The sequence below is a fragment of the Rhodanobacter sp. FW106-PBR-R2A-1-15 genome, from assembly GCF_058789735.1.
Genome location: NZ_JBYTEM010000015.1, coordinates 1 through 90,097 on the forward strand (window position 1 = coordinate 1; position 90,097 = coordinate 90,097).

General features: G+C 65.8%; 67 protein-coding genes and 1 tRNA gene. 34 read left to right on the forward strand and 34 right to left on the reverse strand.

The annotated features are described in order from the left end of the window. The first annotated feature begins 165 nt into the window (after window positions 1-165). The 3 genes from AC3WTD_RS09455 to AC3WTD_RS09465 all read left to right on the forward strand — a co-directional run bounded on the left by AC3WTD_RS09455 (window position 166) and on the right by AC3WTD_RS09465 (window position 5,572). Window positions 166-1,590, forward strand: coding sequence for a sugar porter family MFS transporter (locus AC3WTD_RS09455; protein WP_492613632.1), 1,425 nt, complete (start codon window positions 166-168; stop codon window positions 1,588-1,590). 159 nt (window positions 1,591-1,749) lie between these two features. Further along, complete coding sequence (locus AC3WTD_RS09460; protein ID WP_008434020.1) at window positions 1,750-2,772, forward strand: LacI family DNA-binding transcriptional regulator; 1,023 nt, start codon at window positions 1,750-1,752, stop codon at window positions 2,770-2,772. Window positions 2,773-3,073: 301 nt separating this feature from the next. Further along, window positions 3,074-5,572: a sensor domain-containing protein gene (locus AC3WTD_RS09465; protein ID WP_492613633.1), complete on the forward strand. Its 2,499-nt coding sequence runs from the start codon at window positions 3,074-3,076 to the stop codon at window positions 5,570-5,572. Between the two features lie 18 nt (window positions 5,573-5,590). Here AC3WTD_RS09465 and AC3WTD_RS09470 read toward each other — a convergent pair whose 3' ends face one another. From AC3WTD_RS09470 to AC3WTD_RS09565, 20 genes are all read right to left on the reverse strand, one after another. Further along, entirely contained in the window at window positions 5,591-6,001 is a 411-nt protein-coding gene (locus tag AC3WTD_RS09470; protein WP_492613634.1) for an ACT domain-containing protein, read from the reverse strand. 27 nt (window positions 6,002-6,028) lie between these two features. Further along, window positions 6,029-6,463, reverse strand: coding sequence for a GNAT family N-acetyltransferase (locus AC3WTD_RS09475; protein WP_492613635.1), 435 nt, complete (start codon window positions 6,461-6,463; stop codon window positions 6,029-6,031). A 24-nt stretch (window positions 6,464-6,487) separates the two neighbouring features. Beyond that, entirely contained in the window at window positions 6,488-6,676 is a 189-nt protein-coding gene (locus AC3WTD_RS09480; protein WP_027492585.1) for a hypothetical protein, read from the reverse strand. A gap of 80 nt (window positions 6,677-6,756) precedes the next feature. Further along, window positions 6,757-7,104 (reverse strand): GFA family protein, encoded by a 348-nt coding sequence (locus tag AC3WTD_RS09485; protein WP_027492584.1) that lies wholly within the window; start codon window positions 7,102-7,104, stop codon window positions 6,757-6,759. After that, a complete protein-coding gene (locus tag AC3WTD_RS09490) occupies window positions 7,101-7,667 on the reverse strand; it encodes a GNAT family N-acetyltransferase (RefSeq protein ID WP_492613636.1) in 567 nt (188 codons plus the stop codon). Before AC3WTD_RS09490 ends, AC3WTD_RS09485 begins: the two co-directional genes overlap by 4 nt. A gap of 391 nt (window positions 7,668-8,058) precedes the next feature. Continuing rightward, a complete protein-coding gene (locus tag AC3WTD_RS09495; RefSeq protein WP_492613637.1) occupies window positions 8,059-9,315 on the reverse strand; it encodes a hypothetical protein in 1,257 nt (418 codons plus the stop codon). 7 nt (window positions 9,316-9,322) lie between these two features. Further along, window positions 9,323-9,775, reverse strand: a complete 453-nt coding sequence (locus tag AC3WTD_RS09500) for a carboxymuconolactone decarboxylase family protein (protein ID WP_027492581.1) — start codon at window positions 9,773-9,775, stop codon at window positions 9,323-9,325. A gap of 96 nt (window positions 9,776-9,871) precedes the next feature. Next, on the reverse strand, window positions 9,872-10,129 hold the full coding sequence (locus AC3WTD_RS09505) for a hypothetical protein (protein ID WP_037089594.1): 258 nt from the start codon (window positions 10,127-10,129) through the stop codon (window positions 9,872-9,874). Between the two features lie 910 nt (window positions 10,130-11,039). Beyond that, window positions 11,040-12,419 (reverse strand): c-type cytochrome, encoded by a 1,380-nt coding sequence (locus tag AC3WTD_RS09510; protein ID WP_492613638.1) that lies wholly within the window; start codon window positions 12,417-12,419, stop codon window positions 11,040-11,042. Beyond that, on the reverse strand, window positions 12,416-14,191 hold the full coding sequence (locus tag AC3WTD_RS09515; protein ID WP_492613639.1) for a GMC family oxidoreductase: 1,776 nt from the start codon (window positions 14,189-14,191) through the stop codon (window positions 12,416-12,418). The genes AC3WTD_RS09510 and AC3WTD_RS09515 overlap by 4 nt, the downstream gene beginning before the upstream one ends. Further along, complete coding sequence (locus AC3WTD_RS09520; RefSeq protein ID WP_027492579.1) at window positions 14,188-14,904, reverse strand: gluconate 2-dehydrogenase subunit 3 family protein; 717 nt, start codon at window positions 14,902-14,904, stop codon at window positions 14,188-14,190. The genes AC3WTD_RS09515 and AC3WTD_RS09520 overlap by 4 nt, the downstream gene beginning before the upstream one ends. Window positions 14,905-15,027: 123 nt before the next feature. Further along, window positions 15,028-16,716, reverse strand: coding sequence for an alpha-amylase family glycosyl hydrolase (locus tag AC3WTD_RS09525; protein ID WP_492613640.1), 1,689 nt, complete (start codon window positions 16,714-16,716; stop codon window positions 15,028-15,030). A gap of 118 nt (window positions 16,717-16,834) precedes the next feature. After that, window positions 16,835-18,259, reverse strand: coding sequence for an MFS transporter (locus tag AC3WTD_RS09530; protein ID WP_492613674.1), 1,425 nt, complete (start codon window positions 18,257-18,259; stop codon window positions 16,835-16,837). A gap of 56 nt (window positions 18,260-18,315) precedes the next feature. Next, window positions 18,316-20,526, reverse strand: a complete 2,211-nt coding sequence (locus tag AC3WTD_RS09535) for an alpha-L-rhamnosidase-related protein (protein ID WP_492613641.1) — start codon at window positions 20,524-20,526, stop codon at window positions 18,316-18,318. 301 nt (window positions 20,527-20,827) lie between these two features. Further along, the gene (locus AC3WTD_RS09540) at window positions 20,828-22,384 is read right to left on the reverse strand and encodes a GH39 family glycosyl hydrolase (protein WP_492613642.1); all 1,557 of its coding nucleotides are present in this window, start codon (window positions 22,382-22,384) and stop codon (window positions 20,828-20,830) included. A 166-nt stretch (window positions 22,385-22,550) separates the two neighbouring features. Continuing rightward, complete coding sequence (locus AC3WTD_RS09545; protein WP_492613643.1) at window positions 22,551-24,575, reverse strand: glycoside hydrolase family 13 protein; 2,025 nt, start codon at window positions 24,573-24,575, stop codon at window positions 22,551-22,553. 137 nt (window positions 24,576-24,712) lie between these two features. Beyond that, the gene (locus AC3WTD_RS09550) at window positions 24,713-27,097 is read right to left on the reverse strand and encodes a glycoside hydrolase family 31 protein (protein ID WP_492613644.1); all 2,385 of its coding nucleotides are present in this window, start codon (window positions 27,095-27,097) and stop codon (window positions 24,713-24,715) included. 17 nt (window positions 27,098-27,114) lie between these two features. Beyond that, window positions 27,115-28,668, reverse strand: a complete 1,554-nt coding sequence (locus tag AC3WTD_RS09555) for an alpha-amylase family glycosyl hydrolase (RefSeq protein ID WP_492613645.1) — start codon at window positions 28,666-28,668, stop codon at window positions 27,115-27,117. Beyond that, on the reverse strand, window positions 28,665-30,209 hold the full coding sequence (locus AC3WTD_RS09560; RefSeq protein ID WP_492613646.1) for a tryptophan halogenase family protein: 1,545 nt from the start codon (window positions 30,207-30,209) through the stop codon (window positions 28,665-28,667). Before AC3WTD_RS09560 ends, AC3WTD_RS09555 begins: the two co-directional genes overlap by 4 nt. A 97-nt stretch (window positions 30,210-30,306) precedes the next feature. Beyond that, window positions 30,307-33,204: a TonB-dependent receptor gene (locus AC3WTD_RS09565; RefSeq protein WP_492613647.1), complete on the reverse strand. Its 2,898-nt coding sequence runs from the start codon at window positions 33,202-33,204 to the stop codon at window positions 30,307-30,309. A 433-nt stretch (window positions 33,205-33,637) separates the two neighbouring features. Between AC3WTD_RS09565 and AC3WTD_RS09570 the strand changes: the two genes are divergently transcribed. Together AC3WTD_RS09570 and AC3WTD_RS09575 are read left to right on the forward strand one after the other, a co-directional pair. Beyond that, on the forward strand, window positions 33,638-35,260 hold the full coding sequence (locus tag AC3WTD_RS09570; RefSeq protein ID WP_027492571.1) for an alpha-glucosidase family protein: 1,623 nt from the start codon (window positions 33,638-33,640) through the stop codon (window positions 35,258-35,260). After that, complete coding sequence (locus AC3WTD_RS09575; RefSeq protein WP_037089586.1) at window positions 35,260-36,237, forward strand: alpha/beta hydrolase; 978 nt, start codon at window positions 35,260-35,262, stop codon at window positions 36,235-36,237. The genes AC3WTD_RS09570 and AC3WTD_RS09575 overlap by 1 nt, the downstream gene beginning before the upstream one ends. Before the next feature lie 163 nt (window positions 36,238-36,400). Here the strand turns inward: AC3WTD_RS09575 and AC3WTD_RS09580 are convergent, their stop codons facing one another. Next, on the reverse strand, window positions 36,401-38,023 hold the full coding sequence (locus AC3WTD_RS09580; RefSeq protein ID WP_492613675.1) for a M28 family metallopeptidase: 1,623 nt from the start codon (window positions 38,021-38,023) through the stop codon (window positions 36,401-36,403). 111 nt (window positions 38,024-38,134) lie between these two features. Further along, entirely contained in the window at window positions 38,135-38,563 is a 429-nt protein-coding gene (locus AC3WTD_RS09585) for a PepSY domain-containing protein (RefSeq protein WP_492613648.1), read from the reverse strand. A gap of 201 nt (window positions 38,564-38,764) precedes the next feature. Between AC3WTD_RS09585 and AC3WTD_RS09590 the strand changes: the two genes are divergently transcribed. Beyond that, window positions 38,765-39,289 carry an FHA domain-containing protein gene (locus AC3WTD_RS09590; RefSeq protein ID WP_492613649.1) on the forward strand — a complete coding sequence of 175 codons (525 nt, stop codon included), beginning with the start codon at window positions 38,765-38,767 and terminating at the stop codon, window positions 39,287-39,289. Continuing rightward, complete coding sequence (locus AC3WTD_RS09595; RefSeq protein ID WP_492613650.1) at window positions 39,286-40,992, forward strand: protein kinase domain-containing protein; 1,707 nt, start codon at window positions 39,286-39,288, stop codon at window positions 40,990-40,992. Before AC3WTD_RS09590 ends, AC3WTD_RS09595 begins: the two co-directional genes overlap by 4 nt. Before the next feature lie 8 nt (window positions 40,993-41,000). Here the strand turns inward: AC3WTD_RS09595 and AC3WTD_RS09600 are convergent, their stop codons facing one another. Both AC3WTD_RS09600 and AC3WTD_RS09605 read right to left on the reverse strand, forming a co-directional pair. Then, complete coding sequence (locus AC3WTD_RS09600; RefSeq protein WP_492613651.1) at window positions 41,001-41,912, reverse strand: LysM peptidoglycan-binding domain-containing protein; 912 nt, start codon at window positions 41,910-41,912, stop codon at window positions 41,001-41,003. Between the two features lie 27 nt (window positions 41,913-41,939). After that, window positions 41,940-42,218, reverse strand: coding sequence for a hypothetical protein (locus AC3WTD_RS09605; RefSeq protein WP_027492564.1), 279 nt, complete (start codon window positions 42,216-42,218; stop codon window positions 41,940-41,942). 414 nt (window positions 42,219-42,632) lie between these two features. Here AC3WTD_RS09605 and AC3WTD_RS09610 point away from each other — a divergent pair, with 414 nt between their 5' ends. The 23 genes from AC3WTD_RS09610 (at window position 42,633) to AC3WTD_RS09720 (ending at window position 71,727) form a co-directional block, all read left to right on the forward strand. Beyond that, complete coding sequence (locus AC3WTD_RS09610; protein WP_027492563.1) at window positions 42,633-44,033, forward strand: TIGR03013 family XrtA/PEP-CTERM system glycosyltransferase; 1,401 nt, start codon at window positions 42,633-42,635, stop codon at window positions 44,031-44,033. 28 nt (window positions 44,034-44,061) lie between these two features. Continuing rightward, a complete protein-coding gene (locus AC3WTD_RS09615; protein WP_027492562.1) occupies window positions 44,062-44,685 on the forward strand; it encodes an XrtA/PEP-CTERM system exopolysaccharide export protein in 624 nt (207 codons plus the stop codon). 53 nt (window positions 44,686-44,738) lie between these two features. Next, window positions 44,739-46,328: an XrtA system polysaccharide chain length determinant gene (locus tag AC3WTD_RS09620; protein ID WP_027492561.1), complete on the forward strand. Its 1,590-nt coding sequence runs from the start codon at window positions 44,739-44,741 to the stop codon at window positions 46,326-46,328. Further along, the gene (locus AC3WTD_RS09625; protein WP_027492560.1) at window positions 46,325-47,236 is read left to right on the forward strand and encodes a P-loop NTPase family protein; all 912 of its coding nucleotides are present in this window, start codon (window positions 46,325-46,327) and stop codon (window positions 47,234-47,236) included. Before AC3WTD_RS09620 ends, AC3WTD_RS09625 begins: the two co-directional genes overlap by 4 nt. Next, the gene (locus AC3WTD_RS09630; RefSeq protein ID WP_027492559.1) at window positions 47,237-48,775 is read left to right on the forward strand and encodes a TIGR03016 family PEP-CTERM system-associated outer membrane protein; all 1,539 of its coding nucleotides are present in this window, start codon (window positions 47,237-47,239) and stop codon (window positions 48,773-48,775) included. It begins immediately after the preceding gene. Between the two features lie 7 nt (window positions 48,776-48,782). Beyond that, window positions 48,783-49,850 (forward strand): AAA family ATPase, encoded by a 1,068-nt coding sequence (locus AC3WTD_RS09635; protein ID WP_027492558.1) that lies wholly within the window; start codon window positions 48,783-48,785, stop codon window positions 49,848-49,850. After that, window positions 49,847-50,758 (forward strand): XrtA system polysaccharide deacetylase, encoded by a 912-nt coding sequence (locus AC3WTD_RS09640; protein WP_027492557.1) that lies wholly within the window; start codon window positions 49,847-49,849, stop codon window positions 50,756-50,758. Before AC3WTD_RS09635 ends, AC3WTD_RS09640 begins: the two co-directional genes overlap by 4 nt. 11 nt (window positions 50,759-50,769) lie before the next feature. After that, window positions 50,770-51,831 (forward strand): FemAB family XrtA/PEP-CTERM system-associated protein, encoded by a 1,062-nt coding sequence (locus AC3WTD_RS09645; protein ID WP_492613652.1) that lies wholly within the window; start codon window positions 50,770-50,772, stop codon window positions 51,829-51,831. Window positions 51,832-51,834: 3 nt separating this feature from the next. Further along, window positions 51,835-53,085, forward strand: a complete 1,251-nt coding sequence (locus tag AC3WTD_RS09650) for a TIGR03087 family PEP-CTERM/XrtA system glycosyltransferase (RefSeq protein ID WP_492613653.1) — start codon at window positions 51,835-51,837, stop codon at window positions 53,083-53,085. Next, on the forward strand, window positions 53,082-54,650 hold the full coding sequence (gene xrtA, locus AC3WTD_RS09655) for an exosortase A (RefSeq protein WP_492613654.1): 1,569 nt from the start codon (window positions 53,082-53,084) through the stop codon (window positions 54,648-54,650). The genes AC3WTD_RS09650 and xrtA overlap by 4 nt, the downstream gene beginning before the upstream one ends. Beyond that, the gene (locus tag AC3WTD_RS09660; RefSeq protein WP_492613655.1) at window positions 54,647-55,843 is read left to right on the forward strand and encodes a TIGR03088 family PEP-CTERM/XrtA system glycosyltransferase; all 1,197 of its coding nucleotides are present in this window, start codon (window positions 54,647-54,649) and stop codon (window positions 55,841-55,843) included. The genes xrtA and AC3WTD_RS09660 overlap by 4 nt, the downstream gene beginning before the upstream one ends. A 1-nt stretch (window position 55,844) precedes the next feature. Further along, window positions 55,845-57,794, forward strand: a complete 1,950-nt coding sequence (locus tag AC3WTD_RS09665) for an XrtA/PEP-CTERM system amidotransferase (protein WP_492613656.1) — start codon at window positions 55,845-55,847, stop codon at window positions 57,792-57,794. After that, window positions 57,791-59,110 (forward strand): glycosyltransferase, encoded by a 1,320-nt coding sequence (locus AC3WTD_RS09670; protein WP_492613657.1) that lies wholly within the window; start codon window positions 57,791-57,793, stop codon window positions 59,108-59,110. Before AC3WTD_RS09665 ends, AC3WTD_RS09670 begins: the two co-directional genes overlap by 4 nt. Next, on the forward strand, window positions 59,107-60,408 hold the full coding sequence (locus AC3WTD_RS09675; protein ID WP_492613658.1) for a TIGR04063 family PEP-CTERM/XrtA system glycosyltransferase: 1,302 nt from the start codon (window positions 59,107-59,109) through the stop codon (window positions 60,406-60,408). Before AC3WTD_RS09670 ends, AC3WTD_RS09675 begins: the two co-directional genes overlap by 4 nt. Continuing rightward, a complete protein-coding gene (locus tag AC3WTD_RS09680) occupies window positions 60,398-61,603 on the forward strand; it encodes a carboxylate--amine ligase (RefSeq protein WP_492613659.1) in 1,206 nt (401 codons plus the stop codon). The genes AC3WTD_RS09675 and AC3WTD_RS09680 overlap by 11 nt, the downstream gene beginning before the upstream one ends. Then, a complete protein-coding gene (locus AC3WTD_RS09685; protein ID WP_492613660.1) occupies window positions 61,489-62,715 on the forward strand; it encodes a hypothetical protein in 1,227 nt (408 codons plus the stop codon). The genes AC3WTD_RS09680 and AC3WTD_RS09685 overlap by 115 nt, the downstream gene beginning before the upstream one ends. A 2-nt stretch (window positions 62,716-62,717) precedes the next feature. Beyond that, window positions 62,718-64,043 carry a putative O-glycosylation ligase, exosortase A system-associated gene (locus tag AC3WTD_RS09690; RefSeq protein WP_492613661.1) on the forward strand — a complete coding sequence of 442 codons (1,326 nt, stop codon included), beginning with the start codon at window positions 62,718-62,720 and terminating at the stop codon, window positions 64,041-64,043. A 32-nt stretch (window positions 64,044-64,075) separates the two neighbouring features. Then, window positions 64,076-65,296 carry a glycosyltransferase gene (locus AC3WTD_RS09695; protein WP_235642373.1) on the forward strand — a complete coding sequence of 407 codons (1,221 nt, stop codon included), beginning with the start codon at window positions 64,076-64,078 and terminating at the stop codon, window positions 65,294-65,296. Window positions 65,297-65,404: 108 nt separating this feature from the next. After that, window positions 65,405-66,049 (forward strand): methyltransferase domain-containing protein, encoded by a 645-nt coding sequence (locus AC3WTD_RS09700; protein ID WP_027491088.1) that lies wholly within the window; start codon window positions 65,405-65,407, stop codon window positions 66,047-66,049. Between the two features lie 347 nt (window positions 66,050-66,396). Further along, window positions 66,397-67,878 carry a lipopolysaccharide biosynthesis protein gene (locus tag AC3WTD_RS09705; RefSeq protein WP_235642372.1) on the forward strand — a complete coding sequence of 494 codons (1,482 nt, stop codon included), beginning with the start codon at window positions 66,397-66,399 and terminating at the stop codon, window positions 67,876-67,878. A 3-nt stretch (window positions 67,879-67,881) separates the two neighbouring features. Next, entirely contained in the window at window positions 67,882-68,853 is a 972-nt protein-coding gene (locus tag AC3WTD_RS09710) for a phosphotransferase family protein (RefSeq protein ID WP_492613662.1), read from the forward strand. Window positions 68,854-68,958: 105 nt separating this feature from the next. After that, window positions 68,959-69,822 carry a class I SAM-dependent methyltransferase gene (locus tag AC3WTD_RS09715; RefSeq protein ID WP_027491085.1) on the forward strand — a complete coding sequence of 288 codons (864 nt, stop codon included), beginning with the start codon at window positions 68,959-68,961 and terminating at the stop codon, window positions 69,820-69,822. A 168-nt stretch (window positions 69,823-69,990) separates the two neighbouring features. Next, window positions 69,991-71,727, forward strand: coding sequence for an asparagine synthase (locus AC3WTD_RS09720; protein WP_492613663.1), 1,737 nt, complete (start codon window positions 69,991-69,993; stop codon window positions 71,725-71,727). A 146-nt stretch (window positions 71,728-71,873) separates the two neighbouring features. Here AC3WTD_RS09720 and AC3WTD_RS09725 read toward each other — a convergent pair whose 3' ends face one another. Continuing rightward, window positions 71,874-74,267 carry an RIFT barrel domain-containing protein gene (locus AC3WTD_RS09725; RefSeq protein ID WP_492613664.1) on the reverse strand — a complete coding sequence of 798 codons (2,394 nt, stop codon included), beginning with the start codon at window positions 74,265-74,267 and terminating at the stop codon, window positions 71,874-71,876. A 329-nt stretch (window positions 74,268-74,596) separates the two neighbouring features. Here AC3WTD_RS09725 and AC3WTD_RS09730 point away from each other — a divergent pair, with 329 nt between their 5' ends. Together AC3WTD_RS09730 and AC3WTD_RS09735 are read left to right on the forward strand one after the other, a co-directional pair. Further along, the gene (locus tag AC3WTD_RS09730) at window positions 74,597-75,283 is read left to right on the forward strand and encodes a phosphatidylserine decarboxylase (RefSeq protein ID WP_492613665.1); all 687 of its coding nucleotides are present in this window, start codon (window positions 74,597-74,599) and stop codon (window positions 75,281-75,283) included. After that, complete coding sequence (locus AC3WTD_RS09735) at window positions 75,276-75,479, forward strand: hypothetical protein (RefSeq protein ID WP_492613666.1); 204 nt, start codon at window positions 75,276-75,278, stop codon at window positions 75,477-75,479. Before AC3WTD_RS09730 ends, AC3WTD_RS09735 begins: the two co-directional genes overlap by 8 nt. A 29-nt stretch (window positions 75,480-75,508) precedes the next feature. Here AC3WTD_RS09735 and prsT read toward each other — a convergent pair whose 3' ends face one another. The 7 genes from prsT to AC3WTD_RS09770 all read right to left on the reverse strand — a co-directional run bounded on the left by prsT (window position 75,509) and on the right by AC3WTD_RS09770 (window position 86,830). After that, window positions 75,509-78,316 (reverse strand): XrtA/PEP-CTERM system TPR-repeat protein PrsT, encoded by a 2,808-nt coding sequence (gene prsT, locus AC3WTD_RS09740; RefSeq protein ID WP_492613667.1) that lies wholly within the window; start codon window positions 78,314-78,316, stop codon window positions 75,509-75,511. Between the two features lie 36 nt (window positions 78,317-78,352). Next, the gene (gene prsR, locus AC3WTD_RS09745; RefSeq protein ID WP_027491079.1) at window positions 78,353-79,714 is read right to left on the reverse strand and encodes a PEP-CTERM-box response regulator transcription factor; all 1,362 of its coding nucleotides are present in this window, start codon (window positions 79,712-79,714) and stop codon (window positions 78,353-78,355) included. Beyond that, complete coding sequence (gene prsK, locus AC3WTD_RS09750; RefSeq protein WP_027491078.1) at window positions 79,711-81,792, reverse strand: XrtA/PEP-CTERM system histidine kinase PrsK; 2,082 nt, start codon at window positions 81,790-81,792, stop codon at window positions 79,711-79,713. Before prsK ends, prsR begins: the two co-directional genes overlap by 4 nt. Before the next feature lie 67 nt (window positions 81,793-81,859). Next, window positions 81,860-83,029 (reverse strand): non-hydrolyzing UDP-N-acetylglucosamine 2-epimerase, encoded by a 1,170-nt coding sequence (wecB, locus tag AC3WTD_RS09755; protein ID WP_492613668.1) that lies wholly within the window; start codon window positions 83,027-83,029, stop codon window positions 81,860-81,862. Window positions 83,030-83,268: 239 nt separating this feature from the next. Then, a complete protein-coding gene (locus AC3WTD_RS09760) occupies window positions 83,269-84,153 on the reverse strand; it encodes a ThiF family adenylyltransferase (RefSeq protein WP_492613669.1) in 885 nt (294 codons plus the stop codon). Window positions 84,154-84,317: 164 nt separating this feature from the next. Then, window positions 84,318-85,136: a PEP-CTERM sorting domain-containing protein gene (locus AC3WTD_RS09765; protein ID WP_255324792.1), complete on the reverse strand. Its 819-nt coding sequence runs from the start codon at window positions 85,134-85,136 to the stop codon at window positions 84,318-84,320. A 626-nt stretch (window positions 85,137-85,762) separates the two neighbouring features. After that, a complete protein-coding gene (locus AC3WTD_RS09770; RefSeq protein WP_492613670.1) occupies window positions 85,763-86,830 on the reverse strand; it encodes a nitroreductase family protein in 1,068 nt (355 codons plus the stop codon). Window positions 86,831-87,339: 509 nt separating this feature from the next. Here AC3WTD_RS09770 and AC3WTD_RS09775 point away from each other — a divergent pair. Further along, a complete protein-coding gene (locus tag AC3WTD_RS09775) occupies window positions 87,340-88,146 on the forward strand; it encodes an N-acyl amino acid synthase FeeM domain-containing protein (protein ID WP_492613671.1) in 807 nt (268 codons plus the stop codon). 637 nt (window positions 88,147-88,783) lie between these two features. Then, window positions 88,784-89,506 carry a hypothetical protein gene (locus AC3WTD_RS09780; RefSeq protein ID WP_492613672.1) on the forward strand — a complete coding sequence of 241 codons (723 nt, stop codon included), beginning with the start codon at window positions 88,784-88,786 and terminating at the stop codon, window positions 89,504-89,506. 27 nt (window positions 89,507-89,533) lie between these two features. Here the strand turns inward: AC3WTD_RS09780 and AC3WTD_RS09785 are convergent. Beyond that, window positions 89,534-89,609 (reverse strand) — tRNA-Phe (locus tag AC3WTD_RS09785). An 82-nt stretch (window positions 89,610-89,691) separates the two neighbouring features. Next, window positions 89,692-89,970: an oxidative damage protection protein gene (locus AC3WTD_RS09790; RefSeq protein WP_492613673.1), complete on the reverse strand. Its 279-nt coding sequence runs from the start codon at window positions 89,968-89,970 to the stop codon at window positions 89,692-89,694. Window positions 89,971-90,097 lie beyond the last annotated feature (127 nt).

Below are 90,097 nucleotides of genomic sequence, written 5' to 3' on the forward strand. Positions count from 1 at the left end.
GAATCCCGAATCCCGAATCCCGAATCCCGAATCCCGAATCCCGAATCCCGAATCCCGAATCCCGAATCCCGAATCCCTTCACTGCATACGTATTCACCCGGACACAGTCAGTCGCCACGGTGCAGACTCGGGCGCATCTTGATGCCATGACGTTGGGGAGGCGCGATGGGCATGATGGAGGTGACGGGCGACGGGCTGGGCCAGCGTGCCACCGCGCGGGTGGTGCTGATCTCGGCGGCGGCGGCGCTGGGCGGGTTCCTGTTCGGTTTCGACACGGCGGTGATCAATGGCGCAGTCGACGCGGTGCGCGGCGGCTTCGCGCTGGATGCGGCGCAGATCGGCTTCGCGGTGTCCTGCGCGCTGCTCGGCTCGGCGGTGGGCGCCTGGTATGCCGGCATGCTGGCGAACCGCTTCGGCCGCGTGCGCACCATGCAGGTGGCGGCGGCGCTGCTGGTGGCCAGCGCGCTGGGCTCGGGGCTGGTCACCGGAGTGTGGGACCTGGTGCTGTGGCGGCTGGTCGGCGGTGTCGGCGTGGGCGTGGCCTCGGTGATCGCGCCCACCTACATCGCCGAGGTGTCGCCGGCGCACATCCGCGGCCGGCTCGGTTCGATGCAGCAGCTGGCGATCGTGCTGGGCATCTTCGCGGCGCTGCTCAGCGACGCCTGGCTGGCCGGCGTGGCCGGCGGCGCGACTGAGCCGCTGTGGCTGGGGCTGGCGGCGTGGCGCTGGATGTTCCTGGTGGCGACGCTGCCGGCGCTGGTCTACGGCACCCTGGTGCTGGGCGTGCCGGAATCGCCGCGCCACCTGGTCGCCAAGGGCCGCCTCGACGAGGCCCGCGTGGTGCTGCGCAACGTGCTGAACATGCACAACGAAACCGCGCTGGACAACAAGCTGCGCGACATCGAGGACAGCCTGCGTTCCGAACACAAGCCGCGCCTGCGCGACCTGTGCGGCAAGACGGCGGGCCTGCTGCCGGTGGTGTGGGTCGGCATCCTGCTGTCGGTGTTCCAGCAGTTCGTGGGCATCAACGTGATCTTCTACTACTCGTCCACGTTGTGGCATTCGGTGGGCTTCAGCGAGGCCGACTCGTTCACCATCACCGTGGTCACTTCGATCGTCAACGTGCTGGTCACCCTGGTGGCGATCGCGCTGGTCGACAAGGTCGGCCGCAAACCCCTGCTGGTGGTCGGCTCGGCCGGCATGGCGATCACCCTGGGATTGATGGCGTGGTGCTTCTCGCAGGCCACCGGCAGCGGCGCCACGCTGAGCCTGCCCGGCGCCACCGGCGTGGTGGCGCTGGTCGCGGCGAACGCCTATGTGGTGTTCTTCGGGGTGAGCTGGGGCCCGGTGGTGTGGGTACTGCTGGGCGAGATGTTCCCCAACCGGATCCGCGCCACCGCGCTGGCGGTGGCCGCGGCGGCGCAGTGGCTGGCCAACTTCGCGATCACCAGCACGTTCCCGGCGCTGGCCGAGCTGGGCCTCACCTTCGCATATGGGCTGTACGCCGGCTTCGCGCTGCTGTCGCTGCTGTTCGTGCTGGCCGGCGTGCGCGAGACCAAGGGCATCGAGCTGGAGGACATGCGCGCATGAAGGCCATCGGGCATACCGCGCCCCGGTCGGTGGCGCCGGCAGCGGACTGCGCCTGCCGCGAGGCGAGGCGGGCGGTATACGACAGGCGACGGGCAAACCGGCTAGGATTCGGGGGCCCCGGCACCGTGCCGGAAAAGCGGATGGCGGATCAGGCCGCGGATGAAGGGAAAAGCCACATCGATCGACATTGCCCACCTGGCCGGGGTATCCCAGGCCACGGTGTCGCGCGCGCTGCGCGGCAGCCCGCTGGTCAATGAGGAAACCCGGCGGCGCATCCAGGCAGCCGCCGACCAGCTCAACTACAAGGTCGACAAGAACGCCTCCAACCTGCGCCGGATGCACACCGGCACGCTGGCGCTGCTGTTCTTCGAGGACCCCACCGCCGACGAGTCGCACATCAACCCGTTCTTCCTGTCGATGCTGGGCTCGATCACCCGCGCCTGCGCGTTGCAGGGCTACGACCTGCTGATCTCGTTCCAGCAGTTCTCGCGCGACTGGCACGCCGATTTCGCCGACAGCAAGAAGGCCGACGGCCTGATCCTGCTCGGCTACGGCGACTACCTGGCGTATACCGACAAGCTGGAGAAGCTGGTGGCGCAGGGCACCCGCTTCGTGCGCTGGGGCGCGGTGCTGGCGGATCAGCCCGGCGTGTCGATCGGCTGCGACAACTTCCGTGGCGGCCAGGCGGTGGCCGCGCATCTGCTGGAACGCGGCTGCCGCCGCATCGCCTTCCTCGGCGACGCCTCCAGCCACTATCCCGAGTTCTTCGGCCGCTATCGCGGCTACGTCGATGCCTTGCAGCAGGCGGGCGTGGAAGTGGACCCGGCGCTGCAGGAGAACGCCGAGAGCACCGAGCACTCCGGCTACGAGGCGATGCGCAGCCTGATCCTGCGCGAGGTCGGCCTCGACGCGGTATTCGCCGCCAGCGACCTGATCGCGATCGGCGCCATGCGCGCGCTCAGCGACCATGGCCTGCGCGTGCCGCAGGACGTGGCGCTGGCCGGCTTCGACGACATCGCCACCGCCAGCTTCGTCAACCCGCCGCTGACCACCGTGCTGCAGGACACCAAGCAGGCCGGCGAGGTGCTGGTGGACAGCCTGCTCGGCCTGATCCGCGGCGAGCCGGTGGACAGCGAGGTGCTGCCGGTGAAGCTGGTGGTGCGGCGCTCCAGCCTACGCTGAGAGGTTGTGATTTTTTCAACCGCTCAGGCCGGCCACGGCGATGGCATGGCGAGGGCATGGATGCCCGAGTTGAGGCAACGCAGGAGCGGTTGCCCGAGGGCCGGGCATGAAACAGTCACGCCAGTGACTGTTTCATGTGAGCGAGTCCGGGCGTGTACCGGACTCGCGATCGAAGAAAACCACAGGATGTGGTTTTCTTCACAAGCTCTGAGATCATCGCTGCGCGGCGCCACTACCGCCTTTGCATGCAATCGCATAATCTGCCACTGTCATAGCCACTGGCGTGACGGACGCTCGCACCATGGATCAACCACGGCTGGAGCTGGACTTTCATCAGGTATTCGAGCGGGTCACCGACGCCTACATGGCGCTGGACCGGGACTGGCGCTATACCTACCTGAACTCCACCGCCTGTCAGCTTTTCGGGCGCAAGGCGGAAGAACTGATCGGTCGGCACATCTGGACGGAGTTTCCCGAAGGCATCGGGTACCCGTTCCAGCTCGCCTACGAAAAGGCGATGGTCGAACAGTGCCCGCAACACGTCGAGGCGTTCTACCCGCCGTACCATCGCTGGTTCGAGAACCGCATCTATCCGTCGGCGGACGGGCTGACGATCTATTTCCGCGACATCACCGAGCGCAAGCGCGCCGAGCAGCTGGCGACCGGCCAGCACGAGATCCTGGAAGGTATCGCGGCGCAGCGGCCGCTGGTGGAAAGCCTGGAACGGATCGCGCGCCTGCACGAGACGATGAACCCCGGCGCGTTGTGCTCGCTGCTGCTGCTCGATGACAACGGCCGGCACGTGCTGCATGGCGCCGCACCCAGCCTGCCGGACGCGTACAACCGCGCCATGCACGGGCAGGAGATCGGCGAGGCGCATGGCTCGTGCGGCACCGCTGCGTGGCGCGGCGAGCGGGTGGTGGTGGCCGACATCGCCAGCCACCCGTACTGGGAGAACTACCGGGAAGTGGCGCTGGCGCATGGCCTCAAGGCGTGCTGGTCGACGCCGGTGCTCGGCAGCCACAAGGAAGTGCTCGGCACGTTCGCGGTGTATTTCCGCGAGCCGCGCGAGCCACGCGAGGAGGAACTGCACAGCATCGATCAGATGTTGCCGATCACCGGCATCGCGATCGAGAGCGAGCGCCTGGTCGCGTGCCTGCGCGAACGCAACCGCTTCTTCGAGTTGTCGCAGGAGATCTTCTGCATCCTCGACCCGCGCAGCGGGCGGCTGCTGCGGTTCAACCCGTCGCTGCCGCACCTGACCGGCTACGGCGCCAGCGAGCTGACCTCGCGGCCTTACCGCGAATTCCTGCTGCCGCAGAACCCCGGCGACGATGCCGACCCGATGCTGGCGAGCGGCCAGTCCTGCGGGCGCGTACACGAGTTCGTCAACCGTTGCCGCTGCCGCGACGGCAGCGAGCGGTTGCTGGAGTGGGTCTCGTTCGCCGCGCCCGACGGCCTGCTCTACGCGGTGGCGCGCGACATCACCGAGCGGCGCCGGGTCGAGGCTGAGCTGGCCCGTGCCTCCAGCCACGACCCGGTTACCGGCCTGCCGCAGCACCTGCTGCTCGGGCGCGAGGTGAGCGACCTGCTGAAGGACAGCACGGAGCCGGTCTGGGTGCTGGTGATCGGGCTGGACCGCTTCCAGGGCGTCAACGAATCGGTGGGTCACCTGAGCGGCGACGATGTGCTGCGGCAACTGGCCGGTCGCCTGCAGGCGGCGTTGGCCGAGCAGGGCCGGATCGCCCGCTTCGCCGGCGACGAGTTCGTGGTGACGGCGGCCGGCCTGTCGGCGGACGGCGCACTGGCGTTGGCCGAGCGCCTGCGTGCCGCCGTGGCCGAACCGGTCGAGGGCAGCGATTACCGCCTGCTGCTGACCGCCAGCGTCGGCATCAGCCATTCGCCCGACCACGGCACCGATCCAAACGACCTGCTGCGCCGGGCCGAGGCCGCGATGAACCAGGCCAAGCGGGAGGGACGTGACCGGGTGTCCGAGTTCTCGGTCGAGCAGATGCGCGATCTGGAAGACCGCCTGGTGATGGGCAACCAGCTGCGCGATGCGATCCGGCGCGGCGAGTTGGAACTCCACTACCAGCCGCAGTATCGCGCCACCGACCGTCGGCTGACCGGTTTCGAGGCGTTGCTGCGCTGGAACAGCCGCCAGCTCGGCCAGGTCCCGCCGGGGCGTTTCATCCCGATCGCCGAAGCGCTGGGTCTGATGCCCGAGATCGGCGAGTGGGTGCTCGACGCGGCCTGCCGGCAACTGCGGGCGTGGCTGGACCGCGGCCATCGCGACTTCACCGTCGCGGTGAACATGTCGGCACAGCAGTTGCAGCGCCCCGGTCTGGCGGCGCAGGTCGGCGCGGCCCTGCAGCAGTACGGCGTGCCGGCGGCGATGCTGGACATCGAGATCACCGAGAGCTCGTTCATGGAGAACGTGTGGCGCGTGCAGCGCACGCTGGCCGAGCTGAAGGCGCTGGGCATCTGCTTGTCGCTGGACGATTTCGGCACCGGCTATTCCAGCCTGGCCTACCTCAAGCAATTCCCGATCGACAAGCTGAAGATCGACCAGGCCTTCGTGCGCGAGCTGCCAGCGGGCGCCGCCGACGCGGCGATCGTGCGCACCATCATCGAGGTGGCGCACGCACTGCACATGCATGTCGCCGCCGAAGGCGTGGCGACCCAGGCACAGGCGGACTTCCTCGCCGCCGCCGGCTGCGATGAACTGCAAGGCAACCACCTCGGCCCGGCCCTGAATGTGGAGCAGGCCGGGGAGCGTTTCGGCGAGGGGCGCGCGTAGCGGATCGGCGGCGTTCGCTCAGGCGGCGCCGGCACGTTCCTGCAGCGCCCACAGTGCGGCGAGCGCCTGGCTGGCTGACTCGACGGGCACGAACAGGTGGTCGTGACACGCGGCGGCGACGACGTTGCAGCTGATGCCGGCCTCGGCCAGCGCAGCCGCCACGGCGGCGGTCAGGCCGACGGCGTGCAGGTCGGAATGCACGGTCAGGGTGATCCACGCGGCGCGGAACAGCACCGCCAGCCCGGCATCTACCGCCTGCTGCTCCTCGACGATGAGCGTGAGTCCCTCGTGCTCTCGGAAGGTGGCGATCGGTTCGACGCGAGTGGGGATGCTGCCGCCGGGCAGCGCGACGAATACATACACGCCGCGGTTCAGCACGGGATGCATCGAGTGCAGCAGTTCGGCGAGATTCGAGACGGCGTGGCTCATGGCAGTCCCCGCGACAGGCGCAAGCGATCAGCTCGCCGGCCGCACGCTCCTGGGCTGGTACGCCATGCCGACGCCCGCCGGCGCGGTCGGTTCGAAGCCGAACCCGGCATACAGCTCCTGCGCCCTGCCGTCCGCGATCAGGCTGACGTAGCCGCCGGGCGGCACGTTTGCGTCGAGGTAGTCCATGATCTCCCGCATGATGCGCTTGCCCAGGCCCTTGCCCTGGTGCCCAGGCAGCACCGCGATGTCCACCACCTGGTAGAAGCATCCGCCGTCTCCGATGACGCGGCCCATGCCGACCGGCTCGCCGCGATGCAGGATCTGCACCGCGAACAGCGAGCCCGGCAGCCCGCGCGCGGCCGCATCTTCGGACTTCGCGCTGAGCCCTGCACCGGTGCGCAGGGCGTGGTAGACGCTGCCGCTCGGGATGGCGTGGAGGACGGCGTAGGCTGCGTCGTTCATGCTCATGCTGCTATTGGCGCCGGCTCATTTGCCGGCCGACGATGCTGTGGGCGTCTTGCGGAACAGTCGAAGCCAGAACGCCAGCTCGAACAGCACGCCGGCGAGCACCAGCACGCTGCCGACCAGCGGAGCGCCGAAGTACAGCGGGCCGAGGCCGATGGCATAGGCGGCGATGGCCGCGAGGAAGATGGCGAAAGTGATCAGGTGGCGCATGGATTCACCTCTTTGCGTGGGGCGTGGCGTTCACGGATGGGCCGCAGGCTGTTTCGTGGCAGCAAGGGCCGGCCCGCGTTTCACCGCGCACGGCCATCGTAGTGCCGGACCGGGATCGCCGAAAGCTCGATGCCCTCGATGCGGCGGATGTTGATCGCGGCCATCGCGTTGCCCTTCGGGTTCGTACCTTCGGCGTACGGATGCATGCCGCAGACCGGACAGAACCGGTGCTGGACGGCGTGCCTGTTGAACGTGTAGCTGCTGGTGGCGTCCTCGGGCGTGAGCAGGTGGAGCTTCTCGCACAGCACGAACCACAGCGGCGAACCCCTGCGCTGGCAGATCGAGCAGTTGCACGCCAGCGCTTCCCCGATCTCGCTTTCCACCTCGAACGCCACCTTGCCGCAGTGGCAGTTGCCTTTGTCATTCATGACCGGACTTCCGATGTCCCGCGTCGGGGCGCGATGTTCGACGATGGGCCCGCGATGGATCGTGCCATCACGATATCCCGCTGCGGGTCGTTGCCCAGCGGAAAAACGTGGTCACCGACCTCGACGAAGCCGCACTTCCGGTAGAACGAGATCGCCCGCGGGTTGCGTTCCCACACGCCCAGCCAGGCCACGTCCGAGCCGCGTGCCTGCAACGCTCCGATACAGGCGCCCATCAGCTCCTGCGCGATGCCGTTGCCGTGCCAATCATCAACTATGTACAGCCGCTGGACCTCGCCCGGGGATTGGGCTGGAACGCAATCCGGCGCGTCACCCCAGCGCAGTTGGGCAAACCCTATGAGCCCTTCGCCATCCTCGCACATCAACGTAAGCATGTTCGGGCTGGCAATCTCGCCCGATTGGATGGCCTCGCTGTAGCTGGTCCGGCAATGAAGATCCATGTCTTCACCCGTATTCACGGCGCCAAAGGTGGTTCGGAACGTCGCCTCGGCAAGCCGGGAGAGTGGCCCTGCGTCGCTGCGGCTGGCTTTTCGTATGACGGGCAACGGAACCTCCAGAGGGCACTTGATCCCTGTCAGGCCCGAATCGGGGCATGTGGATGGATGCTCGGTCGCCGTCACTCGGGCGTCAAGCCGAGGGAAAAGCAACGCACCGATCGGTGCATTTGCCGTGGGGAACACAAAATACCCCTGACGCGAATGGCACTTACTTAAGCCCCGTTTGTCCCCGGATCAAGTCCGGGGCAGGCTCTGAGCGCAGGCCGAAGTCGAAGGACACGCCGGCAATGGGGCGGCACTGACCTGGCGGCGCTTCGACTCCGCCCGCTGCGGGAAAAGGTGCGGGAAAAGGGGACGTGGCCAATTAATCCCACGCTCAATGCTCGCCAGTGTGAGGGGCGAGGCTTACTTCTTTTGGATGACATGGCAAAAAATGGGGCTAGATTCGCATACCCGACATCCCGAGCACGATGACGATCGCCAGGATCATGCTTGCGCTGACCGTGAGTATCCAGCCGCGATCAACCACGCGCCGGCCCACCCCGTGCGCGAGAAGTATTCCGCGCGCGCCCGAGGCAAGATGGCCAAGCACGAAGAAGACCCCCAGCAGGTAGTGCGGCAGCAGCCGGATATTCCATGCCCCGTGGATGATGCCGTCCGGGGCGCCCACGGCAAATGCCCAATCACTCGGAGTGTTCAGGTAGCTGCGGGCGTAAACGAATACCGAGTCCAGGTGTCCGATGACGTAGACGGCGAGATACAGACCCGCGGCCAATTGAAAGCTGCGGAAAACGTCGCCGCGTTTGCCGCTCCAGTGCCAAAACAGACGCATGCCGGTTATCGTCTGCAAGAGCAGTAGCAACACCAGGATCGGCTGCACAATGGGGTTCCGGTAAACGGTCGCGCCGATGTGCTGAACGGCGTTGTACGTTTCCGACGAGGCAAGGAAGAACACGTGGTTGATCACGTGAAAGGCGATGTAGAAGACGATCACGGCTGCCGTAATGCCGTGAACGACCCGCCAGCGGGTGACGCTGCAGGGTCCGTTCGCGGGCTTCTCGGTATCGGGGCTCGCGAGCGCAATCCCCGCCATGGCCACCCACAGCACCGACCAGACAACCTCGTCAGGCAGACGGCTCTTGACCATGTAGGTCACGACGCCCAGAAAGACGTAGAGCGTTGGCGCCATGACGGTGGCGTAGGCGAGTCGGCGCATGCTGGTGGGCCCGGGAAGCTTCCAGGCGAAGGCAAACCCGACGGCGGGCGTGAGGAACACACCAGCGAGCATCACGACGGCGAGCGGAATCGACGCGGACCCAGTTGCCGCGGGGCCGCCGACCGCCATGTGGAAGCCATCGAGCCAGAATGGATAGCCGATGGCCGCCACGGCGGGAATCAGTCCGAGGAGTCTTGCCAAGCCGTACGACCTGACGCCGGTGGTTCGCACCCCCGACATCTCGCGCATACTCGTATTCATTTTCGGAGTCTCCATGCGCGCGCTGTCGGTCATGCGATGCGGGTGGTTGACGTTCTGGAAGAACCCGGCGCTGGCCAGTGCCTGCTTGAAGTCACCAGCCGGGAACTCCACGCCGTGATCATTGTGCAGCAAAGTGCCGGCCGCTGGTTGGCGTTGACGCAGCGCCGCGGCCAGCACCCGGCGGGTCAGCTGGGCCGTCTGGGAAAATGTCCCTGACACTTTTTGCCTATGGCTTGACCGAATAGCGGCTGGAGGTTGCGATGCGGTTCCAGGCGTTGATGACGATCGCCAGCCATTCGACCGCTGATATTTCGTCGGCGGACAGGGTTGCCGCCGCCAGATCGTAAACCGTATCCGGTACCTGCCCCTCGGAGATCAGCGTAACCGCCTCGATGAGCTCCAGCGCGGCGCGTTCTTTCCCGGTGAAGTAGTCGGCTTCCTGCCATGCTGCAAGAACAGCGATGCGATCCGCCGGCTCGCCACTGGCAAGCGCGTCCCGTGTGTGCAGTCGGCAACAGAAGGCGCAGTGGTTGATCTGGGAGGCGCGCAGGCGCAAGAGATGCGAGAAGCCGTCGGCGAACCCTGCCTTCGTCAGGGCGTCGGACGCAAGTCGTTCGAGCTTCGCCACGGTTTGGTACAAATCAGGTGCGGATTTGCTGAGATTTACTCTTTCAGTCATTTGGATTTTTCCTTGGTGCTGTCTGACATTGGAGCCAAGTCGAGCCCATGCGCGAAGCGATCGGGCCCCCGACTTGAGCGAACCGTCAGGTCATAGCTAGTTGCGGGACCATACGATATCAATCCCTTCGGACGTTCCTGTTGCGTGCCTGAGCAGGGAGATGAACTCACTGCTCGCGCCAAGGCGCTCCAGCACATCGATCGCCGTGTGCTCGACGAAGTAGTCCTGATCCGTAGACGACTCCTCCTCCATGTGGTCGATCAGGATCTCCAGGTCACGCTCCGAGATATTTCCGAGCGTGCGGCCACTTTCCTTTTCCGATATGCGAATACTCATGAATGAGGCTTTTTTCATGGGTTGCGGGATCGATGGGGTGCGGCCTGACGCTTGGCAAGCTCCGCATCGGGGCAGATGCACCCGATGTTCGGCCTTCGGCTTTCCTCGGTCAAGTCGACGAATCCTGCCGTGCAACAAGGAGTTGCGGATGGCGACTGGTGTAGGTGAGGGACGGTGGCACGATTGCATCTTTCATGAATCGGGGTGCCAGGTCTTATCCCCACAATCGTCGGTGGTGACGGGGCTGATTCCAGGGTGCCGGTGGGTATCCCGCTTGCCGGCTGTCATTCGGCGACGTTTGCCGCCCAGGCGCTACGGCTTGCGCACCGAGGCCACCTGCGTGGGATAGCTGCGCTGTTGATCCTGGCGCGTCGGAAAATGTCCCTGACACGAATGGCACTTACTTAAGCCCGTTCGTCCCCGGATCAAGTCCGGGGCAGGCTCTGAGCGTAGGCCGAAGGCCGCACGCGGGGAGTGGCCATGGATGGCCACGGTCCTGAGGAGCGAGGAAGTCGAAGGACACGCCGGCGATGGGGGCGGCCCTCACCTGGCGGCGCTTCGACTCCGCCCGCTGTGCGGGCTACGCTCAGCGAGAACGGGGCTTAAGTAAGTGTCATTCGTCCTTGACACCTTTTGCCCGATCTCGCCTTCCACCTCGAACACCACCCTGCCTCAGTGGCAGCTGCTTTTGTAGTTCATGACCATTCTCCCGATGTTCCGCGTCGTGGTCTGGTGTTCGACGATGGGCCTGCGATGGATCGTGTCATGACGATATCCCGCTGTGGAGCGTGCCCAGCGGAAAGACGTGCTCGCCGGTCTCGGCGAAGCCGCACTTCCGAGTTGAATTCGCCGCTGACGGCGCCGTCTGCGGTGTCCACGGTTGCCGCGGGCGGGCTGCCGGTGAACACCCCTGGGAGGAACCACGGACTTAGGGTTGCCGGGCGCGTGGGTCGTAGCCGGTCATCATGGTCTTGCCTGCAGGTGGCAGGTTACGCATGCGTGCCACCTGCTGCGCATCCACCGCTCCACCGCGGTTGCCCCAGCTGGAGCGCACGAAGGTAAGCAGCGTCGCCAGCTGGCTGTCGTCTAGCCGCTCGCGGAAGGCCGGCATGCTGAACTGGGTGGGCGTGTCGCGGCCGGACGGCATGGTGCCGCCGTGCAGGACCAGGCGGATCACCGAGCCCGGGTCGCTGCCGTTAAGTACGGGGTTGCCGGCCAGCGCAGGGTAGACCTGACCGTAGCCGTGGCCGTCACTGCGATGGCAGGCCGCGCAGTTGTCGAGGTAGAGCTGGGCGCCGGCTGCGCCGACGTTGCCCGCGGCCAGGGCGGTGTGGGTCGCCGGGTCATAGGCCAGCGCGGCCTCCTGCCGCGCCGGCGGCAGCGATTTCAGGAAATGTGCGATGGCGGCGAGATCCCCGTCGTCGAGATACTGCGTGCTGTGCTGGACCACGTCGGCCATGCCGCCGAAGATGGCGCTGTGCTCGCTGCGTCCCGTCTTGAGCACGGCGACCAGTTCCTCCGCGCTGACGCTGCCCAGCCCGCTCGCCGCTTCGCCGCGCAGGCTGGGGGCGATCCAGTGGTCGCTCTCGCCGCCGCTCAGGTAGGTCGTGCCGTCGCTGGCGCTGAGTGCCTTTTCCTGCAGCGTGAACGAGCGCGGCGTGTGGCAGGCGCCGCAGTGGCCGAGGCCCTCGACCAGGTATTCGCCACGCGCCAACGCCGGGTCCTGCACCGCGGTTGCCGTCGGCGGCGCCACCGTCGGCGCGAACAGCCAGCGCCAGTACGTCAGCGGCCAGTTCATCGACAGCGGCCACGGGATGCCGTTGCGGCGGTTGGCCTGCTCCACCGGAGCCACGTCGTGCATGAAGTAGGCGTACAGCGCCTGGACGTCCTGGTCGCTCACCTTGGCGAATGAGGGGTAGGGCATCGCCGGATAGAGCGTCTCCCCCGAGTCCGCGATGCCGCGCCGCACGGCGCGTTCGAACTGGCCGTAGGTGTAGTTGCCGATGCCGGTCTTCGGGTCGGGCGTGATGTTGGTGCTGTAGATGGTGCCGACCGGCGACGCGATCGGCAAGCCGCCAGCGAAGGGCTTGCCGCCGGGCGCCGTATGGCAGGCCGCGCAATCGCCCGCCCTGGCCAGGTATTCGCCTTGCCTGAGCTGCGCTTCGGTCGGCGCCGCCGTGGTGGTCGCGGCGTCGCCGCCGCCGCGGAACAGCTTCGTCGGCAGCCACGCCAGCAACAACAGCACGGCCAGCACTACGATGGTGCGCCACCAGCCGCCACTGCGTCGACGTCGGGACGGAGTGTTCATGTCTGCACCAGGGGACCGGGATGCTTGAGATAGGTCTCGCGGATGGCCTTGGCCGACCAGTAGGTGAGGCCGCCGATGAGGCCGGTCGGGTTGTAGCCGAGGTTCTGCGGGAACGCCGATGCGCCGGTCACGAACACGTTGGGCACGTCCCAGCTCTGCTGGAAGCGGTTCAGCGCGCTGGTGGCCGGGTCGTTGCCCTGGATCACGCCGCCGGTGGTGTGCGTGGTCTGGTACTGCCGGGTGTCGTAATGGTCGCCGGGCTTGCGCAGGGTCTGCGAGGTGGCCCGGGGCTTCATCCGGGCGACGATCTCCTGGGCGCGCTCGGTCAGGTAGCGCGTCATCTTGTACTCGTTGTCGTGCCAGTCGAAGGTGATCCGCAGCAGCGGCTGGCCGAACGCGTCCTTGTAGGTGGGGTCGAGGTCGAGGTAACGGTCGCGGTAGGCCATCACTGAGCCGTGCGTGCCGACGAACGTGGTATGCAGGTAGCTGTCCTTCGCCGCACGTTTCCATGCCGCGCCCCAAGCCGGTGTGCCGGGCGGCACGGCCAGCTGCTGGATCGGCCGCCCGCCGGTCTGACCGCCGATGATGTAGCCGCCGCCGATGAAGCCGAGCGGGCCATGGTCGAAATGGTCGGAGTTGAAGTCGTCGACGATCTGCGAACCGCCGGCGCCCGCGCCGATGAATGGATTGATGGCGGTGTCCTTGTCGAAGAACAGGCCGATGCTGCTCATCATCTGGTACGCGTAGTTCTTGCCGATCACACCGGCGCCGGTGGCCGGGTCGTAGGGCTTGCCGATGCCCGAAAGCAGCATCAGCCGCACGTTGTGCATCTGGAAGGCGGCCACGATGACCAGCTCGGCCGGCTGCTCGATCTCCTTCCCCTGCGCGTCGACATAGGTGACGCCGGTGGCGCGTTTGCCGCCGGCGTCGAGGTTGATCCGCGTCACGTGGCTGCCGGTGCGCAGGGTGAAATTCTTGCGCCGCATCAGCACGGGCAGGATCGTGGTCTGCGGCGTCGCCTTGGCATACATGTAGCAGCCGAAGCGTTCGCAATAGCCGCACAGGTTGCACGGCCCCAACCGTGCGCCATAGGGGTTGGTGTAGGGCTGGGAGGCATTCGATGCCGGCTGCGGGAACGGCTGGTGGCCGAGGGCCCTGGCGGCGTCGGCGAACAGTCTGGCGCCCTGGGTATCGGCGACCGGCGGGTTGGGGTAGGCGCGTTTGCGCACGCCCTCGAAGGGATTGCCGCCTTGCTGGATGGCGCCGTTGAGGTTGCCGGCGCGGCCCGAGGTGCCGCAGACGTACTCGAACTGGTCGAGGAACGGTTCCAGCTCGTCGTAGCCCACCCCGTAGTCCTGGATCTGCATGTCTGCCGGCATGAACTTCTCGCCGTAGCGCTTGGCGATGTGGCTGCGGAACTCCAGGTCTTCCGGGGAAGGCCGGTAGTGCTGGCCGTTCCAGTGCGTACCCGCGCCGCCCACGTTGTTGCCCAGCAGGAACGAACCGTACTGGCGATAGGGCACCGCCGTGTCGCTGACGGCGTGGCGGATGGTGATGGTTTCCCGCGCCAGCGGCTGGAACAGCTTGCCGCGGATGCCATAGGCCAGCTCGTCGGCGATGCCGGGGTAGGCCCAGTCCGGCGAGGTGTCCTGGTAGTTGCCGCGCTCCAGCGCCAGCACTTCCACGCCGGCCTCGCTCAGTTCCATGCCCATGATCGCGCCGGTCCAGCCGAAGCCCACGATCACCACGTCCACCGGCTTCATGCGGATCATGACTGCCGCTCTCCGCGGATCGACACCGGGCCCAGCGGATAGACCTTGCCCGGCTGCTCGATCCAGTCGGCGTAGTCGGCACGCGCACCGGGGAAGCCGATCATCTTCCAGCCGCCCATCTGCCTGTTGCCGCCATACATCGGGTCGGCGAAGTAGCCTTCCTTGGTGTTCTGCAGCAGTTGCGCGAAGAACGTGGCCGCCGGCACCTGCTCGAGCGTGATGCCGCCCTTCTCCAGTTGGTGCAGCACCTCGTCGCGCACCTCCGGGGCCAGCGCGGGAAAATCCTTGTCGTGCTGCTTCCTGCACCAGTCGTCGATGGCGGCGATGGCGGTGCGGTAGAGGTCGCGTGGCGTGAAGCGCAGCTGGTAGCCGAGCGTGGACGGCGTGTCGGGCACGAACGGCCCCTGCATGTACCAGAAGCCGCCGTGCCCGTAGGCAGCCTCCATCTCGCGGTCGATGAATTCGGGCACGCCGGCTTCGAGCGCACCGGGACCGTCCTCGTTGGCGGGAATCAGCCGATCCACCGCGGCCTGCAGGAACTCCCACTCCGGCGCGGTGAAGTAGCGCGGCGCATAGGCGCTTGGCTGCGCGGCCGCCGTGGCATGTTGCGTCGGCGCGAACGCGGAGGTGCCGAGCAGGCCGACCGCCGGGGCGATGGCCAGCGACTGTCGCAGGAAACCTCGCCGCGATGGCGAGCGGGGCTGGTTCGACATGGCGCCTCCCGGGCGATCGTGCGTGATCGCCTCGCGCATGCTGGCAAGTCGGGCGCGAGCAAAACGTGAAGTTGCCTGCGCGCCTGTGTGCGCCGGATCGCCCGCCGTTGCGACGCCGGCGCGTCAGTGCACCGGGTGCCCGCGTTCTTCCATCAGCCGGGTGAGCTCGGCGACCAGCTCGGGGTGGGTCGCCGCGGCGTCGAGCAGGTAGACCTGCACATCGTGTGCCGGCACGCGGGCGCGCAGGCGGCCGTGCTCGGCCACGTCAATTGCACTGCCGCCGAGCGCCGGCTGCCAGCGGCCGGGCTGCAGGTAGTCGCTGATGTCGAATGATGCGATGGCATCGCCCTTGTTGAGCAGCACCAGCGCGATCTGGTGCGTATCGCCCTTCTGGTACACGCGGTAGAACGCGGCCTGGTTGCCGGCGAAGCGCAGCGGCAACATTAGGCCGCGTTGCAGGGCGGGGGTGCTTTCGCGCAGCAAGGCGATGCGCTTGAGTTGGCGGTAGATCGGACTTTTCGCGGCGTTGTCGATGCGCTGCTGGCCGTAGTAGTTGCGGTTGCCTTCGTGCTCGGCGTTGCCACGTTCGAAGCCGGTCTCGGAGCCGTAGTAGATCGCCGGGATGCCGCGCGCGGTGAACAGCCAGTTGTTGGCGTCGATGAAGCCGGCGTCGTCCGTCTTCAGCCGCGCCATGTCGTGGTTGTCGTAGAAGGTGACCAGTTCGTACGGGTTCTGGTACGGGCCGTTGGTCAGGTAAAGGCGGTCGAGCAGGTGGGCGTAGTCGCTGCCGGGGCGCTCGAACACCTCGGCGATGCGACCGCGCAGCGGGAAGTCGAGCACGCTGATGGCGCCGCTCGAAGGCCAGGTGTACTGGCCGATGTTGTCGGGGCTGTAGTCGAACGCCTCGCCGAACATGAAGAAGCCGGGGTGCTTCGCGCGGATGCGCGCGCTGAACTGCTTCCAGAATGCGGTGGACATGTGGCTGATGGTGTCGATGCGGAAGGCATCGGCGCCCTCGCCGATCCACTGCTCGTAGGCGCCCACGAAGTAGTCGAGCACGGCCGGGCTCTGGTCGTCGTTGTTGGACAGCTGCACCAGGTCGTCGTAGGCGTGGTAGAAGCGGTGCAGCGGGTTGCGTACCGGGTCCAGCTGGTACGGCGGCAGGTTCTGCTGGTCGGCAACGAGCTTGCCGTTCTTGTCGAAGATCTGGCCGTACTGCGGTTGGCGCACCGGCATGCTGAAGGCGGGCGAGCCGTGGTTGACCACGATGTCCTGCACCACCTTGAGCCCGGCCGAGTGCATCTTCGCGGTGAACTGGCGGAAGTCGAGGCCCTTGCTGGGCAGGTGCTCGTCGAGCTTGTAGAAGTTGACGCCCCAGTAGCCGTGGAAGCCGGTCTTGCCGCGGTCGGTGAACTTCGAGCCCCAGCTCACCGGGTCGCCGCCGGTGAATGCCTCGTCGGGGTTGTCCACGATCGGGGTGATCCACACCGCGCCGAAGCCCATGCCGCGGATGTAGCCGGCGTTGTCCAGCACGCCCTTGAAGTCGCCGCCGAGGTAGCCGATGTTCGCGCTCTCGCCCTTGGGCGCGCCAGCAACCGGGACGTCGAAGGTGCGATGCGCGCCGCCCTGGTCGCGGTGGTCGTTCGACGGATCGCCGTTGACGAAGCGGTCGGTCATCACGAAGTAGATCGCGTTGGAGGCGAACGGCGCGTCGGTGCCGACGAACTCCGGTGGGGTGGTCGGCGCGGCCGCCTGCGCGAGGCCGCAGGCGAGGGTGGCGACGAGGGCGGGAAGCAGGCGCTTGGCGGTCATGGTTCGGTTTCCGTCGGCAAATGCGTGATGTCGCAGGAGCGCACCCTGTGCGCGACGCTCTTCGTAGCACGGCGCAAGAGCGTCGCGCACAGGGTGCGCTCCTGCAGGCGATGCGGAATCAGGTTTGTTCGGGCTTCGGCACGCGCAGCGTGCACAGCCCGGCGACGAGCAGGCTTACGCCGCCCAGGCCCAGCGCCCAGATCGGCTGGCTGTGGAAGAGCAGTTTCAGCAGCACGCCCAGCACGCTGGCGGCGAGCAACTGCGGGATCACGATGAAGAAATTGAAGATGCCCATGTACACGCCCATCTTCGCCGCGGGCAGGTTGTCCGACAGCATCGCGTAGGGTAGTGAGAGGATCGAGGCCCAGGCGAAGCCCACGCCCACCATCGAGACGATCAGCCAGTGCGGGTCGCGGATGACCAGGAACGACAGCAGGCCCAGCCCGCCCAGGCACAGATTGATCAGGTGGCTCCAGCGCAGCCCGCAGGCGCGCACCAGCAGCGGAATCAGGATCGCCGCCAACACGCCCACGCCGTTGTAGGTGCCCATCAGCACGCCGGCCCAGTTGGCCCCTTCGTTATAGGCGACCGAGGTAGTGTCGCTGGAGCCGTAGAACGTCTGCGACACCGCCGAGGTGGTGTTGATCCACATGGCGAACATCGCGAACCACGAGAAGAACTGCACCCAGTTCAGCCGGCGCATCGGCAGCGGCATGCCGTGCAGGTCGCCCATGATGTGGCGCAGCGGGCCGTCGCTGCGGGTGCGGCTGAGCCACACGAACAGCGCGCCGAAACCGGCCAGGCCGCCGGCCAGCAGGTACAGCTCCTGCTCCAGCGCGAAACGCCGGATCAGGCCCAGCAGCACCAGCCCCAGCAGCAGCAGCAGCGCGCCGATCTTCCACGCGCCGGCCACGCTGCCGGGCGCCTCCTCGATGCGGTTGTCGGAGAACGACTCCAGCTGCTCCGGCGGGTACTCGCGGGTGCTGAGGATGGTCCACAGCATCACCGCCAGCAGCACGAACGCGCCGGCGTAGAAGGCGTACTTCACCGAGTGCGGCACTTCGCCGGCCGGCGCCGTGTTGGCTACGCCGAAGTGGGTGAGCACGTAGGGCAGGAACGAGGCGACCACTGCGCCCACGCCGATGAAAACACTCTGCATCGCGTAGCCCAGCGGGCGCTGCTTCGGCGGCAGCTGGTCGCCGACGAAGGCGCGGAACGGCTCCATCGACACATTGAACGAGGCATCCATGATCCACAGCAGACCCGCGGCGATCCACAGCGTGGGCGAGTTCGGCATCGCCAGCAGCGCCAGCGTGGCCAGCACCGCGCCGGCGAAAAAGTACGGCCGGCGCCGGCCGAAGCGGTTCCAGGTGCGGTCGGAGAAATAGCCGATGAGCGGCTGCACGATCAGCCCGGTGAACGGTGCGGCGATCCACAGCAGCGGGATCTGGTCCACGTTCGCGCCCAGCGTCTGGAAGATCCGGCTGACGTTGGCGTTCTGCAGCGCGAAGCCGAACTGGATGCCGAGAAAGCCGAAGCACATGTTCCAGATCTGCCAGAACGACAGCTCGGGTTTGGCGCGTGAGACCTTGCCGTCCTTCACGGGGCGCCCCGGCCGGCGGCGAGCGGGGCGATCAGCAGGTCATGCACCTCGGCCTGGTTCAACGGGCCGCTGCTGCCGCCGTTGCCGCCGCTGCCATTGTCGGCAGTGTAATGGGCGAAGTGGGCGAGGTAGCTCATGTTGAATCCGTCGTCGAGGGCGAAGCGGCAGGTGCTGCCGGCCTTCGCGGTGAAGCTGGCCCAGGTGGACTGCTGTGCGCGCACGCTGTGCGGCATCACGATCGGCAGGCGCTGCGGGTCGCTGCCGTCGCAGCGGACATCTAGCATCTTCACCGCGGCGGTGACGCCGGTGTTGATCGGGCCGTGATCGTTGGCGTAGTCGAGCGCGACGCGGTAGCGGCCGCTGGCCGGTGCGGTCCACGTGCGCGGCCAGCTGCCGTTGACCTTCGCCGTTTCGCCCACGCAGGTGTCGGGGCTGTGCAGCGACTCCAGCCCGTACACATCCACCCGCGTGGTGCTGAGGCAGGCCAGGCCCGGCTGCGGAGCGAGGCGGGTACTGCTGTCGATGTCACCGTGCACGCGGCCGTTGAGATAGAGCCGCATCTTGCCGTCCGTGCTGACCTGCCAGCCGCCGCCGTCGGCGTGTACCCGCGGCGCGGCAGGGGCGATCGGCGCGTACAGCGGTGCGTCGGTGCGCAGCGGCGCGTCGGGCACCTGCACCGCCTTCAGCGTCACCGTGGTCGCCGTGCCCTGCGTGCGGGTGCGGTCGGCGACGAGCAGGTTGCCGGTGACCTTCCCCGGCAACTGCAGGGTGATCTGCCGGTCGCGCAGGTCGAGCGTGATTGTGCGGCGCTGGCCGAACAGCATTGGCACCAGCGCGGTCGGCAGCTTCGGCTCAACGCTGCCGTCCTCGTTCAGGCCGAACACGCCTTCGGTGACCACTGCCAGCGCCGCCGCCACCGACCACAGCTGGCGCGGCGAATTCACCACCGGGCCGCTGAGCTTGCCTTCGTCCACGTGCTGGCCCTGGGTCAGCAGCTCGTAGTTTTCCATGTTCGAGCCGTACAGCGCGGCGCCGCGCAGCACCGACTCGATCTCGTGCGCGATGCGTGCGGGCTGCTCCGTCTTGCGCGCGGCCCGCAGCGCGTAGGCGCTGACGAACGGCCAGATCGCACGGTTGTGGTAGATCGGCTGGTCGCTGCGCTCCGGCCAGATCACCGGGCTGCCCGCCGGCCACGCGGGATAGTTCGCCAGCGTCTGGCGGGCGCGTTCGCCGTCGGCCACGCCGCTGTCGACCGCCAGCGCGATGCCGAGCAGGTCGTAGCTGTCGTACGGCGTGCCGTCGCCGCCGATGTAGCTCATGTACATGCCGCGGTCGGCGCGCCAGAAGTGCGCATTGATCGCCGCCTTCAGCGCCGCCGCGCGGGTGCGGTAGCCGGCGGCGGCTTTCGCGTCGTGGTGGGTGTCGGCCAGGCTCGCGGCCAGCTGCAGCGCCTGGTAGTGCAGCACGTTGGTGGACAGCGCGTAGGACTGCGCGATGAAGGTCACTTCATCCGCGGTCCATGCCGGATAGGTTTGCTCGCGCCAGTCGAGGAACGAGGTCTCGCCGCGGTACAGGTCGAACGCGGCGTCGAACACGTACTGGCGGTCCTGCGCCAGCGTATCGCCCAGCGCCTTGTACACGTCGCCGGCAAAAGCCGTGTCGTCGAGCAGGTGGCGCGCGCCGAGGAACCACACCACGCGGTCGGTGCTGATTGGCCAGCTGCCGCCCGAGCCGGTGTCCTGCATCGCGTACAAGCCCTGCGGCGCGGACGGGACGCGCACGTCGGACAGCTTGAACTTCAGCCCGTTGCGCGAGCGCGTCGGGTCGAAGCGCCACAGGCCCAGGTCGATCGCGTAGGACAGGTCGCGCGTCCACACGTATGGCCACTTCAGGCCGGTCTCGAAGCACTGGCAGGGAATGGGTTGGCCGTGGTCGAACGCGCCGTCGCGGATCGCGCTGACTGAATCCTGCTTGAGGTCGTCCTGCGCCATCGCGAACAGGCCGTCGAACAGCAGGCTGGCGGTTTCCGTGCGCAGCGGCTGCGCCGCGATCACGCGCTGGCCGTAGGGCCAGGCCAGCGTGTAGTTCTGCTGCGCATCGCGGCTGATGGCGACGTGCACGCCGTGCCAGTCCAGCCCGTCGTGCCAGGCCGGCGCGGTGGCAGAGGCGGAGGCGGCCAGCATGGCCGCCGCGAGGATGCTCAACATGCGCGTGCCGCGTGCGGCCCGCGCTGGATGATGTGCCCGGTCGGCATGGCCCCTCCTGCAACTGTGGTGTCGTGCCAGCGCGCGGCCCGCGGGTGGCGCGCCGGCACAGTGGTTGTCACCGCATGGTAGATAGCGTCGCACTGCAGCAACCAGCCCATGCATACGTATTCATGGGCGAACGGGCGGGTGTCGACCCCGACACCACCAGCGCCGTTCCGTAGGGCGGGCACCGCCCGCCAGCTTTTGGCCGAGGCCGGGGGCGGCGGGCGGTGCCCGCCCTACGGAGTGGTGTGCAAGCGCCTCAGCGCAACTCCACCACCACCAGTCCCTGCACCGGCACGTCGATCGTGAACTTGCTACTGCGCACGTCCACCGACTCTGGCGCCGCCAGCTTGCCGGCTTCACGCAGCTCGGTGATCTGCGCGCGGCTGGGGAAGTCGGGGCGACCCATGCGGTCGAATGCGGCGACGGCGTTGCCATGGGTTTCGTCCACGCGCCAGACGGTGGCGCGGGCCGCGGCGGGCAGCTGCTTCACGACAACATCGAAGCGCTTCGGCGCACCGACGGGTTTGCCCGGCGTGTAGCTGGCGGTATCGCCGACCGGGGGGGCGTAGTTCCACAGCGCGATCACCAGCGTGCCGTCGTCGCGCCGGGTGATCAGGGCGGAGTCCGACTTCGTCGCCAGCTGCCGGTCGCCCAGCTTGTGCAGGATCGTGAACGCGTTGAACGCGGGCTTGGCGATGCGGTTGGCGGCGATCAGACCGAAACCGCCGTAGAACGGGTTGCGCACGATGCCCTGTTCCTCGAACACGTCGGAGAACGACCAGTAGCTCATCGTCTCGACCTTGCCCGCGCACTGGCGGATGGTGTTGGCCAGCCACGGCCCCATGAACACGGTGTCGGTGACGTTGGGCAGGTTGGCGTAGCTGGCGTTGTACTCGCTGAAGATCAGCGGCATGTGCGGGTAGGGCGAGGCGGCGATTTCCTTGTGCACCTTGTCCACCGCGCGGCAGACCATGTCGGCGCGCGGGATCTTCTCGTCGCTGTGGAACACGTTGCCGGCGGTGTCGTCACCGTAGACGTGGCTGCTGACGAAATCGACCGGTACGTTGTTCTTGTGCGTGTGGGCGAGGAAATCGGTGGTCCACGCCGCCTGCGCGGTGGATGGGCCGCCCACGCGCAGGCGTGGGCTGACCGCCTTCAGCGCGCGCACGGTGTGGTCATACAGTTTGAAATAGCTTTCCTGCGCCGGCTTGCCGGTCCAGAAGCCGATGTTCGGCTCGTTCCACACCTCGAAGTACCAGCTGGCCGCCTCGTCGATGCCGTAGCGCTCGACCAGGTGCTTCGCCAGCGCGCCGATCATCGCGTCCCACTCGGCATAGTCCTTCGGTGGCGCGACGTTCGGGTGGTACCAGAACGGGTGCAGCGCGGTGGGGTCGGAAGTCAGCTCCGGCGGCATGAAGCCCAGTTCCACGAACGGCTTGAAGCCGCGTTCGAGCAGGCCGTCGTAGATCTGGTCGATGTAGGAAAAGTTGTAGGAAATCTTGCCCTGTGCGTCGCGCTGGATCAGCCCCACGTCGTGGTCGAGGATGCCGTGGAAGCGGATGTAGCCGACGCCGGTGGCCTGGTGCACGGCGTCCAAGTCCTTGCGGTAGTCGTCACGCAGCGCCAGCGCGGCGCGGCCGGAGCCGAGCGTGTGTTCCCAGAAATGCGGGAACGGCGTGCCTTGCGCGCTGGCGTCGACATTCAGTTTGACGGCGGCCGTAGCGGGCGGTGCCGCGTTGGCCGTAGCGGTAACCAGCAGGGCGGTCGCACAAAGGCCCAGGGCCAGGTGGCGAAGCGAGGCGGAAAAAGTCATGGCGGGATCTCCAGTTCGACGCCTGGATGGCGCGGGGCGGGGGAGCGGGCAAAGCCCGCAACCGTCAGGATGTAAACGTTTACATCGAGGCGCAGTTTCCTACACGCGAGGGGCGGCGTCCAGCGGCGGCGCGGCAAATCTGCCACGCCGCCGCCATGGGCCGGATTCACTGCGCCAGGATCGCCCCGTAGTGGCCGTTCACCGCCACGCTGACCTGGCCGTTCTGCACGGTGTAACGCGTGCCGGAAATCAGCTCGGTGACCGTGCTGCCGTTGGTCATGCTCAGCTGCCACACCGGCACCGTCACCGTATGCGTCACCGAATCGTTGTTGAGCGCCACCGCGATGCGGTTGGTGGCGTCGAAGCGGCCGAAGGCATACAGCTTGTTGGTGTCGTCGGTCAGCAGCGTCATGAACGAGCCGGTGCGCAGCGCGGGGTAGGTGTTGCGGATCGTGATCAGTTTGTTGGTCAGTGCCACCGCGCTGTTGGTCGAGGTGCCGACGGTCCAGTCGAAGGTGCGGCGATTGTCCGGGTCGGCGCCGCCCTGCATGCCGTACTCGTCGCCGTAGTAGATCGTCGGCGTGCCCACGTAGGTCATCTGGAAGAACAGTGCCAGGTAGGTCTTCCAGATGTCGCCGCCGGCGCGGTTGCCGAAGCGCGTGACGTCGTGGCTGCCGAGCGCGTTGCTCATGGTCTGCTGCACGTTGGTCGGGTAGTTCGCGCGGGTGCCGTGCAGCCAGCTGTCGAACTGGCTGGTCGGGATCGAGGCGACGTTGCCGTTGTAGTCCTGGCCGGTGATCCACTCGGAGACGGGCTGCATGAAGCCGTCGTAGTTCATCGCGCTGTCCCACTGGTCGCCGCCGGCGGTCCACGGGCTCGCATTGCCCCAGAACTCGCCGAGGATCTCCGCGTTGGGGTTGACCGACTTCACCGCGTTGCGCAGCTCGGCCGTGATCTGGTGGTTGGTCGCGTCGCTGCCGTTGTTGCCTCCCGCATCGAAGTACTGCGCCGCGTCGAGGCGCCAGCCGTCGATGGCGTAAGGAGCCTTCAGCCAGGTCTGCACCACGGAAGTGCTGCTGCCGTAGATCGCGTTGCGCACGGCCGAGCCGCTGGCGCCGTAGTCGAGCTTGGGCATGCTGGAGATGCCGAAGAAGGCGGAGTACGTGTTGGGCCAGGTCTGGAACGTGTAGTAGCCGTACCACGGGCTGGACTGCGACTCGTAGGCGCCGTTCGTGGTCCACCAGTGGTAGCGGTCGAACCAGGCGTGGGTGTCGCCGGTGTGGTTGAACACGCCGTCGAGGATCAGGTAGCCCTTCGGTCCGTTGGCGGTGCCGTGGATGTCGGCGGCCAGCGTCTGCAGCAGTGTGTTGCTGCCGAACGCCGGGTCGACCTGGGTGTAGTCCTCGGTGTCGTACTTGTGGTTGGTCGGCGAGAGGAAGATCGGGTTGAGGTAGATGATGTCGGCGCCGACGGTGTTCTTGATGTAGCCGAGCTTCTGGTCGATGCCGGCCAGGTCGCCGCCGAAGAACACGGCGCTGTTGCAGCCGCCGACGTTGGACACCACGCTCGAACCCCAGGCGTGCTTCTCGGTGGCGCAGCCGGCGTAGGTGTACTGGCCGTTGGCAACGTCGTTGGCGGTGTTGCCGTTGTAGAAGCGGTCCGGGAAGATCTGGTACATCACGCCGTTCTTCATCCACGCCGGGGTGGTGAAGCCGGGCAGGATGAAGAAGTCGCCGGAGGACGGCTCGGCGGAAGTGGTGCCCGCCGCGTTGAGCCACGCCGTCGCGGTGCCGTCGTTGATCTGGAAGCGGTAGTACTTTTTCGAGGCGCTGGCCGGGATGGTGCCTTTCCAGAAGTCGAAATTGCCGGTGGCGTCGTTGGCCGACCAGCTCATCGCTACCCAGTGGAACAGGCCGTCGGCGCTGTCGTAGTACTTGATGTTGGCGCTGGTGATGTCGCCCTTGAAGGTGCGCAAGGTCAGCGTGACCGCCTGCGTGGCGGTCGGTTCGGCATAGCTGTCGTAGAGCGGGCCCTGGTCGTGGAACAGGCCGCTCCATTCGACGTTGTTGTCGTTGCTGGCGGCCAGCGCGCGGTCGTGCATGGCCGGTAATGCGTAAAGCGCCAACGCCGCGGCGAGCGTGCATGCCAGGGTGGATCTGGAACCGTGCCGTGCCTTGCCTTGATTGCCCATCGAACTTCCCTCCGCAGGTGGATGGAACGAAAAGCTTTCGGATGAGACGGCTGTTTCCTTGTAGGAGCGCGCCTTGTGCGCGATGCTCTTGGCTCCGTTCGACATCAGAGCATCGCGCACAGGGTGCGCTCCTACAGTCAGGGTTTCAGGTCGAGGGTGAGCGCCGTGGCGCGCGCGGCGGCGACGCGCACCCAGGTGACCTCGCCGTAGCGGTCGTGGCCGCTGGCCCAGCCTTCGCCGTCGGCCTGTTGCAGCGCGTCCAGGCTGGCGAAGGCTTTCAGCTTGCCGCTGACGCCGGTGGCCGCGCCGCCGTGGACCTTCAGCAGGTAGAAGCGCAGCGCCGGCTTGAAGCTGCCGCTGGCGGCGCCGAGTTCCAGCTGTACCGTGTCGCCGCGGCGCTGCACCGACAGCGGCTGCAGGAAGTACGCGTCGTGTCCGTAGTCGTAGCTGACGCCGTCATCGTCGTAGTAGTCGAACGTGCTGTGCTGTGCGGCGGGGAACACGTCGACGTCGAGCTGGGTCAGCGGCCGTTCGCCCACGTAGTCCACCGGATCGGCGCGAGTGGGGATGATCGCGCCCTCGCGCACGAACAGCGGGATGTCGCTCCAGTGCTCGCTGTCGATCGCCAGACGGATGCGGCGGCCGCCGTCGTAGCGCTTGCCGCTGAACCAGTCGATCCAGCGCCCGGTGGGCAGGTAGATGTCCTTCGCACGCTGGCCCTGCTTAACCACCGGCGAGGCCAGCAGCCAGTCGCCGAACAGCCAGCTGTCGACGTCGTTGCGCAGGTTCGGGTCGTTGGGCCAGTCGAACAGCAGCGGCCGCACCAGGCCCACGCCGTCGGCGCGGCGCGCGTGCTCGTAGCTGTAGATGTACGGGATCAGCGCGTAGCGCAGACGGATCGCTGCGGTGGCGGCCTGCTCGGCGACCGGGCCGTACACCCACGGCTGGCGCTTCTGGCCGAGCTCGCCGTGCACGCGGAAGATCGGCGTGAACGCGCCGAACTGCACCCAGCGCGCGTAGTTCTCCGGCGTCGGCGTGCCATTGCGGAAGCCGCCGCCGTCCATGCCCCACTGCATCGCGCCCACGTTGATCGCGCTGAGCATGCGCGCGCGCTGGGCGGCCATGCTGGCGAAGCCGGTGTCGATGTCGCCCGACCACAGGCCGTAGGCGTAGCGCTGCGAACCCAGCCAGAAGTTGCGGTTGATCGACCACACGCGCTGGTTGGAGACGGCGCGCTGGCTGTCGTACAGCGCGCGCTGCATGTTCAGGAATTCGGTGTCGCTGCCGACGGTGTCCGCCTCGTCGTTCCACCAGCCGACGATGCCGTGGTCGTAGCCGTACTTGATCGCCAGTTCGCCGAACCAGCGGCGCGCGGCGGCCAGGTCGAAGTTGATGTCCTTCACTGGCTTGTGCGAGAAGTAATCGTCGCTGACCTTCTCGTCGGGCACCCAGAAACCGTGCGCGCTGACGTAGCGCCCCTCCACCGTGTCGAGGTGGATGCGCGGCTTCATGATGCCGGTCAGGCGAATGCCGCGGGCGTCCATCTGCTTTTTCAATTCGCCGTTGGGGCCGTCGGGGAACTTGGCCGGGTTCCAGCGGAACTCGCCGTAATCGTCCTCGCCCCACGCCTTCCAGTCGAAGTCCAGCGTGACGTTGTCGATAGGAATGTGCTTGGCGCGGTAGGTGTCGACAATCTGCAGCAGTTCCTGCTGGTCGATGCCCCACTGGCTGTTGGTGAAGCCCATCGCCCATTTCGGGAACAGCGGGGTGCGGCCGCTGAGCTGCGCCAGTTCGGCGAAGATCTGCGCGGGCGTGCCGAGCAGGATGTAGTAGTCGGCCTGCCGGCGCGCCGCGTCGACGGCGCTGATGGCGCCCGGCGCCAGGGTGAAGGTGGCGCCGTCGCTGTCCAGCAGCACGCCGTAGCCGGCGCTGCTCCATACGAATGGCGCGCCGGCGTGGCCCTGCTCGCCGGACATGGCCACCTGCGTGCCGCTGCGCAGCATGCCGGCCGAGGCATCCTCGGTGGCGTTGTAGCCGCCGATGCCGTACAGCGCGTCGCGCGGGTCGTGGCGCAGGCTCAGCGTGCTCGGTGGCGCGGGGTCGAGCTCGATCTGCAGCAGTGGCTGCTGCTGCGCATCGCTGATCCGCAACTGGTGGTGCTGCCGGTCCCAGCGTACCGAGCCGCGCTCGCTGGCGAGCATCGGCCCGTTCGCGTCGTCGTCGCTGCGCCGGGCATCGAAGGCGGGCAGGCTGGCGGCGGGGTCGAGCACCAGCGCGGGCGTCGCGGCGGCGTGCGGGCGCTGCACGTGCACGATGCCGGGCGCGACGAAGCGCACGACCAGCTGGCCGCCCCGGGTGTCGATGCTGATGCCGTGCTTGACGATCGTGTCCATGAGCGGTGCCGGTGAAGTCGTTGCGGGGGACGGCAGCGCCTGGGCAATGCCGGCGCCGAGCGGGGCCAGGGCGAGGCCAAGGCACAGCCAGGCGAGGCGGTGTCGGCGTGGGGAAACGGGTTTGCTCATCGCATCGGACTCCGTGGTCACTGCAGGATCGCGGTGGTGTACGCCGGCAGCTCCAGGCGCTCGTGCTGCAAACTGGTGCCAGGTGCGCTGCGCAGCCGCACGCTGCGGAACGGCTGCCCGTCCAGCGCCAGCGACTGCGCCTGGCCGGACAGGTTGTGCACCACCAGCGCACGGCCGTGCGCGTCGTCGAGCCGCCAGGCGGCGACGTGTGGGTTGCCGGTGTTCCATGGCTGGAGCGCGCCGTCGCGCAGCACGGGCAGTTCGCTGCGCCAGTGGATCAGCGTGGTGTAGTAGTGCAGCAGCGAATCCGCGTCGGCCTGCTGCGCCTCGACCGATACCGCTGGGCCGTCGTGCGTGGTGAAGGTTTTCCAGGTGGTTTCGCCCGGCGCGTCCGGCACGCGGTTCCAGCGCATCGGCTCGCGCAGGTCCGGGTCGGGTTTCCTGCCGCGCATGCCCAGCTCCTCGCCGTAGTAGACGAACGGCTGGCCGGGCAGGGTGAGCAGCATCGCGGCGGCCATGCGCATGTGCTGCGGGTTGTCGCCCAGCTGGCTCATCACCCGCTCCTGGTCGTGGTTGGACAGGAACGGCGCGTCCACGCCGGACTTGCCGGTGACCTTGCGGTAGGCGGCGTCGGCATGCGCGAGCAGCGCGCCGAGATCGCCGGCGCGTTCGCTGCGCGCGCTATCGATCAGCTGCACCGCCAGCGGGAAGTCGAACACCGCGTCGAGCGGCTTGAAGTACGGCGCCAGTTCGTCGGCGGAGTCGCGGGTCACCTCGCCGACCACGTAAGCGCCGGGGTTGACGACATCTAGGCCCTGGCGGAATTCGGACCACCAGGCGAGGTTCTTCTGCAGCGTGAGCGGGTTGTGGAGGTCCGCCTTGAAGTCGTAGTAGATGTGCTGCGCGGCGTCGAGGCGGAAGCCGTCCACGCCCTTCTTCAGCCAGTACTGGCCGAGCTTGACCATCTCCTGCCGCACCGCCGGCGTGTCGTAGTCGAGGTCGGGCATTTCGCGGGAGAAGTCGCCCAGGTAATACGCCTTGCCGAGCGCATGCCAGGCCTGCGCGCCGGCGGCGTCTTCGGCGTGCAGGTCGGTGTGCGGGCCGGCCCAGCTGTACCAGTCGTGATGCGGATCGGTGGGATCGCGCGCGGCGACGAACCACGGGTGCTGGTCGCTGGTGTGGTTGATCACCAGGTCGATGATCACCTTGATGTCACGCTTGTGCGCCTCGCGCAGCAGGCGCTCGAAGTCGGCCATGCTGCCGTACTGCGGGTTGATCGCGTAGTAGTCGGTGATGTCGTAGCCGTGATAGGTGGGCGAGGGGTTGATCGGCATCAGCCAGATGCCGCTGACGCCGAGCGACTGCAGATAGTCGAGCTTGGCGGTGACGCCGTTCAAGTCACCGATGCCGTCGCCGTTGGTGTCGTACCAGCTGCGCACGAAGATCTCGTACCACACGCCGGAAGGGGCCGACGCGACCGGCGCGGCGGGGGCGGACAGCGCCGGGGCGAACCCGCCCGACGCGAGTGCGGACAGGGCCAGCAGCATGGATGCCACGAGTCGGCGGATCATGGCGCGGCCACCGCGGTGCGCTGCGCAACGTCCGTGGCGCCGCCGGCGCGCGCCACGAACTCGTGGTGCAGCGGCAGCGTGTTCTTCGCGCGACCGATCAAGGTGCGGATGTCGGCGAGGAAACCGTCCAGCTGCGCGTCGGTCAGCGCGTCGGCCAGCGGGTGGTGGCGCTGCGGCACGATGCGCTGGCCCAGCAGCACCTGCACCCAGCCGGTCTCGGCGAACAGCTCCTCGCCTTCGCGGAACACCATGCCGATGCGGCGGAACAGCTCGATCCGCCGCGCCAGCGAGGGCGGGATCTCCATCGCGCCGCACTGCTGCCAGAACGGCGTATCGGTGCGCTCGGTGGCCTTGTAGTGCAGGATCAGGAAGTCGCGCACGTGCTCGTACTCGAAGCGGGTCTGGCGGTTGTATTCGTCCACCAGTGCGCTGTCGCAGCGGCGGTCGGGGAACATCGCCAGCAGGCGGCTGACGCCGGACTGCACCAGGTGGATGCTGGTCGATTCCAGCGGCTCCATGAAGCCGGCGGCCAGGCCCAGCGCAAGGCAGTTGCGGTTCCACGCCAGCTTGCGCATGCCGGTGACGAAGCGCAGCGGGCGCGGATCGCCCAGCGGCTCGGTTTCCAGGTTCGCCAGCAGCTGGGCGGCGGCCTCGTCGTCGCTGATGAAGCGGCTGCAGTACACGTGGCCGTTGCCGGTGCGGTGGCGCAGCGGGATGCGCCACTGCCAGCCGGCCGTGCGCGCGCTGGCCTGGGTGTACGGGCGCATCGGGCCACCCGGTGCACTGCCCACCGCCAGCGCGCGGTCGCAGGGCAGCCACTGCTGCCAGTTCTCGTAGCCGGTGTTCAGCGCACCCTCGATCAGCAGGCCGCGGAAGCCGGAGCAGTCGATGAAGAAGTCGCCCTCGACGAGCTCGCCGCTGTCCAGCTGCAGCGATTCGATGAAGCCGTCACCCTCGCGCAGGCGCACGTCCACCACCTTGCCCTCGGTGCGCTGCACGGCGCCGGGCGCGATGCGTTCGCGCAGGTATTGCGCGTAGCGCGAGGCGTCGAAGTGGTAGGCGTAGCGGATGCCGCCGAGCGGGCTGTCGGGAATTTTCTCCAGCGGCGCGAAGCGATTCTCGGCGGCGGCCGCGGCGTTGAGCGAGTACGCCCACAGGTCCGGCGTGTCAGTGCCGCCGCGTTCCTGCACGGCGCGCAGCCAGTAATGGTGGAATGGCGTCAGCCCCAGCGGCAGGCCGAGGTCGCCGAACGCGTGCAGGTAGGAATCGCCCAGGCGGGTGAAGCCGTTGAGCTGTACGCCCAGCTTGTAGGTGCCGTGGGCGAAGCGCAGCATCGCGTCCTCGTCGATGCCGAGGAAGCGGTTGATGTGGCGGATCTGCGGGATGGTGGCCTCACCCACGCCGACGGTGCCGATCTCGGCCGATTCGACCAGCCGGATCTGCACCTGCGGGCCGAGCGCCTGCGCCAGCAGCGCCGCCGCCAGCCAGCCGGCGGTACCGCCGCCGACGATCACGAGGCGGCGGATACGGGGATCGTTCATGTCATGGCTCCTCGGCACCCTGTCTGCATGATCGTAAAAAAAAGCCCCGCCGGACAACACACAGCGGGGCAGCTTGGGGAGGTAATGCCGATACGGCTTACTGGAACTTGTACGAGACGCCGATATCGTAGCGGCGGCCGTAACGCTCCCACGTCAGCACCTGGCGGGGATCGTTGTTCTGGTACGTGATGAAGCGCTTGTTGGACAGGTTGGAGCCCTGCACGATGAAGGTCAGGCCCTTCAGGCTGCCGCTGTCGAAGCTGTAGCTGAGCTGGGCGTCGTAGGTGCTGCCGCCCTTGACGGTCTGCATGATGCGGGAAGCACTGATGCCCGACACCTCGCCCAGGAAGCTGGAACGGTAGCTGTCGCTGATGCGCGCCTCGAAGCCGTTGTGCTGGTAGTACAACGTGGCGTTGGCCACCCACTTCGACAGGCCCGGCACGGTGATCGGATCGGAGTTGCCGGCGTACACCAGCGAGCTCTTGGTGCGGTTGCCGGTGAGGATCATGCCGAAGCCGTCGAGCACCGGGGTCACCAGGTTGAACGGCGTGTTCAACGTGACCTGGGCGCCCTTCACGTAGCCGCGGCCGTCGTTGGTGGGGCCGGAAACGATGCCCTTGGTGGTACCCAGCTGGGCCTGCTGCACCGGCGTCAGGCCGAACGGCAGGAAGGCGCTGAAGTCGTACAGGTAGGCCGCGTTCGGGTTGATGTAGTCATGCAGCTTGATGAAGTAGCCCGATAGCGCGAAGTAGCCGGCGCCGCTGCGGCACAGGTCGGAGTTCTTCGCGTCGTTGGAGTTGCACTCGTAGCCGTTGCCGCCCGAGAAGTAGTGCTCGTAGCTGACGTTGTAATTGTCGGCCATGGTCGGCGTCAGCTTCGGGTTGCCACCCGAGGCGCTGAAGTAGGCCTGGTTCGGGTCGGTGTTCGGCAGGTGCGTGATGTTGCCGCTCACGCCGAGACTGGCGTTCATCTGGTCCATGCGCGGGCGGGCCAGGGTGCGGGCGGCGCTGACGCGCAGGTCGTCGTTGTCGGTGAAGCCGAAGATCAGGTTCGCGCTGGGCAGGTAGCGGGTGTAGGTGGTGCTGGCGGTGACCGGGATCAGCTGAGTCTGTCCGCCGGTGACCGAGCTGCCGGGCGCCACGCGCTCGCCCACGCCGCGCTGCGAGGTGCGCTGCGCCTGGATGCCGAAGTTGCCGCGCAGGCTGACACCGCCCAGGTAGGTATCCAGGTTCATCTGCAGGTACGGCGTGAGGGTCTTCTCGCGCACCTTCCAGTTCGGCGGCAGCGACAGCGACGAGCCGAAGGTCGGCACCTGCTGCAGCGTGCCGTTGCCGATCAGCTCGAACGGGTTGTAGCAGAGCTGCGAGCTCACGCCCATCCACGACAGCGGGTCGCAGCTGCTGCCGGTGAACGGCGCGGTCTTCACCGCGTTGCCGCCGCTGATGGTGCCGCCGCCCAGGGTCAGGAAGTCCTGGTCGATGTGGTAGGTCTTGCTGCGCTTGCTGTACGCCACGCCGAACTCCATGCTGGAGAACGGACCGCTGGTGAAGCTGCGTTCCACCGACAGGCGCAGGTTGGCGAGGTAGTCCACGGTGTGCGGCGCGTTGATGAAGCCGGCCTGCACCACGTCGTTGCCGCCGCCCCAGCCCTGCGGGTCGGTCAGCACCACGCCGTTGGTGTAGTTCAGCGACGGGTTGAGGTAGAGCAGACCGTTGCTGCGCTCGACGAAGCCGAGCGTGTCGGTGGCGCCGGTCGAGCCGTAGCCGGTGCCGGAGTAGCTCTCGAGGTTGACGTCGCGGCGGGTGGCGCGCGAGTAGTTCGCGTCGAGGTCGGCCGTCCAGTTCTCGTTGATGGTGAACTTGTTGTCCCAGTTGAAGTTGTAGACCCGGGCGCTGGTGGCGTTGTAGTCGTTGCGGATGACCGGCTTGACGTTGCCGTAGGTGCCGGCGACGTCCATGCCGTTCTGCACCGTGCTGCCGGGCAGCAGCTTCGCTGAGCTCCACCACAGCGGGAACTCCATGCCCTTGGCCTGCTGCACTTCCTTGAAGTTGTCGTAGGTCATGTCAATGGTGCCGGTGTACCACTCGGTCGGCTTCCACTGCACGGTGGCCAGCACGCCACGGCGCTTCATCGAGTCGGAGATGCCGAAGTTCTTCGCGCCGCCGATCACCGCGTTGCCGTTGTTGTCGTTCGGATAGCCCCATGGCTGCTGGTGCTGGATCTGCGAGGGGTTGTTCTCTAGGTCCACGCCCAGGGTGACGCCCAGGGTGTGGTCGGCGAACTGGTGCACCCACACGCCATTGACGTTGTAGCCCTTGTCACTGACGCCAGGGCCGTTCGACAGCTGGGACATGTCGTTCCAGATGTAGTGGGCGTTCAGCGCCGCCTCGGGGCCGCTCTTCTCCAGCGGACGGATGGTGTGCATGTCGACCGTGCCGGTCAGGCCCTGGCCGATCAGGTTGGCGGAGGGCGACAGGTGCACCACCACGTTGTCGAACCAGCTCGACGGGTACTGGTCGAACTGCACGTCGCGGTTGTTCGAGGTGGAGACCTGCTGACCGCCATTGATCAGCGCGGTGGAGAAATCCGGGCCCATGCCGTGGATGGTCAGCACCTGCGGACGGCCGCTCACCGTCTGCACGGCGAGGCCGGGCAGGCGGCCGAGCGTGTCGGCGATGGACACGCCGGGCAGCTTGCCGACCTGCTCGGCCGACACCGCCTCGACGATGGTGCTGGAGTTGCGCTTGAGCGCGGTGGAGTTCTCGATGCTGCTGATGAAGCCGTTCACCTCCACGGCCTGCATCTTCTGCGCCTTGTGCTTGCCGTCGGCGTCCTTGTCGTCCTTCTTGGTCTGCTCGGGCGACGTCGTCGGCGCCTGATCCTGCGTGCTCTGCTGCGGGCCGGCCGCGGGTGCGGTGGCGGCATAGGCCGTGGCGTACATGCCAAGGCACACCGATGCAATCGCCATCGCCAGCATGTTGTGTTTCAGAACCATGTAAATCCCCTCCCACGAATGGTGTGTCGCCGTCGATCTCGGTTATTGGTTTTCCCCGCGCTTCCGTCGGCGACAACCGTCGGCAGGTGCGCTGCCGAGGTTTTCGGCGGCGTGTTTGCATGGTAGGCCGGCATTTCCGCAGCGAAGCATTTCCTGCATACGTATTCATGGCGGGCGCTGTATCGCGCTTGCTGCGCTGCGGCAGCGCGTGCTCCCGCACCGGGCCGGCATGGTGCGGGCCGCAATGCAGCTTGACTTTGCATGTGGCATGGAAGCAGCGGCCGCATGCCCGTCCTGCGTTGCATGCCGCAGCTGCAGCACGAATGAATACGTATGCACACCCGTGCTGGTTGCAACGGAGCCGCGGCTAAGCTGATCGCCATTCAATGACGGGCACGCGGACGTGCCCATCTCATGCGGGGGACACGTTCAGATGAGTGATGCACCCTGGTGGCGCGGAGCCGTCATCTACCAGATCTATCCGCGCAGTTTCCTGGACACCGACGGTGACGGCGTGGGCGACCTGCCGGGCATCATCGAACGGCTCGACTACGTGGCGGGCCTCGGCGTGGACGCGATCTGGATCGCGCCGTTCTTCCGCTCGCCGATGGCCGATTTCGGCTACGACATCGCCGACTACCGCGATGTCGATCCGCTGTTCGGCACGCTGGCGGATTTCGACGCGCTGCTGGCGAAGGCGCACGCGCTGGGCCTGAAGGTGATGATCGACCAGGTGCTCAGCCACACCTCGGTCGAGCACGCGTGGTTCCGCGAAAGCCGGCAGAGCCGCGACAATGCGAAGGCCGACTGGTACGTGTGGGCCGATGCGCGCGAGGATGGCGGCCCGCCGAACAACTGGCTGTCGCTGTTCGGCGGCAGCGCCTGGCAGTGGGAGCCGCGCCGCGGCCAGTACTACCTGCACAACTTCCTGACCTCGCAGCCGGACCTGAACTTCTACCACCCGGATGTGCGCGCGGCGATCCTCGACAGCGTGCGCTTCTGGCTGGACAAGGGCGTGGACGGCTTCCGCCTGGACGCGATCAACTTCTGCTTTCACGACGCGTTGCTGCGCGACAACCCGCCCAAGCCGAAGGACAAGCGCGTGGGCCGCGGCTTCAGCCCGGACAACCCGTACGCGTTCCAGTACCACTACTACAACAACACGCGGCCGGAGAACCTCGCGTTCCTGGGCGAGCTGCGCGCGCTGATGGATCGTTACCCGGGGGCGGCCACGCTGGGCGAGATCTCCTCGGAGGATTCGCTGGCGACGATGGCCGAGTACACCCGCCCTGGCCGCCTGCACATGGGCTACAGCTTCGAGCTGCTCACCGACGACTTCAGCGCCGCGTACATCCGCAGCACGGTGCAGGCGCTGGAAGCGCAGATGACCGACGGCTGGCCGTGCTGGGCGATTTCCAACCACGACGTCGAGCGCGTGCTGACGCGCTGGGGCGGCGGCCAGCCTTCGCGGCAGCTGGCCAACCTGCTCACCGCGATGCTGTGTTCGCTGCGCGGTTCGGTGTGCGTCTACCAGGGCGAGGAGCTGGGCCTGACCGAAGCCGAGCTGCCGTACGAGGCGCTGCAGGACCCGTACGGCATTGCGTTCTGGCCGCAGTTCAAGGGCCGCGACGGTTGCCGCACGCCGATGCCGTGGAGCGACGCCGACGCGCAGGCCGGTTTCAGCGGCGGCATGCCGTGGCTGCCGGTGCCGGCGGAACATCACGCGCTGGCGGTGAGCCGGCAGCAGGCCGACCCGCATTCGGTGCTGAACGGCTTCCGCCGCTTCGTGCACTGGCGCCAGTCGCAGCCCGCGCTGCGCTGGGGCGATATCGCCTTCATCGACACTGCCGAGCCGGTGCTGGCGTTCACCCGCCGTCTGCACGGGCAGACCGTGCTGGTGGCGTTCAACCTGGCCGACGCCGATGTCGCGATCGACCTGCCTGCAGAGCTCGGCGAGCCGCAGCCGCTGGACGGCCATGGCCTGGTGGCTGGCCGGCTCGACGGCCGCCGCCTGCAGCTGCCCGGCTACGGTGCATGGTTCGCCCGCATGGCGTGATGATGCTTCGCCTCGTCGTCCTGCCGTGGCTGCTGTTCGGCGCCTCGCTCGTCAGCGGCAGCACGATCGCGTCGCAGGGCGTCGCCGCTGACGCTCCGGTGCAGTTGCAACTCGACGCGCCGGCGTTTGCGCCGCAGAAGATCGCGGTGACGGTCTACCTGCCGCCGGGTTACACGCCGGCGACGGCACGTCGCTACCCGGTGCTGTACGCGAACGACGGCCAGGACATGCCCGCGGTGGAGCTGCAGCCGACATTGGCGCGGCTGTACCGCGAGCGGGCGATCGAGCCGGTGATCGTGGTGGCGATCCGCATGCTCGACGACCGAGCCAGCGGCTACGGCCTGTTCGATCGCGCCAGCGCGCGCAGCCTCGTCGGCGGTTCGCGGATCGGCCCGATCGGCGTGCGCGCGCGGGACTATTCCGCCTGGGTCGCCACCGTGCTGGTGCCCTATGTCGACGCGCACTACCGCACGCGCCGCGCCGCACGCGGACGCACGATACTGGGCTGGTCGCTCGGTGCGCTGAACGCGTTCGGCCTCGGCTGGCAATATCCGGAGCTGTTCGGCCGGGTCGGCGCCTTCTCGCCCTCGTTCTGGCTGGCGGCGGACCGCAGCAGCGCCACCGCGATCCAGCACACGCGGCTGGCGCAAGCGATGGTCGATCGCGGACCCCGGCGCGCCGGCCTGAAGATGTGGTTCGCGGTGGGCACGACGGAAGAGAGCGATGACCGCGATGGCGACGGCGTCAACGACACGATCGACGACGTGCAGGATCTGCTGGGAGGCTATCGCGGTGCCGACGGCTTTCGCGCGCGTGGCCTGAGTCAGCTCGGTTATTCGATCAACCTGGACTATGCGGGGCATCCGTCGCGCAGGGCGGATGCCTCGTTGTTCCTGTTGCCGGGCGGCCAGCACAACCAGGCGTCATGGAAGCAGATGTTGCCGCTGTTCCTGCGCTGGGCTTACGGCCGGCGTTGATCGCCTTTGCTCCTCGCTTTGCGATGCAGGGAACAAGGTTTCGACTCCTCCCCCTGCGTGCAGGGGGAGGTGGGGAGGGGGTTGCTCAGGCTGGCGGGGAAGATCAAGAGCTGACCCCACCCCAACCCTCTCCTGCTGCGCAGGGGAGGGAGCACAGCTTGGGTTACTTGCGCTCGGCGGCGCTGGTGTCGCGGATGCCGCGGAACTCGGAGTCCTTGCTCCAGTCCGGCCACTGGTCGGAATTCGCCAGCTGGCTGCCCACGGCGTAGAGCAGCTGCAGGTCGCGCGCCATGCCGGTGAATGTCCAGCTGGCCTGCCATTCGTCGCCAGGCTGGTGGTAGCGCTTGGCGGTGTAGTCGTCGGCCGCCGCCTTGCCGGCCTTGATGCCGCCGTCGACCCAGTCGTTGCCGGAGCCGAATGACACCGCCGGCACGCCGCGCTTGGCGAACGAGAAGTGATCGGAGCGGAAGAAGTAGCCGGCTTCCGGCTTCGGGTCCGCGGTGTAGCTCATGCCGTACTGCTTTGCCTTGGCCACCAGGTCGTCCAGCAGGCCGAGCTTGGCGCTGCCGGAGATGGTGAAGTTGCGCGCCGGGCCGTGCGGGTCGAGCGCGTCCATGTTGAGCACGCCCACCGTGGTGGCCAGCGGGTACAGCGGGTTGGCGGCGTAGTACTCGGAGCCGAGCAGGCCCTTCTCCTCGGCGGTGACGTTGAGGAACACCACCGAGCGTTCGGGCTTCGGCCCCTGCGCGAACGCACGGCCGATCTCGATCAGCGCCGCGGTGCCGGTGGCGTTGTCCACCGCGCCGTTGTAGATGCGGTCGCCCTTCGCGTCGGGCGCGCCGACGCCGAGGTGGTCCCAGTGCGCGCTGTAGATCACCGTCTCGTCCGGGTGTTTGCTGCCCTCGACCATGCCTACGATGTTGTGCGAAGTGATCACCCCGGTATCGACCTTGAAGTTTGCCGACAGGCTCTCGCCCTTCAGCGTCACCGGCTTGAACGCGCGGGTCTGGGCCTGCTTCTTCAGCGCATCGAAATCCAGTCCGGCATGCTTGAACATGCGCACTGCCAGGTCCCGCTGGATCCAGCCTTCCAGTTGCGGATGCACGGAGCCGGGCTTGTCGCGCACGATGTCGAACATCGTGTTGGTGTTGGAGTTCTTCACCGTGGCCCAGCCGTACGAGGCCGGCGCGGTTTCGTGCACGATCAGCAGGCCCAGCGCGCCCTGCCGCGCGGCTTCCTCGTACTTGTAGGTCCAGCGGCCGTAATAGGTCATGGCCTTGCCGCCGAAGTCGCCGTGGCCGGTCTCGAAGTCGGGGTCGTTGATCAGCACCACGACGATCTTGCCGTGCAGGTCGACGCCCTTGAAGTCGTCCCAGTGGCGCTCCGGCGCCTTGACGCCGTAGCCCACGAACACCAGCGGCGCGTTCTCGATCGCCACCGTGGTCGAGCCGTCCATCGGCGCGCGCACGGCGATCTGTTCACCCTGGGTCAGCGTTTCCTGCTTGCCGCCGAGGCCCAGCTTCAGTGCCGGCGCGCCCACGATCTGGCTGCGCCGCAGCGGCACCGCCTGGGTCCAGCCACGCTTGCCGTCCTTGAGGTCGCCGCCGGGCTGCAAGCCGGCGGCCTGCATCTGCGCCACCACGTAGTCGATGGTCTTGGCCTCGGCCGGCGTGGCCGGGCCGCGGCCTTCGAACGCATCGGAGGACAGCGTCTTCACCTCGGCCGACAGCCGTTCGGTGCTGAAAGTGGGAGTGTCGGCGGCCTGCGCAGTGGCGCAGGCCGCCATCACCAGGGCAGAGAGGAGCAGTCGCTTCACGGGCAATCACCTGTCGGGGGGAGAGAGGATTCCCCGATGGTAGTGAGCGACCGCGGGCGGGTCCAGCCGGCGGCGGACCGCCTAGTAGGTGCCGACCACCTTGCCGCTGGTGGCGTCGATCTTCAGCTTGACGGGGTTGCCGGCCGGGTTCCTGGCCTTGGCCTTCCACATGCCGTCGTCGAGGTCGTGCACGTGCGTGTAGCCCTGGGTTTCCAGGGCGGCACGGACATCGTCCTTGCTCAGTCGCGACACCTGCTCGTCCGGGTACACCTGGCCGGTGCTGGCGTCGATGCGCAGGTCGACCCGGCTGCCGTTCGCGCTCCTGGCTTCGGCGTGCCACATGCCGTCCTTGAACTTCAGGTCGTGCACCTTGGTATAGCCCTGCGCAGTGAGCTGGCTTTGTACCTGCGGCTCGGTCATCGCCTGCTGCGCCACCGCAGCGGAGGAAATGCCCAGCGCCAATGTTCCCAGCGCCAGGGTGAGGGCCAGTGGAGCGAGCTTGTGGACCATGGAGGACACCTGGTTGCCTGCGGAAACCCGAGTCTCGAATCGGCCCAAGCAACCGGCGGTGAACGCGGCATCGTGCTGGTGGCTGGCGTTCAGGCAGGTGACGCGGGCGTCAAGCTTTTCGCTGCTGCGCCGATAGCCGTGTTCATGCCCGGTAGCCGCCAGTTGGCTATAGTGCCGGCTGGCCCAGGGGGTGAGGTTTTGATGAGTGAGCGTCAGGCACCGTTTCGCCCTTCCGGCGGACCGCAGGGCACCCGGTTTTTTTCCACCGAGGCGCTGCGGCAATACGCCAGCGAGACCGCGAGCGCGACGGATCGCCGGATCAGCGTGCACGAACCGGTGCTCGAAGGCACCAGCGCCGGCATCGAGGGGCATCGCTTCGCGCTGGGCCCGGGCCGCCAGTCCATCGGCCGCCGGGGCGACAACGAGATCGTCATCGACGACCTCAGCGTGTCGGGCAACCATGCCTGGATCACCAACCAGAACGGTCACTGCATCATCGTCAACACGCTGTCCACCAACGGCACCTTCGTGAACGACCAGCGTATCCACGAGGTGGCCTTGCGCCACGGCGACCACATCCGGCTGGGGCAGGCGGAGTTCGTGTTCCTGACCCGCGAGCACGGCCAGCCGGAACCGGCATCGCGGCGCCGGATCGTCGTCGCGGTGCTGCTCGCCGCGGTGGCGGCGCTGGTCGCGCTGGTGTGGTGGTTGCGCGGGTCGCCGTGAGCGCGGACGCCATTCCGCAGCATGTCGGTCGCTACCGCATCGAGGGCGTGCTCGGCGAGGGCGCGATGGCGGTCGTCTACGCCGGCTTCGACCCGGACATCGAGCGCAAGGTGGCGATCAAGTGCCTGCACCGCGAGGTGGCCGCCGACCCCGCCTACCGCCGCCGCTTCCTGATCGAGGCGCGCGCGGCCGGGCACCTGACCCACCCGCACATCGTCACCATCTTCGACGTCGGCGAGACCGACGACGGCCGCTCCTACATCGCGATGGAGCGGCTGCCGGGCGAGACGCTTGCCAGCGCCGTCGCCCGCACGGGCTTTCCGCCGCTGCCGGTGGTCATCGACCTGGTGGGCCAGCTTGCCGCGGCGCTCGACTACGCGCATGCGCGCGGCATCGTGCACCACGACGTCAAGCCCGAAAACATCATGCTGGTCGACGGCTGGAGCTACGCCAAGATCAGCGACTTCGGCATCGCCGAGCGCCGCGGCTCGCCGGGCGACGCCGGCGGGACCTCCGCGGAAATCGGCGGCACCCCGGCCTACATGGCGCTGGAGCGCCTGCGCGGCGAGCGCACCGATGCGCGCAGCGACCTGTTCTCGCTGGGCGTGGTGCTGTACTGGTTGGTCGTCGGCAAGCTGCCGTGGCCGGATATCGGCAACCCGCAGCAACTGCTGCGCAAGCGCCTGCGTCTGCCGCGGCCGCCGATCCGCCCGCGTGACCCGGCCACGCCGTCGATCCTGGTCAGCATCGTGCGCACCCTGCTGGCGCCCGTGGCGGAGTCCCGCTACCAGCGCGGCGCGGAGGTCATCGACGACCTGCGCCTGGCCGCGCGCGAGTACGAGCGCGAGCGCGAGAATCCGCTGACCACCCGGATCATTTCCCTGCGCCTGCGCTGGGCCAGCAGCCTGGGCGCGATCCTGAGCCTGGTGCTGATGCTGGGGCTGGCCGCGATCTATGCCAAGCAGAACGCCGCGGTAACCGGCGTGGCGCTGGATTTCGGCAGCTCGATGGGGCGCATGATCGCCGGCGAATCGGCCGAGAACCTGCTGCTCGGCGACCAGGCCGCCACGCGCGCGCTGGTCACCGACGTCTCGCGCAACCAGCAGATCCGCTACCTGGCGATCGCCGGCCGCGACGGCGGCATCATCGCCAGCACACAGCCGCGGGAGGTCGGCCAGCGGCTGCCCGCGCCCGACGGCGAGAAATACCTGCCGCCATCGGGTGACGTCCAGAGCTACCTCAGCCGTACCGCCGGCGACCGCGGGCAGGGCGGCATGCTGCTGTTCGACGTGCCGATCCAGTACCAGGCCAAGACCGTGGGCGAGCTGCGCCTGGGCATCAGCAACGCAGCGCTGCGTGCGGCGCAGCGGACCACCTTGTGGGTGATCGCCGTGGTGCTGGTGCTGACCCTGGCTGCGGTGATCGGCGCGGCCTACTGGCTGTTCCGCCGCCCGCTCAACATGCTGGCGCTGCTTGGCGATGCGCTGCTGAAGGTGGCGCGCGGCGATTTTCGCCACCGCATCCGGCTGGCCCGCCGCGACGAGTTTGGCCGGCTGTTCGATGCCTTCAACCTGATGAACGGCGCGTTGCAGGCGCGTCAGCACCGGTCCGCGACGCCCGCGCCGGCCGCCGCCGGCGAAGATGTCACGCGGCCGACGCGGATCATGGCCGCGGTCACGGAAGACGGTGCCGGCGAACCCTGAGCCGCGGCTCAGTATTGCTTGAGCCGCTGCTTGAGCTCGCGCGCGCGGGTGCGGTAGACGATCGCCGGTTCGTAGTCCGGCGCGATCGCCAGGATCCGGTCCCACAGCGCGATGGCCTGGTCCAGCTGCTGGTCGCGGTACAGCACGATCGCGCGCTCGTGATACGAGTCCAGCAGTTGCTTGCGCAGCGCGACCGCGCCGGTGCCGGTCGGCTTCAGGCTGGGGTCGATGCTCAGCGCCTGGTCGAGGCGGGCCAGCGCCTGCTGCTTGTGGCCCTGACCGAGCAGGGACACGCTCTCGTCCTGCAGTCGGCGCGCGGCGGCCGCCGGTGGCTCGGCGGATCGCACGACCGCCGTCGGCAACGTGGTCGCCGCCGACACCGCGGGTGCCGCATTGGCGGCGGCCGACAGCGGCATGTGCAGCGTCTCGCCGACGCGCAGCAGCGAAGGATTGGTCGAACCGTTGTAGCGGGCCAGGATCAGGAACAGGTTCGGGTCGCCGAGGTAGCGCGCAGCCAGCGTGCTGTAGGAATCGCCCGGTTGCACCACGTGCGCGCGCCAGCGCTCGCCCAGCTCCTGCCGTGGATCGGCGGTGAGCTGGCGCAACATGGCCCGTGCGGCACGGTCGCCCGGGCGCCGTTCCAGGATCCGGCGCAAGGCCTTTTCGCCTTCGGCGTAGTGGCCGGACTGGAGCCGGTCGCCGATCGCGGCCAGCGACGGCTCCCTGGAGGCGTCTGGCGATGTCGCCGCTGCCGCCGGCGCTGCTGATGGCGTGACCACCACCGCGGCATGCCTGTCGCGCAGCTGCGCGCAGCCGCCCAGCCCCAGCGTGGCCAGGGTCACCGCCATCAGCATCGCCCGTTGCCACCGGCCGGCGGCAGCGGGCGAGAGCGCGCGGGTGTCGTTGGGCAGACTCGTCATGTGCTGATCCTCCGTGCCGGCATCCGTCTACGCCTTCCGTGTCCGCCGCGGCTTCGCCTGCGCCGCCGCAATCAATTCCTGCAGATAGGCAATGCCTTCCTCCTCCGGGAAGAACGCCACCACGTCGGCCACGCTCAGCTCGTGCCGCTGGCGCAAGGCCAGGAACTCCTCTCGCGCCCGCGCCAGCCGCTGCGCCGCTACGGCCTTCTTGCCAAGCGGCTTGGCCGGCGATTGCGGTTCGGGCTTGCGTTCGAGCCTGGCGAGCTCTTCCTGGAATTGGCGGAAATCGTATTTCTGGGCAGTCATGAAATAGAGAATAACGGTCGGTGGCCCGATTTTCGCACGTCGGGCCATCGCCGCGCAGTTGCACGGGCCTTTGCCGATCCTTGGCGCGTGCCGGGCGAGGCAAAAGCGCGCCAATGAGAGCAACAGAGACCTGTTGTCATGCCTGGTGACCGGGGACGGCGAAGCGCCGAAACGGGACCTTCATCAATCGACCTGCCGACATTGCCGGCTCAAGCATTGATCGGCTCGGCTGCCGGTTTGGCACATGCACAACGCCACTCGTCGTGCCGGTGCCGTGGCCCGCCGTACGCAATCACCGTCCCTTCCAGCGTTTTCACGGGAAGGTCACTTGACCAAAGCCTAGAATCGTGACTCGCATCACGGTTTTCTAGGCAGAAGCATAGTTGCGACGGGGAATGTGGGGGAGGCGCAAACATGTACGGGCTAATCCGGTTCCGTGCGTTGCACTGGCAGTTGCTGCTGGCATCGGTCGAGTTTGTGTTGCTGGTGGCGAGTGTCTACGGCGCGGTGGTGCTGCGTTACCTGGGTGATGTCAACACCCAGGTTGCGTTCAGCGAAGCGCTGCATTGGCGTGGGCTGCTGGTGGCGATGATGCTGATTGTCTCCATGGAGGCGCTGGGGTTGTACCAGGTCCATCTGCGGGCGGGCTGGCTCGGGCGGCTCAGTCGGCAAGGCATCGCCTTCGCGCTGGGCTGGATCGCGCTTACCGTGTTGTATTACGCGGTTCCTGCGGCGTACCTGGGCCGCGGAGTCCTGGGCATCGCGCTGGTCGTGGGCTACTTGGTCGTGGCGTTGTGGCGGGTGGTGTTCCTGGGTTTCGTGGACGCCGACCTGTTCAAGCGTCGCGTGGTGATGTTCGGCGCCGGCGAGCGCGCCGCCGAGGTGAGCCACAAGATGCGCCGCAGGACCGACCAACGCGGATTCAAGGTCCTGGGCTACGTGCCGGTTGGGGATGATCCGATATCCGTCTCCGCGCCCTTGCTGCTGCATCCCGACGGGGCCTTGTACGAATGGGCGGCCCGGCGCGGCGTGGACGAAATCGTGGTGGGGCCGGACGATCGTCGCGGCACCTTGCCGGTGGACGCGTTGCTGGAGTGCAAGCAGCGCGGCATGGCAGTGACCGAGCTCACCGAGTTCTTCGAGCGCGAGGCCGGCAGGATCAAGATGGATCTCACCAACCCCTCGTGGCTGATATTTTCGGACGGCTTCAACAGCTCTCCGGTGCGGCGCTCGATCAAGCGGGCCTTCGACGTGGCCGTCGCCACGCTGGTGCTGCTGGTGGCGTGGCCGTTCATGCTGTTGACGGCCCTGGCCATCCGGCTGGAGTCGGGCCGCGGTGCCCCGATCCTGTACCACCAGGAACGGGTGGGCGAGAACGGCGAGCTGTTCTCGGTGATCAAGTTCCGCAGCATGGGCATCGACGCCGAGCGCGACGGGGTGGCCCGCTGGGCCAGCAAGAACGACGGCCGGGTGACCCGGGTCGGGCATTTCATCCGCAACGCCCGGCTGGACGAGTTGCCGCAGCTCTGGAACGTGCTGTGCGGCGACATGAGCATCATTGGCCCGCGCCCCGAGCGGCCGCAGTTCGTGGCCGATTTCAACACCCGCATCCGCTATTACCGCTTGCGCCATTGCGTGAAGCCGGGGCTGACCGGCTGGGCCCAGCTGCGCTACCCGTACGGTTCCTCCCTGGAGGACGCCGAGCAGAAGCTGAATTTCGACCTGTTCTACGTGAAAAACCACAACCTCGTGTTTGATCTGACCATCCTGGCCCAGACCGTGGAAGTGGTGCTGTTCGGGCGTGGCGCGCGCTGAAATCAACGGACACAGAGGGGGACAAGGGATGAAACCGCACCCGGGAAACGGCTTTTTCTGGCTGGTGATGGCAGCGGGCTTGCTGCTGCTTGGCGGCTGCAGCAGCGCACCGATCGTCGATGGCCCGGCCGCGGCGACGCCGCCGGTAGAGCGCTACATCATCGGGCCTGGCGATACGCTGGAGATCTTCGTGCGCGACAACCCCAGCCTGTCCACCACCGTGCCAGTGCGTCCCGACGGGCGCATCTCGATCCCGCTGGTGCAATCCATCATGGCGGCCGGCGAAACCCCGGACAAACTGGCGAGCGACCTGGAGGGCGCGTTGGGCCGCTACGTCCGTTCGCCGCTGGTGACCGTAATCGTCAAGAGCTTCGTCGGCGCCTATAGCCAGCAGGTGCGCGTGGTCGGGCAGGCGATGATGCCCAAGGCGGTGCCTTACCGCAGCGGCATGACCCTGCTCGACGTGATGATCGAAGTCGGCGGCCTCACCAAGTTTGCCGCGGGCAACGGTGCGAAGGTCGCGCGTCGGCTGCCCGACGGCAGCGAGCAGACCATTCCGGTGCGGCTCGGCGACCTGATGAACGGCACGATCAAATACAACATGGTCATGCAGCCCGGCGACATCCTGATCATTCCGCAGTCACTGCTCTGACGCGACGCGTGCAAGTGCATGGCAACCGTCAACGACATCGGGAAGGTGAAGTGATGCAGAAGCAATCGTTCGATTTGCGTGAGCTGTTTCAGCACGTGCTGCTGGAGGCGCGCACCAGCTGGCGCTACCGCTGGCATGCGCTGATCGTCGCGTGGTGCGTGGCGATCGTCGGCGCGGTGCTGGTGTTCAGCCTGCCGAACAAGTACGCGGCCAATGCCCAGGTGTATGCCGACACCGAGGCGCTGACGAATCCGCTGCTGCGCGGGGTTGCGGTGCAGCCGGATGTGGGGGGCCGCCTCCTGATCATGACCCAGACCTTGCTTTCGCGCCCCAATCTCGAGGCCGTGGCGGACAAGACCGGGTTGTCCCTGCGCGCCACGACCCCGGCGGACAAGGACGAGTTGCTGCTCAAGCTGGGCGCTGCCGTCACGGTGAAGGGTGCCGGACCCAAGGACCTCTATGACATCAGCTATGCCGATCCCGACCGTCGGATGGCGCAGAAAGTGGTGCAGGCGTTCCTGCAGATCCTGATGAACGAGACGCTGGGTGCAAATACCGTCTCCACCGAGACGGCGCAGAATTTTCTGCAGCAACAGGTCCAGGCCTACAGCAACCGGCTGAACGAGGCGGAGCAGAAGCTCGCGGATTTCCAGAAGGCCAATGTCGGCTATGTACCGGACCAGGGTGGCAGCAGTTACTCCGCGCGCCTGCAGGCGGCCGAGACCCAGTTGCAGAACCTGCAAGGCCAATACGATACGACCGTCGCCAGTCGCGCGACCACCCAGCAGCAGATGCGTGCGCTGGCGAGCAGCGGCTCGACCTCGCTGGGAGCCGACCCGCGCACCCAGGATGTCGACAAGCAGATTGCGACCTACCAGCAGCAGCTCAACCAGCTGTTGCTGAGTTATACGGACGAATACCCCGACGTGGTTTCCACCCGGCGCATGATCGCGCAACTGCAGGCGCGGCGCGATGCGCTGCGGAAGAGTGCGCCCGCGAGCCCGATGCTGGGCGTGGTCTCGGACAATCCCGTGTACCAGGAAATGCAGAAATCCATGTATTCCACCCAGGTCAGCGTCCAGGCGCTGGCCACGCAGATCGCGCTGCAGAAGCGGCAGATTGCCGACCTCAAGGGCAGTGTGGACAAGATCTCCGACGTGCAGGCGACCTTGCAACGGCTGATGCGCAATTACGACGTTACCAAAAAGCAGTACGACCAATTGGTGGAGCGCCTGAACACGGCCGAGCTGTCTCAGGATGCAACGCAGAGCGGCAACAACCTGAAGTTCCGCGTCATCAATCCACCGGTCGTTCCGCTGCGGCCGGTGAGCCCGAAACGCGGGCTGCTGCTATTGCTGGTGCTCGCGCTGGCGCTGGCTGTCGGCAGCGGGTTTGCGTACTTCCTGCACAAGATGAATCCGGTGTTCGTGAGTCTCAAGAGTTTGCGGGAGTCCGGCAATTATCCCGTGCTCGGCGGGCTCAGTCTGATCACGTCGCCATCGCGGCGTCGGAATCAGCGCCGCGAAGTGGCCGGGTTTTGCACGGGGGCTGGTCTGCTGGTCATGGTGTTGATGCTGGGGTTCGCCTTTGACGGACAACTTGCCCGGCTGGTGCAGCATTTCTTCATGGTGGGGGCCGCATGAGCATCGTCGAGAAAGCAGTCGAGAAGCTCAAGAACCTGCAGCCCGAACCGCCGGTATCGGCGGCTGTCGAGGCGACACCAGCGCGTTCGGTGCCGACGATCGAGCGTTTGTCCGGCAAGGCGCGGACTGTGGACCAAACCACGGAAACTGCGCCGGCCTGGCACGTGGATCCGATGGCCCTGGAACGCGCCGGCCTGCTCCCTGCTGGCGACGAGGCGAACGATCGGCTCGCCGATGAGCTGCGTCGCATCAAGCAGCCGTTGATGGACAATGCCATCGGAAAAGGCGCCAAGGTGTTGCCGCACGCAGGGCGCATCGTGGTGACCAGCGCGGTGCCTGGCGAAGGCAAGTCCTTCACCGCAATGAATCTGGCCCTGAGCCTGGCGCACGAGATGGATTTCGACGTGTTGCTGGTGGACGGCGATATACCGAAATCCCATATCACCCGCGCTTTGGGGCTCGAGGGGCACCCGGGGCTGATGGACGTGCTGGTGGACGAACGGCGCCAGCCCGCCGAGGTCATCGTGCGAACCGATGTACCGAATCTGCTGGTGGTGCCGGTGGGGCGGCGCCATCCGCTGACTACCGAGTTGTTCGGCAGCCTGCGCATGGAGCACGTGCTTGAAGAACTTGGCGGTCGACACCTGCGTCGTCTGGTGGTGTTCGACTCCTCGCCCCTGCTGGCGACTCCGGAGTCGCAGGTGCTGGCTTCCCACATGGGCCAGGTGGTCATGGTGGTAGCCGCGGGCTGCACGGGTCAGCATGCGGTCGATTCGGCGCTGCAAAGTTTGAGCGACTCGCAATATGTCGGCCTGGTTCTCAACATGAGCTGCCTGCCGGCAAGCGAGAACTACTACAACACCTACTATGGCCTGTATCCCCGGGTCCACCTGGCCGGGGAAGCCTAGATGCGCGTTCGGTCGGCGTCGATTGTCCTGTCGTCGATTGCCCTGGGCGGCTGGCTGACAGGAGCTGCAGCCCAGAGCGTGGACCCCTCCATGCCGCCTGCGCAGAACTCGGTCGGCGGATTTGCCGGGAGTTCCGAGAATCTGCCGCCGGGCATCATCCCGCAGCCGAGCGTCGATTCCCCGGGCGTGGTCGTGGGCGTCACGCTCGGTGAGCTGTACACCGATAACCTCATGCTGGCGCCCAGCGGCAAACCGAAACAGACCGGCTGGATCACCGAGATCCAGCCGTTCATCAAGTCCGCCTTCAGCGGGCCGCGGTTCTCCGGCGTGTTTGACTACACGCTCACGGGGTATCTGTACGAGGGGCAATCGCGCCACAACCAGTTGGCGCAGAATCTCGACACTCACGGCACGCTCACCCTTCTTCCGCAGCATTTCTTCCTCGACGGCAGCGCGTTATACGGACGCGAGGTCGTCAACAATGAATTGCCGGCCGGCTCCGGTACGTTTTTCCTGGACAACAACCGCGCCAATGTCGGGCGGGGCACGCTCAGCCCGTACTGGATCCAGGAGCTTGGCAACGTGGGCAGCGCGATGCTGCGCTACAGCTACGGGCGCGTGCTGTACAACACCAGAGGCATTCCCGCGCAAAGCAACGATCTGTTGATCGGCACGTCCGACATCACCAGCAACGCGGTGCAGTTCAACCTCGTAAGCCCGAAGGACCAAAAGTGGACTTGGAACCTTGGCTATGTCGACCAGCGCATCGAGTTTGATTCCGGCCGCAGCTCGCGCTTTTCGACCGCCAGGTTGGGCGGCGCGGTGCAGGTCCGTGACAATGTGAGCTTGCTGGCCGATGTCGGCAGGGAGAACAAATTCCTCGCCGACGGCACGGTGAACAGGCTGGGCGCGAGCTTCTGGGACGCCGGCGCCGAGTGGTCGAATACGCTGAATGATTTCAAGGTGCTGGTCGGGCACCGGTTCTATGGTCGCAGCTACCAGTTGTCCTGGACGCGCACAGCCGCCTTGCTGACGACGGTCGCAAGTTATGTGGAGCGACCCACCGATCTCAATCAGCAGTTGCTGGGACAGGGAACGGACACCATCCCGTCACTCGGACTCCCGGTGATTCCTTCGCTCAGGGAGCAGCGGGTTTACCTCATGAAGCGCGCCACCGCATCGGCGGCCTACGAGATGCCCAAAGGCGTCTTGAGGGTCACGTTGTACGACGAGCGGCGCAACTATTTTCTCCTGAACAGCGGTCGGGAGAGAGTGACCAATGCGGATGTCGCCTGGCTGTTCAATATCGGGCCATTGACCACGTTGACCCCGACATATGTCTGGCAGCGTTACCGCTACCGGGACGGGCAAACCAACTACAGCCAGTACGCGCAACTGGATCTCGTGCACCAGCTCGATCCGAAGAACTTCGCCAGCCTGCGGCTGCGCCGCTATTCCCGCCATGTGCATGCCGTGTCGCCCGACGCGCACGGATACCGCGCGAACGTGGTTTTCCTGCAGTTCACCCATCTGTTCTGAGAACGGCATGTATCAGGCGTTTTACAAACTGCGTGGCAAGCCTTTCCAGTTGACCCCGGATGCGGGAATGCTGTTCCCCAGCAAGGGTCACAAGCGCGCCATGGCGTATCTGCTCTACGGTTTCGAGCAGGGTGAAGGCTTCGTGGTCATCACCGGTGCAGTCGGAACCGGCAAGACGCTGCTCATCCAGAAGCTGTTCGAGGAACTCGCACATCGCAACCTTGCCGTGGCCAGCATTGCCTCAGCCAACCTCGATGGCGACGACATCTTGCCGGCCGTGGCCGCGGCGCTTGCCCTGCCTTTTGAGGGGCGCGGCAAGGAAGCTCTGCTGCAGGATGTGAAGCGGCACCTGATATCGCTGCACGCCCGTCAGACGCATGCCCTGCTGGTGGTGGACGAAGCGCAGACGCTTACCCCGGCGGCACTCGAGATGCTGCGCATCCTGTCCAACTTCGAGTTCAGGGGCCGTGCGCTGCTGCAGGTATTCCTGGTCGGCCAGACCGAATTGCGGCGCATCATCGTCAGCAACCACATGGAACAGTTGCGCCAGCGCATCATTGCCTCCCACCGGCTTGATCCCATGAGCGAGGAGGAAAGCCGCGCGTACGTCCTGCACCGCCTGCATGCCGTCGGCTGGAACGACGACCCGGAACTGGCGCCCGACGTTTTTACCGGGGTTTACCTGGCCAGTGGCGGGATCCCCCGCAAGATCAATCTCGTCATGGACCGTCTGCTGCTGCACGGTTATCTGGAGGAACTGCACAGCCTGGACCAGACGGAACTCGCCATTGTGCTCGATGAGATCCATGAGGAAATGGCCGGCGTGCCGGCGACGCTGGAAGCGTCCGCGGTGCCCGAGGAGCTGGATCTGACGCGTGCCGTCGTGCCATCGGATCCGGAAAGCGTACTTGCCTCGCTGGACCTCGAACGCAACAGGGTCATGTTGCAGTTGCTGCGTGAAGAGGTTCGACGCCGGGAGGTGCTGCTGCTGGCCGCGTCGCCGCTGGCACCGGTCGTGCACGAGGCGGCGATCGCCGACGCGCGGTACCCGGGTTCAGGCCAGGAAGACCCATGAGCACGGCGCGGCCACAGCTCGAGCCCGTCACCAACGCCATGACGGTGGATGTGGAGGACTATTTCCAGGTGGCGGCCTTCGAGCAGTGCATCCGGCGCGAGGATTGGCCGCGCTGGCCCGTCCGCGTCGACGGCAATACCCGGCGCGTGCTGGAGCTTTTCGAGCGGCACGGCGTGCACGCCACCTTCTTCGTGCTGGGCTGGGTGGCGGAGCGCTTCCCCGCGCTGGTGCGCGACATCAGCGCCGCCGGCCATGAGATCGCAAGCCACGGGTTCGGCCACGAGCGCTTGACGAATCTGAGCCGGGCGGAGTTTCGCGACAGCATCACGCGCACGAAACTCCTGCTGGAGGACACCACCGGTACCGCCGTGTATGGCTACCGGGCACCCAGTTATTCCATCGGACCCACCACGTTGTGGGCCCACGAGGAATTGCGCGACGCCGGGTACCGCTACAGTTCCAGCATCGTGCCGATCCATCACGACTTGTACGGCATGCCCGCGGCACCGAGATTTCCATTTTTTACGAAGCGCTCCGGCTTGCTCGAAATTCCGGTGACGACGGTGCGGCTGTGCGGGCGCAACTGGCCGTGCGGCGGTGGCGGTTATTTCCGCTTGTTGCCGTATGCGCTGTTCAGGCGCGGCCTGCAGCGCGTCAACCGGCGCGAGCGGCGCTCCGGAGTGTTCTATTTTCATCCATGGGAAGTGGATGCGCAGCAGCCACGGGTGCCCGGCGTGACGCTCAGGAACCGGGTGCGCCACTATTTGAACCTGCCCCGCACGGCGCCCCGGCTTGAGCGGCTCGTGCGCGATTTCCGTTTCGACCGCATGGACCGGGTGTTTCTCGCCCGCGCGTCCGCCGATTATCCGGTGGTGGCGCTGCAGGCCGTCGAACTCGGCGCGCACTGAGGGGATGCGAGATGCTCGACCACGCACACGCCAGTCATTCCGCCGACCCTTGCACCGTCAGGCGCCTGGAAAGGGGCGACGAACGGCGCTGGGACAACTTTGTCGAGGATGCGCCGCGGGCCACGTTTTTCCACCGGGTGGCCTGGCGCGGGATCCTTGAGCAGGTGCTCGGCCATCGCTGCCACTATCTGTACGCGGAACGGCACGGAGTCATCACCGGCGTTCTGCCGCTCGCCGAGATTCGCAGCCGGCTGTTTGGCCACGCACTGATCTCGATGCCGTTCTGCGTGTACGGCGGGGTGGTGGCGGGCGACCCGGGCAGCGAGGCACGGCTCACCCGAGCCGCGACCGCGCTCGCCGACGAGCTGCGCGTCGACTATCTCGAACTGCGCGACCGCGAGCTGCGCCATCCCGGCTGGCCGGTCAAGGATCTGTACGTCGGCTTCCGCAAGGCGATCTGCGCGGACCATGACGAAAATCTCAAGGCGATCCCGCGCAAGCAGCGCGCCATGGTGCGCAAGGGCATGGGCGCCGGCTTGCAGGTGCGCCACGACGGCAGCATTGCCGAGTTCTACCGGGTGTACGCCGAGAGCGTGCGCAATCTGGGTACGCCGGTGCTGTCGCGCCACTATTACACGCGGTTGCAGCAGGCGTTTGGCAAGGATTGCGAGGTTTCCGTGGTCACCCACCAGGGACAGCCGGTGGCCGCGGTGATGAGTTTCTACTTTCGCGATGAAGTGCATCCGTATTACGGCGGCAGTGTGGCGCGTGGCCGTGATCTGGCGGCCAACGACTTCATGTACTGGGCGGTGATGCAGCGTGCGGCCGAGCGCGGCGCCCGGCTGTTCGACTACGGCCGCAGCAAGCAGGACAGCGGTTCCTACCACTTCAAGAAGCATTGGGGTTTCGAGCCGCAACCGCTGCCGTATGCCTATTACCTGGTGCGCGCCAGGACGGTGCCGAATATCAGCCCCACCAACAGCAGGTACCGACTTTTCATCGAAGCCTGGAAGCGGCTGCCGCTGCCGGTGAGTTGTGCGCTGGGGCCATGGCTCGCGCGGGATCTGGGCTAACGCATGCAATCGGTACTGTTCCTCTGCCATCGGCTGCCCTGGCCGCCCAGCAAGGGCGACAAGATCCGCTCGTACCATGTGCTGCGGCGGCTCGCCGAACGCTACCGCGTGTACCTCGGCACGTTCGTGGACGATCCGGTCGACTGGCAGCACCTGGCGGCGGTCGAGGCCCTGTGCGCCGACGTATGTGTCCGGCCGTTGCCGTCCTGGCGCGCGGGCTGGCGCGCGCTTGCGGCGCTGGCGCGGGGCGAGCCGCTTACCGTCGGGGTCTACCGCGACCGCGTGATGCGGCGCTGGGTCGAACGGTTGCTGGCCGAGCACAAGCCGGAGCTGGCCTTGTGCTATTCGTCGGGCGTGGCGCCGTTCGTCATGCGGCACACCCAGTTGCGCCGGGTCATGGATTTCGTCGACGTGGACTCCGACAAGTGGAACCAGTACGCGCAGCAGGCCGGTGCCGTGAAGCGCCAGGTGTACCGGTGGGAAGCGCGGCGGCTGGCAGAGTTCGAGCGCACCATTGCCGCGCAGTTCGACGCCAGCGTGTTCGTCTCGGAAGCCGAAGCGGCGTTCTTTCGACAGCGGGTACCGGAGTCGGCTGGCCGGGTGCACGGCATCCCCAATGGGGTGGATGCCGCGTACTGGGATCCGCAACGGGCCTGCTCCAGCCCCTACCGGCCGGGAGAACGGGTCGTGGTATTTGCCGGTGCCATGGATTACCGCGCCAACGTGGATGCGGCGCGCTGGTTCGCGCAGGAAGTCTGGCCGCGGATCGCCGTCCGGCGCCAGGACGCCCGCTTCTACATCGTGGGGAGCCAGCCGACGGCCGCGGTGCGCGTGCTGGGCCAGCTCGCCGGTATCACGGTTACCGGACGGGTGGAGGATGTGCGGCCATACCTGGCGCATGCGCATGTCGTGACCGCACCGTTGCGGGTTGCGCGTGGCATCCAGAACAAGGTGCTGGAGGCGCTGGCCATGGAGAAGGTGCTGCTGGCGACGCCTGCGGCCTACGCGGGCGTCGCGGATTTCGCGGGCCGCCAGGGCTGTATCGATGAATCGCCCGAGGTCATGGCGACGGAGGCTTTGCGCTGGCTGGATGCGCCGCAGGCGGTGCGGGTGCCGGCGGCCCGCGCCGAGGTGCTGGCCCGCCATGACTGGGGGTGCAGTCTCGACACGTATGAAAATGTGTTGCGCAATGTGCGCCACGGCGCAGCCTCCATGGATGTCGTTGGCACTGCCGGGTTGGGGGTCTGCCCATGAACAGGCCGTTTGCCGCCGTGGCCGGCTTCTCCGTGCGCACGCCCGACTGGGTACTGGCCGCGGCTGCGTTCGCCGTCGCCGTCGTGGTGCTGCTGGTCTGCTACTGGCGGACCGTGCAATCGCTGGTATGGGCGTGGGCGCACGATGGCACTTACCAGTACGCCTTCCTGATCTTTCCGTTGAGCCTGTGGGTGGCATCCGGTCTGCGCCACCAACTCCAGGCGAGCGTGCCGGTGCCCAGCCTCTGGGGACTGGCGGCGGTGACGGTGCTGGTGTTCGTCTGGTATGCCGGCCGCCTGCTCGACGTCAATCTGGCGCAGCACTTCGCGTTCGTGGCGCTGTTTCCGGCGCTGGTGCTGGCCTGCTGGGGATGGCAAGCGTTATGGGTGCTGGCGTTTCCGCTCGGCTATCTGGTGGTGTTCGCGGTTCCCTGGGGCGATGCGCTGGTGGGGCCGCTGCAGGACATCACGGCGCATTTCGCCGTGCGTGCGCTGGAGCTGACCGGCACGCCGGTGCTGCTCAACGGACGCGAGATCATCACGCCCTCGGCGGTATGGATGGTGGCCGATGCCTGCAGCGGCGTGAAGTTCTTCATCGCCTGCACGGCGCTCGGCTGCCTGTATGCCTACCTGATGTACCGGCGCTGGTGGAAGCGGGTGGTGTTCGTGGCACTGGCGGCGGTGGTGCCGGTCATCGCGAATGGCCTGCGGGTGTATTTCACCGTGCTGATCGGCGAGACCTGGGGGCTGGAATATGCGACCGGCACGGACCACATGATTTTTGGCTGGCAGTTCTTCGGCACGGTGCTGCTGCTGCTGTTGCTGGTCGGCTGGTTCTTCCGCGACACGCCGGTGATGCCGGAACCTTCCATCGCCCGCGGCGACATACCTGCCACGGCGCGCAGCATGGTGTGGCCGGCGGCGGTGGCGCTGCTGATCGCGGGTCCGGCCTTGGCCGGCGGAGTGGTGGCCCCGGCAGCGCCGGAAACCATGCAGCTGACCGCACCAACCATCGCTGGCTGGCATGGGCCACAGGCTGCCGCGGACGGCTGGCGGCCGATCTTCAGGGGGGCGGCGGGGCAGGTACGGGTGTCCTACCAGTCGGCCGCCAGCGGCGAGGTGGTCGAGTTGTTTCATGCCATCTATACCGGCAAGCCGCGCCGGGGTCATACCCTGATCACCTACGGCAACGATCTCTACGATCCGGCGCGCGCGCAAATCCTGAGTCGGACCCGGCGGCAGCTCGACCTTGCCAGCGGGTGGAGCACGACTGCCGCCGAGCTGCGGCTGGTGGGCGCGAGCGGCTCGCGGTTGGTGTGGTACTGGTACTGCGTGGATCGCCGCTGCACTCGCTCGCCGGTGCTGGCCAAGTTGCTGCAGGCATGGGCCGTACTGCGCGGGCAGCTGCCTCGTTCTTCGGTATGGGCATTGTCGTCGCCGGTTGCCGGCGACGATGCCGATCGGGTGCGGACGAAGCTGCACGCCTTCGCGCAGACGCTGCCCGTGCCCGGCGTGCCGGAGGTGCAGGAGCAGCGGTCACCCGATCTTGCGGGGAGCCAGCCATGAACGCCCGGCCGCTGATCGTGCATGTGCTCTACCGGCTGGACACCGGTGGCATGGAGCATATGCTCGTTACCCTGATCAACCAGACCTGCCAGTGCTACCGCCATGCGGTGATCTGCCTGGAAGGCTACGGTGCGCTTCGGGATCAAATCGAGCCTGACGATGTCGTGTGCGTGGCTCTGGCCAAAAGGCCCGGTAAGGATTGGCGTTGCTATTTCAGGCTGTGGCGCGTCTTGCGGGACCTGAGGCCGGACCTCGTCCACACGTACAACATCGGTGCCGTGGACGTGGCGCCGGTCGCCCGGCTTGCAGGGGTTCGTCGCGTCGTGCATGCGGAACGAGGCCGTGATGCCGCCGACCCGCGCGGCGAAAGCCGGAAGCACCAGCTTTTGCGCCGCTGGCTCCTGCCGTTCATCGACCGTTATCTGGCGGTCTCGATGGACCTGCAAGACTGGCTTGTAGAAAAAGTGGGCATACCATTTTCGCGCGTTGCGTGTATTCCCAATGGCATTGACGCAACCGCGTTTGCCGGCACGGCACATGAAAGAGGTGTACGCCCCTTGCTGGGAGCTTTCGCGCCCGCCGGAACCGTGCTGATCGGCACGGTCGGGCGACTGGATGCCGTCAAGGACCATGCCGGACTGATAGCCGCCTTCCGCATTCTGTGCGAGGCATTGCCTCACCAGCGCGAGCAGTTGCGCCTGGTCCTGCTGGGTGGAGGGCCGCAGCGCGCTGCGCTCGAAGCGCAAATCGCGCGTGGCGAACTTTCGACGCAAGTCCGGCTGCTGGGCAATCGCAGCGATGTGGCGGCGCTGCTCGCGGAGTTCGACGTCTTCGCGCTTTCCTCCATCGCCGAAGGCATGCCGGGTGTCCTGTTGGAGGCCATGGCGTCAGGACTGCCCGTGGTGGCCACCGACGTCGGCGGGGTGGGCGAAGTGGTGGTGGCCGGCGTGACAGGAACGCTGGTGCCGGCCGGCGATCCGCACGCGCTGGCGGCGGCGCTGCGCACCTATGTCGCCGACGAGCAGCTGCGGCGTCGGCATGGCGCCGCCGGACGAGTGCGCGTCGCTGCGCGGTTCAGCCTGCATAGCATGGTGTCCGCGTATGTCGCGCTGTATGACGAACTGCTGGGTCGGCAGGCGAACGCCGTGCAGCCACGCATGGTGTCCGGCTTGACCGGGCACAAGGAGCACTGACATGTGCGGTCTGGCCGGCATCGTTTCGTCGTACCACTCCGGCGTGGATGAGAAAGTTCTGCTGGCCATGCGCGATGCGCAGCGCCACCGCGGACCGGACGAGGCCGGGCTGTATCTCGGCAGGGGCGTGGGGCTGGGACATCGCCGCCTGTCCATCATCGACCTGGGCCATGGACAGCAGCCGATGGTGGATGAGGTGGCCGGTCTGGCGCTGGTCTACAACGGTGAGCTGTACAACTTCCCGGCGCTCAAGGCCGAGCTGGAGACGGGTGGCGCGGTGTTTCGCAGCCGCTGCGATACCGAAGTGCTGCTGCGCGCCTGGCAGCACTGGGGCGAGGCCTGCCTGGCGCGCCTGGTTGGCATGTTTGCCTTCGCGGTGTGGGACATGCGTGCGCAGCGCATTTACCTGGCGCGCGATCAGCTGGGCATCAAGCCGCTGCACTATGGCTTCACCCGCGCCGGCGAGCTGGTGTTCGCTTCCGAACTCAAGGGGCTGCTGGCGCATCCCGGGGTGGAACGCAGTCTCGATCCGCAGGCGCTGGAAGATTATCTTGCCCTCGGCTACGTGCCGGATCCGCGCAGCATCTATCGCGGAATCTTCAAACTGCCGCCCGGCCATTGGCTGAGCTGGCGTGCCGGCGAAGCGCGACCGGTTCCCCGGCAGTACTGGGATGTACCGTTCAAGCTCGCCGCCGACTTCACGGCGGATGAGGCTGCAGAGCAGCTTCACGGCTTGCTGGACAACGCCGTGGCAGGGCAGATGATGGCGGACGTGCCGCTCGGCGCGTTTCTTTCCGGCGGCGTGGATTCCAGCGCCGTGGTGGCCAGCATGAGCCGGGTGTCGCAGCAACCGGTACGCACCTGCTGCATCGGTTTCGACGACGACCGCTTCGACGAAATCGCCCATGCGCGTCAGGTGGCCGGGCATCTGCATACCCGGCACTTCGAGCGGCGGGTCAGCGCCGATGATCATGCGCTCCTCGACACGCTGGCGGCGGTTTACGACGAGCCATTTGCCGACAGCTCGGCGCTGCCGACGTACCGCGTGTGCGAGCTGGCACGGAGCCAGGTGACCGTGGCGCTGTCCGGCGACGGTGGCGACGAGGATTTCGCCGGCTACCGGCGCTATCGCCTGCATGCATGGGAAAGCGGTCTGCGTGCGCGCCTGCCGCTGGCGTTGCGCAAGCCGCTGTTCGGCGTGCTGGGCAGTCTCTATCCCAAGGCTGACTGGGCGCCGCGCCCGCTGCGCGCCAAGACCACGCTGCAGGCGCTCGCCCGCGACGACGTGGAGGCTTATTTCCATACCGTCAGCACTACCTCGACTGCGCTGCGCCAGCGGTTGTACAGCGCGAGCTTCAAGCGCGAACTTCAAGGTTACAGCGCGCTCGCCGTGTTCCGTGCCCACGCCGCACGCGCGCCCACCGATCATCCGCTGCTGCTGGCCCAGTACCTGGATTTCAAGACCTGGCTTCCCGGCGACATCCTGACCAAGGTGGACCGGGCCAGCATGGCGCACAGCCTGGAGGTCCGCGTGCCGCTGCTCGATCACCGCCTGGTCGAGTGGGCGTCATCGTTGCCGCCCGGGTTGAAGCTGAGGGGGGGGGCCGGCAAATACATCCTCAAGAAAGCGCTCGAAGCGGATTTGCCGCACGATGTGCTGTACCGGAGCAAGATGGGTTTCAGCGTGCCGCTGGCAGCATGGTTGCGCGGTCCGCTCGCGCGGCGCGCCCGGGACGCCTTGCTTGCCGGCGCCGTTGCCGAGTGCGGGTACTTCGAGCCAGCCATGCTCGATCGGCTGCTGCGGCAGCATGAAGCTGGCCGGCGCGATCACAGCGCGACGCTATGGAGCCTGCTGATGCTGGACGCCTTTATGCGCCGCATGCAGCAGCCCGCTGCTGCAGCCCCCGCCGAGGCGGCACGCAGGGTCGTGGCCGCCGGGGTACAGCCATGAGGAACGTATCGTTCAACGGCGTTGCCGGTGGTGTCATGCCGTCGGCAGAAGACGCATTCGACGCGGCACGGCAGCGTGCCGGGGCCGGCGTCGAGGCGGCTGGCGAACGCAGGATCCGCCTGCTGGTCTTCACCAGCCTGTATCCGAATGCCGCCCAACCGCGCCACGGCGTGTTTGTCGAGGAGCGTCTGCGGCATCTCGTGGATTCCGGGCGGGTGACCGCGACGGTCGTGGCGCCGGTGCCATGGTTTCCGTTCCGGCATCCGCGCTTCGGGGCCTACTCGGCATTTGCCAGGGTGCCTGCGCATGAGCAGCGCCACGGCATCCAGATCAGCCATCCACGCTATCCGGCCATTCCGAAGCTTGGCATGAGCATCGCGCCCGAGCTGATGTATCGCGCCCTGCTGCCGGACCTGCGGAAACTGCAGGCCGACGGGACCGACTTCGATCTGATCGATGCCCACTACTTTTATCCGGATGGCGTGGCGGCGGCACGACTGGGTGCGGCGCTGGGCAAACCGGTGGTGATCACCGCGCGCGGTACCGACGTGACGTGGATTCCGCGTTATCGTCGACCCAGGGCGCAAATCCAGTGGGCAGCGGAGCGCGCCGCGGCCATCGTGGCCGTATCGCAGGCGCTGAAGGACAAGGTCGCCGCCCTGGGCGTTGACTCCGGGAAGATCACGGTGCTGCGCAATGGCGTCGACCTTGATCGTTTCGGGCCACGGGACCGCACGGCAATCCGTGCCGGATGGGGCCTCGCCGGTCCGGTATGGTTGACGGTGGGCCATCTGGTCGCGCTCAAAGGCGTGCACCTTGTCATCGAGGCGCTGGCGCGCGTGCCGGAGGCGACCCTGCTGATCGCCGGCGAGGGGCCGGAACAGCGCAAGCTGCGCGGCCTGGTCGACCGGCTGGGTCTGCACGCGCGCGTGCGCATGCTCGGCGCCATTCCCCACGCGCAGCTGTGCGACTACTACAACGCGGCGGACGTGCTGGTGCAGGCGTCGAGCCGCGAAGGCATGCCCAACGTCGTGCTGGAGTCCCTGGCCTGCGGCACGCCGGTGGTGGCCGCGCCGTTTGCCGGTGCCGCTGAGTTGCTGGCCGCGCCGGAAGCGGGGGAGATCGCCGCACAGCGGAGCGCCGAAGGCATTGCCGCCGCATGGCTGCAGCTGCGGGAGCGGGCGCCGACACGTGCCGCCACCCGCGCTGTGGCGGAGCGGCTGGGGTGGTCGCCGGTGGTGGAAGCGCAGCACGCACTCTATGCGCGGATACGCGCGGCCGCTGCCGAAGATGCGGCATTCGGAGCAGAGCCATGAACCACAGCCCGCGCGCCGCACTGCAGCAGGATCGGTCAGGAGCGTCGGCCGAGCGGCCGCTGCGCATCCTGCACGTGCTCGACCATTCGTTGCCCCTGCACAGCGGCTATACCTTCCGTACGCTCGCCATCCTCGAGGCGCAGCGCGCGCTGGGGTGGGAGACGATGCAACTGACCGGCCCCCGGCAGGGAGACGATCGCCAGCGCGAGGAACAGGTCGGCGACTGGACGTTCTACCGCACGCCGCCGGCGACCGGCCTGCTGGCGAGGTTGCCGCTGGTCCGGTACCGCTGCCTGATGCGCGCGCTGCAGACCCGGCTGGCCGAGGTGGTGGACAGCGTGCGTCCGGACATCCTCCATGCGCACTCGCCGGTGCTGGACGCGTTGCCCGCGCTGGCGGTGGGCCGGGCCGCCGGTATCCCGGTGGTGTACGAGGTCCGTGCGTTCTGGGAAGACGCTGCCGTCGATCTCGGCACGGCGCGTGAGGGAGGGGCGCGGTATCGGTTGACGCGCGCGCTGGAAACCCGGGCACTGCAACGGGCAGACGCCGTAACCACGATCTGTGATGGCCTGCGCGGCGACATGCTGGAGCGCGGCATTCCCGCCGACAAGGTCACCGTCATTCCCAACGCCGTGGACACTGCCCGGTTTCGATCCACGACCAGCGTCGATGCGGAGCTGCTGGGGAAGTACGGACTTGTGCGCGGGTACACGCTGGGCTTCGCCGGCTCGTTCTACGCCTATGAGGGGCTGGACGCGCTGCTCCGGGCTATGCCGCTGGTGCTGCGCGCGGTGCCGCAGGCGCGCCTGCTGCTGCTGGGCGGCGGTCCGCAGGAGGCCGCCCTGCGCGCGCTGGCCGCCCGCCTCGGCCTCGAGCGCGAGGTGCACTTCGTCGGTCGCGTGCCGCACGGCGAAGTCACCCGCTACTACGGCGTCATGGATGTCATGGTCTATCCGCGCATCTCGCGGCGGCTGACGGAACTGGTGACGCCGCTGAAGCCGCTCGAGGCGATGGCCATGGGCAAGCTGGTGGCCGCGTCGGACGTCGGCGGCCATCGCGAGCTGATCCGCGATGGCCGCAACGGCCACCTTTTCCCCGCTGGCTCGGCCGAGGCGCTCGCGCAGTGTCTGATCGAGCTGCTGACGACGCACGCCGGTTGGGACAAGGTGATCGCCAACGGGCAGGCGTTCGTCGAGCGCGAACGTACCTGGTCGGCGAGCGTGGCGCGCTACCGCGCCGTCTATGCCGACGTACTCGATCGTCGCCAGCGCGGCGCGGGAGGGGTGCATGATCGCTGATACGCCCGCGGTGGTACTGGGTGCCGGGGTCAATGGCCTGGGTGTGGCGCGCAGCCTGGCGCACGCGCGGGTCCCGGTCTGCTTGCTGGATACCGATATGCGGCGTGCGGAAATGCGTACCCGCGCGGCGAAACCGTTGCAGATCCGTGCGACGCACGGTGAAACGCTGGTTGAAGACCTGGTGCGCCTGGGCACGATGCGGTTTTCCGGTGTGCGCCCGGTGTTGTTCCTGACCCAGGAGGAAAGTGTCAAGACCGTTTCGCGTCATCGCGATCTGCTGTCCGCCTATTACCGGTTCAGCCTGCCGCCCGGAGACGTCGTGGATACCTTGTTGCACAAACAGGGGTTCCAGCGCCGCGCCGAACAACTCGGCAGCCCCATTCCGCCGCTGCTGCACGTTCGCACGCTCGCGGATTTGTCCGCGCTCGAACATCTGCATTATCCGGTGGTGGTCAAACCCGGCGAACGGAATGTCGATTACGGGTGGCGGTTCAGGAAGGCGTACCGCGTGGAGAGCGCCGCGGAAGCTGCCGGGCTGGTCCGTCGCATCCTGCCGGTGATGGCCGACGTGGTGGTACAGGAGTGGATCGAAGGCCCGGATTCGAACATCTATTTTTGTCTGCAATGCCTCGGCGGGCAGGGGCAGGTGGTGGGGTCGTTCACCGGTCGCAAGATCCGCTCGTGGCCGCCACAGGTGGGCGGTACGGCCAGTTGTACCTCGGCCGCGGAAGTCCATGCGGAGCTTTCCGCCATGACCACCCGCTTCTTTCAGGCCGCGGGCGTGATCGGCATGGCCGGCATGGAGTACAAGCGCGATGTGCGCAGCGGCGAGTTCCGCATGGTGGAGCCGACGATCGGGCGCACCGACTACCAGGAAGAAGTGGCGAGCTTGAACGGCGTCAATCTGCCGTATGCGGCCTGGTGTTCGGAGCTGGGGCTGTCGTTTCCGCCGCCCGCCGCTGCAAAGCGACCGGTCGTATGGCGAGTGCGCTCCGAGGACATGCAATCGGCAGCCACCCAAGGTCAGCAGCTCACGCAGGGCTATCCGCGCGGCGGCCGGGTAGCCGATGCCTTGTGCCGATGGCGCGATCCCATGCCATGCCTGGCAGAGGGCATGCAACGCGTCCGACGTGCGCTGCACAGCCGGACTTCGAAGATGCTGCCGGGATCGCTTGCGGCCAGGAGCAAGTCATGAACGCGGTCATCCGACTTCTGTCCGGGGGCCGGGTACGTCCGGCAGTGGATGTGCGCCATGGACTGCAGGCTGCCGCCGAATGGCTGGCGCGCGCCCAGGACGCCACCGGCTGCGGCGGTGTCAGCGCCTATTACGACGCAACGAAGCGGCAATGGACTGGCGCCTATCCGGAAACCACCGGGTACATCATTCCGACCTTCCTGCGCTACGCGCAGTTTTCCGGCCAAGGCGATTATCGGGAGCGCGCCATCCGCATGGCCGAGTGGGAAACCGCCATCCAGCTCCCTGAAGGGGGCGTGCGTGCCGGTACGCTGGATTCAACTACGGTGGTGCCGACCATCTTCAACACCGGGCAGGTGTTGTTCGGCTGGCTGTCCGCGTGGCAGCAGACGCGGGACGCGCGTTTCCGTGATTCGGCGCTGCGCGCGGCGGACTGGCTGGTGGCTGCCCAGGACCCGGATGGTGCGTGGCGGCGTTTTGCGTCGCCGTTCGCCGTGCATGCCGTGAATACCTACAACACGCGCGTGGCGTTTGCGCTGGCCAAGGCCAGCCAGGTCTTGCAGGAGCCGCGTTATCTGGATGCGGCGGTGCGCAACGTGCAGTGGGCGCTTGCGCAGATGCAGCCCAACGGGTGGCTGCAGAACAACGATCTGGAGGACAACGATCGTCCGCTGACGCATACCATCGCCTATGCGACCCGCGGCATGCTGGAAGTCGGCTTGGTCGCCGGCAACGACGCCTTCGTGGATGCCGCGGCGCGCGTGGCGCGAGCGGTTGCGCAAACCCAGCGCCGCGATGGCGCCTTGCCTGGCCGGCTGGATTCCGCCTGGCGGCCGGCGAGCCGCTGGACCTGCGTGACCGGCAACGCGCAGATGGCGATCATCTGGCAGCGCCTTGCCAGAGAAACCGGCGAGCGGTCCTGGCTGCCGGCGGCCGAGGACGCCGACCGGTTCAATTTGTCGATCCAGAACCTGGCCGCAGTTGACGGTGGCGTTCGCGGCGCGCTGCCCGGTTCGCATCCGCGCTCAGGCGGCTACATGAGGAATCGGTATCCGAACTGGGCGGCCAAGTTCTGCATGGACGCGCTGATGCTGCAATTGGAAGTGGGCTAGCCATGCGCGATATCGCCTTCGCGTTGATCATGCTCGGGCTGATCCCCTTGGCCGCAATTCGCCCGTATATCGGTTTGCTGGTGTGGTCATGGCTCGGCTACATGAACCCGCATCGGCTGACCTTCGGCTTTGCGTACAGTTTTCCATGGGTGATGCTGGTGGCCGCCGTCACGCTTCTGAGTTTGGGGGTTGGCAAGGAGAACAAGCGAATCCCCAGGTCGACGGTCAGCGTGTTGCTGATGATGTTTCTGCTGTGGACTGGATTGACCACCTTCTTTGCGGTCCTGCCGGATGCGGCCTGGGTCAGTTGGCAGACCTTCGCCAAGATCATGGTGATGGTGTTTGTGACCCTGATGCTGATCAATAGCCGCGAGCGCATGCATTGGTTGATATGGGTGATTGTGATTTCGCTGGGGTATTACGGCCTCAAAGGAGGCTTGTTCACGATCACCAGCGGCGGCGGCAATCGCGTGTTCGGCCCAGCCGGAAGCTTCATCGGGGACAACAACGACCTGGCCCAGGCGCTGTGCATGGTTCTGCCACTGATGCGCTACCTACAGCTTCAGTCTTCAAGAAAAATGGTGAAGGTGGGACTGGGGCTGGCGATGTTCCTTACCGGCGTCGCGATACTTGGTACCTACTCGCGTGGCGGGTTCATTGCGCTCGCAGTGGTAAGCGCGGCCCTGCTCCTGAAAAGCCGGAAACGGTTGACGCTCGCGATCGCACTCATGGCGATTGGGCTCACTGCTTATCATTTCATGCCTCCCGAGTGGAGTGCGCGCATGGATACGATCCATCACGCGGAGGATGTGAATACGATGCAGTCCCGCATCCAGTCTTGGGAGTTTGCAGCCAATGTTGCGCTGCATCGCCCGTTGACCGGGGGCGGCTTCAAAGTCTATGAAAGCGAGGCCCTGTGGAACCGCTACGCACCCGAGGATGCTGTCCAACGGGCAGTGCACAGTATTTATTTTCGAGTGCTTGGCGAACAGGGCTTTCCGGGGCTTGCGATCTTTATTGGGTTGCTGGTGGCCAGTTGGCGAAGCTGTGCATACGTTCGCAACAAAAGCCGACATTTACCAAACGAAAAATGGGCGTTCGACCTTTCTTCAATGCTCCAGATAAGCGTGCTTGCATTCATGGTTGCAGGTCTGGCCACCACCTCGAGCTACTTCGACCTCAGTTATCAGCTGATGGCGATGTGTGCGTTGCTGAAGGGTCTATTGCCGGAAAGAGTCGCCGCATATGCGGGGTCAGCAGGGGCCGCTGCAACGCAACCGCACCTGCTGGGACGCGGGCAGGCCGGGCATTCATTCGGGAAGCCTTGATGAAGAGGTGTGTGGTGGGCAAATGTGTAGTGATGACCGGCTTCCATTTTCCGCCGTCTGCACTGAGCAGCGGTCACCTGCGGCTCTTGGCGTTTACGAAATACCTGCCCGAGCATGGCTGGGACCCGGTGGTCCTTTCCGCCACTCCGGGCGCGTACGAATTGACCGATCCCGCCAGCGTTCGATCCATACCCAAAGATTGCAATGTATGCCGTGCCTTTGCGCTGGACGCCAAGCGCCACATGGCAGTCATGGGCAGGTATCCGACCATTTTCGCGTTACCCGACAGGTGGTCGAGTTGGTGGCCCGCCGCTGTCTGGAACGGACTGCGTCTGATCAGGCGCCACCATGCGCAAGCGATATGGTCGACGTTTCCCATCATGACCTCCCATTGCGTCGCCTACACCCTGCATCGTTTGACGAACATCCCGTGGATCGCGGATTTTCGCGATCCGGTTGCGAGTTCAACGGCGGGCAAGAACCCGATGGCGATAAGGTCGCAAGCTCGATGGGAGCGTCGTGTCCTGTCGCACGCGGCGCGTTCGGTGTTCACGACCCCGGGAGCAATGCAGTGGTGTGCCGAGCGCTACCCCGAGGCTTGGCGTGCCGGTCGTTTGGCGGTCATCACCAATGGATACGACGACGAGGCATTCGTCGACCTCAGGCGCCCTCCGCCACAGGCCGGGCGACCGTTGGTGCTGCTGCACAGCGGTCTGTTGTATCCGGAAGGTCGCAGCCCCCTGCCGTTCTTTGCTGCACTCGCGCGTCTCAGGGACTCGGGTGGCGTAACTGCAGGGATGGTCAAGGTCGTCCTGCGGGCGAGTGGCTCTGAGGCAACCTACACTCGGGAGGTTCAGCGTTTGGGGCTGGGAGAGATGGTGACTTTGGCGCCACCTGTCGGCAACCGCGAAGCACTGTCCGAGCAGGTCGCGGCCGATGGATTGCTGCTGTTCCAGGGCAGCAAGTTCGACCTGCAAATTCCGGCCAAGGTATACGAGTACCTGCGGATCGGGCGGCCGATCTTCGCGCTGGTCGGACCAAACGGCGACACCGCCGCCCTGTTGCGAGAGTCCGGTGGGGCGGAATTCGTCGCGGCCGATGACGTCGACGCTATTGCGACGGGTCTGCGCCGATTCCTGTACGCGTTGACCAAGGGGACCGCCCCGTCCCAGCGGCCTGCCGTGGTCGCCCAGTATTCGAGGCGCGCCGGGGCGGCACAACTGGCCTCCTTGCTTGAACAGGTTTGCACTTGAACGTCTTCCCGATCCGGATGGTGTTTGCGGGCCCGCTCGCGAACATATCGCGGCCCCTCGCGGGCGTCGGACCCGGTACCATTCCACAGCCGCATCAAGGAGCAGTGAATGAACTGGAACCCTGACGAGCATTACAAGAGCCGAACGGTAGCCGTCGACTACGACGCAAGCCGGTTCTCGAGTATTCCAGGGCGGGTATTCAACTTCCTCGAAAAACGGACCGTCGCCAGGTGTTTTTCCCGGCTATCCAAAGGCAGCACGATCGCCGACGCGCCATGCGGGACCGGGCGTCTTGCTGAGGCGCTGCTGGAGGCTGGATACAGTGTCCACGGCTTCGACATTTCCGAAGCCATGCTGAGTGTGGCGCGACAACGCCTGGTTTCGTACGCGGGGACCTTCACCTGCGAGGTGGCGGACATGAAGAAAGACCCGCCGAGCGGCCCAATCTGTGACGGTGCTTTGTGCGCGCGCGTATTGATGCACTTTCCGCTCGACGGACAGATTGAGTTCCTGACTGCGGTCGCCAGCTTGAGTAGTTCAATCGTCGTCATCAACCAGAGCCTCGATTCGGGCTATCAAAGGTTTCGGCGGCGCTTGAAACGGCTGATGGGACATCAGCCACCCGCAAATTATCCGATAAGCAACCGGGATATCAGGCTACTGTTGGAAAAGTCCGGCCTGCGTGAGGTGGGGCGTCAGCGCCTGCTTCCGTTGGTCAGCGAGGCCGTGTATATCGTTGCAGAAAAGGTCTGATGCCTTCCAACTTTGGGTAGTCAACGGGCGACATGTGTAACACGAATCATCAATCGATTTGGGAACCTCGGAAATACGATATTGGTTCGCAAGACGGCCAGGAACGCGTGATTTTCATGACTAAAGAAGCTGGGTTCCCGCCTGTGTGGGCGATCCTGGAAGGACGAACAATTGAATCGTGGCGACCGAAGCCCTGGAATAATCAGGACTGATCATGGTACGGACTCCCAGGCTTGTTCCCGCCAGGCAACCTCCGACCGTAGTCTTGCGCGGCCGTCCGTCCGGCCCGGAAGGCGAGGATGTTTTCGCCGCAGGGTTTCGTTGCTGGTCAGTAAGGTCGATACGCCGTGCCCGATAACGAGCAAAAACAGAGAACCAGTGTACGGCAGGCCTTGTCGTTGTCTTTCGTGCAGAGGCTCGTCGGACTCGTTTTTAGTTTTGGCTCAGTCGTGATCATAAGCCGATTGCTGACCCCGGCGGAGGTCGGCGTGTTTTCGGTCGCGGCGGGAGTCGTGGCCCTGATCAATATGCTGCGCGACTTCGGGGTCAGCGAATTCGTGGTCCAGGAACCAGTTCTCGATGAGGCGCTGGTGCGCACGGTGTTCACGATCAACCTCATGATCGCATGGGTCCTCGGCGGCATCATCATCGCGGCCAGCGGCGTGATCGGGGCGTTCTACGGGGATCCTGGCGTGACGCGGGTGCTGAAGGTGCTCGGGTTCGTTTTTTTTCTGCTCCCGTTTGGCACCACGGCGATGGCGTTGCTGAACCGCGAACTGGAGTACGGGAAGCTGGCCAAGATTCGCATCAGCGAATCCATCATCCGTAGCTGTACCGCAGTTGCGCTTGCGTACGCCGGATTCACGTACATGAGCATCGCGTGGGCATCGGTGGCCGGCATCTCGGCGCTTATCGTCGGTTGCACGCTCTGGGGTTGGCAGTACCGCGTGAAGGGACTGAGTTTCGTGCATTGGAAACGTGTTCTGCACTTTGGCTCCAATCGCACCATTTCCGACGTCGCCAGCCAACTGGGAGAACAATCCGCCAGCCTCGTGATCGGCAAGATGTCGGGCATGACGGACGTCGGGCTGTTTTCGCGCGGATATGGCGTGGTCAACATGTACCGCACCAACGTTCTTGGTGCGATCGGAGCGGTTGCCTTTCCCGCGTTCGCACGCGAGCACCGGGAGCACGCCACGGCTCCGGAGTTGTTCCTGAGGGCGCTGGTTTACACGACTGGGATCAGTTGGCCGTTTTTTGCATGTGGTGTCATTCTGGCCTATCCGATCATCAACATTCTGTTCGGCGATCAATGGGATGCGGCAGTTCCGCTGATGCGTTGGTTGTGTCTCGCCGCATTTATCGGAACACTGATGTTCCAGTGCAACCTGTTCCTGGTTGCGCTGGGACGGGTAAGGGCCGTGACCCGCGTGGAGGTTCAATATCAAACCGCCAGAATCGGCATTACCGTCGGCGCAGCCTTTTATGGCGTCACGGCGGTCGCCGCCGCACAGGTTCTTGTTTATATCATTGCTACCGTGCTGTATTACCGGAAAATGCGGAATTACGACGCGCTGGCAGTTCGCAAGTGCGCCAGGGCGCTGGTTCCGAGCGCCGTGGTCACGCTGGGTGCCTGCGCCGTACCGGCAGCGTTGGTCCTTTGGCCCGAGCTGATGGCGCGACACATGCTTTTGGCGTTTGCATTGGCTCTCGTCGGCGGTGGTGCGGGGTGGTTGCTGGGCCTCGCGGTCGCACGCCACCCCTTGCTGGACGAGCTCAAGCGTGTCGTTTCCCGTGTTTACTCGCGTTACCACCTGGTGCGTGGCTAGGCCGTGATCAGGCTGGACGTCGCTGGGGTACTCAACGCGCGGTTCACCTGCATCCAGTGCCGCGCGTCGGGGAGCTGGATCGCGCTGACGAGGCTGCTGCCGAGGCAAAACTCGAGCATCCAGCGGCTGCGGTGCGCGCGCTGTCAGGAGCAGATCGTGGCCAAGGTGAGTCGAGAGGATGACTTGCGCAACGATGCCCGTGCGGAGGCACGCCGTGAGTATGAAACCCTGTGCACACTCCAGCGCGTGTTTCCCCAGGACGAGCACTTTGGGACCTTGGTGTCGCTGGGTTATCTGGAGGCCTGGGGGCGCGGGGTCATGATCACCCGCCATTTCGGCGGCGACAATCTGGCCCAACACCTGCGATCCCTGGGCGAGCCCGGTGCGCGGGCGGCATGCCGTGCGGCGGGCGCCTGGTTGCGCAGGCTGCACGAGAGCGGCGCTCCGGACGTGCAGACGAGCGTGCTGGGTGTGGCGGACAAGCTCGACTATCTGGTGGTCACCTACGGTGCGGTCCTGCGTCGTGATCGCGGAACGCAGGCCGCGTGCCGATGTCTGGAACAGACAGCTTCGCGCATTGAGGCAAGCGGGTTCCGCTTCGTGCGCCAGCATGGCGATTTCAAACCGCAGAACATGCTGTATGACGGTACCCGATACATTGGGCTGGACATCCATTGGCAAAGTGCCGGACCGGCAGTCTATGACCTTGCGCCATTCCTCAACCATCTGTGGCTTCTCGGCCGCACGCTTGGAGGTTTGCCGACGAATCGCCATGACCGGCAGCGCGAGTCGATGTTCCTTGCCGGCTATGGGTACGAGGATGGCGCGCGGGCCCTGCACTGGGCGCAGTTGTATTTCGCGCTGTGCTACCTGGGTGCCTATCGCCAGAAGGGATGGCTGGCGGCGAACTATGCGAGATGGCGGATTGGGCCGTTGGTGCGTGAGCTTGCGAGGCGGCTCGAGGAAGTCTGCTGAGTTGACGAAGTGATGAGCAGCCCGAACCGCGGGCGGGGTTAGTAGAATCGAAGCGCCATCAGGGTAGTCCACCACAATAAAATGTCATCGCGGTATACAGACTCCATGCTATCAGCCAAGGCTTTTTTCGAAACCCCATCGGAGCGCCTTACTCCACGCATGGAGGAGGACTTTTTCACCTCGCTGATGACGAGAAACAAGACTTACAAGACTACATTTCACGATCGCTTTTTCGACATCAATCCGTATCTCCAGGAGTATCTCCTGCGCCGTGCTCCACCGGCGCTCAGAATTCTGGACGTCGGGGTTTCTTCCGGTATAAGCACAGTCGAGCTGTACGATGATCTGAGTCGGGGTGGGCGCGAGGTCGAGGTTGTCGGCACCGATATTCTGATCGACGCCCTCTTGGTAAAGGTGTTTCCAGGGTGCCACGCGTTGGTCGATTCCGGCGGGTTTCCGCTTCGGTTCGATTTCCCCTTGGTCACCATGAAGCCCTGGGTGACGCGCGATGATTATTACAACGGACTTTTCATCTTGCGCAAGTTCGTCAATACCTTATTCACCCGTCGCGTCCACCAAATATTGCGTAATCCGCACGATGTCCGGATCTGCGAAGTGAAGCTGGTTACCCCGCGAGCGCTGGCCAAGGCTGGTATCACCCTGCATACCGATGATATAAGCAGGTACAACAGTGGATTCGAGGGGAAATTTGATTTTGTTCGCGCAGCTAATGTGCTCAACAGTGGATATTTTCCTCCCGCGATCCTTTCGACGATGGTGGCGAACATCGGATGCTACCTGAACAAACCCGACGGCAGCCTGCTGGTGGTGCGCACCCATGAAGACCGTGCCAGCCACGGAACCCTGTTTCGCAGGGGGAATGGTCGGCATTTTGAGGTGGTTCATCGGTTTGGATCCGGATCGGAGGTTGAAGAGATCGTGTCAGGCGTAGAGATACCGACGAAATGACCTCGCCGGGAAACAGTCATTGATAAGGGTTTCGAAACGGAACATGGATGGACTCGGAGGGGAGGTGCATGATCGCAGCACTGGATAGGAACGGCGGTCGTAACTCATCGACGGCGGGGCCATGGGCCTGAATGTGTCTCCCTCCGGTTGTGTGTCGGCAAGAGACGCATGTCCATGCTGAACGCGCTATCGGTATTCCTTGTTGGCGGCGATTCCAACGGGCAAATCCGCGCGGCACGCTCGTTGGAGCGGCAACGGTTTGTCCGTGCTGCGCAGGTCGAATGGGACGGAGGCAGCATTGTCGCGTGGGGGCACCCCGATCAACGGCAAGCCGAGGATTGCCTCGTTCAAACCCCATCGGGAACGGCCTGCTGTGTCGGTCCACTGTGGTTTCGCGGTCATTTCGGCCGGCAGGCGTTGGCCTCGCTGCTCGATGAAGTTCGCGCGACGGGGTGTTTGGAAGAAGGTTCGCTGCGCGGCAACTTTGCACTGTTTCTCGACACGGGCGAACACACTTGGCTGTTGAACGACGCCTTGGGCTTCGTACGCATCTACACGAGTGCAGATGACCGTTTTTTCAGTACTAGCTGGCTGGCTGTCTGCGCTTATGGGCAGTGCGTTGAGCCTGACGCCGCCTCGGCGATTGAATACGTACTGCTGGGGGCAGCACATTCCTGCCATTCAGTGGCGCGCGGGGTCGACTTGATTCCCCTTGGTCAGGTCATGGATTTGCGGCAGCGCCGTGCGTGGCAACGATTCCCCCACGGTTTCGATGTGCAGGCGCCTGAGTTCCACTCGTTGGATGAGGCGGTGGAGGACATCACCGAGCATCTGCGCATGATTTCGGCCGAGGTGGCATCGGCCTTTCCGGGCCAGATCAATGCGGCGTTGTCGGGCGGTTTCGATTCACGCCTGATTGTCGCGGGCTTGCTTGCGGCCGGTGTGCGGCCCCGATTGTTTGTGTATGGCGATGCCGACTCCGCCGATGTGGCAGTGGCCAGGACCGTGGCTACTGCAGCAGACCTCGCATTCGAAGCCATTGACAAATGCGCGATGAACCGCGGTTTGCCGATGCCCGACATCGAAGCCCTGGAGCAGAGCGCGCTGTTCTTCGACGGCCTGCCTAGCGACGGCATCGATGATCCGGGCGCCGATCGCCGCACCCGATTGCAGCAGACTGCCGACGGGTGCATTGCGCTGAATGGTGGCGGCGGCGAGATCTTCCGCAACTTCTTCCATCTGCCGAACCGTGCCTTTAACGCCCGTGACATCGTGAAAACCTTCTACCGCGGATTCAGCCGCGGCGTTTTCCGCGATCCCAATGGCTTGGCAAGTTACGAAGCGCGGCTCGCCGCGTCGATGCGGAACATCGTGGGCATGTCTGAAGTCGGGAGCGAGCTTCTGTCGCGCACGCAAGTGGAGCTGCTCTACTCCCTGTTTCGCTGCCACTACTGGATGGGTGTCAACAACAGTGTGGCGGTACGCCACGGAAACTACACGACGCCGCTGGTGGATCTGGAGTCCGTGCGCCTGGCGCTCCGGGTGCCGCTGCGCTGGAAGAACGCGGGCGCCCTGGAAAGTCGCTTGGTCGCCGCACTGCATCCGGCCATCGCTGCGCAGCCTTCCGCCTACGGCTTTCGTTTTGACGCTGGACCGGGTTGGAAGGAACGACTGGCCGAGTGGACGGCGTGCGCGCGTCCCGTGCGGCTTCGCCCGCTGATCAATGCCACGCACCGAAACCTGCAGAACGTGCTGCACGTCGCGCCTGCGGTGTTGCAACGGTACCGCGCGCTTCTGCCCGGCGAGTGGCGCATGGATTCACTGCTCGATCTCATTCAGTTGGCGGATGAGCGTGCTTTGGGGCGCGCTCTTGCCGTCGAGGTTGTGTGGCGGCGGCTGCTCTAGTGCTCAACGCGCGGAACCCGGCGCATGAGGTTCGGCGGCCGAAGCGCGTCGTGCCAGGACAAAATCTGGAAGGCAATCCTGATTGCATCGGACCAGAGCAAGGGCTGCGTCGGGTGGGTACCCTTGCTGCAAAGCAGATCGACAGGTCATTGCGACACAGAGCGCGGCATGACCGCGAAATTGGGATAGTTGTTGTAGGCGGTTGTGCCGCTGGGTTTCACGCTGCGCGACTCAAAACGATTCCAGGCATCGTGTGCTTTGGGCACGGCACTATCGGCGGCGGCGGCCAGCCCGGTCTGCAGATTCGCAGGATAGCCCGTTGCCGAGTCCGGGTATCCATGCATCTTGCCGGCTTGCCACGGTTGTTTTTCCAGCGTCTCCATGGCGGTCACCATGGCCGGCGAATTGCAGGCCAGTCCGACCAGACTGGGAAACGTCGCTGCGTATATGGCACTGTATGAGGGCAGGTAGGTCTTTCCAGTAGGATCGGTAACCATCAGCGTGTAGGCAGAGGCTTCCAGCCAGCAGTAGCCCTGGGTTGGATTGGCTTGCCAGTCCGTCATCAAACCGATCTCGAACTTCGCCAGCCAGTCGCGCAGCTCCCCGGCTCCCGCAAAACCGAGTTCCGCGGCGTGGCCCGCCGACCAGGTGAAGAAGTTGTGCATCCACGGCGCCATCGCGTTTCGGGTGCCGCCTTGCATGCTGTAGCTATGACCACTGTCCAGCAGCCCCAGCGGATTGGCGTTTGGATTGTTGGTGTACTTCTGATTCCAGTCCGCCAGCGAGTTCTCCACGTCCGCTTTGAACTCGGCTTTCAAGGGGTAGTCATCGGGCAGCAGCCACGCCGCATCCGCCATCTGGCGCAGTGTCCATGCCTTGCCACGCACCTGGCTATGACTTTTGTCGATCAACCCCTTTGCATAATCGCGATACTCCGCGCCTGACCAGATCTCATTGAACGAGGCCGCAAACGCCAGCTCCGACATGTAGTAGTACGAACCGGTCACCAAGTATGGTACGTAGGACTGTGCCGGCTGGTGCGCGTTGTCCCACAGGTTTGGGTTGCCCGTCCCATATGAGGTCGGTGTGCAATTCGTCACCACGGTGTTGTTCACGCAGGTTGGCAGCAGATCACGTCGGTAGGCAGCAACCTTTTCCCGGTGGACCGCGGAACCTGTCAACGCCTGCTTCGCAACGCCATTTGCGTAGGCCCAGCCCGTTGTCGTGACGTTGGGATGCTGCTGGATGCTGAGCGGCCAGCCGGTTGCCTGGTCCCGGTAATGGATGTCATAGGCGCCCAGCGCATCGGTGTTGGCCAGCATCCAGTTGTAGGCGCGCAGGTCCGGGTTGACGATGTACACGCTGGTCCAGCGCGGCAGCGGACCAATCGCCGCTTGTGCCCCGGCCATGTGCATCTTCTGGGTCTGGTCACAGTGATCCAGGGGCGCGCAGGCCTGGCGCAGGCTGGCCAGGAACTTCTCGTCGGGCGTCAACGGCATGTAGCGCGACACGGCCTTGCTGGCCTGGATGTAGCCGGTGTCCTGCTGCAAATAGACCTGTGGCTGGGCATGGTTCCACCACAGCACCTGGTGCCAGCGCGTGTATGCGTACTGCGTCAGGGCAGGGCTGGTGTAGCCCGCGCTCCCCGAGATCAGGGTTGCCGTGTACTGCGGCTGCGCCTGTGGCATGTAGGCCCAGCTGTTTTCCACGATGACGTCGGTTTGTACCTGGCGCACGGCGCCATGCGAGCCGTGCGCATGGGCGCGCACCGCAAAGTAGATTCTCAGGTTCGGGTTGGTCGTGCCATCCGCCGCCGTCACCGGTCCGTTGACGATCCATTCGCTGGCCTGGGGGCCGGAAAGCCACTGGTTGCATTGGGTGCCCCAGGGCTTGCACGCGTTCGTGTCTTTGGCTGTCTGCAACAGGGTGCGGGCGTTTGCGGTGTATTTGCGGCCGCCGATGTTGAGTGACACGCTGGTGTCGTAGCTAGTGGCAAGCAATTGCGACAAGCTGATGGGCACGTCCTGTCCGGTCGCCGCTGGCGAAGGGCCCGCGGAAAGCGTCAACGGCAGCGTTGCATTGCCCGGCAGCGTTGGAGTCATCACAGTCAGCACCGCATGGCGCAAGCTGCCGTCGGGATAGGTAGCCTTGCTGTCCACCTGCAAGGCTATCGGCTGGCCCTTGATGGTGGCAGTTACCGTCCGGCCCCGAGGTATGTCGCCAGCCTTGAAGACCTGGCCGAAGGTGACCGGAACATTGGTCTGCGCTTGCGCGACGGTGCTGATCACCTTGTCCGTCACCGCCGTTGCCGCTCGCGCCGGCGCCGCAGCAAGCATCCACATGCAGCCGGCGCACCCACACAGCATCTTCGCCGCGGCTCGGCCAAGCCGGTTTCCCTGCTTGAACTGCCTGGCTTGCTCGCTCATACGCATGGCTTTGTCATCCTGCCGTCTCGTGATGTCGCACCGCCCCGGGCTGATCGCATCGAACCAGGTCGCCTCGACCAAGGCGGCCTGTTGCCGACCATGTGCTTGCCCCATGGGCTTGCCTTGTACAGAAGCTGGTGTCAGCGGGATGTGAGTTGCCGCCGGCGGCGGAACCGCCGCTTTGGGCTGCGACGCACGTCTGGCAGCGGGGTTGCGCCTACGCTAACCTGATGGCCAGCCGTCGCTCTGTCTCCGCCGGAATCGTGAGCGTGCCGCCATGTCACTTTGCCGAAGCGAACGCGAGGTTTCTTCCCGCCGGATTTGCAGCAGTCTACGGAGTCGACCCGTGCCTGGATCAGGGTCGGCCTTGCCGTTCCGCCGTGTCGCACGGCTGGCCGCCGACAGGAAGCCAGACATGATGTCCACTCCGCGCTGAAATGACGATGCTTGTCCTGCAGATCGTGATCCTCTGTCTGGTGGGCGCGGCCATCGTGCTCTGGGCGCTTTATTTTCCGTATCCATCGCCGCTGATACGGCGTTGGGTTCCGCCGCGCAAACGCTGGCCGGAAAGGCAGGTCCGCACGTGGCTGAAGCGGGGGAAGTTCCAGCATGCATTCCTGCACTATTTCTACCGTGATCCGGAGCGCATCGCGCCTCCGGGCAACAGTATGCTGACTCCGGCAGACGGGCTGGTGACCAGTGCGCAGATACATGGGGGCGTGCGCTATCTGGTGATTGCGCTCAGTTTCTGGGACATGCACGTGCAGCGCAGTCCGGTGTCCGGTCGGGTGCTCGGCGTGGAATCGCACGGCGACGGCTTCATGGACGGGGAGGGGCGGGAGTTTGCGTTCCTGCGAGAGAAAGCCTGCCCGGTACAAAAGCGTCTGGTGATTGCCGTAGATGCCGGACAAGTTGCGGTGCGCTTGATTACCAGCCTGGCGGCGCGGCGCATCGAAACCTGGGTCCAGGAGGGCGAGGAGATCAAGCGCGGGCAGAGGATCGGCCGGATCCTGCTGGGGAGCACCGTGGTGCTCGAGCTGCCGGCGACCGTGAACCTGCTGGTGCGCATCGGCGACCGCGTCTGGGCTGGGGAAACGGAGGTTGCAGAAGGTGTGACTCCCCATGAATGACTTCTTGTGGTCATCCGGCCAACTGGGTTGGGGCGTTTTCACGCTTGTCGTTTTCACCGGCCTGTGGTGGCTGCTGGGCGACCTGTATTGGCGCCTGCAGAGCGTCCGGATCGGTCGGTTCCTGGTTACGCTGGTCACCGGTTGGGCCGTCGGGGTTGGCCTGATTCTTCTGGGCTTCCATCTGGGAAGTCGGTAGAAGCGCGAAAACCGCCGACGGCTTTCCACCTACTTGGCGGCCAGGCCGGTCAACTCGCGATACAGTTTTTCCGCGGCTGGTTTGTCTTGAAAATCGGCGCCTGATTTTTGCAGCGTCGTGAGCGTGCCGAGCGCGCCGGCAGGGTCGCCGGTGCGTGCCTGGGCCACGGCCAGATGGTATTGGATCGCTGGTGTCTTGGGTGTCGCCTTGGCTGCTTGCAGCAGGATCGGCAGCGCCCGCTTGGGTTGATTGTGCGCGATCAGCGCCCAGGCGTAGGTGTCCGCGATGTCCGGCGATCCAGACGCCAGTTGGTAGGCCCGCTCCGCCAGTGCCAGCGCCTTGGGGTTGTTTTGCTCCGTGTAAATCCAGGCGAGGTTGTTGAGTGCGCTTACGTTGGACGGGTACGTCTTCAATACCTGCTCGTACTGGCCAGCAGCCAGCGCGTTCTGCGTGCGGTTCAGGTAGTAGCTGGCCAGCAGCAAGCGGGTGGCGGCATCGTCCGGATGCTTGGCCAGCCAGTCGCGCAGTACGCCCTCCGGCGCGTTGGCCCCGCTTTCGCTCAGCGCCTGGAAGCTCTTGACCACCAGCGGCCGGTCGTATCGGAGCTTCAGTCCCTGCTGGTAGGCCTGGGCGGCCTCACGATAAGACTTGTTCGCCATGTACAGGTCGCCCTCCAGCGAGAAGCCCGTCGCCCTGGTGGGGGCTTGCTTCTGCAGCGTTTGCGCGAGGGCAATGGCGCCGGGCAGGTTGTGGTCCTGCAGCTTCAGGAATGCCCGCAACGCCACTGCCGTCGCTTGACCCGGATCGGCCTTGATCACGGCGTCGAGATTGCCTTCGGCAGCCTTCGTGTCTTTGCCGAGGATCTGCGCGCGCGCCAGGTTGGTGCGGTACAAGGGCATCTGTGGCGCGAGATTCACGGCTTGCTGCAGCGGCTTCAAGGCTTCACCGTGATGGCCGGCGTTGAGTTCCGCCGCGCCGAGGGCATTGAGCGCTACCGGGTTGTCGGGGTTGGCCGCCGCCAGCTGCGTGGCCGTGCCCAGGGCTTCGTCGAATTTGCCGCTTTCGCTGTCCAACGCCACCAGGGCGATGTACGCGTTGATGGACTTCGGCGCCTCGCCGATGGCCTGCTTGAATCGCCTGGCGGCCTCGGCCTTGTCGCCTTGCAGCGCGGCGAGCTGGCCGAGCGCGGTCATCGCCGCCGCGTTGTGCGGGTCTTTTTTCAACACCGTTGCGTAGCGGCCGGCGGCGGCTTCGTGATGGCCTTCGATTGAATCCAGGCTGCCCAGGCTCAGCAAGGCGGCAAGATTCTCCGGGTCCAGCTTCAGGGCTTCGGAGTACTGGGCGCGCGCTTCCGGGCGCTGACCGGCCGCGACCAGCGCGGTCCCGTACATCAAGTGCGCGGCGCTGTTGCGCGGATTGCCGGACGCATAGGCGGCTGCCACCTTGACCGCCTCAGCCGGGCGCTGCTCGCGCAGATAGGTCATGACCAGCAGGCTGTTGCGGTGCGCCTCGGTGGAGGCGTTGCCCGCGGGAATCTCCTGCAGCAGGCGGATCGCTTCCGCTTCATTTCCGCTGGCGAGGGCGTTGCCGGCGCTGGCAAGCCGGGTGTCGGGAGGGTTGCTGGCACCGCTTGCGGCGGCTGCCGCCCCCGGTGAACCGGCACCCGTGGTGGCGGCCCTCTCCAGCATTGCCAGCAGCTCGGTATCGGACAGCGCCCCCGGCGCGACCGGTCGAAGCGTATCCAGCGCCTGGCGCGAGCGTCCTTCGCGGTAGAGTGTGAGTGCCAGCAACTTGCGCACGTCGACATTCTTCTGATCCATGCCCATGGCGTTGCTGAGGTACATTTCCGCCTGGCCGTAGTTGCCTTGCGCGTAGTTGACCGCGCCCATCAGCAGCTGCGCCTGGACGTTGTCCGGCGACATCTTGAGCACCTGCTGAAGCTCGGCAATCGCGGCGTCCAGATCTCCCTGCCGGTACAGCACCATGGCGTGCAGATAGTGCGGATACGGTTGCTGCGGCGACATTTTTTCTAGCGTCTGGATGCTGGCCAGCGCCTTGTCGAACTGCTTCTGCTGTGCCTGTGCGCTGGCCAGCCGGGTCAGTGCGTAGAAGCGCTCTTGCGGCAACCAGTCAGGGTTCTTGAGGCCCATCACCTTCTGGTAGTCCGCTTCGGCGCCGGCGAAATCGGCGCTGCCGAATGCCAGGTCGCCCTTCGCGACCCAGGCCTGCGGATTGTCCGGCGCGGCGGCCAATGCCTGTTGCAGGTACTTGCCGGCGGAAGCCGGATCGTTGGCGGTGGCTGCCAGCTGAGCCAGTCCCACCAGCGCGCCCAGGTTCTCCGGGTCTGCCGACAACGCGGCCAGGTACGTTTGCCGGGCCTGGTCGAACTGCCTGAGTGCGCGATAGGCGTCGCCTCGCAGCGCGGCGACGCGTGCCTTGATCTTGGACTGGTAGGGCTGGTCGGAGGGCAGGGTGGCGAGCAGCTTGTCGTACTGCTGCGTCACCAGCAACGCGCGTCCCATGGGTACCGCCCAACGTTCTGCCGGCACCTTGTTCGCCTTGGCGTTTTGCAGTTCGCTCAGGGTGTCCGCCGGATTGCCCAGCATCAGCGAAGCTTGCCCGAGCAGCAGCCAGGCCTCGCCGTTCTTGTTGTCGCGTTGCAGGACCTTTTTGGCCTCGATGTAGGCCGCGCGATACTCCCCCTTGGCCTGGTATCTGATACCGGCATCGACGCTGCCCTGCCTGCTGGCGAGGCCGCAGCCGCTCAGTGACAAGGCGGCGCACAGCAACGCCAAGCCATGACGAACGATCCGCGTGTTCAGCCTGATCAAGCGCATATCTTTACCCCCAGTTCGCCGCGCGCCACGCGCGGGTCAATCTGCTTCGGTAGGTTTCTTCAAGCCGTGCTTGTCCAGAAGGTCATAGAGCGTCGGGCGGCTGATCCCGAGCAGACCCGCGACATGCGAGAGATTGCCGCCAGCCCGGGTCAGGGCCAGTTGGATCGCATGTTTTTCAGCGTCGTTACGTACTTTGCGCAAATCCGGAATATCGCTGCCGGCCGCACCGAGATGCAGCTCCTTCAGTTCGATCTGCTTCCCATCCGCCATGATGACTGCGCTGTTGACGACGTTCTCCAGTTCACGCACATTGCCGCGCCACGGACACGCCTCGATCGCCTTGAGCGCCTTCGCAGTGAAACCATGGACCGCGCGGCCGTGGCGGCTGGCCGCCTGTTCGAGAAAATGCCGCGCCAGCGGCGCTATGTCGCCGGCGCGTTCACGCAGCGGCGGAAGCCGAATGGTCACTTCGCTGACGCGGTAGAACAAATCCTCGCGGAACCGCCCTGCACCGATCAGCGCCGGCAGGTCCTGGTGCGTCGCGCAGATGATGCGCACGTCCACCGGAATCGGTTCGCGCCCACCGATGCGTTCGACCACCCGCTCCTCGAGAAACCGCAGCAGCTTGGCCTGCAGCGCAAATGGCATGTCGCCGATCTCGTCGAGCAGCAGGGTGCCGTTCACTGCCAGTTCGATCTTGCCCTTGGTCTGCTTGTGCGCACCGGTGTAGGCGCCTTTCTCGTGGCCAAACAGCTCGGCTTCCAGCAGGGTTTCAGGAATGGCAGCGCAGTTGATCGCCACGAACGGCCCGTCGCGCCGCGTGCTCAGGCGGTGCACCGCGCGCGCGAACACTTCCTTGCCGGTGCCGGTCTCGCCGAGCAGCAGGACGGTGGCGTTGGAAGGACTGACCTTCTCTATCAGCCGGAAGGCATCGAGCATGGCCTCGCTGCTGCCGATGATGCCTTCGAGCGTCGTGGTCGACTGGTTTCTGAGCTTGCGGTTCTCGGCCTCCAGTTCATGCACCCGGAAGGCGCGATCCACGATCAGGCGCAGGACTTCCAGCTCCAGTGGCTTGGAGCAGAAGTCGTAGGCGCCGCAGCCGATGGACTTGACCGCGTTGTCGCGGTCGCCGTTGCCGGTGACCACGACGATCTTGGTATGCGGCGCTTCCTGCAGGATTCCCGCGACGGTGGCGAAGCCCTCGGCGGTGCCGGTGGCGTCAGGGGGCAAGCCCAGGTCCTGCAGCACCACCGCCGGCTCATGGCGGCGCAGCAGGGCGAGCGCGGTCGGCCGGTCACCGGCCATGACCACGTCGTAATCCTCGAAGCTCCAGCGCAGCTGACGCTGCAGGCCGGCATCGTCCTCGACGATCAACAGGCAGCGCTGCTTCTGGTTCATGGCGCGGTCTGCGCTTGCCCAGCCGCCATGGCGGCCCCGGCGGGCTCGGCCAGCGGCAACTGGATGGTGAATACGCTGCCCTGGCCCGGGGTGCTGTTCACGCGCATCGTCCCGCCCAGCGAATGCACGTATGCGCGAGCCTGATAGGCGCCGATGCCCATGCCCTTGCTGGCCTTGGTGGTGAAGAATGGCTTGAATAACCGGTTGCGGATGAAATCCTCGTCCATGCCTGCTCCGTCATCCTCGATTTCAATGGTGGCAAGGCCGGGCTCGTGCCTGACTCTCAGCAGGACGTGACCGTGGGACTGCGCTGCATCCTGGGCGTTGCGGATCACGTGCCCGAGCACGGTGGCCAGCTGTTCGGTATCGGTCTGCACCCACAGGTCGTCCGTCACCGGCCGGTATTCCGGCCGTGGCGACTGCGCGCGGCACTCGTCGAGCGCCTTGTCGAGCACCGTCGCCAGTGCCACGCGACCGTGTCTGGCTGGCGCCACGTCGCCGCGCAACTGCTCGAGCAGGCGCGAGATGCGCTGCACTGAATTGGCCACCGTCGCGAGCATGTCGCCCACGAACGCCGGGTTGTGCTTGTGGCGCTCGGCGTTCTGCAGCAGCAGCGATTGCTGGGCCGCGAGGTTCTTGAGGTCGTGCATCAGGAACGCGGTGAGCCGGTTGAAGCCTTCGAACTGGCGCGCCTCGGCGAGGCGCCGGGCATCGGCTGCCTGCGCCAGGATGCCGGCCACCTGACTGCCGGCGGCGCGGAGCAGATCGATGTCTTCCCAATCGAACGCGCGACGCGCGCGCGCGCGCGCCAGCACCACGAAACCGACCAGCCGGTCTTCCAGTACCAGCGGCACCAGCAGCCAGGCGCGCGGCAAGCCGGTCAGTTCGGCCGGCGCCCGCAGTTGTTCGTCGCCCAGCGGCGGCGGTTCGTCCAGGTCATAGATCCACCGGCGCGTTCGCATGAGTCCGAACGCCGGCAGGCTGGCCGGAAGCTTCAGGCCGGCTGGCGTCGGCATGTTCCAGCGCGCTTCCGGTACGAAGTCATCGGCATCGTCGCGCATGAACAGCGTGCCGGCCGGGCTGTCCATGATCTGCGCGATGGCGTGGACCGCGCGCTGCGGCAATTCCGTGTCGCCAGCGGACAGCGTCGCGGTCAGACGCAGCCATTCCTCGCGATAGTCGTGGCGGAAACTGAAGAAGTTCTTGTGCAGGAACACCCGCAGGCGCGAGCGCGCCTGACCGGAAAATGCGATCAGCAGCACCAGCAGCAGCGCGAAGCAGACCAGCGTGATTTCCGCCACCCGGCCCCAGTCGCCGCCGTACAGGCGCACGTAGTAACCACCGATCGCCGTGCCGATGATGTAAATCGCGACCACCAGCAGGCTGGTGGAATAGAACACCGCGCGCCGCGACACGCCCACATCCAGCGACCACTGCGGGTTGCGCGCCGCCGCCACCAGCAGCAGCGGCACCAGCAGGGCGTCGATGAAGCCGCGTGCCGCCCATGCGCTGACGTTGAACTGCCGGTAGAGCACCGCGTAGGAGTACAGGAAGATGTCGTAGGCGAACAGCAGGCCGAGCGCGATCACCAGAAACTTGAGCGCCCAGCGTTGTTGCGGTTGCACGTTGCGGTAGATCTGTTCGAGCAGCATCACGCCACTGAGGGCGAGCACCAGCACACCGACCAGCGGCACGTTGGCGCTGAACGGTAGGCCGGTCGCCTGCGGCAGACCCGTCACCGGCCACAGGCAGTAGAGCGCGAGCACGATCCAGAGTGCGTGCGCAACAACGCGCAGATCGCGCAGCAGGCCGGATATCGGCCACGCGCTGAACAGGGCACTCACGAAAACGATCCAGGCGCCGTAACGCAGAACCTCGGCCAGCAGCATCCAGTTGGCCGCCACCGTCCGCTGCCACTCGGCGTAAGCCAGAAACGCGCCCCACAGGGCCGAGGCCATCGCGGCCAGGATCAGCAAGGCACCGGTGCGCTGACCGCGCCAACCGATGCCCAGCAACGCCGCACCGGCGAGGAACGCGGCGGCGGCGGTCAGGTAACTGGTGATGATGATGACGTGCATACCTGGACGATCCCCGGTGCGCCACGCAGTTGTCTGCGCTCAACCTGGCATGTGCCTGCGGCCGGGTTCAGGCACTGCCCAGCGTACGCTGATTGGCGGCTGCGGGAACCGTCGTTGCTTCGGCAACGCGAGGCGGCACGCTCAGCAGACGCTGGCGGATGTCGGCCGCCACGCGTGCCGCGGTATGTCCGTCCCAGAGTTGGGGCCTGCGTCCATGCGGCCAGCGGCCGGCGAGAATCTCGTCCACTGCCGGCACCAGCTCGGCGGCAGTCACCAACCGGTTGGTGCCCTCCGTGATCGTGATCGGCCGCTCGGTCGTGGTGCGCAAGGTGAGGCAAGGGATGCCGAGATAGGTGGTTTCCTCCTGGATGCCACCCGAATCCGTGATGGTCAGGCGCGCACCGCACACCAGGTTCATGAAGTCGACGTAACCAAGCGGCTCGATGACTTGCAGGTTGGGCGCCTCGGCCAGTTTCGGCCACAGGCCGAAGGCTTGCAGATTCTTGCGGGTGCGCGGATGCACCGGAAACACCAGCGGCAGTCTGACCGCTATGCGGGTCAGCTGATCGACCAGCGCCGTGAGCGGCCCGGCTGCGTCCACGTTGGAGGGCCGGTGCAGGGTCACCACCGCGTAGGCGCGATTCTCCAGCCCGAGCCGGCGCCGCTCGCCGCCGGCATCGATGCGTTCGCGCATGAGTTCGTAGGAATCGATCATGATGTTGCCCACGCGGGTGATCTTTTCCGGCGGCACGCCTTCGGCGGCGAGGTGCTCGTCCGCGTCCGGCGACGGCGTCCACAGGATGTCCGCCAGCGTGTCGGTCACCAGACGGTTGATCTCCTCGGGCATCCGGCGGTCGCCGCTGCGCAAGCCGGCTTCCAGATGCGCGACCGTGATGTGCAGCTTCGCGCCGACCAGCGCGCAGGCCATGGTTGAATTGACATCCCCGACCACCACGACCAGGTCCGGTCGATCCGCGGCGCAGGCCGCTTCGTAGGCAAGCATCACGTCGGCGGTTTGCTTCGCGTGGCTGCCGCTGCCTACGCCCAGGTGCAGATCCGGCGGCGGCAACTTCAGGTCACGGAAGAACGCCTCCGACATGTTCTGGTCGTAATGCTGGCCGGTGTGCACCAGCCGCAGGCGGCACCACGGCTGTCCATGCAGCACGTGAAACAGCGGCGCGACCTTCATGAAGTTGGGTCGCGCGGCCGCGATCAAGTCGATCCTGATCCGCTGCATGACGGGCACCCCTCGGTTCCATGGCGGGTTGAGTGTAGGACGTTGCCGGCATTCCGGCGTGGTCCGGCGGAAGTCTCGCGCTGTCATTGCAGGATCTTGCCGGCTCGCGGACCGGCAATGGTTTGAGGCGGGCAAGCGTCACGAGTGCGGCGAAGCACGCAAGCCGGGCGAGAGGAGCTGCCGCTGCAACTCCGGATCCGGCGACAGGTAGACGCAGCCCAGGTGTCCATGCGTGCCGCTCAGTGGCGCATGAAACGGCGACGCGCCATGGACAGGATGAGTCGTTGCAGCGGGTTGTTGTTGCCCCCGGGCCGCCACGTGCGTGCGAGCTTGTTGCGGTAGGCATCGAAGTGCAGGCCGTGAGGCGCCGCGAGCACCTTGCCCCTGCCAAGCAGGATCTTCAACGCCTGGGTACCGGCGATCCCGGCGCAGATTTCACATGCCATGGGCGTCGATGGTCCCCGGTGGTTGACCAGGTCCACCGCCGAGGAGTCGACCAGATAGCCTTGATGCAGCACGGCGGGCGCCAGACCCACCATGAAGCGCAGCAACTGTTCGTCGGTCGTTCTACCTTCCAGCCGGAAGTACTCCTCAAAGGTCATGTGACCCGGCAGGAACGCCAGTACCGCCGCACCCATGCCCAGCGGTGCCGCGGTAACCGCCGGAATACCGTGCTTGGCGCACAAGGCAAACAGCCGGGCGCGGATATCGAGTACGAAAAAGTCCAGCCCATCGACGTACAGATCCACTCCCGAGAGGAACTGCTCCATGTTGTCGACGGTGACCCCGATGGGGAACTTGTTGATGTCCAGCTCCGGATTGATATCCCGCGCCATCCGGGACACCACGTCGACCTTGGGCTGGCCAATGGTCGATTGGAATGCCCCGGCCTGCCGGTTGAGATTTTCCGTGCCGAAGCGGTCGAGATCCGCCAGGTTGAACGACTGGATGCCGAGTCGGGTCAGAGTCAACAGATGGCTGCCACCAACACCGCCAAGTCCGGCGATCGCCACGCGCATGGAGCGAAGCCTCGCCTGCTCGGTCGTGGTTATCCAGCCGATCGTCCGGCTGAATGCCGTGGCGTAGTCGAACGGCTCAGTCGTGTCCGATGCATCAGACATCATGGGACATCTACCCTCGGCATTACTGCGCAAAGCCGTTGCCCGGCCGGTACGGCGAGCCCGCCAACATTCAACGCAGACATACAGTTGATGGCGCCGCTTCGGGAAGCAGCGCCATCAACCGTCAAACCGCACGCATCACGAGGTTCCTGCTCTATGCGTGCCCGTCAGCTTCCTTTGCCGCGCCGCCGTACTAGCAAGCCCAGAAAGGCCAAGCCAAGGCCCAGCAGACCCATTTCGCCCGGCTCGGGCACCGTTCTGCCGATCAATGTGGCCGTTCCCGTAATCGGGTAGTGGCAGATGTTGGCCGGATTCGGTGAGATACCCGTGCACGTCCTGACTGCGCTGAACAGGAACTCCGAATTGAGCGTGAAGTCCGCGAATCCACCCAACCCGTCGGCTTGCGTGTGGGTCTGGAAGAAGGACGCCGCGGGACCTCCGGTCGCGTCCAGGAAACCAAGTCCGTTGGATCCAGTCAAGGGATGGGTAACCGTGCCAACGACCGTGGAGAAAAGCTGCGCGGTGCCCGCAAACCCAAGCACCGAGCCCGTATGGCCGGACAAGGTGAGCCACGGCGTACCGACCCCGGCTGTCGTCGGATTCAGCACATTGAAGCTGCTGGTGTTGTCGACGAAAAAGCTGATCGACCCAGGACTGAACTCAACCTGGTTGCCGGTAATCTTCGACACCGTGTACTGGAAGGTGAAGTTGAGGTCGCAACCCGGACAAAAGCTATCCGCCGCAATACTCGACCCAAAGTCGGTAATCCCGTTGAACGAGGAAATCAACCCGTAGCCGGTCAGTACGTTGCCGACGCCCGAAATGCTCGATTCGCGGAAGTTGACTGCCTGGATGGTCAGGTCCAGCGGATTGCTGGGATCCCACACGACACCGCCCACGTTGGTGGGAGTTGCAAACGTCGATCCGCTCCATGCACCCAGCGCCAGCGCGCATGCGAGTGCGATTCCGATGCTTTTCTTTTTCATCATGATTTTTCCTCCACTGAGAACCAGTCCGGGTAATCGCAGTGGCCGTGGCGCCCGATTGACGTTGCCCTGCGAACTCCTGAAAGCAACGGGCATGCCATGAATACAACATAATGGTTTATATGGTATTTTTTATGCAGAGCTGGCAAGTTCGCTCGATATTTGTAAGACATTCCGGCACCATGTCGCACCGGCCATGCGGGGGAGCTGCTGCTTCACCAGATGCCCCGCCGTAGTGTCGCCGCTGGCTGCCTCACGGGCATGGATCCAACTTGTTGAATGGAAATATGTTTCTACGGCAAGCCGCGTCTGAGCCGCCGGCAGCCGAAGCAGCTTTCCGCCTATCCCGCCGAGTGGGTTGCGCGACCCGATATGGATGTAATGAGCTGTTTTAGCTGCAGTTTGTCTGGCGACGCTGGCAGCAATCCACGTTTGTAAAGGATTTCGACACGCGGTGGAAATCGCATCGCCTCGCCGCGTGCAACCGCAAGGGCAACGGAAGGCGCAGCTGACATGCTGCTGTTTCGACGTTCCATCGCCAGCGCCCTGCGTGGGAGGGGCGAAAAACCAGGGGCGCGCAATGCCTGAGGGCCGTCGCATACAGGCGGAGGTCGCGCCTGACCAGGCTATTGGTGGAAGGCACCAAAACTTTCGAGCGCTCGTCGCCCGCTGCGACCGCGCGGTGCGGACCGTACGTGGCCAAGCCGCAAGAACACGAGCCCGTACCCCGGCGCGCACAGGTCGTGCAGGGCCGCGCCCAGACGCGAGAGCGGTCGCTGAAAGGCCGGTTCGACGGCTACGAACCCCAGGCCGAGAACCCCTGCCGCCGCATACGGCTGGACCGACAACCCGTCGAGGGTGGCCTGAAGCCACACGCGCTGCAGGGCGCGGCCACCTGCGAGTACGTCGGATCGGGTCGTGGACGGAATGACGAGCAGGCAGAGACCGGGCGACAACCGGATCGGCAACCAGGCCGAGCGCCACCCCAGAACCGACGCCGCGCCCAGCCGGTTGAACATGCTCATCATCGCGGGACGGCGCAGCATCTGGAAGACCGGGCGCAGCGGCGGCTCCACGGCCAGCGTCGCCGGGGCCAGGCCTTCCTCGCAGGCGGAGTGCCAGCCGACGGCGAAGCGGATACTCGAAAACAGTTCTGCGTGCAGCGTCGGGCTGCTGAAACGCAGCGTTTCGGCCTGCCTGATGACATCCAGTGCCGCATTTCTCTCACGCGGTGTCTGTGGCCACCAAAGCCGCTGCCCAGGAATCAGCTGGGCCTGCGCATTCAGGTGCGCTTGCGCATCGGCGGTGATCGGGCCGCTCCAGGGAAAACGGCGGTCGGTGTGACGCTGCGCGATGGCACCAGCCAGCGGCTCGTGGGGAGGCTGCTCGGGATCGTGGCGCCAACGGATGCGGGCGACCCACAGCTCGTCGTCGGGCTGCGGGAAGGGCTGCAGGTCCGCCGTATAACCGAGCGACCGCGCGTGGACGATCATGTTTTCCAGGCACGCGCCGGCGGCCAGGTCGCTGAGGACATATCGGGTATCGGATCCGTGGCCGCTGCGGCTGGCGTCGATCCGAAGGTCCAGGTCGTCGCCGCGCCACGCGAAACGCCACGGCTGCGAGTTGTCCGCCGAGGGTGCGGCAATGCCTGCGCACAGAATGCCTTCTTTCGTATGCCGATCCACGGTCCGCATCCGTCCGATATGACAACTGCTTCCGGCCGATCACGGTTACCTTGCGTACCCGGCAATCAGCTCGCCCACATGAGCACTATACGCAGGGGTAGCGGCGTGCACCAAGATGCGTCTTCCAGGCGAGACCGCCGTGATCGACGTCGGCGCATGCGTGGCCACCTGTCGGACCAACACCATCGTGGCAACGCTCGCGTGCCGCATGCCGATGTTCGGCTGCCGACGTGCAGCGCGAAGCGGGACACGATCGGGTTCCTGAGGGTCTTCGCGTATGGCGACGCTGTTCACACTATCATCGTATACGGGGTCGTACAATCGAGCACGACGCGAGGCCTTTTGCACTTGAATGGCCACGCCTTGTCAAACCACGTTGCATTGGTCGCGTGGCGAAGACACATCCATTGCAGCACCGATACCCGTCTTGGATGACGTCGACAGACACGGGGGCGACTCCGCGTTGTCAAGGGGGCAGTATGCCTTGAAATAACGCGTCCCTGACCGGCGACTGAAGCATGAATTTAATCAAATCGGTAGAAATACCCGAGACAGTCGTCGACATTACGGCGCGCCTCAATCGTTCGGCGCTGCGCGCCAGTGAGCAGCCCTGTTTCTGCGCGACCAGCCTTGAGCAGGTGGAATCGGCCTGGCGGCTGGTGTACGAGCGCTATTCGCAAATGGGGCTGATTGACGAAAACCCGTTTGGCATGCATGCCGTCCCCTCTGCCGTGGGAAAGCATACGTGTGTGATATGGGGAGCAGAGGGACAGGAAGTCGGCTACACGATGTCACTGTTCCGCGACAACCCCATGGGACTCGCGCTGGACAGCGTATACGCGGGACCTCTGGACGAACTGCGGCGAAAGGGCCGTCGCCTGCTTGAGGTGGGGATGCTGGCGGATCGCCGCCGGGGCGCGTCGCGTGGCGTCGGGGTTCTGTTCGGTATGATGCGCTGGGCTGTCCACCATGCATTGCATGCCGGCTTGACCGATATCGTCATCGGGGTGCATCCGCGGCATGTCCAGTTCTATGTACGTTGTTACGGCTTCGAGCAATTCGCGACGCCGACAAGTTACCCCATGGTGCGAAACAATCCGGTGGTGCCCTTGCGCCTTCGTCTGCTTGAGGGGCTGGCGAAAGACGAGTTGCCACGAGGGCTCGCTGATGCGCGTGACAACCCGCTGCCCGCCAGCAAATTCTCGCATCGCTTCGGGTTCGAGCCCGAGCAACTGCGAGGCTCCCTGATCGCGGGCTTTTTGAAAGCCAGCTATGGCGTTGATCCGTGCCGGATGGCCGGTTCGGAGCTTGCCTGGTCAGCCTAGGCTTGGTGACAGTCTCTGCCGGGTCGAACGTGCAAGGCGTCGAGCAGCTCGAACGTCGGCATCGCCAGGGCACTCAGCAGATGCATGGCATGGCCATGAGCCATCAACCCGTCACATCCTTCCAATAGGGCGCAAGCTCGCTGAGCAGGCGCAGCGAATCGTTGGTCGCCGCTGCAGCACCGGCCTGGCGTCACCCTCCATGCAGGACTACGCCGGGCTGCGGTGATCGCGGGCGTCCTGAACCTGCGTCCCTCTTGGTCTGCCAACGTACGCGATCTCTGGCGACGGCGCGGATCAATCTTTGAAACGGTTCGTCCGCAGTCCTGCGGCAACGCGAAAAAACGCCCCGCGCCTTGGTCGGCGCTCGAGCCTCGGTGGTCTGTCCTGTAATCCCTGTTCGCCCCGGGGCTGCGTCGCCGGTGGCGAAACTGTCGGAAGAATTTACAAAATTGCAGCGTTTGTTGGCTGGAAACAAGCACGAATTCAATCAAACCAGCGGCTTATGGGCTTGGCCTGGAATGTGCTTCTAAAACTGTCTGTGGGAGTGTGCTTGCCGGTAACGATGGATACCCGGGGTTCAAAGGTCCAGGGCTGCCTGGCGACGGACGGCGACAAGTCTCGACGGAGGTCAAACACCATGAAAAGGATCCTGGTTCTGACTGGCATTGCTCTGGCCGCACTGACCGTGCTGCCCTTGCAGGTCGCCGCGACCCCGATCTCAGCCAGTATCAATCTGAATACCGTTTTTGCCGGCAACACGCCGGATGGCAGCAGTGCGCCCTGGCTCACTGCCGAGTTCACATCTTCCGTGGGTTCGGGCACGGGAACGCTGGTGCTGACCTCCCACTTGACCGGGCCGGATTTTGTACAGGGGTTGAGCAGCAAGAAATCCACGGTCGGCTGGGCCTTCTATCTCGATCAGGTGCTCTCTTCCTCCGGGATCACATGCGCCGCAGGTGCTTGCGCGAGCAACGGCACGCTATACAACGCGAGCGGTTTCAATACCGGCTCAGTGCCGGGCATGTTCAACCTTGCGTTCGGCTGGTCGTCCGGCAGCCAGTTCATGGCCGGCAATTCAGCGACCTATGATCTGACGTTCTCGCACCTGCTGACCGGGAATCCGTTTGTGGAGAACGGTAACCGCTGGTCATCGGTGGCACACGTGCAGGGCGTCGTCGGCGGCTGCAGCGGCTGGATCGTGTCGGGGGACGGAGTCGGCGCCAGCGGCAGCGGGCCGTGCGTCGACCCTCCGCCCGTGTCGGTACCGGAGCCGGGTGAACTGGGCATGTTCAGCCTCGGTCTGCTGCTTGCCGGGCTGTTCCTGCGGATGAAATACGTGCAGCTTCGAAAAACCCGCTGAGAAAGTGGGCTTGAACGCTGTCGTAAATGGTGGCCGGGGACGGAATCGAACCGCCGACACGGGGATTTTCAATCCCCTGCTCTACCAACTGAGCTACCCGGCCGGGAAGCTGGCGATCAGGGCAGCTGCGATGGCTTGCCGATGATGCGTGGAGCCGCGCATTAGACCGAATGCGCGGCTTTTCGTCAAGACTCCAGGTTGGGTGGAGTGAAGCCGGCGGCATGGTCGAAGTCGCCGCCAAACAGGAATTTCTCCATCTGCTCGCCGAGGTATTTGCGCGCCTTCGGGTCGAGCGGGTTGAGCCGGTATTCGTTGATCAGAGTGGTCTGATGGGCCAGCCATTGCTGCCAGGCACGCTTGGAAATCTCGGCGTAGATGCGCTGGCCGAGCGGGCCGGGCCAAGGGGCGAAGTCCAGGCCTTCGGCGTCGATGCCGAGCTTGGTGCAGTGAATGGTACGGCTCATGGGGTTTCCTCGGGGCTTTGCGGGTATCGGTAGGAGATTCTATGTTGTTAGTCAAGCCATCTGATGCGCCTTGGCGCGGTAGTTGGACTGGTTTTTGAGCAGCGCGAAGGCGATACGTGCGAGTTTG

Coding starts and splice junctions, on each gene's coding strand:
- AC3WTD_RS09455 (WP_492613632.1), top strand. CDS start 166: ATGGGCATGATGGAGGTGACGGGCGACGGGCTGGGCCAGCGTGCCACC.
- AC3WTD_RS09460 (WP_008434020.1), top strand. CDS start 1,750: ATGAAGGGAAAAGCCACATCGATCGACATTGCCCACCTGGCCGGGGTA.
- AC3WTD_RS09465 (WP_492613633.1), top strand. CDS start 3,074: ATGGATCAACCACGGCTGGAGCTGGACTTTCATCAGGTATTCGAGCGG.
- AC3WTD_RS09470 (WP_492613634.1), bottom strand. CDS start 6,001: ATGAGCCACGCCGTCTCGAATCTCGCCGAACTGCTGCACTCGATGCAT.
- AC3WTD_RS09475 (WP_492613635.1), bottom strand. CDS start 6,463: ATGAACGACGCAGCCTACGCCGTCCTCCACGCCATCCCGAGCGGCAGC.
- AC3WTD_RS09480 (WP_027492585.1), bottom strand. CDS start 6,676: ATGCGCCACCTGATCACTTTCGCCATCTTCCTCGCGGCCATCGCCGCC.
- AC3WTD_RS09485 (WP_027492584.1), bottom strand. CDS start 7,104: ATGAATGACAAAGGCAACTGCCACTGCGGCAAGGTGGCGTTCGAGGTG.
- AC3WTD_RS09500 (WP_027492581.1), bottom strand. CDS start 9,775: ATGACTGAAAGAGTAAATCTCAGCAAATCCGCACCTGATTTGTACCAA.
- AC3WTD_RS09505 (WP_037089594.1), bottom strand. CDS start 10,129: ATGAAAAAAGCCTCATTCATGAGTATTCGCATATCGGAAAAGGAAAGT.
- AC3WTD_RS09510 (WP_492613638.1), bottom strand. CDS start 12,419: ATGAACACTCCGTCCCGACGTCGACGCAGTGGCGGCTGGTGGCGCACC.
- AC3WTD_RS09515 (WP_492613639.1), bottom strand. CDS start 14,191: ATGATCCGCATGAAGCCGGTGGACGTGGTGATCGTGGGCTTCGGCTGG.
- AC3WTD_RS09520 (WP_027492579.1), bottom strand. CDS start 14,904: ATGTCGAACCAGCCCCGCTCGCCATCGCGGCGAGGTTTCCTGCGACAG.
- AC3WTD_RS09525 (WP_492613640.1), bottom strand. CDS start 16,716: ATGACCGCCAAGCGCCTGCTTCCCGCCCTCGTCGCCACCCTCGCCTGC.
- AC3WTD_RS09530 (WP_492613674.1), bottom strand. CDS start 18,259: ATGTGCTTCGGCTTTCTCGGCATCCAGTTCGGCTTCGCGCTGCAGAAC.
- AC3WTD_RS09535 (WP_492613641.1), bottom strand. CDS start 20,526: ATGTTGAGCATCCTCGCGGCGGCCATGCTGGCCGCCTCCGCCTCTGCC.
- AC3WTD_RS09540 (WP_492613642.1), bottom strand. CDS start 22,384: ATGACTTTTTCCGCCTCGCTTCGCCACCTGGCCCTGGGCCTTTGTGCG.
- AC3WTD_RS09545 (WP_492613643.1), bottom strand. CDS start 24,575: ATGGGCAATCAAGGCAAGGCACGGCACGGTTCCAGATCCACCCTGGCA.
- AC3WTD_RS09550 (WP_492613644.1), bottom strand. CDS start 27,097: ATGAGCAAACCCGTTTCCCCACGCCGACACCGCCTCGCCTGGCTGTGC.
- AC3WTD_RS09555 (WP_492613645.1), bottom strand. CDS start 28,668: ATGATCCGCCGACTCGTGGCATCCATGCTGCTGGCCCTGTCCGCACTC.
- AC3WTD_RS09560 (WP_492613646.1), bottom strand. CDS start 30,209: ATGAACGATCCCCGTATCCGCCGCCTCGTGATCGTCGGCGGCGGTACC.
- AC3WTD_RS09565 (WP_492613647.1), bottom strand. CDS start 33,204: ATGGTTCTGAAACACAACATGCTGGCGATGGCGATTGCATCGGTGTGC.
- AC3WTD_RS09570 (WP_027492571.1), top strand. CDS start 33,638: ATGAGTGATGCACCCTGGTGGCGCGGAGCCGTCATCTACCAGATCTAT.
- AC3WTD_RS09575 (WP_037089586.1), top strand. CDS start 35,260: ATGATGCTTCGCCTCGTCGTCCTGCCGTGGCTGCTGTTCGGCGCCTCG.
- AC3WTD_RS09580 (WP_492613675.1), bottom strand. CDS start 38,023: ATGGCGGCCTGCGCCACTGCGCAGGCCGCCGACACTCCCACTTTCAGC.
- AC3WTD_RS09585 (WP_492613648.1), bottom strand. CDS start 38,563: ATGGTCCACAAGCTCGCTCCACTGGCCCTCACCCTGGCGCTGGGAACA.
- AC3WTD_RS09590 (WP_492613649.1), top strand. CDS start 38,765: ATGAGTGAGCGTCAGGCACCGTTTCGCCCTTCCGGCGGACCGCAGGGC.
- AC3WTD_RS09600 (WP_492613651.1), bottom strand. CDS start 41,912: ATGACGAGTCTGCCCAACGACACCCGCGCGCTCTCGCCCGCTGCCGCC.
- AC3WTD_RS09605 (WP_027492564.1), bottom strand. CDS start 42,218: ATGACTGCCCAGAAATACGATTTCCGCCAATTCCAGGAAGAGCTCGCC.
- AC3WTD_RS09610 (WP_027492563.1), top strand. CDS start 42,633: ATGTACGGGCTAATCCGGTTCCGTGCGTTGCACTGGCAGTTGCTGCTG.
- AC3WTD_RS09615 (WP_027492562.1), top strand. CDS start 44,062: ATGAAACCGCACCCGGGAAACGGCTTTTTCTGGCTGGTGATGGCAGCG.
- AC3WTD_RS09620 (WP_027492561.1), top strand. CDS start 44,739: ATGCAGAAGCAATCGTTCGATTTGCGTGAGCTGTTTCAGCACGTGCTG.
- AC3WTD_RS09625 (WP_027492560.1), top strand. CDS start 46,325: ATGAGCATCGTCGAGAAAGCAGTCGAGAAGCTCAAGAACCTGCAGCCC.
- AC3WTD_RS09630 (WP_027492559.1), top strand. CDS start 47,237: ATGCGCGTTCGGTCGGCGTCGATTGTCCTGTCGTCGATTGCCCTGGGC.
- AC3WTD_RS09635 (WP_027492558.1), top strand. CDS start 48,783: ATGTATCAGGCGTTTTACAAACTGCGTGGCAAGCCTTTCCAGTTGACC.
- AC3WTD_RS09640 (WP_027492557.1), top strand. CDS start 49,847: ATGAGCACGGCGCGGCCACAGCTCGAGCCCGTCACCAACGCCATGACG.
- AC3WTD_RS09645 (WP_492613652.1), top strand. CDS start 50,770: ATGCTCGACCACGCACACGCCAGTCATTCCGCCGACCCTTGCACCGTC.
- AC3WTD_RS09650 (WP_492613653.1), top strand. CDS start 51,835: ATGCAATCGGTACTGTTCCTCTGCCATCGGCTGCCCTGGCCGCCCAGC.
- xrtA (WP_492613654.1), top strand. CDS start 53,082: ATGAACAGGCCGTTTGCCGCCGTGGCCGGCTTCTCCGTGCGCACGCCC.
- AC3WTD_RS09660 (WP_492613655.1), top strand. CDS start 54,647: ATGAACGCCCGGCCGCTGATCGTGCATGTGCTCTACCGGCTGGACACC.
- AC3WTD_RS09665 (WP_492613656.1), top strand. CDS start 55,845: ATGTGCGGTCTGGCCGGCATCGTTTCGTCGTACCACTCCGGCGTGGAT.
- AC3WTD_RS09670 (WP_492613657.1), top strand. CDS start 57,791: ATGAGGAACGTATCGTTCAACGGCGTTGCCGGTGGTGTCATGCCGTCG.
- AC3WTD_RS09675 (WP_492613658.1), top strand. CDS start 59,107: ATGAACCACAGCCCGCGCGCCGCACTGCAGCAGGATCGGTCAGGAGCG.
- AC3WTD_RS09680 (WP_492613659.1), top strand. CDS start 60,398: ATGATCGCTGATACGCCCGCGGTGGTACTGGGTGCCGGGGTCAATGGC.
- AC3WTD_RS09685 (WP_492613660.1), top strand. CDS start 61,489: ATGGCGCGATCCCATGCCATGCCTGGCAGAGGGCATGCAACGCGTCCG.
- AC3WTD_RS09690 (WP_492613661.1), top strand. CDS start 62,718: ATGCGCGATATCGCCTTCGCGTTGATCATGCTCGGGCTGATCCCCTTG.
- AC3WTD_RS09695 (WP_235642373.1), top strand. CDS start 64,076: ATGACCGGCTTCCATTTTCCGCCGTCTGCACTGAGCAGCGGTCACCTG.
- AC3WTD_RS09700 (WP_027491088.1), top strand. CDS start 65,405: ATGAACTGGAACCCTGACGAGCATTACAAGAGCCGAACGGTAGCCGTC.
- AC3WTD_RS09715 (WP_027491085.1), top strand. CDS start 68,959: ATGCTATCAGCCAAGGCTTTTTTCGAAACCCCATCGGAGCGCCTTACT.
- AC3WTD_RS09720 (WP_492613663.1), top strand. CDS start 69,991: ATGTCCATGCTGAACGCGCTATCGGTATTCCTTGTTGGCGGCGATTCC.
- AC3WTD_RS09725 (WP_492613664.1), bottom strand. CDS start 74,267: ATGGGGCAAGCACATGGTCGGCAACAGGCCGCCTTGGTCGAGGCGACC.
- AC3WTD_RS09730 (WP_492613665.1), top strand. CDS start 74,597: ATGCTTGTCCTGCAGATCGTGATCCTCTGTCTGGTGGGCGCGGCCATC.
- AC3WTD_RS09735 (WP_492613666.1), top strand. CDS start 75,276: ATGAATGACTTCTTGTGGTCATCCGGCCAACTGGGTTGGGGCGTTTTC.
- prsT (WP_492613667.1), bottom strand. CDS start 78,316: ATGCGCTTGATCAGGCTGAACACGCGGATCGTTCGTCATGGCTTGGCG.
- prsR (WP_027491079.1), bottom strand. CDS start 79,714: ATGAACCAGAAGCAGCGCTGCCTGTTGATCGTCGAGGACGATGCCGGC.
- prsK (WP_027491078.1), bottom strand. CDS start 81,792: ATGCACGTCATCATCATCACCAGTTACCTGACCGCCGCCGCCGCGTTC.
- wecB (WP_492613668.1), bottom strand. CDS start 83,029: ATGCAGCGGATCAGGATCGACTTGATCGCGGCCGCGCGACCCAACTTC.
- AC3WTD_RS09760 (WP_492613669.1), bottom strand. CDS start 84,153: ATGATGTCTGATGCATCGGACACGACTGAGCCGTTCGACTACGCCACG.
- AC3WTD_RS09765 (WP_255324792.1), bottom strand. CDS start 85,136: ATGAAAAAGAAAAGCATCGGAATCGCACTCGCATGCGCGCTGGCGCTG.
- AC3WTD_RS09770 (WP_492613670.1), bottom strand. CDS start 86,830: ATGCGGACCGTGGATCGGCATACGAAAGAAGGCATTCTGTGCGCAGGC.
- AC3WTD_RS09775 (WP_492613671.1), top strand. CDS start 87,340: ATGAATTTAATCAAATCGGTAGAAATACCCGAGACAGTCGTCGACATT.
- AC3WTD_RS09780 (WP_492613672.1), top strand. CDS start 88,784: ATGAAAAGGATCCTGGTTCTGACTGGCATTGCTCTGGCCGCACTGACC.
- AC3WTD_RS09790 (WP_492613673.1), bottom strand. CDS start 89,970: ATGAGCCGTACCATTCACTGCACCAAGCTCGGCATCGACGCCGAAGGC.